The organism is Stutzerimonas stutzeri, from assembly GCF_000952685.1.
GTDB lineage: Bacteria > Pseudomonadota > Gammaproteobacteria > Pseudomonadales > Pseudomonadaceae > Stutzerimonas > Stutzerimonas stutzeri_E.
In genome coordinates this window covers 285114-395628 of record NZ_JYHV01000014.1, presented here as the reverse complement: position 1 = coordinate 395628, position 110515 = coordinate 285114, and the positions used below count along the sequence as shown (strand labels likewise).

Genomic DNA, 110515 nt, shown 5'->3' with positions numbered 1-110515 from the left:
CGATTCTGTTGAAAAAGTAGCTGCTTCCCCATGCCTTCGGCAAAATTGCTCTGTCAGTGAGCGTGGGGGCGAACAGCATGATGGGACAGTTACCGGGAGGGCAGCAGCGCCTGTTTTACTCGTTCAATCTGGAAGATCACGTCCCGCCCCAACACCTCCTGCGCAGCATCGACCAATGCCTGGATCTCAGTGATCTGCGCGCCTACCTGGCGGATTTCTATAGCCCCATCGGGCGTCCCTCGATTGACCCGGAATTGATGGTGCGTATGCTCGTCGTCGGCTACTGCTATGGCATTCGTTCCGAGCGTCGATTGTGCGAAGAGGTGCACCTGAACCTTGGCTATCGCTGGTTCTGCCGGCTGGGTCTGGAAGACGAAGTACCCAATCACTCGACCTTCTCGAAGAACCGACACGGCCGTTTTCGTGACAGTGGCCTGTTCCGCTGGTTGTTCAATGAGGTGCTGCGCCGCTGCATGGCGGCTGGCCTGGTCAAAGGCGAAGGCTTCGCTGTGGACGCCAGCATCATCAAGGCCGATGCTAGCCGCCAACGTGGCATGGCGGGTAATGAAGTCGATTGGAACGATCCAAAGCTCAGCAGTCGCGCCGTGCGCGAGTACCTCGAAGCCCTTGATGAAGAGGCGCTGGCTGAGGCTCTTCCTAAGAAAATTTCGCTCACCGATCCTCAGTCCCGTTGGACAGCAGCACCAGGCGGCCCGGCCTTCTTTGCCTACTCCACGAATTACCTGATCGACACTGAGCACGGTGTGATCATGGACGTGGAAGCTACCTCGGCGCACCGTACCGCCGAAGTCGATTCGACCAGGACGATGGTCGAGCGTGTCGAAGCGCAGTTCGATCTCACACCGGAACGCCTTATCGGCGATACCGCTTATGGCATCGCCCCGATGCTGGCCTGGATGGTAGAAGAAAAGGACATCGAGCCGCATGTTCCGGTGTGGGACAAGACCGAGCGCAAGGACGACAGCCTCTCCAGTAACGACTTCCACTGGAACCAGGAAGCCAATGAATATCGCTGCCCAGCCGGCAAACCACTACGCAGTGAATGGCGCGCCTTCACCCAGAAAAGATCGCGGGTGACCAAGGCCAACACCATCATTTACCGCTCCAGCCAAACCGACTGCGCCACCTGCTCGTTGAAAGCGAAGTGCTGCCCCAACACGCCGACTCGGAAGATCGTCCGCAGCATCCATGAGGCTGCCCGCGACGTGGCTCGACGTATCGCCAAGACACCGGAATACCTAGTCTCTCGCTGCGAACGAAAGAAGGTGGAAATGCTATTCGCCCACCTCAAGCGGATAATGAAACTTGATCGCTTACGGCTGCGCGGTCTGACGGGTGCGACTGATGAATTCACCCTGGCGGCGACGGTGCAGAACCTGCGCCGCATGGCCAAGCTTTTGCCTCAAGGGCCACCATTAATGGGATAGGTACGCCTGCTGCGAGCAGAAACCCTCAAATTAACCCTCAGAGCTGAGCAATGACGCTCAGCGAAACGCCGAAAGGCAACTTGAAGTGGCTTGCAGCCACTTCGACAGCCGGTACATCCGACCGCCTGGCTGCCGCTAAACCTGCTTTTTCAACAGAATCGGCCGAAAGCAGCCAGTTGCGAAGATCAATCTTTGGCCGAATTCAGTCCGCCCCGCGACATCACTGGCTCTAGCAAGCCGTCAAAAAAATCAGGCGATGCAAGCGAGACAATACGAGGAAAAATGACGCAAAGGCGGCCCAGCGGCCGAAGCCGCTAACACCCATCGGCAACCTGGTTAGGTCTCAACCACCGCCTAAAGCGTGCTATCAGTCAGCTCGGCATTGGCTGCAGCGTTTCGTACACGCTGCCAATCATCCGCCAATGTCAACGCCGTTTCAGCACGTTTGAGCGCCAGCTCAGCCTGCCGATGCGCCGCGACCATGGTCGCGGCATCGCCAAGCCGTCCCAGCGACGCCAATGCCTGTTGCAGGCACAGCCCCACTTCGACGATCGCTGCGCCGTCGCGGGCGATCGGTGTGAAGAAATCGTTCAGCATGTCCGCCTCGCTCAATGCCGGGGCAAACACCCGCTCGAACTTCGGGTTCTCGGGCGCTGCACGCCGGCGCAGGTGCGACAGCACGCGAACGCCGCGGCCGATGACGTCAATGGCGGTGCCCTGATCGTTGATCCCTGGCGACAAGGCGCGAGAAGCGATTTCCGCCATTACGGTCATGCCGAAACGCGGGTCGCGCTCGAAGGTCCGTTGCGCGCCGATGACGAAGGCGGTGCGCAGCGCGCCGTCACATTTCTCATCGATACCGATGGACCAGGCGATCGGCTGGGTGGGCTCCACGAACACGCCGGGCAGCACGCAGATATAGACCGAGCTGTGCGCCGACCGGGTCAGTTCGCCAAGCGCAGGCATGTCGATGTGTTGCACGAAGCCGACCTTCTCGGCGTACAAGGGACGCGAACCTGGTAGCCCCCTGGGGTCCACCTCAAGCGGGCGTCCGCCGAGATAGGGCTGTTCCATGCGCTGGCACAGTGCACGTGTCGCAGCGCGTTCGACCCTGGCCGTGGTTTCCGCGACTCGGCCCAGCCCTGAAAGCTGATCGATCCAGCGCAGCAGCGCATAAATAACCAGAACGACCACGATGATCGTCGCCGCGAACAACACCACACGCCCTTGCGCACCATAAAGTCCCGTGCTCAGCGCGATGATGCCGACCAGGCTGAAAATGAACGAACCGATGAACGTCGACAGGGTGTTTTGCGTGGTGGGGTCTTCCACCAACAGCGAGATGGCGCGCGGCGTCACGTTGCTGGTCGCCGAACCGTAGGCCGCGACCATGATGCTCAACGAGAAGGTGGTCACCGCGAGCATGCTCGAAGCCAGTACGTTGAGAATGTTATCGACCGCGTCTGAGCCAATCTTGGCGGGTACGTCGTCGGGAATATAGGGCGCCACCGCCAGGGCCACCAGCGCAGTCGCTACACCCAGGACGGAGAACAGGCTGGCCCTGAACCAGGGTCGTTTGCTGATACGGATGAGAAACCACTTCCAGCGCTCGACCATCTGCCACTCCAATCCGTAGGTTTCAGTACAGACAAGATCAGACCCAGGCCGTTGCGCAAGATTGGAAGTTTGTTGTCCTTAGCCGCAATCGGGCCCTCAATGCTCCAGGAAACGAGCAACCATTGCCGGCAGCTCCCGCATATCGCTGATGACCGCCGACACCCCCAGCTCACGCAACGCCTGGTCGTGGCCGGCCGGAATGTGGCTGGCGCCAGTGAAACCAATCACCTGCATCCCGGCAATGCGCGCCGCCAGCACACCGGTCGGGCTGTCTTCGACCACCAGACAGTGCCCCGGCGCCACCCCCATGCGCTCGGCAGCCAGTAGATAGACGTCCGGAGCCGGTTTGGGCGATGGCACCATATCGGCACAGAAGATGTTCCCCGCGACGCGCTCGGTCAGCCCGGCGCGACGCAGCGACGCCTCGACGTTGTGCAGACGGCTGTTGGATGCCACCGCCAGCGGCAGATCGATGGCAAGCAAGGCTTCGCGGACGCCCGGAATCGCCTGGACCTCCTCGGCCACCACCTTCTCGCTTTGCCGACGCAGGTCGGCGTCGAAGGTGGCGGGCATTTGCAGGTCGAAGCGCTTCTCGATGAGATCGATGATGCTCGGTACCGTCAGGCCGAAGGTCCCTTCCAGGGCCTCGCCCAACCGGTCAGCGGGTACATGCAGGCTCAAGGCCTCGAACAACACGCGGTGGCTGATGATTTCGCTGTCGACGATCACGCCATCGCAATCGCTGATCAGCAGCTCGATAGTGGCCATCGGGTCTCCTGAGTTGGGGCGCGGTCGGCAGGATGCCTCCGAATGCGCAGACAGCCGTTGGACTGCGACAAACCCGTCGAGTTTAGCGGCGCATCCGTGTCACTTGGCGAATCGCTCAGCGAATCCCCAGCAACCGATCCAGCGACCACCAGCCCGCCCCGCGACCGATCACCACCAGCATCAGGCCGATCCACGTGAGATGGGTGGGCCAGGCGTCAGGATAGACGAACACCTGAATCACCAACGTCATGCCCAACAGCGCCAGCGCCGATAGCCGCGCCAGCAAGCCCAACACCAGCAGCAGCGGAAACAGGTGCTCGGCGTAGGTCGCCAGGTGCGCGGCCAAATGGGGCGAAAGCAGCGGCAACGCGTATTCGGTCTCGAACAGGTCGTAGGTGCCCGGTTTGATCGTCAATAGGCCGCTGACTTTGGTCCGGCCGGAATAGAAGAACACGGCGGCAATCGCCAGACGGGCGACCAGTGACAATGCGGAGTCGCTGACAATGGCCTGCAGCCAGGCAGCGACGCGATTCCAGCGTTGAAGCCAATACGATGGGGCGGTGGTTGAGGTGCTGTGTGGCGTGTCCATATCAATCGCCTCGGTTGTTCGTCGTGCCGCTGGGGTCAGCGGCAAATACGCCGGCCTCGAACAGGCGTGCCAGCAGGTCGTTGAAGTCCAGATCGGGTTGGGCTTGCAGTGCCAGGGTCGACGCTTCGTCCAGTCGGCATCGCGCGGCGCACGCATCGAGAAACGCGCAACCGCCAGCCCCCAACGGCTGCCAGACAACGCGCCCATCCCGACGGCACAGCACCGCGCCTTCACCCTGCCAGACCAGTGATCGGGGCACGTCCAGCTGTTCGCGGTTGCAGCGCCAGATGGTGAAGACAGGCAATGCGAACCACTGCCAGCGTGCTGCGGCGCTTGGTCTGAGGTGCAGTTCGGCGAGTTTTTCCGGCGCCTGTGCGGCGAATGCGGACAGTGTCAGCGGTGCCTGTTCCGCCGCGCTGAACGCTTCGATCCAAAGCCGGTCGAGGCGTGCCACGCCGGCCAGATAGGGCAGTTCCCGTGCAGGCTCGAAGGACTGCAGGAAGTCTGCGAAGCCGACGCCGTATTCGATCAGTTGCGCCAGTACTGGGGGCGAGCGCCTGACATAGTGGGCGGCCGCGGCGGCGAACCATTCGGCGCCGACCAGCCGCTCGACCGTTGGGAAGTTGGCCCGCAGCGCATCCACGCAGCCTTTCATGACCGTATTGCGATAGACCGCGAAGCCTGGCTGAGCCGTGAGCGCCGCGATCATGCCATGCGCTTCGTTGGAATCCACCGGTTCGACACCCTGCAGGGCCTCGACGAAGGCGTCCTGGAACTGTCCCAGCGACACGCTCATCCCACCCTCCTCTGCTGATCCAGCAATCGCTGCGCGCAATCGCGCTCGCCCAGCAGGTTGGTGAAAGCCGGTAGTTGATCATCACGTTCGATCAGCGTGGGTCGCGCGCCGATTCGTCCGATCAGTCGTTGATACAACGCCCAGACCGCCCCGGTGATCGGTGCGTCGTGGGAATCGATCAGTAAACCGGAGTCGCTTTGCGGATCCTGGCTATGTCCGGCCAGGTGTACCTCCAGCACGGCTTGAGCCGGGAAGCGATCGACATAGGCAAACGCATCGAAATCGAGATTATGCGCGCTGACATAGACGTTGTTGATGTCCAGCAGCAGGCCACAACCACTGCACCTGGCCAGCTCGGCGAGAAAATCAATCTCATCCCACTCGTGCCCCTCAATGCGCATGTAATGGCTGGGATTCTCAACGGCGATCTGCCGGCCGAGAACATCCTGAGTGCGTTGGACGTTATCGACGATCCGCGCAAGCGCGGCGTTCGTGCGTGGAAACGGCAGCAGATCGGGATGGTACTGACCTCGCCAGACGGACCAGGCGAGGTGCTCCGAAACAAGGGCTGGCCGAATGCGTTCGGCCAAGGTTTTGAGGCGTTGCAGATGCGACTCGTCCGGCGGGCAATCCGCTGCCAGCGATAACGACACGCCGTGCAGCGACAGCGGATGCTGCGCCCCAACTGCTTCCAGCCAGGCCAGACGAGGGCCGCCGCTGAGCATGTAGTTCTCCGGGTGCACCTCGAACCAGAGTCCGGAGGCGGTGCAAGCCTGCGCCGCCTCGTAGTACTCGGGCTTGAGACTGAGACCGGCCCCCAAGTGAGCTGACATGATCATCGGCAGCGTAGGCGATCAGGATTCGATAGGCGTCAGCGAGCCCATGCCCTTGGGGGTCTCGATCGAGGTGCAGGTGCCGGCCGGAACGTTCTTCCACGCGTTGCCCTGGTAATCCATTTTCGACGTGCCAGCGCAGCTTGTTCCGGCGCCCGCTTTGCAATCGTTCTGACCCGCAAGCGCGACGCCATAGCACTTCTCCATGGCGCCTTCGGTTTTTTCGGCCGCCGTGGCGCCGGCGGCAAGGGATGCGAGAGCAACGGCAGCAGCGGTAAGAGCGAGAGTATTCATGTGGTTCTCCATTCGGTTCGCAGATGCGACCAGCGGGTTTGCTGGCCACTCAATCGATAGTTCGTAAGGTGCGGGGTAACGGTTACAGGGCAGAAAAATATTTTTGAGATTTTTTTCGGCCGGCCCTACCGTATCGACGCCTCAAGCTGATGGCTCATTGAACCCAGCGAATCGCAGCAGCGAAAGATCTCTCCCCTTGTAACCAGAGCACCCGATGGAACGAACTACCCACCATGAGGCATTGAAGGCGCGCGAGATCCGCCTGCAAGCGCTGCTGTTGCGGGGATTGGAGGGTGACGAGGCGTGTTATCGGCAGTTCCTGACCTTGCTCGGTGCGCATTTGCGCAGCTTTCTCAGGCGCAGATTGCACTCGGCGGACGTCGAAGATCTGCTGCAGGAGGCCTTGCTGGCGGTGCACAACGCGCGCCATACCTACCGCGCCGACCAACCGCTGACCGCTTGGGTGCAGGCCATTGCGCGTTACAAGCTGATGGATTATTTCCGCGCCCATGCACGACGCGAGGCGCTCAACGACCCGCTGGACGACGACGCGATGCTGCTTGCCGAAGAGGATCACCACGCCGAGCAGGCACAGCGCGATCTGACCCGGCTGCTCGAACAGTTGCCGGATAAACAGCGCTTGCCGATTCTTCACGTGAAGCTGCAGGGACTGTCAGTGGACGAGACTGCCACACTGACGGGTTTGTCCGTATCGGCCGTCAAGGTCGGCGTGCACCGTGGTTTGAAGGCGCTGGCCGCCCTGATTAGAGATTCCCGATGAAAACCGACGACCTGATTTCAATGCTTGCCAGCAATGTGCCGCCCGTCGAACCTCGGATCGTCGCCAAGCGCTTCAGTCTCGCCGTTGTGATCGGCCTGTTCCTCGCTCTGCTGGTATTGCTGACGCTCTTCGGCGTGCGCCCGGACCTCGCCGACGTGGCCGCCAAGCCGCTGTTCTGGGGCAAACTGGCGCTGCCCGCTTCGCTGCTCGGTGGCGCCTTGATGATGACCAGCCGCCTGGCTCGGCCCGGCGTACGCGCTGGCGGCAGTTGGGCGGTGATCGGCCTGCCGGTGGGTGCCGTGTGGTTGGCGGCAGCGGGTCTGCTGCTCAGCGTATCGGCCGAGAGTCGCTGGACACTGGTGCTCGGCAGTACCTGGCGAAGCTGTCCGGTCAATATCGCCGTGCTTTCAATACCGGCGCTCTTCACGGTGTTCTGGGCCATGCGAGGCCTGGCCCCGACCCGGCTGCGCCTGGCCGGAGCGGCAAGCGGCCTGCTGGCCGGCTCGATGGCGACGCTGGCCTACAGCCTGCATTGCCCGGAGATGAGCGTGGCCTTCTGGGCGGTCTGGTACGTACTGGGCATGCTGGTACCCACCGTCATCGGCACCCTGTTGGGGCCGCGACTGCTGCGCTGGTAAACCGTTACGACGCGCATTTCGTTCAATACCGACGCAACGCCCCCTCCTATCTTCGCGCTGTAATCCCTGCGTGAAACTAGGAGTTTCGATGAGCCTGTTCCTCTCTATGGCCGCCTTTGCGCTGGCCTCTTCCATCTCACCCGGCCCGGTCAATATCGTCGCGCTGAGCAGTGGCGCCCAGTTCGGCCTGCGTGCCGCCATGCGCCATGTCAGCGGCGCCACCATTGGCTTTACCCTGCTGCTGTTGCTGATCGGTCTCGGGCTGAGCGAAGTCCTGGGGCGATGGCCTTGGTTGACGGAATCCATCCGGCTGGCCGGCGTCGCATTCCTGATTTACATGGCCTACCGGCTGGCGCGCGACGACGGTCGTCTGAACACCCAAAAGCCGGCGCTGCGGCCGACGATGCTCTACGGCGCCATGATGCAGTGGTTGAATCCAAAGGCCTGGCTGGCCTCGGTGGCCGGAATGGGGTTGTTCGCGGCCGCCGGTGATCTGCCTTCGGTATGGCGCTTCGCGGCGATCTACTTCGTGATCTGCTACGTCTCGTTGGCTTGCTGGGCCTATGCCGGCACCTTTCTGCGGCATTACCTGAACAATGCCGCGCGGCTGCGATTGTTCAACCGGGTGATGGCGGCCCTGCTGATTGGTTGCGCGGTCTACCTATTGGCGTTCTAACGTGTTGGTGTTCTAGCCGGTCGAAGGTCAAGCGATAGCGGGCACCAGGCCGGTCGTCCAATACATCCGCCTAGGCACGACGCTGGCCACGGTAGTGCCCTGGCGTTGCCGCCAGTAGCAGTTTGAAGGCGCGCTGCAGATGCGCCTGGTCGGCAAAGCCCGCGGCCAACGCCACTTCGGCGATCGGCACGCCACGGCGCAATTCCGCTCGCGCGAACTGAACCCGACGGTTGGTCAGATAGGCGTGCGGCGTCATTCCGTAATGCTTCCTGAACGACCGGATCAGGCTCGATATCGACACACCGGCCGTCGAGCAGATTTCTTCCAGCTTGAGGGAACGCTGGTAGTTGTCGGCAATGAATTCGGCTGCACGCCTAAGCTTCGGATCGCTCGCCGGCGCCGTGGTCTGCATCCCCAGGCGCTGATGCATGGCGCTGAAGAACTCCACCGCGGTGCTGTGCTTGTGCAAATGGTCGGCATGGTCATCGGTCAATGCCGCATGCAACTTTCTGAAACCGGCTTGCAGCTCCGAATCACGCGTTAGAATCGGCGCGAAGCAGCGAAACCCCGCACCGCCCATGCCCAGTTCATCCTGCAGATCACTCAGCCAGTCGGCATCGACATACAGCATGCGGTACGCCCAGGGCTGATTGCGAATCGGGTTGCAGGCATGCACGTCACCTGGATTCATCAGCACCAGCGTGCCCGCATCGATGCGGCACTGTTGATCGCCATTGATGTAGGTACTGGTGCCGCTGTCGATCAAGCCGACGGAAAAAGTCTCATGGCTGTGCCGCGCATAGCAGACGCGACGTCCGTCCGCCACGCTGCGCGACTCGATGAAAGGCAACGAATGGTCCCGCCAGAAGCTGGAGCCAGCAAGCGGGCGCTGATCTGTGGTGTTTGGCTGATGCATGACGGGGCTGATACAGGCTGCTACGAGAAGGTTCAGGTTAGCCGAAAATGGCGCTCTTGACCGCAGCGCAGGGCGCCATCGTCGAGCAAATGCCTGGTTCTATTCGCCAGACGCCTCTCGTCGCGGTTCCTGAACGATCACATTGACCACCAGTCACCTCTAGTAGCCATCCACTGCTAGGAAACCGGAGCAGGCTCAAGCATCAGCTGCGCTACCCGAGCCTCTGTTCCTAAGCCTCGGCATAAAATAACCCGGAGGCCTGATGACCGAATGCACGATTCACTATGACGGCGCCCCTCTTGTCGGCGAAGCCGACACCCCGCTGATCGATTTCCTCGCCAGGCACGACATTGACCTGCCCCACGTCTGTTATCACCGTGCGCTGGGCTCGCCACAGACCTGCGATGTCTGCTGGGTACAAGTCGACGGAGAACTGGTGCGCGGCTGCACGTTGAAGGCCCGCGACGGGCTGGAAATCACCAGCCAGATCGCCGAGGCCAAGGCGGCCCGCGAGGAAGGAATGGACCGGCTGGTGGCCAAGCATGAGCTGTATTGCACGGTCTGTGAGCACAACACCGGCGACTGCACGTTGCATAACACCTATGCGCAGATCGATCCACCGATCCAGCGCTACGAGTTCAAACGCAAGCCCTACGAGAAAGACCACTCCAATCCCTTCTACACCTACGATCCGGACCAGTGCATTCTCTGCGGCCGCTGCGTCGAGGCCTGCCAGAACGTCGAGGTCAACGAGACGCTGTCGATCGACTTCACCATGGAGCACCCACGCGTGCTCTGGGACGGCGGTAAGCCGATCGACGAGTCGAGCTGCGTCAGCTGCGGCCACTGCGTCACCGTTTGCCCCTGCAATGCGCTGCTGGAGAAGACCATGCAGCCGGATGCCGGCCCGTTCACGTCGCTGCCGCAGGACATCAAGCGGCCGATGATCGACATGGTCAAGAAGCTCGAGGAAACCATTGGTGCCCGCCCGATCACCGCCATCTCGAAAATGGACATGCACTGGCGCCAGCCGGAGATCAAGCGCACCAAGACCGTGTGCACTTACTGCGGCGTGGGCTGCTCCTTCGAGATGTGGACCCGCGACCGGCACATCCTCAAGGTGCAGCCGGTGGTCGATGCGCCGGCCAACGGCATCTCCACCTGCATCAAGGGCAAGTTCGCCTGGGACTTCGTCAACGACCCGAAACGCCTGACCACCCCGCTGATCCGCGAGAACGGCCAGTTCCGCGAAGCCAGCTGGGACGAGGCGCTGGATCTGGTCGCGCATCGGCTCATGCAGATCCGCGACAGCCACGGGCCGGACGCCATCGGCTTCATCGGCTCGAGCAAGGCCAGCAACGAGGAGGCCTATCTCACGCAGAAAATCGCCCGCGCGATCATCGGCACCAACAGCGTCGACAATTCCTCGCGCTACTGCCAGAACCCGGCCACCAAAGGCCTGTTCCGCACCGTCGGCTACGGCGGCGATGCCGGCACCATTGAGGACATGGAGAAAGCCGACTTGATCGTGATGGTCGGCAGCAACCTGTCCGAGAACCATCCGGTGATCGCCTCCAAGCTCAAGGCGCAGAAGAAACACCGCGGGCAGCAGTGGGTGGTGTTCGATCCGCGCAAGCACGAGATGGCCGAACGCGCCGATATTCATTTGCGACCCAATTCCAGCACCGACCTGGTCTGGGCCTCGGCCCTGTCGCGCTACATGTTCGAACACGGCTATGCCGATCAGGAATTCCTCAGCGCCCGGGTCAACCAGGTCGAGGAATACCGGAAATCGCTCGACCCCTTCACCATGGATTTCGCCGCCGAAGTCACCGGCATCGCCAAGGAAAAGCTGATCGAGGCTGCGGAGCTGATCGGGCAGGCCAAGTCGGTGTGCCTGCTCTGGGCCATGGGCATCACCCAGCACAGCCACGGTTCGGACACCAGCACGGCGCTGTCGAACCTGCTGCTGGTTACCGGCAACTACGGCCGGCCCGGCACCGGCGGCTACCCGATGCGCGGCCACAACAACGTGCAGGGCGCCAGCGATTTCGGCTGCCTGAAGAACATGTACCCCGGTTACGAGAAGGTCACCGAGGAAAAGAACCGCAACAAGTGGGCCAAGGCCTGGGGGGTTTCGCCTGAGTCGCTGTCGCTGGAGAAGGGCAACGACAACTTCACCATGGTTCAGGGTGCCGACGAGGGCTCGGTCAAGGCGATGTACATCATCGGAGAGGAAACCGCCTTCTCTGACGCCGACAGCAAGAACGTGCACAGCGGCTTCGAAAGCCTCGATTTCATGGTGGTGCAGGACATCTTCCTCAGCCGCACCGCCGAGTTCGCCGACGTGGTGCTGCCGGCCTGCCCCTCGGTGGAAAAGGACGGCACCTTCACCAACACCGAACGGCGCATCCAGCGCTTCTACCAGGTAATGCCGCCGCTCGGCAACAGCCGCCCGGACTGGCAGATCCTCACCGATCTGGCCAAACGCATGGGCCACGACTGGGGCTACAGCCACCCGAGCCAGATCATGGACGAGGCGGCCAGCATCGCCACCCTGTTCCAGGGCATCAGCTACGAAAGGCTGGAGGGCTGGCAGTCGCTGTTCTGGCCGATGCAAAGCGACGGCAGCACCACCCCGCTGCTCTACACCGAGCGCTTCCACACCGATGACGGCAAGGCCGTGCTGTTCCCGCTGGAATGGAAGGAGCCGGCCGAAGCGGCGGATGACGAGTACGACATCATGCTCGACAACGGGCGCATGCTCGAACAGTTCCAAAGCACCAACCAGACCGGCCGAGGGCCGCGTATCTGGTCGCAGGCGCCGAACTGGTTCGTCGAGGTCAGCCCGGAGCTGGCTGCCGAGCGCGGCATCGAGGACGGCACCTGGGTGCGCGTGACGTCGCGACGCGGCTCGGTGGAGGTTCGTGCCACCGTGACCGACCGGGTCGCCGGCAAGACGCTGTTCATGCCTATCCATCAGGGCAAGCCCGGGCTCAACCTGCTTACCGGCGAACACCATGACCCCGACGTGAACACGCCGGCCTACAAGGAAACCGCGGTCAGACTGGAGGTCCTGCCCGAGAAGGGCGAACCGCCGCTACCGCCGAACAGCTTCCGCCATGCCAAACGCACGCCGAACGAGGGTGTGCCCGTCGAGGTGAAGTGGTACCGCGATGATTACGTCGCCCCGCCCGCCCAAGCCCAGCATCCGGAGAGATTCTGATGGCCCAACGACTGAACTACGACGTCCCGCCGACGCCGATCGGCCCAAGCGCGCGTGAAGAACTCGATACGCTCCTCGAAACCCTGCACCAGCGTGGCGTGCTGCGCTTCGCCAATGATCTGGCAGGCTCGCACGACCGCTTGCTCAAGGTGCTGGTCGACGGCCTGAGCAAAGAAGGTTCGCTCAACGCCGTGCAGAACCTGTCGATCCTGGGCATGGCACTGTCGCGCATCGAGCCGGCGCAGTTCTGCAAGGTAGTGTTCGCCTTCCAGGAGGCCTTCCACGCCGTCGGGCACTACAAGCCCGACGGCAAGCACGACGAAGCCCCAGGCGTCACCGGCGCTTACAAGATGCTGCACGACGATGAGTTGTGGGCGGCACTGATGCCTATCATCGAGGGGTTGAAGAGCTTCGCGGGCGGGCTGGACAAGGAGCCGGAGAAACCGATCACTGCCTTCAGCGGCAAGCGGACCGAGCAGTGAGGCGTCGACAGCGCTTTCGCTATTGCGGTCGCACGAGGGGCACAACGCTCGCGTCGCAGGGACGTAGAGCGTCGCGCCCTACGGACCGAATCAGAGAATCTCCAGCCCCTCGCACTTGTAATCGCCAATGAAGATATCGTTTTGCAGAACTTCACCGTCGAGGTTGAAGCAGAACAGGTAGCTCTCCGTACGGTCGCCGATTTCCACGCTCTTGAGCCCGATGCACTCCTCCGGGTGACCCGGCAGGATCTTGAACGAAGAAATGCCGCGCTCGGGGATGCGCTCGCCCACTTTCAGCGTACGAATCTCGCTGAAGTCTTCGTTGGCGATGATCAGCGTGTTGGCGCCGCGCTCTCGCTCGTCCACCGCCTCGTCGAAGGGTTCGTTCGAGATCTTGCGCGGGAAGAAGAGCCACTCACGGCGATACGGATGCCATTCCGCCGCTTCATGGATGACGTAGCCATCGGGGCCGACGCCGAGCGCGTCACGGATGCGCTGGTAGCGATCCGCCCAGTTAACGCTGCGCACGCCGTAGTTGCGATCAAGCATCTTGACCCACTCTTCAGCCGGCCTCTTGCCGTGGCTGCCAATCACGAGTTGATCGTTCCAGAGTGTCGCCCATTCGCTCTTGAAACCTTTGAAGGCTTCGTCACCGCTGCCGGTCATGAGAATGTTGCGCGGCACCAATTGATTTTGATCGCGGACTTCGCAGACCAGCCCGGTGCGATCGTCGAAAGTGACCAGGCGTTTGCCGAACATCACCAGTTCGGAAAACTCCGCGCCACGCCCGCCTTCGGCAATCAGACTGACCAACTGGAATTCGCCCCCCTCTGCCTCCGGTATATCCTCGAACCGGTACCGAGCCAGGCCGGCTTGCGGGTCCATATGCCGATGCAGACGGTCATGGCGCAGGGTCGATTGCCAGGCGATCCGGCCGTCTTGCTGCTCCACCTGTGAAGCGTGATCCTCATCGGTAATGATCGCGAGCAGGTACTCGGTTGTGGTGCTGTCGTAGCGTTCAAGTCGCCGAATGTCGAAATGTTGTTCACTCATGGATAAATGCTCGATTGAGACGCGGCGCCGGTAGCACAGCGCATGGGGGGATCGTCTGGGTTCGGACAACACGAGCGATGCAAGTTTCAATGACGGCTCCCGTGCCTTTGATTGCCACCAGGCTTTCACGCAAACTGCGCAGCAGCTTCGTCCGTTTCGTTGTCGAAGCCTCACAGTACACGACGATCGGAACGGCATGATTTTTCAACTTTTTCAGCGACACTCACCGGTCGGCGACGCCTCATCGGCAGCACCGCTTACCCGCCGCGCCGCAGCCATTATCGGCGGCGCTCTGCTGCTTAGCCTGGCCGGCTGTGGCATTCAGCGGCCAGAAACGCCCGCGCCCCGGCCCGATGAGGTACGGGCGAAAATCGTCCGGCTGATCCCCAGCAACATCCCGGATCGCCAAGGCTGGGCAATGGATATCTACACCGCATTCGATGCGCTGGATATCCCGCCGAGCAACGAAAACATCTGCTCGGTGTTGGCCGTCACCGTGCAGGAATCGACCTTTCAGGCGACGCCTGCCGTGCCAGGCTTGGCAAAGATCGCGCGCGAAGAAATCTACCGCCGTGCCGCCCGGTTGCATGTCCCGCGTTTTGTGGTCAATGCGGCGCTGGACGTCCGCTCGCCTAACGGCAAGACCTATAGCGAGCGCCTGAATGCGGTGCGCACCGAACAACAGTTGAGTGCGATTTTCGACGACTTTCTCAGCATCATGCCGCTGGGCAAGCAGTTGTTCGGCACGCTCAACCCGGTCAAGACCGGTGGCCCGATGCAGGTCAGCATCGCCTTTGCCGAAGATCACCGGTGGGACTATCCCTATGAGCGCAAGGGTTCGATCCGCGACGAAGTGTTCACCCGACGTGGGGGCATGTACTTCGGCATCGCTCACCTGCTCGATTACCCGGCCAGTTACACCCAGCCGCTGTACCGCTTCGCCGACTTCAATGCCGGTTGGTATGCCAGCCGTAACGCTGCTTTTCAGGCCGCGGTAAGCCGCGCCAGCGGCATCAAGCTGGCCCTCGATGGCGATCTGATCATTCACGGCAGCAGCAAAGCCGGACAGACCGAACGCGCGGTTCGCTCGCTGGCGAGCAAGCTGGACATGAGCGAAACGGCAATTCGCAACGCGCTGGAGCGCGGCGATACCCACGGCTTCGAGAAAACCAGCCTGTATGAACGCGTGTTCGCGCTGGCCGAAAAGCGTGCAGGCAAATCGCTGCCGCGCGCGGTGCTGCCTGGAATTCGGCTGGAAAGCCCGAAAATCACTCGCAATCTGACGACGGCCTGGTTCGCCAACCGCGTCAACGATCGGCACCTGGCGTGCATGAAGCGCGTAGGCAATTAGCCAAGACACAGGCGACCCAGGCGTGTCGATGCCCAGCCGGGCCGCCCGTTTCGATTCGCCTGGCCAGCATGGCTGCGGAGCCTGGCATGGGGGCTTCACGCTTGTCGAACGAGGGATGGCGAAACTGGGACTCGGCATCGTTCGTGGCGTACTGCCCATCCAATCTCAAGACGATTCAGAGTGCCCGGTCGAAAAACGTGTCCAGCCCGCACCGCTGCGCTTGGGTCACGGTGTAGGCACGCACCTCTTCGGGCCAGTCGACTGCCTTCACCACGCTCAGGCTGCGAAGCATGGGAAATAGCGTGATGTCGTCCCAGCATGGGTGCTGATGAGTCGGCGTCAGATCGACAATGTCTGGCAGTCGCCTTAGCTGTGCATCCGCGTCACGCGCCTTGGCCTCGGTGTTGGCCAGCGCCTCATCGAAGTCGCCGACGGTTTCGGTTTTCTTGCTGCGGAAATGCTCATAGGCCGAGGGGCTGGCGAACTCCTCAAGGCCGATCTGCGTCCAGCGGGGATAGCCGAGGTATTGCAGGTTCGGCACGAACGGCTCCAGCCACTCGCTTAGCGCAGGGGTGTCCGGGTCACCAATCATCGGCTGGCCATCTAAAGCGTCGAGGTATTTGACGATGTCCATGCTGTCAGCCATGGGCGTGCCATCGTCACGCACCAGCACCGGTATCTGATGCTTACCGATCAGTTGAGTGATGGTCTGTTCGTCATCGGCTGGCAACACCACACGCTCGGCTTCGATCCCTTTCAGGCTCAATACCATGCGCACTCGGGCGCTGAAGGGACAGTGGTCATAGTAGTAGAGCTTCACCGGTCACATCCTCAATCGGGGTTTCGAGCAGGTGACCGGCAATCCGGGCATCCGTTTGATCCTGCGTCGGCAAACCGACGAGAGGAGAACGGTCTTGGTTGCGCGTGTTCCGTCCTGCCCGATGGTCAGGAACCTGCCCGGATCGGGTCGTTCTACTGGCTAGTACCTGACGTTGCGTGAGCGCACAAAGCCGGCAGGCCGCGGTGCCGAGCCGCCTGTGCTCACCGTCGCGCAGAGAAACGTCGACAGATCAATCAATCGATTCAGCCGAGGAGAAGCCAGCCATGCCAGCCTTATCCGCAACCCCCAATTGCTGCTGGACCGCCAGCGCACCGCACGGCGATTTCCCACGCCTGACCGGCAACAGCGAGTGCGACGTGGTGGTGGTTGGCGCCGGCATTGTCGGGCTGAGCGCGGCGATGACCCTGTGCGAAGCCGGCAAATCCGTCGTGGTGCTCGAAGCGCGCGAGGTCGGCCTTCAGGTCACCGGGCGCTCCACCGCAAAGGTCACCACTCAGCATGCACTCATCTACCGACACCTGATCGATACCTTCGGCCAAGAACTGGCGCAGTGTTATGCCGACGCCAATCGCGAAGCCGTAAATCGCATTCGTCATTGGGTCGAGACCCTCCAGATCGACTGCGACTACCAGCACCAGTCCGCCTTTGCCTACGCCTGCTCCTCGGATTGGCGGGCGGCCATCGAGCAGGAAGCCGAAGCAGCACGCTGCCTGGGTTTTGCCGCCAGGCTTCTGGAGCGTGCTCCCCTGCCCTTCGATACCGCCTGTGCCCTGGAATTTCCGGATCAGGCGCAGTTCAACCCGACCCGTTATCTCCTGGGGCTGGCCAATGCGGTGCAGGCGCGCGGTGGACGCATCCACCAGCAAACCCGTGCGCGGAGCTTCGAGCACAAAGGGCGTTGGCAGGTCGGTTTCGAGGGTGGAAGTATCGATGCCGAACAGGTGATCCTCGCCACGCATATGCCGGTCGAGACGCCAATCGATCTCGTCAGCCCTACCCAACCGCGCTGCCATGTAGCGATGGCCTTCCGTCCACAAGGGGACGCACATTTGGAGGGGATGTTCATCGGGGTCGACGAGCCGACGCATTCGATCCGCATGGGTCACGACCCCGAAGGCCCCCTGCTGATCGTCCTGGGTCCGCGCTTCAAGACTGGCCAGGACGGCGACGTCGCCCGGCGCTTCGTCGACCTGGAAAGCTGGGCACGAGGCAACCTGCCGGTCAGCGAACCCGCCTGGCGTTGGTGCAACGAAGACTACGACACGGCCGACCGCATGGCGTACGTCGGCGAGCCGGATAGCGAGAAAGCGCCCGGTTTGTTCGTTGCCACCGGCTTCAATGGCTGGGGCATAAGCAACGGCACCGCCGCCGGGCTGGGCATCGCTCGCCAGATCATCACTGGACGCCGGCCATGGAAGCATCTTTACGATCCAACGCGGCCCTCTCCGGATGATTTCAACCAGAGCACCGACAGTCAGTCGCAGGTCGAAGAGCTGGAAGCAATAGGTCATGGAGAAGGCGGTGTGATCACCCGTGGCGATGAGAAGATCGCCGTATGGCGAGACGATTCCGGTACGCTGCATAGCGTTTCCGCAGCGTGCACGCACATGGGCTGCACCGTGACCTGGAACAACGCCGACCGCACCTGGGACTGCCCTTGCCACGGCTCGATTTTCGAGGCCAACGGCGGCGTCATCCATGGCCCGGCCGTACAGCCATTGGCAGCCAAGACGCTCTGATTGACGGCAAGCCCTAGATTGCCGGGCGCGGCTCAGTACAGCAGATCCACCGGTCAATTCGCTGGATTACTCGATGGCCAAGGCCGGCAGTCATCCATCACCCGCCGCGTGCGCTTAGCCGCTAATTCCCATGCCCGCCAGTACGAATGCACCGACCGCTACCACCGATCCCGCCACGATCGCCGCTCCATCCCGCGTGGTGATACCCAGGCCGAACAGGCAGATCGCCGAAAACGGTGCGGTGCTGGCGAACGGCAATAGCTCCAGCGGTGGCACCGAAGCTGTCAGCAGTAGGCAGATAATCGCGATGACTTTCAGAAACGCTTTGCGCGTCGCCCACGTCAATCGATTGCGGCTGATCTTATCCAGCCAGCGCACCACCGGTCTTATCTTGTTCAGACCTTTTTCAAGTTTGTCGCCGCTCACTGAGCGACGGGCAATGAAACCCGGAATCCAGAAATGATCACGCCCGAACAGTAGCTGCACGGCGAACATCGCGATGATCAGCGCCAACAGGGTCGGCAACCCGGGAATGCCGCCTACCGGGCTAATCTCAAGAATCGCCGGAACGAATAAAAACAGCCCGAAACTTCGCTGACCGATCGTTTGCTGTATATCGCCAACCGACACCTTTGCCTGACCATCGCCGAGGTCGATGACCTCGTTGATGACATCTTCCAAGCAATCGGGCTGCTGCTCGTTGGCATCGGCCATTTCGGTCCTCCTCGTCTCAGGTGGCTTGAAGCGCCAAGCGTCAACCTGACCGGATCGTTTCGCGGAGTGACGTGCGGTACTCAGCAGCCCGCACCGTATCAGCTCTGGCTCGGCCTGGCCGGTTTGAACCATGCGGCACAAGCCCTATCGCCATAAAGCTCATTGTTTTTGGGACCGTGCCTGTTGGGGATGATTCTCGAGCTACGGACCATGCATATGTCGTTTCGTCGTGCTCAACATGGGTAGACGACCTGACCGCGTCCGTAGACCTTGTGCACCGGCCAGATGCTAGAGGGCCCGGCTCGGTTCGCTTGCCAGATCTGCGTCGCTAAAAACCAGCCTTGCGGGTCAACAGGTCGATAAGCGTCAGGGTGAACATCAGCAGCAGCCAGAACCCGGCACCCAGCGCGAAGAAGCGCACCAGCGCCGAGTGCTGACCCAGCTGCATGAAACCGAACAGCAGCAGTGCCGCCTGCCCCGCCGCCCCGAGCAATGCCCAGTCGGACCAGGCTGGCAGCCATAGGGCCAGAAGCACATTGGCGGCAAGCAGCGAAATCAGGCCGAGGTAGGTCAGCAACAGGTTGCGAAGACTCATGCGGGCCTCCCGAGCAGGTACAAAGCGGGGTACAGCAGAATCCAGATGACGTCGATCAGATGCCAGTAGAGGCCGACCATCTCCAGGGTGATGGCGCGCTCGGGCAGCTTCATGTGGCCGAAATGAATGCGAGCCGCCATGCCCAGCGCCAGCACCACGGCGATCGACACGTGCAGCGCATGCAACGCCGTGGAGTACAGGTAGATGACCATGTAAAGCCGCGAGCCCGGGTTTTTCAGCGGCGACTCGTTGGGCGAGCCCGGCAGCAGCCCTTCACGGTACTCCCAGGCGTACTCGAAGCCCTTCAGGCCGAGAAATCCCAGCCCCAGCAAGGCCGCCAGTATCAACCAGAGCTGCACGTGCCGGTGATAGTCCTGGCGCGAGGCCTTGACCACCAGGCTCATGCACAGGCTGGCGGTCAGCAGCAGCGCGCTGTTGAAACCGGCCAGCACAAAGTGCAGATGATGCACCGCCTCGGCGACGGCCCGCGGGTCATGCAGGCGGTAGTAGCTGATCACCAGAAACAACGCGCCGAACATCATGATTTCCGTGGCCAGGAACAGCCACATGCCCAGATAGGTCGCCTCGCGCTGCTGCGAGGCGGTACTGAACTGTTCGGCGAGGTATCGCTTACGAACGGCCATGAGTCGCCTCGGGCGGATACTCGTAGGCTTCGAAATCAACGATCGGTGTTTCGACGAAATTGTGCGTCGGTGGTGGCGACGACGTTCGCCACTCCAGCCCGGCCGCTTCCCAGGGGTCGTCATCGGCGATTGGCCCGTAGCGCAGCGACCAGAGCAGGTAGAAGAACGGCAGGATATAAGCCACCGCGAGAATCGCCGCGCCCGCCGAGGACAGCACGTGGAGGAATTGAAAATCCTCACCGTAGCTGTGGTATCGCCGTGGCATACCCAGGTAGCCGAGCAGGAATTGCGGGAAGAACGTCAGGTTGAAACCGAGGAAGATCATTACCGCGGCGATTTTGCCCCACAGCTGGGAGTACATCCGCCCGGTCATCTTCGGCCACCAGAAATGCAGCGCGCCGAAGAACCCTGCCACCGCCGCGCCGACCATGATGTAGTGGAAATGCGCGACCACGAAGTAGGTGTCGTGAACGTGCACATCGGCCGCCAGCAACGCGAGGAACAGACCGGTCACCCCGCCCACCACGAACAGACCGATGAAGGTCACCGCGTACAGGAACGGCGCATTGATGGTCAGGTTGCTTTTGTAGAGCGTCGCGGTCCAGTTGTAGACCTTGATCGCCGAGGGGATCGCGACCAGGAAGCTGAGCAGCGAAAACACCATGCTGGCGTACATCGACTGGCCCGCGACGAACATGTGGTGCCCCCAGACCATGAAGCCGATCACCGCGATCGCCAGGCTCGAATAGGCCACGAAGCTGTAGCCGAAGATGCGCTTGTGTGCCGCCGCCGTGACCAGTTCGCTCATCACACCCATGGCCGGCAGGATCATGATGTACACGGCCGGGTGGCTGTAGAACCAGAACAGGTGCTGGAACAGCAGCGGATCGCCGCCCAGCGCCGGGTCGAACACGCCGATATGAAACAGGTGCTCGGCGGCGACCAGTATCAGCGTGATCGCGAGCACCGGCGTAGCCAGCACCAGGATCACCGAGGTGGCGTACAGCGACCAGCAGAACAGCGGCATGCGGAACCAGGTCATCCCGGGCGCGCGCAGCGTGTGGATGGTAACGATGATGTTCAGCCCGGTAAGGATCGAGGAGAACCCGGTGATGAACACGCCGAGGATCACCGCCACCACATGGCCGTTGCTGAACATGGTCGAGAGCGGCGTGTAGAAGGTCCAGCCGGTGTCCACGCCGCCGGCCAATAACGCGAAGAGGGTGAACGCGCCGCCGCCCACCAGCAGGTACCAGCTGAACAGGTTCAGCTTGGGAAAGGCCATGTCCTTGGCGCCAATCATGATTGGGATGAGGAAGTTGCCAAACACCGCCGGGATCGACGGAATCAGAAAAAACCACACCATCACCACGCCATGCAACGTGAAGGCGCGGTTGTAGCCATCGGCGGTCAGCAGGTCGCCTTCCGGCGTGATCAGCTCGATGCGGATCGCACTGGCCGCCAGCCCGCCGAGGAAAAAGAACGCGGTGACGGCGATCAGGTACATGATCCCGATGCGCTTGTGGTCGGTGGTCATGAACCAGGTGCGCAGGCCGTGCTCGTCGGCCAGGTAGCTGGGGCGCTGGTTCGCGGCGGGGTTCTTCTGGCTCAACGGGTGGAACTCCTGTGCCGAGGTAGGCTGGTTTCAGGGTTGGTCAGCAGCATCCTGCCCTCCTTCACCAACGTGTCCTAAAGACTTGATATAAGCGGTCAGACGCAGCACCGCTTCCTCATCCAGCACGTTGTCGAAGCTGGGCATGATGGGCTCGAAGCCGGCCACGACCTGCTTGTTCGGCAGCAGGATGCTGTCGCGAATGTAGCCATCGTCGGCCAGCACCGATTCACCGTTCTGCAGCGCCACCCGACGGCCGTAGAGGCCAACCAGATTCGGCGCGTGAGCGACATTGGCCGCACCATGGCAACCGCTGCAGCCAAACTGACGGAACAGCGCGCCGCCCTGATCGGCCAGGCTTTCCGACGTCCCGGCCTGTTCCAGCCACGCCGCGTATTCCTGCGCAGGCAAGATCACCAGATCCGCCAGCATCCGAGAATGGTCGGTGCCGCAATACTCGGCGCAGTAGGCCTGGAAGCGTCCGGTCTTGGTAGCTTTGAACCAGAGCTGGGTGTAGCGGCCGGGCAGCAGGTCCTGCTTCACCCGCAGGGCCGGAAAATACAGGCTGTGGATGACGTCCTGGGAGATCATGTTGAGCTTGATCGGCTGGTCGACCGGCACGTGCAGCGTATTGATCTCGCGCTGGCCGCCGGGGTGCTGGAACTTCCACATCCACTGCTTGCCGACCACCTGGATTTCCATGGCGTCCGGCGGTGGCGTGCGCACCTCGTAGTAGAGCTTGGCCGACACCAGGTAGATGACCATGGCGCCGACGAAGGGCAAGGCGATCCAGGTCATCTCGACCTTCATGCTGCCGCGGGGGCGATGATCCCGCGGCACCTGTGTGCCCTTGCGATAGCGGAACGAGAACAGCACCAGCAGGACGAACACCGGCACCACGAAGAACATCATCATTCCGGTGAAGGCGAAGACCAGCCAGTCGACATTCCCGGCGTAGTTTGAGGCCGTTTGCGGCCAGAAGCGGACGAAGGCTTCGTTCATGCGTCAGCCTTCGACTTGCGACGCTCGCACCAGAGGGTGACGCCGATGAAGCCGCCCAGCAGCAGAGTGGTGCCGATGCCACCGACCTGCAGCGCGCCGATGACCAGGTTGTCGTAGCCACCAGTGCGTGGGTTGTAGTGATAACAGAGCAGCAGCAGCTGGTCGCCCAGCGAGCCTATCTTTCCTTCCCCGGCGTCAGTCAGCGCCAGGCGCATGTCATCCGGTTGATAGCCGAGGCCGTACAGCCAGCGCACCAGTTTCCCTTCAGCGCTTAGCGTGGCGATCGCCGAAGCATGGGCGAACTCGCCGATCTCCGGATCCCAGCTGTAGGTGAAGCCGAGCGACTCGGCCAGCGCGGCACCAGCAGCCGGATGTGAAGGGTTCGGCTCTGGACGAGTCGCCGGGGCGACCTCGCTGAGAAAGTGCACGTGCGGCGAATCCACCAGCTGCGGCCAACGTTTGCGCAACTTGGCGCGCTCGGCCTCCGCATCCTGCGGGGTTTCGCGCGGGTCGATACTGAAGGCGATCACCTCGTAGTCTTTGCCAAGCTCGAAGGACAACGCCGACAACAGGTTGAACAGGCTCGAAAGCTGCGCGCCGCAGACGTTCGGGCAACGGTAGTAGACCGGCGCGAGTATCACCGGGCGCGCCCCGAATAGCTCGTCGAGGGTGACGTGGTCGCCGTTCACATTGGTAAAGCGCAGCTTCAACGGCACCTGCGCGCCGGGCTTTTGTTCGATGCCAGCCGCGGCGAAGGGATCGAACGGTGCGTCGGCCATCACTGGCCCACCGTACTGCAGGACGAGGACAGTCAGAAACAGGGTGGCAAGGTAGCGTGGAAAGCGAGTCGTGGCCTGGGGGTGTTGAGTCGGCCGCCATGGTTCGGGGGCTTTGCGCCAAGGCAGGCGCATACACACAGAAGATCCGTAAGATGGGTGCCACCCGTTCGTCGTCGCCCCGTCCGGGTACAGAGATCGATGCATCACTGCTGCGCCCTCCCCCTGGCTTGTTGCTCACGAGGCGGCATTTTTTCACCCGGTTCGGGCTCTGCACGTGAAGGCCAGCCACGTTGGGCCAACAGCACAATGCCGCGATCCACCGGGATACGCGCCAGCCCGGCCTCACGATCGACCCAGCCGTAGTGCTCGATCAATTCGCGCCCCGCCACCACGACCTCGTTACCGCCTGCCCGCGGGTCGTTCTCCAACCGCGGCTTGGGCGGTTTCTCCGTGCGTCTCTCAAGCGCGGTGACCGGCTTGTCCGGCTGCAGGTCGTACCACCAGAGCAAGCCAGCCACCCCGATGCCCGCCACCAGCAAGGCGGCGAAAATGCCGAAACCGATGATCAGTAGCACTTTGACGTTGGCGTCGTGATGCTCGAAGCCGTCTTCTTTCGAAACCGGATCCACCGGCACACTCATGGCGTTCTCCTCGGCATCATTCCTCCCGGCAGTAAGGCCAGAGCCAGCAGCCCGACGCCAGCCATCCAGGCGCAGACCAGCGCCAACCCCAGAACCACGGGTTGCATTGCCTTCAATCCCGGCAAGCTCAACCAGACACCTTCGACCAACCCCAGCACCAGGGTCGTTGCGGCCAGCGCCGTCAATGCCGGGCGGCGCTGTGAGAACGGCCAGAGCAACGTGATGAAAACCAGCGACTGACCGGCGCCCAACAGCCAGGTCAGCCACAACCAGACACCCTCGGTGCGGTGCTGATACCAGCGAATTTCCTCAGGTAGGTTGCCGTACCAGATCACCAGGTACTGCATGAAATGCAGGTAGAGCCACGCCAATGCCGCGGCGGCCAGCATGCCGCGCAGCACGCCCGGCCGATCGCGGCGCGACCGATCGCGGCCACGACTGAGCACCAGCAAGCAGCAGAAGGCGATGCCAGTGAGCATCAGCCGACCGAACCAGACCATGCCAAACAGGCTGGATGTGAAATGCGGGTCGAGCGACATCGCCCAGTCCACCGCGGCCAGCGATGTGGTCAATACCAGAGCGATCAAGCCCAGACCGGCCGCTGCGGGCCGATTGAGGCTTAGCGGTAGCACCCATTTCGCCAAGGCCCACCACGCCGCCAGATACAGCACTGCGCGCACCGCAAAGCTCGTCCAGGCAAGCCAGAAACCACGGAAGCCGCCTTCGTCGGTGCCCACCCATTCGTAGAGCGCACCGGCTCCCGCCAGCACCGGGAGCGCGATCAACGCCAGCATTGGCAAGGCACGCGCACTGAACAGCGTCCATGGCCATAACTGGTCCCGCGCATTGCCACTGACCAGCGCCACGCTCAAACCCAGACACAACCCACCCAACGGAATGCCGGCCAGGCCCAGCAGACTGGCCAGGCTCGCCGCCACCGCCTCGCGACTGGTCAGTAGCAGGCACGCCAACAACCCGAGCACGCCGAGTCCGACGCCGACAAATGCCACTCTACGAGCGCTCATGGCAGGCGCTCCAGCGTGTCGCGGTCGATTTCAGGCAGGCCGCCAACCTCGGCGCGACGGCTGAATTGCAAGGCGCGGATATAGCCGACGATGGCCCAGCGATCGGCGGGCAGCACGCGTGCGGCATAGCTGTACATCTGGCCGTAGCCATGGGCGATGACGTCCATGAAATGCCGGTCGGGCGCCGCGATGAGCCTGGGCTCGGCAACATCCGGCGGCCGGGGAAATCCGCGATTGACCACGGTGCCATTGCCGTCGCCCGCTACCCCGTGGCAAGGCGAGCAGTAAATCTCGAAGCGCTCCCGACCACGCTGCATGAGTTCCACCGTCAGCGCTGGCCGCTCGGCCAATACGGCTTCCCAAGTGAGATCCCCACGGGCAACGGTGCCGGCAGGCGGCACCTGGTTGACCTTACCGTCCGGAAAGAACCTGCTGGGCTCCTGCGCATCGGCACGCGGCTGCTGAGCCATGTCATCACAACCGACAAGGCCCAACAGCAGCGCACAGAGCAACAGCCAGCGAATCATGCCGGCACCTCTGTCACTGACATTGCGCGTTCGGCCAGCCAGACTGCTGTGCCGGTCTGGTCGTACAGCGGATCATCAGCGCGGATACAGAGCAGAAAGCGATCATCGGTAGCCCGCCCGAACGCGCTCGCCTCATGCAGCGGGTGCCAGAGCAAGGGCAACCGGCACAACCAGAGCAGGCCGAACACGGCGAATATCGTCGCGAAGCTGACCATCAGCAGAAAGGTCACGATGCTGAAGCTTTGCAACGCGATCAGTGGCCTTCCGCCGATCTCCATCGGATAGCTTAGGTTGGCGTAGATCTGCATGCCCAGGCCGATGACGATACCCACCAGCGCCCCGACCACGCCAAACCCGTAAGGGCGATTGCTGCGGTGCTCGAGCAATTCTTCTATCCCTTCCACCGGAAACGGGCTGTAGGCCTCTATTCGCCGATAGCCCGCCGCCCGGGCAGCGCGCGCGGTATCGAGCATCGCATCGGGATGAGCGAAATCAGCCAGCAGGCCGTAATGGCGCTTACTCATTGGCGCCTCCCCGGTAGCGATGCAGCACCTCCTTGAGCTCGAAGGTCGAGATCATCGGCAGGAAGCGCATGAACAGCGAGAACGGCACCATGAACAGGCCGAAGGTGCCGATGAACAGCGCCCAATCCCAGAACGACGGGCTGTAGGCCTGCCAGCTAGAGACCAGGTAATCACGCGTCGGCGGCTGGATGATCAGCATGTAGCGCTCGCACCACATGCCCACCAGCACGCCCAGGGCGATGATCAACATGGCCCGACCGTTGCGCCGCACCGCCGGCCACCAGAGCGCCTGTGTCACCACCAGATTGAAGAAGATTGCCGTCCAGAAACTCCAGGCCGTGGGCCCGGCGATGCGGTTCATGGTCACCAGGATTTCGTGCTCCTTGCCCGAATAAAACGCGATGAAGGGTTCGGCGAAATAGCCGTAGCTGGTCATCCAGCTGGTCGCCAGCAACAGCAGCCCGAGCTTTTCCAGGTGGCTGTCAGTGATCAGCTCGTGCCAACCGAAGAACCGCCGCAATCCGAGCGCGATGACGATAACCATGGCGAAACCGGAGAACACCGCACCGGCGACGAAATACGGCGGAAAGACGGTCGAGTGCCAGCCCGTTTCAGGCGCCAAATCGAGCAGGAACGAGTAGCCACTGGACACCGAAAACACCAGCGGTACCGCCAGCAATGCGATGAATCGGTAGGTGCGGCGCCAGTGGCTCCAGTGCGAAGCCGCGCCCCGCCAGCCGAGCGCGAGCAGCCCGTAGAAATACTGATAGTGCCGCTTGGTGGCGCGATCACGCGCCGAGGCGAAATCAGGGATGGAGCCGACATACAAGAACAGCAGCGACACGCCGAGGTAACCCAGCACCGCGAAAAAGTCCCAGGCCGTCGGGCTCTTGAACTGTGGCCAGAGCTCCATGGTGTTGGGGTATGGCGCGGTCCAGTAGAACAGCCAGGGCCGTCCCAGGTGCAGGATCGGATAGACCCCGGCGCAGACCACGGCCATCAGCGTCATCAACTCGGCGAGGCGGTTGAGCGAGTTGCGCCACGGGCGGTTGAGCAACAGCAGCAAAGCCGAGATGAACGTGCCGGCGTGGCCGATGCCGAGCCACCACATGTAATTGAGAATGGCGAAGCCCCAGTTCACCGGGATGTTGTTGCCCCAGACACCAACGCCTCTCCACAACGCCACCGCCGCGGCGACAACGAACACACCCAGCAGCAGGCAGCTGAAAGTGAACAGCATCCACCAGGCCCGCCGGTAGCGGTTGAAGTCGGTCGGCAGGTCGAGCACGCGCTCCGACACCGCGCCAAGCGGCATCCCTTGCGGCAGGAAATGCGGCGCCTCAGGCATCACGTTCCCCCTTGGCCGAGCGCAACTCCAGGGGCTCGGCATCGCCCGGCAGGGCTGCCGGCTCCTCGACAAGGCCCAGATAGGTGGTCTTGGGCCGGGTATTGAGTTCTTCGAGCAACGCGTAGTGTCGTCTGGTGTGGCGTTCGCGGTTGACCTCTGCGTTCGGGTCCTGAAGGTTGCCGAAGACGATCGCCTGGGTCGGACAGGTCTGCTGACAAGCTGTTTTCACCTCACCATCGGCTATCTCGCGGTTTTCGATACGGGCGGTAATCCGCGCTTCGCTGATACGCTGCACGCAATAGGTGCATTTCTCCATGACCCCGCGCGAACGCACCGTGACATTGGGGTTGCGCTGATGCTGGATCGAGGGCGGATCGTCCTGGGTGAGGTCGAACCAATTGAAACGACGCACCTTGTACGGGCAGTACGAGGAGCAGGTGCGCGTGCCGATGCAGCGGTTGTAGATCTGCTCGTTCAGCCCATCCGGGCCGTGCACCGTCGCGTTCACCGGGCAACCCACTTCGCAGGGCGCCTGGTCGCAATGCATGCAGGGCACCGGCTGGAACGCCGAGGTCGGTTCGCGGGGGTCGCCGCCGTAATAATGATCGACGCGCAACCAGTGCATGCCGCGTCCCATCTCGACCTGTTCCTTGCCCACCACCGGTATGTTGTTTTCGGCCTGACAGGCCACCACGCAGGCGTTGCAGCCGATGCACTGGTCCAGATCGATGACCATGCCCCAGGCGGTATCGCCCTGCTTCGGTGGTGGATAAAGCGTGACCTGCTCCGGCTTGGGTGCGGCTTCGTCGAACGCCACCTCGCGCGGGTGACTGCGAATCAGCTCCTTGCCGTGCAGAACGTGATGCGGCTGGGTCGACGCCAGCTTGGTATGGCGCGCCAGCCGGGTCAGCTGCGCACCCTCACGCTTCCAGGGTTGGTCCGCCGTGCGCAGCGGCGAAACATCGTAACCAAGCCCATCGCCGACTCGTCCCGCACGAGCACGCCCGTAGCCGCCGAAAAGACTCAGCGTATCATCGGCCTGGCCCGGCATGATCCAGGCAGGTCCCTCGGCCACGTCGCGCCCGAGCGTGACACGCAAGCGGTCGCCGCTGGCGATGCCTTCCCGTTCGGCCAGCGCCGGCGAAACGCCGATGACGTTATCCCAGGTGAGCTTGCTGATCGGCTTGGGCAGTTCCTGGAGCCAGCCGAGATTGGCGAAGCGCCCGTCCCAGACGCTCGGGTCGGGCCGGAACAGCACACTCAGGCCGACCGCCTCGGAAGTAGCTGAAGCGTCCCACCGCGGCGCGCTCGCGCTGGCCTCGACCGATGCGAAGGCACTGTCGCGGATGAACCCGAGTTCCAGCGCCCGACGCCAGGCATCGTCATTCAGCATCTGCCAGGTTTGCCGCATCAGCGTCAGGGCGTCTGGCGACAGGTCGCCCATCATCAGCGCCAGCACCTCGGCCTGGGTGCGGCTGCTATAGAACGGGCGCACCAGCGGTTGTGTCAGGCAGACGCCGCCATCAGCGGCGCGGCTGTCGCACCAGCCATCCAGTGCGTGGGTCAAGGGCAGATGCCAATGACTGAGAGCCGCCGTTTCGTCGTAATAGAGCCCGGCATGAATACGCTGCGGAACGCGCTCCAAGGCATCGGTGAAGGTCAACCCCCCCGGCGCCGTGTGCGCTGGATTGCAATCAAGCATCAGCAGGGTTTCGACCTCACCAGCCAGCATCGCCGCCACCAACTCCGCCAGATCGGAGACGCGCTGCCCTCCGGCTTCGAGCCAGGTCACCGGTTCGGTATAGAGAACGGTCTTGCCGAAGTTGCCGAGCCGTTGATTGAGCCAATGCACCGCGGCCTGGACGTCCAATGGCGCAAATTCGCCAGCGGTGATCAGGCAACGACCGCGACGCGCCTGCAGTTGCCTGGCCAGCTCATCGATCCAATGTTGCGCATCGGCTGGCAGGCTCGTCGCAGCGCCACCGCCAAACGCCGCCACCAATGCCTGCACGTAAGCGCGTAGTTGGGACGGTTCGACCCGCCGCCGATTGACCGCCTTGGCGCCGGTTACGGTGGACAAGGATTCCACCACGATCAAGCGTGCCTCGCCCTCACCGCGTGCCGCCCGCCGCTTGCGCTCGCTCCAGGCAATCGCCTGTGGTAGTTCACGTGGGCCGGGGCCGAGCCAGTCATGCTCGAAGCTCACCACCCACTCGGCATCTTCGAATCGATAGTGGGTTTCCAACGGACGTCCCAGCGCTCGTTCGCTGGCGGCGTAGGCTTCGCCTTCCCAAGGTTCGAAGCGGTACAGCCTCGCCTGCGGCCAACGTTCGATCATCGCGGCGAACTGACGCTGCAGAGTCGGCGAGCTATTGGCGCCCATCAGCACATGCAAGCCACCGCCTTGCGCTGCGTCGGCACGGGCTGCCTGCTCCACCGCCGCACCCTGAAACGCATTCCAGGTACTGATGTGCCCTTCGTAGCGAGGTGCCTGGGAGCGGTCTGGATCGTACAGTTGCAGAATAGCCGCCTGGGTGAAGGCGGTTGCGGCGCCCCGGCTGAGCGGATGGTCGGGGTTTCCCTCGAGCTTGGTCGGCCGACCAACGTGGGTCCGTCCAAGCACCGGTTGCGCGTAACCGGCAAACGGAACGGCGCTCGCGTACCAGCGCGCCTCTCCGGGCGTTACTTTCTCCGGTTGCATGACGTAGGGCACGCCCTGCTCTGGCTCCTGCCCACATCCCGCTAGCCCGGCCAACGCCATGGAAGCACCCATCAGTTGGAGGAAGCGGCGACGGTCCATCTCCGGCGCGACGCTGGGAAATTCGGCATCGACGAATGCGGCGAACGCCGGTTCGTCAGCCAGCTGTTCAAGGCTGCGCCAATAACGCGGCCCGTGCTGGCCTTCAAGGCGTTGGCGGATGGCGGCGTAGTCGAGCGGCGTGCGATCCATGGGTTACCTGTGACAGATATAGCAGTGGGTCAGGTTTTCGGTATCGATGTGGTGCTCCTTGATCATTTCCTCGCCCACAGCACGACGGTCGTGCTCGGTTTTCCACCCCATGGTGGTCACCGCATCGCGTGGCCGCAGGCGCGGCGCGGGATCTTGATGACAGTCCAGGCACCAGCTCATGGTGAAACTCTCTGCTCGATACATAAGCGGCATGGTGTCGACTTGGCCGTGACAAGTCTCACAACCGACCCCGGCGTTGACGTGGACGTTGTGCTGGAAATAGACGTAATCGGGCAGCTCGGCTACGCGGTTCCAGCGCAAGGGCCGGTGCTCGACCAGGCTTTGACGCACCGACGCAAGCATCTCGGCGCCCGTCCAAATCTGTGAATGACAACTCATGCAGGTATCGGTTGGCGGCAGCCCCGCCACGGCGCTGGTCTCGACGCTGTCATGGCAATACCGGCAGTCGATCTTCAGCGCGCCAGCGTGATGCTCATGGCTGAAAGGCACCGGTTGGCGTACCAACCAACCCTTGCCGCTGTTGTAATCCGAACGGTCGAGCACCACGAGTGCCACGAATAGCCCAGCCAGGCCGCCGAACAGGATGAGCAAGGCCAGACGCAGCCACATGTCAGCCGAACGGGGAAAAATCTGGGCCATGTCCTACTTCTGTTTTTGTATCCATCTGTTTCGGCCCCAACGGCTCTGATGAGTTCAGCACTCAACATAACGGCTCGGGAAATTCGCCGATACCAAGCCACATGCCGGCTTGCCATGATCGGTTCGCAGGCCAATCGTGGAGCACCGTTCGAATACGAAAAAGAACTAGCACTTGATAAGCAATGAACAGCCGAGGCGCCTGCTTAAAATATTTACAAAGGGCTATAAAATATTACATATCGATTAAGGCAATATATGCTTATAAAAATTCTGATGGCGCTATTAAAGAGCCTCAGTTAATTAATACGCACAAAAAAGCGGAACCTGCAATACAGGCTCCGCTTGTACTCGTAACCGCTACTGCTGTAGCGATAACGGCTTACGAATTGCGGCCACCGCCGTGGCTGTTCTGGCCGCCTTTCTTGCCAGCTTCGGAGGCTTTCTCACGATCATTGGCAAAGTTCCCTCCACTGTTCTGGCCACCTTTCTGGCCAGCTTCGGAAGCCTTCTCGCGGTCATTGGCGAAGTTTCCGCCGCTGTTCTGACCGCCTTTCTGGCCAGCCTCAGAGGCGCGCTGCGGATCGTTGGCAAAATTGCCGCCGCTGTTGTGGCCGCCCTTTTGCCCAGCTTCGGACGCCTTCTCGCGATCATTTGCAAAGTTACCCGGATTTCCGCTCTTATCATTCGACATGAGATTTCTCCAGTTACATGGATGGTACTAATGAACATGGCGACTGCAGTACAACCGCCTCACTATGTCCGAAAACAAGATGCGGACATTAGTTCGCCAAATATCCCAGCTTGACGATGAACGGTTAAATCGAAAAATCGAGCGAAGCAGGCACGCCTTATATATTCCATCAATCAAAATGATCGCACTTCAATAGCAACGAGACGGCGACTCCAGAAGCGGCGATGCTTACATCGATATAACGCATTTCCCCGGCTCTGATTGATCAAGCGCAGGCGACAACCTCGGCTGCGGCTTACCGTTCGTCTCCCGGGTGAGTTCTGAGCAATCTGTCAACAAGCTGTAACTCGCACCAGGCAATCTCAGATCCATGGAAAGCCGCGACGGCTGGCGCAAGGACGCGACTTTTTTCAAGACCACCAACCACTCGATCGAGCTATTGGAGGCCACATGAGCAGCAAGACCCTGGAAAACCTGGTGAAGCAATCGGATCTCAGTGCCAAGCAGCCGCTGGAGTTCTGGAAGCAGCTCCAGCGAGGCAAGGGCAGCTATCGGCCGAGTGCTGCAGCCCTGGCTCGACGCGCCTCCCTGGACCTCGGCATGTGTGCGGCAGGACGGTAACCAGCGGGATAGCCGCTGCGCTACCGAATCGCTCTAGACGTTACGCGGTAGCGGGCGCCGGTTCAACGGTGCTTTCGGCCCGCCCAGGTGTCATTACGTAACGCCTGCGTCCCGTTCTGATTCGTGATGGTGGGCTCGCTTGCGACAGACGTTGCGCCTAGGTGCTGCTCCTCCGGCTCGGGAAGTGGGTATCTCAGCGGGCAGGCTCTGCTCCTCTGTAGCCGGTATTGCGGCGATCATCCTTCGGCCTTGCGTTCCTGCTTGAGCAATCCCCAGACGATTGCAAGGCCAGCCACGGCCATTGCCGCTGCGCCTAGGAAAATATTCTGCATGCCGATATAGACCGCCAGGGCACCCATGATCGCGCCGGACAGGCCCAACGCCAGATCGAAGAACATGGCAAAAACGCTGAGTCCCGAGCTGCGGTTGACGGCCCCGACGCGGGAGACCACACCCACACCCAGCGCCGGGTAGAGCAAGGACAGACCGCATCCGGTCAGCGCCGAGCCGGCCAAGGCCATGCTCGGCGCCTCGGCGAGCCAGAGCATCGCCAGCCCGAAGATCTCCACCACCAGACAGACCACCGCAACCGAATAGCCGCCGACACGGTTGATCAGGTTAGGAAACAGCAAGCGGGTCCCGATAAACGCAAAAGCGAACGCCGTCAGGCACCAGGCGGCGCCTTCCCAGCCGCGCGAGCCGTAGTACAGGGCAATAAAAGCGGTCAGCGTGCCGTAGCCGATGGTGGCCAGTGAGAGGCTGAGGCCAGGCGGAGCGACTTTCCACAACACCTTGCCGAACGGTAACCGCTCGCCTGGGTTGAGCGGTGCATCTCCTCGGCGCCAGGCCAGCGCCAATCCGGTCGCCGCCAGCAACATGGTCACCACGCCCAGGCTCCACAACCCCAGCGATTGTTCCAGAAACACACCCAGCGGCGCACCGATGCCCACGCCGCCATAAGCGGCGACACCGTTCCAGGAAATCATCCGCGCGGTGCTTTCCGGCCCCAACCGGCTGATGCCCCAAGTGATTGCCGAAATACCGATAAGGCTCTGCGCAAAGCCTAGAATCAACCGACTCATGAGCATTACGCTGATGCCCGCTATCGGCCAGGATTCCAGCAGCGCCGAGATCAGCAGCAACACACCGCTGGCCAGACCGGACGCCATGCCGATCAGTACGGTCTTCTTCGCGCCGCGCTCATCGGCCAACCGCCCGGCGAGCGGTCGACAAAGCAAGGTAGTCAGATATTGCGCACCAATAACGATGCCCGCGACGGCGGTGCTGAAGCCGAGGTTTTCGTGGACGTACCCCGGCAGCGATGCCAGGGGAATACCGATGGAAATGAACGAAATGAAGTTGAACACCACCAGCGACAGGATGAACAGAGTGTCGTTTGTAGCAGGTGTTTTCGCAGCGGGCATCGGTTCGCCTGTCGATGTGATGAAACGCGAATTGAACGATGGCGGGCCGCTCGACGGCACTGTTTAGAACACGAAGAGCAAGCACTGCGCCATGCAATGGAATGTGAGCTCTAACCGATGGGTTTTGATTTCGGCAAGGCGGAACTCATCATACAACCCTAGCGGATCGGAGCGGGATCCGCGACTCAGACCGGTTTGATATCGGCCGGAATGGCTGATTTACGCCACTGCGGCAAGCCGATCAGTACCACAGCAGATACGATGACCGTCATTGCCAACCACTCTTCGATACCGATCCGTTCCCCAGCGAACGTCACTCCCAGTAGCACGGCAACCACCGGATTGACATACGCGTAGCTGGTGGCTGCGGCGGGTCGTACATGCTTGAGCAAGTAGAGATAGGCGCTGAACGCGACGATGGAACCGAGTAGGGTCAGATAGGCAAGCGCGAGCCAGCCGGCGAGATCGGGCATCTCCTGCAGACGCTCGCCGCTGGCGACGCTGCCAACCAGCAATACCGCGCCGCCAACCAGCATCTGTGCCGCGCTGGCCATCGCGCCGGCCGGTAGGCTGAGATGTCGGCTCCACATCGAACCGAACGCCCAACTGGCTGCCGCGAGCAATACCAGCACCGCACCTAGCGGACTCGCCTGCAGGTTGTGGCCGAGATTGAGCAGGCCGATACCGATCAGCCCCAGCAGGATGCCGCACCATTCCAGCGTCGTGGTTCGCTGCCCCCAGATCAGCCCGAACAGCAAAGCGAACAGCGGTACGGTGGCAATCGCCAGTGCCGCTACCGCCGAGGCCACGCCGAGATGTTCTGCGATCGTGACGCCGCCGTTGCCGCAACTCAGCAGCAGCACGCCAACAATTGCGCATGATCGCCATTCCTTCACGGTCGGTATCGGCACACCGCGCCAACGCAGCCAGGCGAACATTAGGCTACCGGCGATGACGAACCGCAACCCGGCCAGCAGCATCGGTGGCCAGGCCTGTACGCCCAGCTTGATCACGAAGTAGGTCGAGCCCCAGATCAAGTAGAGCGCCATAAAAGCGCCCACGAGCAGCAAAGGATAGCGGCGCATGGTAAAAGCCCGAGCGGCAGTGGGACCGATCATTCTAAGTAGGCTGCCCCACCCGAGGACAAGCACAGTCAGTTATTTGTTTACCGGTGCAGTTCGTCGCATCACCCTGCTCTTCAGCGGCCCAGAGCGAACGGGTCATCGATGCTGTGACTCGGCTCGGTAAACCAGCGCGGTCCACTCTCGGTCATGTAGAAGTGATCCTCCAGACGGATGCCGAACTCGCCTGGTACACAGATCATCGGTTCATTGCTGAAGCACATCCCCACGTCGATAGGTGTCTGGTCGCCATGCACCAGGTATGGGCTCTCGTGGATTTCCAGCCCGATACCGTGCCCGGTGCGATGCGGCAAGCCGGGCAATTGATAGCCGGGGCCCAGGCCGCACGCTTCGAGTGAACTGCGTGCGGCCTCATCCACCTGTTCGCAACGAGCGCCCAGTCGCGCGGCCGCGAATGCCGCCAGTTGCGCGTCCTTCTCGAAGCCCCACAGCGCCCGCTGATGCTCGTTCGGCTCGCCGAAGACGTAGCTCCGGGTGATATCGGAAAGGTAGCTGTGCACGCGACAGCCGGTATCGATCAGCACCATATCGCCAGGTTTTAGCCGTTGTTCGTATTTCACGCCGTGGGGAAATGCGCTCGCCTCGCCGAACAGAACAATGCAGAAGACCGAGCCTGACGCACCCACGGCACGATGCGCCTGGTGAATGAATTCAACCACCTCCGCGGTGCTGATCCCCTCGCGAAGAATACTCGCGGTGGCCTTGTGCACCGCCAGCGTCATGTCCTTTGCGCGCTGCATAAGAGCGATTTCCGCAGTGGATTTGCACTGGCGGCAATGAGCGGTTACCGCGCCTGCATCGACGAATGCATAACCGGGATCAAGCATCCGAAGACCGTCGAACATGAAGAACGGCAGTGATGAACAGAGCCCGATACGCGGCCTGACTCTTGGGTTTGGCTCGATGCCCAGGCGCAGCAGGCAGCCGAACAGCAAACGATAGGGGTTTTCGTGCTCCTGCCAGCCATTGACCAGACCATCGACCACCATGAAGTCACGAACCGTGCCTTCCTCGAACGCCGGCGCCAGATATTCGAGCGCACCATTCGCGGGCAGAATCGCACCCACCATGCGCTCGCTCGGACTCCATCGCACCCCGGTGAAGTATTCGAGATTGGGGCCGGCGCTGAGAAAGATCGCCTCGAATCCGAGCTGCCTCATTCGCCGCTGCGCCTTTTCGATGCGTGCCCGGTACTCCGCCAGCCCGATCGGCTCGACGCCATCCAGCATGTTGCCCAAGCGCCCGAGCGCCTCTTCTTGCGTGCTGCCGCCGACGCCGATGGTCATCCTGCTCTCCAAAACGAACCCAAGAAAGTTCGCCGAATTTAAGTACAGCTTAAATTTTCAAGCAAAGCTTTTTTCAACCAAACAGCGAAATAGCCAGAACTAAGGCTGGCGCACGCTCGTTGGGCTGGCCGTATACTGGCCACTTTGACAAGGCGAACCCCCATGACAGTCGATCGCATCGGTGAGCGTTTGCGCCGGCACAGGCGTGCCGCGAACAAGACCTTGAATCAGGTAGCCAGGGAGTCCGGCCTGACGGCGAGCTTCCTTTCCCAAGCCGAGCGCAACCTCACGGGCATCTCGATTTCATCGCTGGCGAACATCGCCAAATCGCTCGGTGTACCGCTCAATTCACTGTTCGATCAACCCAGCCAGGCGCAGCCCGACTCGCACCAGGGCGAGCGCGTGCGCTACACCATCGAGGGGCAGCCGCTGGCCTACGAACGCCTCTCTACGAATTTCCCCGGTAATTTGCTGAACGCCGTCAAGGTCAGCATGCCGGTGGGCTATCAATCAGAACTCATCGCCCACGAGGGCGCTGAATTCGCCTATGTCCTGTCGGGAAGAATCGTCTACACGGTAGACGGTCGCGACTATCCGCTGGGCAGCGGAGACTCGATTCACTTCGACGCGGGTAAGCCGCATCATCTGGCGAATGTGGGCGACCAGGCGGCCGAAGTGCTGACGGTAACGACCATGGGTTTGTTTGACGATCTGACCACCCGCTAACTGGCATCGCTATTGCTAGGCCTCGTAACCGAAAGCCAGGTCAAAGAAATTTAGCAGTGCTTAATTTCGGTTGACCCTGTTTTCAGCATGACTTAATTTCGAGGCAGGCTAGGCTGTGTCTCCAGGACTCAGCTACCAACAGTGTTCTGCGCCGAGCGGGCAACCCCCAACGGCGACACCGGCGTGCAGTGAGCCACTGTTCGGTCCACGAGACCAACCCTCGATGAACATAAAAAAGAATGAGGTTTGCATGCGAAACACTATCTCGATCCGCACGTTGCTCGCCGCAGGACTGATCCTCGGCTCGCCGCTCAGCTTCGCCGCCAGCAACCTGGTGTTTTGCTCCGAAGGCAGCCCCGCGGGTTTCGATCCCGGTCAGTACACCACCGGCACCGACTTCGATGCCTCGGCTGAAACCGTCTTCAATCGCCTGGCCCAGTTCGAGCGAGGCGGCACTCTCGCCCAGCCCGGCCTGGCAACGAAGTGGGACGTCAGCGATGACGGTCTCACCTATACCTTTCATCTGCGCCCGGGGGTGAAGTTCCATACCACTGATTACTTCACTCCAAGCCGCGAATTCAACGCCGACGACGTCGTCTTCACCTTCCAGCGCATGCTCGACAAGGACCATCCGTTCCGAAAGGCGTACCCCAGCGAGTTCCCGTATTTCACTGATATGGGCATGGACAAGAACATCACCAACGTCGAAAAACTCGACGACATGACGGTGCGTTTCACCCTCGACAAAGTGGATGCAGCCTTTATTCAGAATATGGCGATGCATTTCGCCTCGATCCACTCAGCCGAATATGCCGATCAACTGCTTAAGGCCGGCAAGGGTGAGCAGATCAACCAGAAGCCGATCGGCACTGGTCCGTTCGTATTCAGCCGCTATCAGAAAGATGCGCAGGTCCGTTTCAAAGGAAACAAGGATTATTGGGTCCCAGAGGACGTGAAGATCGACAACCTGATCTTTGCCATCACCACCGATGCCTCGGTCCGCGCACAGAAACTTCGCGCCGGGGAATGTCAGATCACGCTCAACCCGCGCCCTGCCGACCTCGAGGCATTGCGGAAAGACCCCAACGTGAAAGTGCCCAACCAACCCGGGTTCAACCTGGGCTACATCGCTTACAACGTTGAGCACGAGCCACTCGGCAAGCTCGAGGTACGCAAAGCGCTGGACATGGCGGTGGACAAGAAGTCGATCATCGAAGCGGTCTACCAGGGGGCCGGCCAGCTGGCCGTCAACGGCATGCCGCCGACGCAGTGGTCCTACGATGAGAGTATCAAGGGCACCGAATACAACCCGGACAAAGCACGCGAGCTGCTCAAGCAGGCCGGCGTGAAGGAAGGCACCGAGATCACTCTTTGGGCGATGCCAGTCCAGCGGCCGTACAACCCGAACGCCAAACTGATGGCTCAGATGATCCAGTCCGACTGGGCCAAAATCGGCATCAAGGCCCGCATCGTCAGCTACGAATGGGGCGAGTACATCAAGCGCGGCCATGCAGGCGAGCACGACGCCATGCTGATCGGCTGGACTGGCGACAACGGCGACCCGGACAACTGGCTCAACACCCTCTATGGCTGTGATGCGATAGGCGGCAACAACTGGTCGCGCTGGTGCGATGCCAACTACGACGAGGTGGTCAAGCAGGCCAAGCGTATGACGGATCAGGCTGAACGCACCAAACTGTATGAACAGGCGCAGCAGATCCTCCAGCAAGAAGTGCCGATCACGCCGATCGCGCATTCCACCGTTTACCAGCCGATGCGCAACAGCGTGGAAGGCTTCAAAATCAGTCCCTTCTCACTCAACTCCTTTTACGGCGTGGAAAACAAGCGCTAGTGATGGCGACACCGGGCTAGCCTGTGGGGTTAGTCCGGTTGCGTCCGCGCCATTGTTTTTTCAACCACGACCCGAGTTTCGGTGGTAGCCGCTTCGGTTGCGGTTGATCAGCCACTACGGAATCGCCTCGCCAACGCACTCGCCGCCGGCGGGGCCCGACCAGGAGTTTTGCAACGATGTTCAGCTTCATAGCCCGCCGAGTGGCTTTGCTGATCCCGACCTTTTTCGGGATCACACTGCTCACCTTCGCCCTGATTCGCATGATTCCCGGCGACCCGGTGGAAGTAATGATGGGCGAGCGCCGGGTCGACCCGGAAATGCACGCCCAGGCCATGGAGCGCCTCGGCCTGAACAAACCGCTGTATCTCCAATATGCCGACTACATTGGCCAGCTGGCCGAGGGAAACCTGGGCGAGTCATTGCGCACCCGCACCAGTGTCTGGAAAGAATTCACCACCTTGTTCCCCGCCACACTCGAGCTGGCACTTGCCGCACTGATCATTGCCGGCACTCTCGGTGTGTTGGCTGGCGTGGTAGCCGCCCTGAAACGCGGTTCCTTGTTCGACCACGGGGTGATGGGCGTATCGCTGGTGGGTTACTCGATGCCGATCTTCTGGTGGGGGCTGATTCTGATCATGTTCTTCTCCGTGGGCCTTGGCTGGACGCCTGTGTCGGGGCGCATCGATCTGCTCTATGACGTGCAGCCAATCACCGGTTTCATGCTCATCGATACCCTGCTCAGTGATGAGGAGGGCGCCTTCATGGACGCCCTGCACCATATGATCCTGCCGTCCATCGTGCTGGCGACAATTCCATTGGCGGTGATCGCTCGTATGACCCGTTCGGCGATGCTCGAAGTATTGCGCGAAGACTATGTACGCACCGCCCGGGCAAAAGGGCTGTCGCCTAACCGGGTGGTGTTCATCCATGGATTGCGCAACGCACTGATTCCCGTGTTGACCGTCTTTGGCCTGCAGATCGGCACGTTGCTGGCGGGAGCCGTACTGACCGAGACCATCTTCTCCTGGCCGGGTATCGGCAAATGGCTGATCGAATCCATCGGCGCCCGCGATTACCCGGTAGTGCAGAACGGCATTCTGTTGGTCGCCTGTCTGGTCATCCTGGTCAATTTCATCGTGGACATCCTCTACGGTCTGGCCAACCCCCGCATTCGTCATCAGCGTTAAGAGGCCGGACGATGAACAACTTCGATACCCTGCCGGCCGCCGAGCCAACCGACTACTACCCCTCTCCGCTGCGAGAGTTCTGGAGCGCCTTTCGTCGTAACAAGGGCGCGTTGGGCGGATTGATGTTCATGTCACTGCTGGTGATTTGCGCCCTGTTCGCACCAGCGTTGGCTCCCTACAGCCCCGCCGAGCAGTTCCGCGATTTCCTGCTCACGCCTCCCGCCTGGCAAGAAGCCGGCACCTCACAGTTCCTGCTAGGCACCGACGAACTAGGGAGGGACATGCTGTCGCGTCTGATCCATGGCGCGCGGCTGTCATTGCTGATCGGCCTGGCCTCGGTCATCTTCTCGCTGATCCCCGGCATCCTGCTGGGGCTATTGGCCGGTTTTTCCCCTACCGGAATGGGCCCGTTCATCATGCGGCTGATGGACATCATGCTGGCCCTGCCTTCCCTGCTTCTGGCGGTGGCGATCGTGGCGATTCTCGGCCCGGGCCTGATCAACACCATCTTCGCCATCGCCATCGTGTCGCTGCCCTCCTACGTGCGACTAACTCGCGCAGCGGTGATGACCGAACTCAATCGCGACTACGTCACGGCTTCTCGGCTGGCCGGCGCCGGCACCCTTCGACTGATGTTCATCAGCGTGCTGCCCAATTGCATGGCGCCATTGATCGTCCAGGCCACGCTGAGCTTTTCCTCGGCGATTCTGGACGCCGCGGCGCTGGGTTTTCTAGGCCTTGGCGTTCAGCCGCCGACCCCCGAATGGGGCACCATGCTGGCCTCGGCCCGCGACTACATCGAGCGTGCCTGGTGGGTGGTTTCCTTACCCGGCCTGGCGATCCTGCTCAGCGTGCTGGCGATCAATCTGCTCGGTGACGGCCTGCGCGACGCGCTGGATCCGAAGCTGAAAAACGCCGCATGAGGAACTCATCGATGTCTGATCCAATGCCCACTCAACCGGGAGAAGTCCGTCCATGAGCCTTCTCGAAATTCAAAACCTATCGGTTCGCTTTGGTGATGACGGCGCACCGCCAGTAGTCGATGGGCTAGACCTTCGTGTCGACCGGGGCGAAGTGCTGGCCATCGTCGGTGAATCCGGCTCCGGCAAATCGGTCACCATGATGGCGTTGATGGGGCTGGTCGATGCGCCGGGCAAGGTCTCAGCCGACCGCCTGCGATTTGCCGATCAGGACCTGCCGACCCTCAAAGGCCGCCAGCGCCGCCGCTTGATCGGCAAAGACCTGGCGATGGTCTTTCAGGATCCGATGACTGCACTCAACCCCAGCTACACGGTGGGCTTCCAGATCGAGGAAGTTCTGCGCCAACACCTTGGCCTCAAGGGCAAGGCAGCCCGCCAGCGTGCGCTCGAACTGCTTGAGCGGGTGGAGATTCCCGGCGCAGCCAATCGCCTCGATGCCTACCCGCACCAACTCTCCGGCGGCATGAGCCAGCGCGTGGCGATCGCCATGGCCATCGCCGGCGAACCGCAGCTGCTGATAGCCGACGAGCCCACCACCGCACTCGACGTGACCATCCAGGCACAGATCATGGAACTGCTGCTGAGCTTGCAGCGCGATCAGAACATGGCACTGATCCTGATCACCCATGACCTCGCGGTGGTCGCCGAAACCGCTCAACGCGTATGTGTGATGTACGCCGGCCAAGCGGTGGAGACGGGCCGGGTACCGCAGCTCTTCGACGTCCCGGCTCATCCCTATACCGAGGCGCTGCTGGCCTCCATCCCGGAGCACTCTAATGGCCGGCGGCTGGCGACCTTGCCGGGCATCGTACCGGGCCGTTACGACCGCCCGGCCGGTTGCCTGCTCTCGCCACGCTGCCCCTATGCCCAGCCGCGCTGCTCGGAGCGTCCCGCTCTGCAACCTTATGAGCGCGGCGAAGTGCGCTGCTTTTTCCCTCGCCACATGTCGCCAGGCGAAGCACCCGAAGTGCTACCAGAGGCGCAACGTCCGAGCCAGCCTCCCGGAGATCAGCATGTCTAATGAGACGTCGACAGATAGCGTGCTATCCGCACGTGAGCTGACCCGCCACTACGAGATCTCTCGCGGGCTGTTCAAACCACACGCCACCGTACGTGCGCTGAACGGCGTGTCTTTCGAACTGGCGGCCGGCGAAACGCTTGCCGTTGTGGGCGAATCCGGCTGCGGCAAATCCACGCTTGCCCGCGCCCTGGTCCTTATCGAGGAGCCAACCTCCGGTTCGCTGCAGATTGCCGGTCAGGAAGTGGCCGGTGCCGACAAGGCGCAGCGCAAGCAGCTTCGCCGAGATGTGCAGATGGTGTTTCAGAATCCCTACGCGTCGTTGAACCCAAGGCAGAAAATCGGTGATCAGTTGGCCGAACCGCTTGTGATCAACACGCAGCTATCACGTAGCGAACGCCGTGAGCGGGTGCAGGCGATGATGCAGCAGGTGGGGTTGCGGCCCGAACACTACCAGCGCTACCCGCATATGTTCTCTGGCGGTCAGCGTCAACGTATCGCCTTGGCGCGTGCGATGATGCTCAATCCCAAGGTATTGATCGCCGACGAACCCACCTCGGCTCTGGACGTGTCGATTCAGGCGCAGGTTCTTAACCTGTTCATGGATCTGCAGGAGCAGTTCAACGCTGGCTATGTGTTCATCTCGCACGACCTGGCCGTGGTCCGCCACGTGGCGGACAAGGTGCTGGTGATGTATTTCGGCAGTCCGATGGAAATGGGCCCTGCCGAGCTGATCTACACGCGTCCCCTGCACCCCTACACGCAGGTGCTGCTATCAGCGACACCCAGTATCCGACCCGACGCGGTGAGGACGAAGATCCGCGTCCGTGGTGAACTGCCCAACCCGCTCGACCCACCAAGCGGTTGTGTCTTTCACACGCGCTGTCCGTATGCCACTGAACGGTGTAGCACGGAAATCCCCGCGTTCCGGCCATTGGATGAGCGCTTGGTGGCCTGCCACTACGCCGAGGAGGTTGGCTCGTCCCCACAACCGCTTCGCTAGCCTGACCAGCCCAGCTCGTTGCGTCTTGAATGCCCAAACAAAAAAGGCCCCGGATTTCGGGGGCCTTTTGGCGGCAATATGGAGCAACAGCTGAGATTCGACTCGTCATCAATTCCGCTGGATGAGGCTAAGCCGGCGCGCAGCTAAATCGCGATCTGTCGTTCTCTCGAGCGCTTGAGCAGTGCAGGACTTAGCGCGGCGACGTCGAGCTCTATCAAGCTGATCAACCCCGCCAGCTGCGCTCGCGTAACCGATACGCCACAAGGGAGCCCGGTCAAGACCAGCGATTCCCCTGTCAGCTCGTCGAGCAACATTGCCTGGATGGTTTGAGGTGAGTCCATCGTGGCGGTGAACAACAACGGTCTGAAGTGTTCCCGCACGAGCGCCAAAGCCTCGGGCTGTCTAATCCGGATCATCTGACAATTCCTTTGTCTGAGCGGAGAGTTTAATAGCCAAGCACACAAACCACTCAGCAAAGAAACGCAAACTGCTTCACGTTTCAGCGGTGAGTCAGATCTTTTGCTCTGTTTAGACGGGACAAGACCAAGCCCGCGCCGATCAGCCGACGCCGTCGGCGGGGTGCATCCAGCGCACCATTGTCTCCACGCCCGTGGAATTATCCGGAATTCAGGCGAAACCGCGGCAGCCCTGGCAGCGGCGTTTTTTACTTCTCTCAGACGGACACGGGAAACGCGTACGTACGCATTCGCCCCTGCAGAAACGCTGAAGGCCCCGAATTAGGGGGCCTTCAGTTTTGAGATATGGCGGAGGAGGTGAGATTCGAACTCGTCGCCGACCCCACGGGACGACGCATAAACCGGGCGTTCAGCTGCGCCGGATGACCATTTGGGAACGTTTTGGGAACACTTTGGGAACATTGCGGGCGCTGGGGCCGCTGAAATCGCGGCCTGTAGGGTGTTTTGGCGGGGAATGGAGCGTTACAAGCCGAGGCGCTGCTCGATGATGCCGGTCATGTCGGTGGCGTCCTGGTTGATCCAGTTGCCATAGTGCCGGAGGATCATAGCCGTCGAGGTGTGCCCCATCTGCGCCGCGATCCAATCGATCGGTACCGCGCAGCTGGTCAGCATCTGGCTTGCGAAGGTATGCCGGCAGTGGTTCGGGCCGCGGTGCCGTACCCCTGCCCGCTTCAAGTGCTGCAGCCACCAGCCGTTGCGCAGATTGTCCGAGGTCGAGTACGCCTCGTTGGTGTGCGAGTTGTGGAAGACGAAGCGCAACTGCTGCTTACGGATCGTCCGGTTGTCCCGATCGGTGACCGCGATCTCAACCTTCGGCAGATCCTTTGTCCGCTTCTCCTGGTCACGCAGCGCCTCGAGCGCCGGTTTCAGCAGTTTCAGTTTGCGAGTCGAGCGGCGCGTCTTGGTCACCTTGTAGGCACTGCGCACCCGGGCCCGCTTGAACGTCACATCGCCCGTCTCCAGGTCGACATCCTCCCAGGCCAACGCGATCGCTTCCGAAACGCGCGGCCCGGTCCAGATCATGAACCTCACTAGGTTGAGTTCCTGCTGCCGATCGGGCGACTCGGCCGCCAGGATGGCGTCAATCTCCTCGCGCGTGAACGGGTCCGGGTCCTCCGCATCAGGCTGGCGGATCACAATGCCCTCGGTTGGGTCATAGGCCGCCTGGTTCTTGGTGCGATACAGCTGAAATACCTGCCGCGTCAGTGCGACCACTTCCCGGACGGTCTTGCTGTGCAGTTTGGGCATGAGCGTCTTCTGCACCCATGCCTGCATTTCTAGGTAATCGATGCTCTCTGCCTGGCGCTCGCCCCACTGCGGCCGGATATGGTTTTTAATGCGGCTTTCATGGCTGCGAATCGCGGACGGCGCGAGCTCGTTACGCTTGATATCCAGGAACAGGTCAAGCCAGTGAGAAAACGTGCCGGACTTTACCCGTACCGACTCTGGAAACCAGCGCGCGTAGACGAAGGTACCGGCCTTGATCTCATGCCGGATGATGGCGGCCTGCCGCTCTGCCCTCTCGAGGTTTCCCGGCGTCGGCTCGCCCGGAAAGGGTTCCTTGCACAGGTCGCCCTCGAATCGAAAATAAACCCGAATCGCCTTACCGCGAATCTCTACTCCGTTTGCCATCTGCGTCCCCACGCCATAGGTGAAGGGGCACTGTACGAGCGCCCCGCTGCCTGCAATAGAAAAAGGCCCGCTGCGGGTCCTCGAATTGGTTGGGCTGATTTCTAGGTGAGCCAGGCCCTGTTGAGTTGCCGCTCACCGGGGCCTTTTTTTTTCAGCGTGCGATCAGCAGGAACAGGTCCGGCAGGTGGTTCGCAGCGGTCAGCAGCGCGGCCAGGCCGCCGCCGATCCAGCCGCTCATGGCCAGCCGGGCGCGGAGGCTGAGGCTGGGTTCGTCATCGTCGTAGTGGTTCATGGCCGTCACCCTCAGCCGTAGATGCCGTAGGTGAACTGGTCCGCATCGCAATCGACCAACACGTTGGCGTTGCCAAAGTAGAGCGAGGCCAACATGCGCTCCCATTTCTCGCGGATATTCAGATGCAGCGAGACCTTCTTATCGTCGAGCTGTGCGTGGTAGACCTCGCCAACCTGGACGTCACGCTCCCACCGTTCCTTGGCCGAGCGCACCTCACCGGACATGCGGATATGCAGGCGATGCTTCAGCGAGTAATCGTTGCGGCTGCTGCGGCTTGAGTACGGGTTGTCCGACTTCCAGTCACTCTCTGGCTGAGGGTCGAAGTAGATGGCCAGCGTGGTGCTGCCATAGGCTTCCTTTTCCTCGAAACGGATCTCGGGAGCCTCCCAGCCATTTTCTGCGGCATCCTCCTTATGGGCTTCAATGAACGCCTCGAGCAGGGCCCTCAGCGAAACCTCTCCGGACACGGCGTCATTTTTCAGAACCTCCTCGATTGACGCGGTCGCCTTGGTCATCAGCGTCTCGGACACCGCAGCGGCCTCCCAACGCTGGCGCAGCGCCTCGGCCACCAGGGCGTTGTAGCGGGTCAGCTCGAACATATCGGAGACGTTCGCAGGCAGGGCCTCCTTCACGGCTTCCTTGATGGCCTGGCCGAAGTTGCCGTAGGAGCGGAACGCGTCGTCGATAACATCCTTGAACATCTTGTCGATACCAGCATCGATCAGCTCGCGCGGGCGATCGGAGGCGGCGTATTCGCTGACGCGCTCGGCGAGCAACTGCTCAAGGGTTTGGTTCTGTTTCACTTGCATGGTGCTTCTCCTTGGGTTTGGGTGTTGCTGACGATCAAGCGTTGCCGCGCTTGGCGTCGGGGTTTTGGAACATCCAGCACTTCACCGTGGGGCAGCGGCCGGACATGGGGTTGCGGGCGTTGAATGCCGCCCGGACGGCGCTGTCCACGGCGCGGTTCTTCTCAATGAATTTGCGGCTGCGGCTGTTGGGCAGGAGGTTGCGCAGCGTGCCGATGTCGGCGAGCTTCTGTTTGTGCTCGGCGGCGCGCTCGCAGAATTCGTTGAGGTTGATGGCGATCTGGTCGGGCTTCTTGCTGTGGTCAACCACCGGATCGTCATTGAGGCCCTGCAGATAATCGAACACCTCCCAGAACTCGGCCACTTCGGTCGGATCGGAGTTGACGGCGTTCTGCCTGGCCACGGCCATAGCAGTCAGCTCGCGCTGGGCGGCGGCGTGCTGGCGATCGGTGAGGTTGACCACCAGGCGCAGCGCGTCGACCAGGGCCAGCAACTGGGCGTGGTTCTTGATGATTCGCTCGATGCGGATCTCTTTCAGCTCGCGCAGCGCCTGCTCATGCACCTTTACCTGCTCGCGGAAGGACTCCATCACCTTCTGCTCGCCCTTCGCCGCCATCAGCAGGAAGTGGCTCACATCCATCGCGCTCAGGTGGTTGAGGTTGTCCGCCGCGGCGCGGCTGGCACTGGTGACGTCCGGCCGCACGAAGTGCAGCTTGACGATACGGGTCAGGATCGCCTCGCTGGCCGCCACGGTGGCGTTCTGGCTGATGACGATCGCGCCGCGGAACGGGGGCTCATAGGTCTCGTTGCCGGCTGTCTTCACGCCGGTTACGCCCAAGGTGCCGCCGTTGAACAGGGGCTTGAGCTCGTCCCAGTCGTAGGCTTTCGCGGCGGTGCGGTCGGTGTCGCTGCGGTCGGCCTCGAGCAGAACCAGCGGCATGCCGGATACCTGCCCCATCCAGCGGCGCAAGCCTGCCTTGGACATTTTCGAGGGGTCTTTCCCCTCCTCGTCTGGCCGGCCCAGCAGCTTCCAGAGGAACATCAGCAAGGTCGACTTACCGGCGCCGGCCTCGCCGGTTACTTCCAGGAACGGAAACGACTGGTACTCCGCGCGGATCTGCTCTGCGAACAGCGAGCCGAACCAATAGGCCAGCGCGACGATGCCCTGGGCCCCGAAGCAGGTCCACAGCCAGTCGAGCCACTCGGTGCGATAACCCTCATCGGTACGGGCGATTTCCAGGCGGATCGACTTCTGCAGCGTCTTCAGGCGCAGCTGCTTGAACTCGAAATAGTCCTCGCTGTTCGCCCTCTCCACCACGCCGCCACGCACGGCCAGGTCGCCGAACACGTAGCAGCCGTGCTCCTTGCTGTAGCCGATGTAATCGATCGTCTTGACGGTTTTGAGCCCGTAGAGCTGAGCCTTCATGATCTTATCGAGCTGGCTGCCGCTGCCGGTGAACACCGCGCCCGCGGCCATACCGAGCAAGCGCTTCTTGAACTCGGCCGCGGCCGCCACCTGGCCACCGGTGAAGGTGTTGCGCACCGTGGGCTCGTCATGCGGGAAATCGACGCGGAAGTAGTACCAGGCCTCGTCCGTCACCTCGTTGCGCTGGAAGTACAGCGCCTTGGGGTAGCAGTTGGCGATCTCGACGACGCAGCCGGCCATGCGCAGCGCTTTGTCGCGGATCTGCTGGCGGGTGAGCAGCTGCTCACCTTGCGAGTCACCGTCCTCTAGGCCTTGCACCGCCTTGTTGAATTTCTCCAGATCGAGCTTGAACCAGTACATCCGGTTGCCGAACCCGAAATGGAATTCGCTGCTTTCGTCCCACTCGTAGATCAGCATCGCCTTTTCGGAGGCGTTATCAGCGATCAGTAGCGCGCCCTGGTGACGGGCTGCTTTGAGGTCCCGTTCGATCTGATCGACGCGCTTGTCCTCGTCCAGGAACATCCAGCGCTGATGCAGATCGTTCCAATCCACCTTGCGATCGCCCTGCGGGATCTGCGCGGCCTCGCAAGTGAAGCCCAGCTCGCGGGCCATCTTTACCCAGCGGCGGGTGTAGCGATGCGCGCCCGGCTCGTTGTCCAGCGCCCAGACCAGCTTCGGCAGCTTCTGCCCCGCGTCCGCACAGGCCTTCGCCAACGCCTTTAGCGACTCGGCCGGAAAGGCGTTGCTGCTCATGGCCGAGACGGCATCGATGCCGTGGTGCAGCAGGGCAATGGCGTCGAAGATGCCTTCGACGATCCACAGCTCGCGCACCTGGAGCAGATCAAGGCTCGGCGGGCACCACCAGTAGCCCTTCACGGATTGGCCCGGGGCGAAGCGCGCTTTCTGCTTGCCGAAGCGGTGCGGCCGGTCAATCAGCCGTTCCCAATAGCCGCCCTTCTCCAGCGGGAAGCGCACCGTGGCCGAGCCGATGGTCTGGTGGCGATCAAAGTAATGCTCTTGGGTGTACCAGCCTGTGATCAGCTCCAGGTGAAAGCCGCGTGCGCCCTGCAGGTAGCTGTCGGCCGTTGCGGTCGGATCCTGCTCGGTGGCCGGCGCGCGCTTGCTCCAGTCATCGAACAGGTCGTCGAACAGCTCCTTCACGTGCCACTGCTGGCCGCATTTGCTCTCGCGGCCGCACTTGATGAACCAGGGCTCGTCATAGCGGCTGAACAGCTCTTTCTTGTTGCAGCTGGGGCACTCGCCCTTGCGCATGTAGTTGGTGCCGGCAATGCGCTTGAGGCCGAACTGCTGCTCGAGGCGGGCGATCACTTCGGTGCGGATGGCGTGGTCCATGGCCTTCATGCATCTGCTCCCCAGAGAATCGTGCGCGACTCTTCCTGCGCGTCACGCCACTGTTCCCAGGTGATCACTTTCGCTTCGGCTAAACCGTCCAGGTGGCCCTGCAAGCCGTACAGCGCGAGATGCTGGTCCTGGTAGGTGGACGCGCGCGTGAGCTGCTCCACTTTCGCTTTGAACAGGAAGTGGATGGGGTCTGCTGCGATAGCGTCGCAGATGGGCATCGGCTTGCTCATGCCGGCACCTCAGCAGCTTTCAATTGCTTCACCAGCTCGCGCGCCGTGCGGTTCAGTCCGGCGATGTGTGGGTGGTCCTGGAGAATTTTCGGACCACGCAAACCCTGGGGCGTGTAGCGGTATTTGTCGTCGTACCAGCACGCCGACATGAGTTGTTCGTACTGGCAAGTAATCCAGCGCAGGTAGGCCTCGGCCTGGCCGGGCTTGAGCCTGATTTGCAGAGTGATGTCACACATAAAGCCACCATTCGGGCGCAACTTTCCCCTACCCGCGCAACGGCGGGCATGGAGACGGGATTCAATTCAGGGGGTGATCAGTTAGCGGCTGCTGCAGCCGGCTGAGCCGTCGGCGGCTGGAGGCGCAACGGCAAGTGGCGGCAAGGGATTAATACCTTCTCGCCGGTGGAGAAACGCAGCAGGGCGACCGTAGCTGAATCGCCCGTGCCGTAATCAATGCCGATCGGCGCTGGCTTATGCTTGCCGTACAGGTCGCTCATCGCCAGATACACCAGCCGATCAGCCATGAACGTGGGCACGTCCAGAGCGTTAACCAGGTAGCTCACTGCGCGGTCAAACAGATGGCCATCGTCAGCCAGGTGCTCGCCCTGGTGGCGTTGCAGGAAGTGCAGCGCGGCCTCCTGCATGGTGGTGCGGTATTCCTGGGCGTTGCCTGCGGTGGTGGTGAGGGTATTCATGCGTTTACGGCCTCCGGTTCCATGTGATCCAGCATGTCGAGTTGATCGGTTTTCTCGCGGCTGTCGCGCAGCGCCTGCATGCGTTGCACCGAGGGCGCAACCGGCAGCCGCACCCTAGGGGCGTCCAGACCGGACGGGCTCAGTTCGTGATCCCATGTCAACGAGCCGCTGTAGGTAGCGCTGCACGCTATCGAGGTGCACTGCGCGTACATCGTCTTGAATGTTGGCGTCTGCGCCTCGCTGTTGCGGATCCGCATGCGGCTCCCGCAGGCTGGGCACAGGCACTTATAACCACCGTTATGGGCAACGCTCACTCATCCTCCCCACCGCCAATCGCGGCTCCGGCCTGGGCCGGTAATCTCTGACGCTCTCGCGCCGACTGCTTTCCTTAGTTCTGCCCCGGCAACCGCGACCGGTGCAGAAGAATCACTGCGTGTACCTCTGAATGCCGTGCTGCCATGTGCTGGCGGTGGGCCTCGAGGATGGCCTTGGCCTCCCCTTCGTCGATCTCCCCGTTGCTCAGCGCTTGGGAAATGATCTTGTCCACTGCACCGCGCTTTACGGCAGTTTTCATGCAGCGTTCATACAGCTCGATGTTGTCCAGCTCGTCCGGGTTGGCGACCGGTACGAACATGCCGCCATACAGCGCAGCGACGTAGTCAGGAAAATGCGTGGTGCCGGTCTCTTGCTCGAGCTGATGAATTTGATCATCGCTCAATGGGCGGCTACCGGCGTTTTCATAGACGTGGTTGTCCAGCTTCTTGATCGGCAGGCCCAGCCGTGCCGCAGCGCACTCGCGCCCGCCTGGGTAGTCGCAGACCACTGCGCTCATCACTTGCCGGCGGCTCTCTAGAACGGTGCGCTTCATCTTCTGGTTTCTCGCTGGGGCCAATGCCATTACTTTGGAATCACGGCGCCGATGTCGGTCGCGCGGCGGCCGTATTCTTCAGATACACCGGCGACCACACCTTCCTTCATGCCAAGCAACACAGCGGCGCGGTGAGCTTCGCCGCGCAAACACTTCTTCTGCCCGTTGAGTACGGCGTAAACGGTCGAGGGAGTCAGATCGTTCTGCTCGGCCCATTCCTTCGCGGACAGGCCGAGTTGGCTGAGGCGGTTGCGCGCGTCGGTGCACGCTTGCTCGCTTGGGTATCCGTTCGGCATAGTTCAACTTCGTGTGGTTTCGTGTGATGACGAGTGCAGATTATTCAACGTGCGTTGAACTGTCAACGCCTATTGGAGTCGTTTTGTTGAAAATCGGCGAAAGGCTGAAGGAAGAGCGTGCGCGGCTGGGCCTCAATCAAGGCGATTTCGCTGCTGTAGCGAAGGTGTCCAAGACAACCCAGTTCAACTATGAGAAGGGCGAGCGTAGCCCTGACGCCGCCTACCTGGAGGCCGTAGCCGCCGCCGGTGTGGACGTGCTCTACGTCCTTACAGGGCGGCGGGGAGCGCTCAGCGAAACCGCGCTTGCCGAAGACGAATCCGCACTACTCAACCATTACCGCGCGATGCCAGAGAGCGATCGCGCCGCCGTGCGGCGCATGACTGCCGCGCTGGCCGAGTCGACCGGACGGTACGTAATCGATTCAGACCAATGAACTCACTCAACGCTGAGTGAACAGGCAAGGAGACGCCCATGACCGCAGCAGCCATCGACCTAGACGACCAGCCCCGCCACTTCGGTGACCGCCTGCTCGAAGAGCGCAAGCGCCTCAATCTGCAGGTGCACGAGCTGGCCCACCTGGCCGGCATGACCGACTACATGCAGAAGCGCTTCGAGAACGGTACTTCAATCATCCCCATCGACTACCTGCAGGCGTTGGCCGCCCGCACTGATGCGGATGTGCTGTACATCATCACCGGCGCCCGTAGCCGCTGACCTGCCCTCATCAAACAAGGAACGTTTCTATGCGCAAAGTCCTACTCGGCCTGCTGCTGGCCAGCCCCCTCGCCCTCGCCGCCCCGCCCAAGCTGATCAGCGCCGAAGACTTCGGCGATGCCTGGCCCTTCATCCCCGAAGAGATGCACCTGCAGTGCCTGCCCGGCAACGCCGTGGTCGTCACCGATCCGGAAACCGGGCGGATGTATGGCGTGAACGGTGCTGCCAGCGGGAAGGCTCGCCAGCTTGGGCTGGATCCGTTGGAGCAGGTGTGGGCTGCTAACGAGAGCAATCCTAGTGCAAGAGTTAGTGTTGAAACCGTGATCGAAGCAGGAATCAAGCTTTGCGGTTGAGTTTGTTCATTGTTTTTAGCCGGGGCAGTCGCCCACTAACCTTTTCGCGAGATAGAAATGACAAACAAAATTGCTTGGCGGGACGACTTAATGTCTCGCGAAAAGAATGCCCAGTTCCTTACCTCATACATTGACGAGTCCGAGCACATCAGCGTCGTTAATATCAATTCGCCTTGGGGCACCGGTAAAACCTTTTTCATTACAAATTGGCGTCTCGATCTTATGCCATCCCGCGCGACGGTCTATTTCAACGCATGGGAGAATGATTACACCGGTGATCCACTGATTTCGCTAGTTGCGAACATAAGAGATCAGTTAGAAAAATGCCTTCCTAGTTCGGTTCCAAATAAACGAAAGTTATCAGAGCTAGCGTCATCTGCAGGCGCCGCAATAGCCGCGACCGCACCAATCGCAATCAAACACATTACGAAAAAATTCACCGGCCTTGACGCCGACGAAATAGCTGAAGCAGGTGCAAATGCCACGTCCGCTGATGGCTTTACCACTGAGAGCCTTTCTAAGTTTGCTGAAGAGCTAATTAAGAACAACAAAAAAAGCAATGAAGCTGTAGCGGATTTTAAAAAGAAGCTCTCGGCACTGGTTCATGAAGCGAAAAAACATAACGCTGACAAACCTGTATATATCTTTATCGACGAGCTAGACAGATGTAGACCTACCTATTCTATCGAGCTGTTAGAGAGGGTGAAGCATTTCTTTGACATACCTAACTGCAAATTTATTATTGCAACAGACACATCCCAACTTGCCCACTCAGTGAACGCCGTATACGGGATGGGGTTTTCGTCCTCTTTATACTTGAAAAGATTTTTTGAACTTACTTACACGTTCCCGAAACAAGGCCTAGATGGCTGGATTAAAGCCCACGTAAAAGATGATGAATACATTAATATCTGCAGCTTAGGTTATCTTTCGCAAAGCCCGTCCAATCGCGGGTATTCTTTTGCTTCACACATATCCCCAGGTCCAGATTGTATTTTCGACTCACAACTAACTGAGCCCCAGTTAACAGTAAAGCTTCTTGCAGAAACTTTCGGAACTGACTTAAGGCAGCTACTGAGAGTTTTACAAGCGCTGTCAGGCACCAGCAAACAGATGGAAGGGAAACCTTACCATTTTTTCTTTGCCGCCTACCTAACATTCATCATGCACCATGAGGAAGAAATTTTTTCGAAGTTAGTAAGCGAAGACTTGGACAAGCTACAGGCGCACTTCAACCAAAAATATCCGAGTCCAGGCTCACTCTATTTTGGAACTGAAATCCTCGAAGTACATGCTTTAGCTAACAAACTGCTCAAGGTTTGGCGAATGCCGCAAGCGGAAGCCCGAAATCTATTTCACTCTAACTCTATTAGTCAAATATCGTACATTGCAAATATGGTGTTAGAAAAGGCCAACCACAAAGAACCGCTTAAGGGCTATTACGAGTTAGTATCGTTAGCGGCCGGAATAGAGTAGTTCCCGCTTTCAGGAGCTTTGCGGAAGTACGAGGGGCGAGAGCCACAGACAAACGCGCGCTGTTAAGATCGAAGTCCATAGCCGTTATGTTGCGCCTAAGATTCTCGCGACTATCGGCCACCGATCATGTATCCAGGAATACTCCTCCGGCGGCGTGCTGGTGACCACATACACGCGCCGCTGATCACCCGCCCCCAGTACCAGGCAGTCCAGCGCGAAGCCTTCCTGCATGTCGAACCAGTGGGACGTCCGATCGGCGTCCTTCTCCATGTAGCGTTGCACCAGGCCGAACGCGCGTAGGGGCTGGTACTTCTCCCAGCCGCCCCGCTCTACCGTCTCCAGCCGTGCCCAGCCGCCTTGCGGGCCTTGGCCGGGCTCTTCGCGGCGTCGGCCCCACCTGACCCAGCCCAGCGCCTCGCCGCCCTCGAGCATCACCGGGAAGGCCGCTTTAGGGCTGGGGAAATAGACCTTGTAGGCCTTCTCGGCGTCTCGCGCTTCTACGCCACCGCACATGGTTGCCTCCGGTCATCGGGCTGCTGTTTCCAATTGACCGCGAGGGGTCTCTTTCGTTTTACTGTATACACATACAGTATTTTACGGAAGTTGCTCTATGACGCTCACTATTCTGGGTCGCGAGGATCGGCTGCGGCACCTGCTGCCGGAAGCCGCGGACCTGCGCATTACGGGCTTTCAGTCGCCCGCCGAGGACGAGAAGGAAGGTTGCCTCTCGCTGGACAGCCTGGTGGGCCTCGGGGCGCCGCAAATCTGGGTAGTGAGGGTCGATGATGACAGCCTGCTGGGCTTTGGCATGTACCCGGGCGATCGCCTGGTGGTGGACCGCTCGGCCCGCTGCGCGCCGGACTGTTACGTGGTGGTCGGGATGGATGGAGAAAGCCAATACCGGGTGCGGCTGCTGACCGAGGATGCCGAGGGGCGCCTGGTACTGAAAGCCGCCCACCGCTTCGCCCAGCCGCTCAACTTGGAGCTCGAGGAGCTGGTCGAGATTTTCGGCATGGTGCGCTGGGTCATCAGCTACGTGGGGCGGTAATGCCGATCTTCGCCCTGATCGACTGCAACGCGTTCTACTGCAGCTGCGAGCGGATTTGCCAGCCGGAGCTCAAGCGCAAACCGGTGGTGGTGCTCTCGAACAACGACGGCTGCGTGATCGCGCGGACCAGCGAGGTAAAGCAGCTCGGCATCCCCATGGGCGCGCCCTTCTTCCAAGTGCGTGACCAGCTCGCCGCCGCCGGGGTGGTGGTGCGCTCGAGCAACTACACGCTGTATGCCGATATCAGTAACCGGGTGATGACGGTGCTGGCCAGCATGCTGCCGGCGATCGAGGTGTATTCGATCGATGAGGCTTGGGGCGACATGAGCGGCGTGCAGGAGGATCTGACCCAGTACGGCAAGCGGATCCGCGCGCGGCTGCTGCAGTGGGTGGGCATGCCGGTAGGCGTTGGCATCAGCACGACGAAGACGCTCGCCAAGTTAGCCAACTGGGCCGCGAAGAAGTGGCCGGCCACTGGCGGCGTGGTGGACCTAACCGATCCGGCCCGGCAGGAGCGGCTACTGCGCATCGCGGCGGTGAGTGAAGTCTGGGGCGTTGGGCGGCGCCTGGCTGCGCGGTTGCGACCGTTGGGTATCGATACGGCATGGGATCTCGCCCAATACGACATCGGCACCCTGCGCAAGACCTTCGGCGTCACCCTGGAGCGAACCGCGCGCGAACTGCGCGGCATCAGCTGCATCGGAATGAACGAAGGCCCTCCACCCAAGCAGGCGATCTGCTCGAGCAAGATGTTTGGCAAAAAGCTGCGAGACCTGGACCCCATCCAGGAAGCGATGGCCACCTACGTCACTCGCGCCGCCGAGAAGCTCCGCCAGCAGCAATCGCTCTGTGGAGCGCTGCAGGTGAGCCTGCAGACGCAGTATCACAACCCAGAGCTGCCCCGGTACGCCAACGGCATCACCTGCCCGCTCGCCACACCCACGGACGACACGCGCGACCTACTAGCCGTCGCCCTGCGCGGCCTGCGACATATCTACCGGCCCGGCTACGCTTACTCGAAATGCGCGGTGCTGCTGATCGACTTGAGCCAGCGCGGCGAGGTGACGCCGGACCTGTTCGCCCCGGCACCGCGGCGCGGAGCGGAACGCTTGATGAGCATCGTAGATCAGATCAACAAGCGCGAGGGTCGCGGCACGGTGCGCCTGGGCCGGGTACCTGCCGAACCGGAATGGGGCATGCGCCGCGACATGAAAAGCCACTGCTACACCACCAACTGGAACGAGCTCATCACCGTTGGAGCGTGATTTTGATCACAGCGGGTGGTGGCACGCGCGGATGTGCTGAGAATTGGTTGTTCTCCGAGCGGTTGGGAGGCGCCATGAAGGCGCCGGGCGCTCGGTAGACGTGTATGGAGTAAACATGTCGAAGAACGAAACGCCAAACGAGAACGACACCATCTACGAACTATTAATGGTGGGAGGGAGTGAGCTGGGATCGGTGCCGGAACTCACCCCAGAGAAACTGCTGAGCTTGATCCTCGATCTCAACAAGACGGATCGGCACTATGCAACCCGGTTGATAATGGCCTTGCACAGCACTTCGCGCTGAGCGGAATCGGCTGGATTTGAAACCGGGAGGCGCCGTTGGCTTTTAGCCTTGCGAAAACTAAACGCTGAACCGGCGCCTTTTTAATTTTCCAGCTCACGAATACTCCTTCGCAAGCCTGTTTACTCTTGCCTGCAGCTTTTGGTCGGAGCCGGCCCCGGCTACTTCGTATTGCTTTCTCCGCCTTGCCAACTCACTGTACCCACCGGTGTGCACGCTTCCTTAGTGGTCCCTAGGGCACTTAGCTCACATATGAGGTTTTGACATGTTGCGCTTTTCGAACCTTTGTCGAACGAGCCTATCGCTGAGTCAGCAATGTCAATCAACTTGCCGGCAGTCGTTTCGGGACTTTTGTAGTTGCTACCGATCTCAGCGAGGTTCCAGCCGTCGGTAAACATGAACTTCAGATCGGCATCGCCCAGGCGGTTCACCACCTTCAACGTGTAGGGTTTCGAGTAGTCGGGAACATATTTGATTTCCGTCTCGTGAGATACAGCGCCGCTGTCACTGATCTTGCAAGTCAGAAATGCCATTGGCTTTGGTGCGTAAAAGACGTACCCCTCGCCTGGCTTCTCTGTGCCACCCTTATAGCCAGACTGACTGATCTCAAATCCTGAACAGCCAGCAAGCGAACAACCGAGCAATATCGCAATTGATATAGTTTTCATTGGGCTTTCCTTGACAATGAAGATTGCCTCAGGACGATAGGTCCCTTCATCAATTCTCGCCAGTCAGCCGCATTTATCCCCCTCTTGATCGCCCGCTCCGCACTGGCCTTGCTCGCGTACCGGTGCAACAGCCGTTTAGGGTTGGCCTGGTCGCCCTCGGTGAGTTTGTGCTGCTTGCCCGTCTTCTCGTCGAGGTACCAGGCAACGATGCCGGTATAGCTGCCCTCCTCGACCAGATCGGGATGTCATCGGCGTCCGGCAGCTTTGATTCGAGCTCGAGGCTACTGGTCGCGGTACCAGGCCAGCTCTCCGATGTAGTATGCGCCCCCCATTTTTGATTGGCGCTCCAGCTCGCATGAACCGCTTTATTTCCGCATTGCTTGCCACATTCTTCCTTGTCTCACACGCCCACGGTGATGCGCCGTCCACCTTCACTGCAGCCAAGGTGATGGCCAAACAGAAGATTTTCTTTGACCAGGCGGTCAGCGATCAGGGCGAGCTCTACTGTGGATGTAAATGGAAATGGACCGGCAAGTCGGGCGGCAGGATCGATCCGGAGTCCTGCGGCTACGAAACTCGAGCACAGCAGACTCGGGCGGATCGGATCGAGTGGGAACATATGGTGCCGGCCTGGATCTTTGGTCATCAGCGCCAGTGCTGGCAGAACGGCGGGCGGAAGAACTGCGTCTCGGGTGACCCAGTATTCCGGGCGATGGAAGCGGACCTCTTCAACCTGTATCCGTCCGTTGGTGAGGTGAACGGTGACCGCAGCAACTATCAATACGGAATGGTGAGCGGCGTCGCTCAACAATACGGAGCCTGCCCTACTCGCGTGGATTTCAAGGAGCGAGCCGCCGAGCCACGCGATGACGTCAAGGGGCTGGTGGCGCGCTCCACCTTCTACATGTACGACCGATACGGGCTGTCCATGTCCAGGCAGCAACAGCAGCTGCTCATGGCCTGGGATAAGCAATACCCAGTGTCAGCTTGGGAGAAAGAATGGAACAGGCGCACCGCCAAGGTGATGGGCCACCCGAATCCGTTCATAACTGGGGATCGGTCATGGAGCCTGGGGCACAAGCCATCCCGCGAGGGAATAGTGAGCGCTGTTCCGGCCCGGGCTGCTGCTGCCCCATCGTCCAAAGCCTCCAGCGGCGGAGCGATCATTGGCAATCGGAACAGCAAGGTCTATCACCTCGCTGCGGGCTGCCCCAGCTACGATAAGGTTTCGCCAAAGAATCAGGTGCCGTTCCGTTCCGAGACCGAAGCCGCAGCCGCTGGCTATCGAAAGGCCGGCAATTGCCGATAATCAGAATCGACATCCGCTGCGGAAGTGCTCTCTCCCACATTGCTACATGCACATCGGGGCATCTTTCCCGCCCCACTCCTCGTCGATCAGCTCCCAGGCCGAGCGCTGCGGTTCCTCTTGCTGGGTCGCTGGCTCGGTCAGGCGTTCTGTAGGCGTTTCCATTCCCGCTCCACGGCGCGCTGGGCGCTGCTCTTTTCGGCATACAGGTGCAGCAGCCGCTTGGGGTTGGCCTGGTCGCCCTCGGTGAGTTTGTGCTGCTTACCGGTCTTCTCATCGCGATACCAGGCAACGATCCCCGTGTAAGTCCCCTCCTCGGCCAGCTCGGCGACGTCGTCGGCGTCCGGCAGTTTTGATTCGAGCTCGAGGCTGGTGGTGTAGGCGTCAGGCGTGAAGCTGTGGCGCACGTTGGCGCCCAGCCAGACGATGGCGGCGATCTCGGCCTTGATGCCGCTGAGGCTGTAGGTCAGCTCGGGAATCAGGTCCGGCCGGCCCTTGGCGAGCACGTAGCTGAGCGTGGCGGTACCGCGCTGCAGCCGGCTCCACTCGGCGCGAGCGGCGCGCAGCGCGGATTGCTGGTCGGTGTAGGAGTGGCGCAGCTCCTTGAGGTTGTCGCCGCCGCCGGCGATGGCCGATTTCTTCTCGGCGCTGTTGACCTCGTAGTAGTACGCCCGCACGCCGCTGTAGCTGTCGCGATCAGCCTGCAGGAAGCGGTGCTGGTCGCCGTCTGCGCGGGTCAGGTTGATATGGGGCAGCGTCGCGCCGCTGGCCGCAACGGATTTGCCGACCGCCATGAACAGCAGCCGATCGGCCTTGATTGCCGCGAAGGCATCGAATTGCTCACCGAGACGTGTGAGCAGGTTGGCGTCCGACTCGTTGGCCTGGTCGATGTGAGCCAGCTCGATGGCGCTCAGCGCTGCGCTGACCACCGCGCCAAGCCCATGGGCGCCGGCGATGGCCTGGACGATCGCGCCCAGCGTCTGGCCGTGCCAGCTGCGCTCCTTCTTCACCTTGAGACCGCCGCGCAGGTCGGCGCTGCGGGCGCGGATACTGAGCAGATCAGGCGCGCCGCTGTGTTCGGTTTCGTCGACCGTGTAGGTGCCCTTGTCGACCAGGCCGGTGTCGCTCCAGCCGAGCCAGAGCCGCAGCGTGGCGCTGTGCGGCGGAATGGCGATAAGCCCGTCATGGTCGGACAGGTTGACGGTGAGCTGGTCCGCTTCGATGCCGCGGTTATCGGTGAGCTCGATGCCGACCAGGCGTTTCTCGATCGCAGCGGTGATGTCCTGCCCGTTGACCACCAGCCGGCAGATCGGCTGTGGGTAGGCGGTGGCGTCGCGGTAGGCCGCGCCGGCTTTGCTCAGGTAGCCCGCGGCCTGGCTCAGTACCTGGTCGATCACAGCAGCCCCCGCAGAATGTCGCCCGCCGTGCTGACAGCGCTGCCGAGCAGATCGACACGGCCATCATCGATGCGGGCGAGCTTGAGGGTGAACTCGATGCGCCGCGCGGCGCCGTCGCGGAAGAACAGTGTGCGCGTCTCGGTCAGCGACTCGATCACCCACACGCCGTAGATGCGCCCGGTGCCCTCCACCAATGGCCAAGCTTTGCCGGTGTCGGCCATGTACCGCAGCGTGTCGAGGCTAAGCGTGGTGCCGGCCAGCGCGGGCAAAAGCACGCCCGGTAGCGTGATGATGTCGTCGCCCTTGCCGGTGAACTGCCGCGCCGGGTTGGTGCCGATGCGCGAGGTGCTGCCGTGGCGCCAGTCGGTCTGGCGCTGGAATTCCTGGTAGGCCAGCGTCTCCAGCGAGAAGACGAACATGCCGAGGGCCATCATCATGAGCGGTGTTCCTTCTTAATCGAAAATGGCGGCACGGGCGCGGGCCAGCTTGTTGCGCTCGCGCTCGTCGAGGGCGCGGTTGATCTGCTGGGCGATGTCCGGCCCCGCCCCGCCCTGCACGATGATGGTGATGGTGTCGCCCTGGATGGTGATCGCACCCGCCGACGATGCGCCGGCAGCCAACGGTGGGTGCCGATCGAAGCTGATGGCCGCGCCGTCTGTGGTGAGCTTTTTGGCAGTGCCCGCCAGCTGCTTGAGCGCACCGCCCTCACCCGCTTGCAAACCCTGCTCGAGGCCGGCCATGGTGTGGCCACCCAGCTCGGCGAACACTCGCGACGGCGAGTGGATGCCGAGCAGACCCTTGAAGGTGGTGATCACGCTGTCTGCCGCGCCGGAAATCGTGGCGGTCAGCCGGGGGAACATGCTGGTGAAGCCGTTGATCAGCCCCTTGATCATATTGCCGCCGAACTCACTGAACTTGCCCGGCAGGTCTACGCCCAGGTAGCTCATCACACCCGAGAAAGCGCGGTAGAGCAGACCGAGCGGGCTGAAGTTGAGCAGCAGCTCGCCAATGCCGGCGAGCCCACCGCTGAACCCTTCTTTGACCTCCGCCCACAAGCCAAGGAAGTACGGCCCAACGCGGTCCCAGTTGGCGTAGATCAGCCCAGCGGCCAGGGCGAGCCCCGTCACCAGTGCCAGAACGGGGTTGGCGATCGCTGCAGCCGCGACCAGGCGCAAGCCGGTGGCCACCAGCGGCAGCGCCCTCTTGCCCAGATTGGTGAGGGTGGTCGCCACGCCCAGGCCGTTGATGCCGAACAGCATCATGCCGTAGCGGACCATGGCGAACGGACCGAGGATACTGGCCATTGCCAGAGTGAGCCCGCCCATGCCGGCCATCAGCAGGCCGACACCTGCCGCCGTCTTGACCAGGTTGCTGGCCAGCCTGGGGTTCTCCGCGACCCAGCTCTTCACGCCGCCGACGATGCCGGTGATCGTCTGCGCGATGTCACGCATGGGGCCGTTCTGTTGCTCCTGGAGCTGAATGCCGAGGTCATCCCAGGCGCTACCCAGCGCATCGAGGTCGCCGCGCATGTTGTCGGCCATAGTCTTGGCCGTTGCGCTGGCTTCGCCTTCAGTGTGGCGCAGGGTACTGACAAACTGCTGCAGCGCCCCGCTGCCCGCCTGGGCCACCAGCACCTGCATGCCTGCTACCGCCTCCTCCCCGGCGATCGCTTTGAGCAAGCCCGCGCGATCAGCGTCGCCAAGGGTCTTGGTTTTCTCGTAGATCTCCTGCAGCACGGTGGGCATGTCGCGCAGGTTGCCGTCTGCATCCTTAGCGCTGATGCCAAGCGTGTCCAGCGCCTTGGCCGCTGCCTTGGGTGGCGCGGACAGCCGGTTGAGAATGGCGCGCAGCGCGGTACCGCCCATGCTGCCCTGTATGCCCGCGTCGCCCAGCTTGCCGGCCATTGCGGCGACGGTTTCGATGTCTTGCCCTACCGATGCTGCCACCGGCGCGGCGTATTTCATCGTCTCGCCGAGCATCTGCAGGTTGGTGTTGGACCGGGTGAACGCGCCGACCAGGACGTCACCCAGGCGCCCGGTTTCGGAGGCCTGCAGGTTAAAGCCGGTGAGGATGTTGGAAGCGATGTCCGCCGTCTCGGCCAAGCCGCTGTCGCCCGCCTTGGCAAGGTCGAGCATGCCGGGCATGGCCGCCTGGATGGCCTTGGGGTCGAAGCCGGCCATTCCGAGAAAGCCCTGCGCATCAGAGGCGTCGATCGCAGTGAACTGGGTGCTCGCGCCAAGCTGGCGTGCCTGTTCGCGCAGGGCCTTCAGCTCGGACGAATCTTTACTGAGCCGGGTCAGCGACTGAACCTTGCTCTGGCTCGCGTCAAAGTCCATTCCCGGCGCCAACAGCCGCGCGCCGGCGTAGAGGATGCCGCCACCGGTGGCCAACCCACCGGCCCCCGCGCCCGCCATACTGCCGGCGAGCTGCTGCGAGCGCTCGTATTCAGCCTTGGCTTTGCCGAGCTGCTTTTGCTGGGCGGTGAGCCGCTTGAGCCGCGTTTCCTGCTGGGCCAGGGTCTGGTTGGTCTGGGTGACTTTGTTGCGCAGGTCGCGCTCGTGCTGGCCGAGGTTACGGGTGCTGATGCCCGCCTCGTTGAGTTTGCCGCGCAAGCCCTGGAGCTCGCGCTGCTGCTCGCTGTGCTTCTGCTTGAGGGCTTGGCCTTGGCGCGCAGCGCGCTGGAATTCATTGGTCAGTGCCTTGGTGGGGCTGGCGGTGTTGGCCAGCTCGCGAGACAACTGCCTGAGCTTGTCGCGGTTGGCCTGGAGCGCCGCGCCGGTGCTCTCGCTCTCGCCCTTCAAGGCGCGGAAGCTGGAAACATCCTTCTGCTGGGCCTGTAGCCCTTTCAGCTCGGTGCGGGTCTCCTTGAGGGCACGGCCCAGGCCGACGGCACCGGTCATCACGGTGCGCATCGGCCGGGTGGCGTTGTCCAGGGCCTTGAGGTTGACCTTAAGGTTTAGATCCCGCTGCGCCATGCGTCCGCTCCCATCGTTCTCGGGCGCGGTCGCGCCAGTCCATCAATTCATACAGGGGCATGGCGTTCATCTGCTCTGGACCCCAGTGGAACACCAGGGCGATGTCCGCCATTACGTCATCTACGCAGCGGGGGATTCCGCTGCCCCCTTCTTCTGCAAAAAAACCGCTACGGCATCCGCGCAGAGCACCAGGTCGGCCACGTCCAAGGCGGCAGTCTCCTGCTCGGTCAACGTAGGCTGGCTAATGCGCGGCACCAGCCGAATGGTGGAATTGACGTCACCGTTGAGTAGGTCGACGAGCTTGAGGCCGCGCAGCTCGCCGGCGGCGGGTTTACGCAGGGTGATTTCGGTGATGGTCGTCTCGCCGCGTTTGATCGGCTGCTCGAGCACGATCGGGTCGCTGTAGGTGGGCTTGCTCATGGGGTGGCTCCTTGGATTGCGAAAAAAACACCGGCGCGGAGGCCGGCGCCGGAATTACAGGCCGATGGCCTTGCGGTGTTCGGCGAGGCGATCCTCACCGTTGACGATGAACACGAAGTTGAGCAGGTCGATCTCGATCTCCACGTTGCCGCCCACGCTGAGCTTGTAATAGCTGCAGGTGGTGGTGATGGAGTGCTCGGTGTCTTCACCGGACTCGGCATCGCCGAAGTCGATCTCTTCATGCCGGCCGCGGGCAACCACCTCGACGGCGGTGACCGCGCCGGTGTCGTCCTGCTGCACGGAACCGGCCCAGCGCAGCATCACACCGTCAGCCTGCACGGCGCCGAACTGGCGCAGCATGGTTAGGTCCCAGCCGCCGAGCGTCCATTCGATCTGGATGCCGTCGTCGCTGTGGCCGAGGTCAACCTTGACCGGGCCGTCCATGCCAGCACCGCGGAAGCTCTCCAGCTTGCGGCCGAGGGTTGGCAAGGTGACGGACTTGCACTGCCCAACGTAGCTGCCGCCATCGTTGTACAGATTCATTTGCTTGAGTTTCTTGGGCAGGGCCATGGCTGGGCTCTCCTACGGCGCGGCCGGAGCCGCGCGGATCAATGGGGTTAGGCGGAGGTCACGCTGGCCGCGAAGTCGACCAAGTAGCGGTCGGTGATGCGCTGGCGGAGCATGAGGTTCTCGAGCGGCGGGACGGGCGTGTAGTCGTAGTCCAGATACAGCTTGCCGGCCTTGAGGGTGTCCTTGTCGTTGGCGGCCGGGTCGAACCAGCACTCGCCGTCGATGATGTAGCCGTTGCGCTTGAGCTCGCGGAACTTGGCGTTGATGCCTTCGACAATGTCGCGCACCAGGCTGCCGTGCATGGGCTTGTCCACCGCCCAGAAGTGCGCCTCGGCCATGGTGTCTGCCAGCACCTGGGCGGTGCGGGTGTAGTTCTCGAAGGCGAAGAGCGGATCCTCTGTGCAAGTGCGCGAGCCCCAGAAGCGGAAGCCGTCACGGCGGATCAGCGTGGTGACCTCGTCGGCGTTCAGCAGGCCGGCGTCGGTGGCAGGGTTCTGCAGGTCCCAGTAGATATCTTTCGACAGGCCCGTCACGCCGTTGACCGTTACGTTGGAGAGCGTCTTATGCCAGCCAACCTGCTCGTCCAGCTTGGCGCGAAGGCCCAGGGCGCGAGCCACGGCGCTGGCCGGTACGTTGGCGCTGGTCGCAGTGTCCCAGTTGATGAAGTCCGGCCAGATCAGCATGAGCTCACGGGCGCCGAAGCCTGCACGGTAGGCGATGGCCTCGGAGACAGTGGCGCAGTCCCAGGCGCTGGCGTAGGCAAAGGCGCGCAGCTGCTGAGCGATCGCCACCAGCTCAGTGGTGACTGGCAGCGAGTCGAGCCCCGGAACGCCGAGGATGCGCGGACGCACGCCCAGCTGAGCCTCAGCGGCGAGCAGTGCTTTCATGCCGGTGTACTGGCCGTCAGCGGTCACGCCGCCGATGAGCTTGGTGGTGAGGTCGGCTTGCTGTGCGGTTTCGTCTGCGCCTTCGCCATCAGCCACGCGCACCACAACGGTGACGGGTGAGGCCTGGTCGGCGATGGCATCGAGACTGCGGGCCAAGGTGCCCAGCGTGCCGGCTTTGCCGGAAGCAGTGAGCACATCGGTGAGCAGCACGGGTTTGTTCAGGGGGAAGGCAGTGGCGTCGGCATCGCTGGCGGTGCAGACCATGCCCACCACGGCGGTGGCGATTGTGCGGATGGGACGTGTGCCCTCGTTGATCTCGAGGACGCGGACGCCGTGATGGTAATCGGTGGCCATTGGGCAGCTCCTGGTGGGCGTGGTGCCAGTTCAGTGAGCCTTGATCGTGACGCGCGCGCGCAAGAGCCGCGAGCAGCGGGCCGTGTAGCGGCGAGTGTTACAGCGCGCAGGTACAATTGCGCATCTAAAGGAGAAACCAAGATGCTGAAGAAATGCCTCATGACGCTCGGTACAGCATTGGTAATTGCTGCGGCTTTCATTGCACTAGGAAGCGCTAATGAAAACCCGATGCTTGGCTTCGGTCTGTCGCTAACCCTTACAGCAGGCCTAGTGACGATCGGACTTACGACCATGAGCAAGTTAGCTGCAATGCGCGTCCAGTTTGAGCCCACCGCAGCGCCTGAAAACAAGCAGTCGAGCCACTTCACGCACATCCATCGGATGCAGGGTGTCGATATCCAAAAGTCGGAGACGTTTAGATTGCTCCAAGACGTGTCCGCTTCGGTCGACGAGATTAAAGAGAAAGTCTCCAGCTTGGAATTCAGCAACCAAGTGATGAAGACTCACCTACGCATTTGTTTTGACAATATCCGCTATCACGAAGCAGTAACCCTTCCCCAGGCTCTTGCTTCGTCGTGGGGCGGCACGGTTATAAGCACCGTTGTCGGCTTGGTAGGAGCCGTGATCGCCGCTTTTCCTCAAGCTGCTTTTCAGTACGCTCGATCCGCTAACGCTCTGCTGCAAACGCTGATCTAACCCACCCGGTCCAGGTAACTGGACCGGTTAATAAGCGCCAATCTAAAGCTGGGCGTTACCCACGCCGGCCACTGCTGCCTGGATGGCGGCGATGGTTTCGGCGGCAGTATCCTGAGCCTGTTGCGTATCGCCCGCTTCCATCGCCTGGCGAACGAGCTCCTTGGCCAGCAGGCGCGTTTCGCGGATCTGGTACAGCGCCTCGGTGTAGGCCGCGGCCTCGGCGAGGATGTCGTCTGCCGCCTGCTGCGCGGTGCGGCCGTTGATGGCCCAGGCGGTGACGGTGCGGGGCACGTTGTCCGCTGGGTAGCCGGCGGACTTGAACTGGGCCGCTTCGGCTGCTGCACGCTCGTATTCGATTGTTCTGGTTGGGTCACCGACCACAGCTGCGCGGGCGGCGTCGGCTGCCTTGTCTATGCGCTGGCAGAGCTGATCCGTTGATGGTGGGAGGACTGGCGGATCAACGGCCACCGGGTGACCGGTGGCATCTGCCTGGATTAATTTTCCAGCTGCCTGCAGATTCCTCAGTGCTAGATGATCGGTTTCGCTGATTTCGACGCATTCAAGCCCCGAGGGCTCCATTCCAGGCAGGTAAAAGCCGCCGGTTGATGGGCAGTAGATTATTGGATTCATGATTACTTCCCCATTCCTAGCACGAAAATCTCGCGCGAACTAGCAACCGTTGTCCCAATGTCCTGCCGGTTGATGACCACGCTGGTCTGCGTTAAAGCTCGAAACTGAGCAGCTACTCCATCCTGCTCCCGACTGGCCGCAGTCAGAACGCCGCCGGCCAAGGCGTAGCACGCCTCTGGCCAAGCCAATGGCCAAGTGAAGCTTGTTTCAGTATCAGCGCTCAGAGTTGCCCTTCCATATTGAAACAGCGCACCGCCAAGCCACGTTGGAAACAACAAGTAGCCGCTTGCAGCGGTGAAGCTCATGGCGAAGCCAAGGCGTAGCTTCTTGGGTGTGACGATCGTCGCGTCATCAGTGCCGGCATTGACCTGTGTTTGGGTCGCGACTTTCGCTACACCAAGTACCGTTTCCGTCGCCTGAACGACCTTCTTGGCAATGGCCTGAAAGACTCTAAGCGGACTCATCCAGAGCGAGGTTGAGGTGCCGGTTTCTGCAGCAACCTGATCGGCGTGATCGTCAGAGATGACAACCTTGGCCCAGGGCGTCCAGGTCGTGCCATTCATGCCGCGCCAGTACATTTGCCCCGCGGAGGTCGGTGTGCCGTATGGCTCAGCGAATTGCTGCAAGGCACCGCCCGAAGCTGTCGGCGTGATGCGCACGTATGTGCGGCAGTAGAAGTGCAGCGCCGGGCCGGGGCCATCAGGGTTATTGCCCATGATCAGCCTACGGTGAAGCCCCTCTCCCACAAGCGTGTTCCAGCTTACTTCGGCCGCCTCAGTCTCTAGGCCAATCTTGCAGCCCAGCGCGTCGGTGATGCCGTAGCCCGCGAGCGTTGTCGGGTTCGTCCCACCAGTCACTCGCCCTCGCTTGTCTACCGTCACGCTTCGGTAGGTCCCGGCTGCTACACCGCTCGGGCCTGTTGCGATTTCGAAGATCAGCGATGTCGTGCCCAGGCCGATTGGGAAGTCAGTAACCAGTTGCCAGACACTGTCGCCGTTGACAGCACCTCGCTCCACGGGCACCAACATGCCGGGTGTCACCTCGAGCGAGGCGTCTGCATCGGCAGCGCGCGACCAGGCGCCCGAGGCGGCCACGTAGATGCCGTTTTGTGAGCCAGTCGCCTGGTTCTTAACCAGAACCCGGTCGCCCGCGGCCAACGCGACACCGTCGATGGTTTGCAATCCGCTGAGCGTGATGGGCGCCGTGGTTGCGACGCGGACCGATTGCTTGCTGTCCAGCTTCGCCAACTCGGTGGCAACCGTTGTCACGACGAAATCGCGGGTTGCTAGGACGACGGATGGGTCAATTTTCAATTGCACGGCAGCCGTGCTGCTGACGATCAGCACCATGCGCAGCACTTGGGTTCGACCAGAACCTTCGGACATCTGCGGCTTGTAGCTTGGCGGGCAGTTACTGACGGCGATCAAGTCGCCAGCGGCGTCATAAAGACCCATCTCGCGGATCCACCATCCGCCGGTGGTTTCCGGGATCACCAGCTCGGCAATCACCTGGCTGGCGTTGGCAGGATCTGTCTGCAGCGTATTCAGATCGGCTCGGTACTGCTCAGCGACCAACGTAGTCTGGTCGCGATTGGGGGTCGGCAGGACGCCGTTGCCATCACCAACTGCCATGCGGCTGATCTGTAATGGAGTGCCGAGAGCCGTAGCATTGGCCAGCTTGGCCTCGCCCACGGCGGTCAGGATTGCGTAGTAGGTCTGGCTCATGGGTAGACGCTCAGTGTGTCGATGGAGTGATCAGCACCGCCGAACAGCAGCGACTGGCTACTGACCTCGATCGGGCCGGGGGCGTAGGGGTAAACGGTGAGGGTTTCGCCATCCATTGCCGCGGCGGCGATATAGATAGTCCCGCGCGTCTCCAGACCGATGGCCAGGCCCACCAGATGGCGGCTGACGGGCTTGGCGTCGTCGATGAGCCAGGTCAGTTCCTGGTACATGACCTCGGTGATGCCGGTATCGAGCACGCCGACCAATAGGCGGAAGGTGCCGGGTACACCTAGCGGGGCTTCCTCCCACCACTCGCGGATTTCGATCAGGTAGCCGAGGGGCTCTACCACACGGCGAAGTGCGCCGATGGTCCCCTTGTGGGCGTGGATGAAGTACGCGGCGCGGATGGCATCGCGCTTGGCTCGCTCGGGCCAGGCGCTGGACCAGCGATCAACGGAATAGGCCCAGGCGAGGTATGGCAACAGCTCGGCTGGGCATGTGTCCGGATTCCAGAGGTCACGCAGCGGCACGGGTACGCGCTGCAGCTGGGCGAGCGCCTCGGCGGCCAGGCGTTCCAGCTCGGTGGCGTTGGGTGGTAGCAGGCTGAGGCTCGCCATCAGGACTCCGCCACCGTGACGGTGAAGCCAGTGCAGTACGGCGCCTGGGTTTCGGTGGCGACCACGTCAACCCAGCCGGGCAGCTCGACTCGCTTGACGCCCTCGATGTGCAGGGCGGCGTCCAGGGCTGAGCGGTTGACCTCCTGCGCCAGGCGGCGGCGCTGGCTGACCAGGGCGAGCCCGCGGGCCTCGGCGGCGGCGCGGATCGGCTCAGCCTCGGGGCCGACGGTGTTGAGGCAGAGCACGGCGTTGACGCTGTAGGGCAGCACCTCCGCGCCCTGAACGGTGAGGCGGTCGGCGACAGGGCGGCGGTCCTCGTCGCTGAGGTAGGCATCCACCGCGGCGAGCAGGTCGGCATCGGCGCTGCCGTCGCCCAGGGCGCTCTGCACCGTGACGACGACCTCGGCCGGGCTGGGGCTGATGCAAGAGGCGTCCGCCACGCGGCCATCGGCGCTGCGGGCGTGGTAGATGTAGGCGTTGCGCGGGCCGGCGGTGCTCAGCCCCTCCATGGCCATCTGGATGCGTTCGCGCAGGGGCTCGTCCTGTTCCATCACAGCCGCTACTGGCGGCACGGCGCTGGGGTTGGCCGGGGTGACGATCAGGCGGGCCACGTTGAAGCGTGCGCCGATCTGTTCCAGGTCAGCACGCTTGGCGAACGGCAGCAGCACGGCGAGCGCGGCCTCGTTGACCCGCTGGAGCCAGAGGGTTTCGCGGTAGGCGCTCTCCTGCAGCAGCTTGGTCAGCGGTTCGGATTCCAACTCCAGGGTGGCGGCGATCTGAGCCTGCTTTTCCGCCGGCCACAGGCTGACGGCGTAGGCTTTCCGTTCGGCGAAGATCTGCTCGAAATCGATCTGCTCGATCACGTCCGGCGTGGGCAGCTGGGCGAGGTCGATGGGTGTGAAGGTGGTCATGCTGCGGCTCCCAAGGCGAGCGGCACGCGCAAGCTAAGCGGCTCGTTGCTGTCGGTGCGGGTGCCTTCCAGATCGAGCACGGCTTGGCCGGGCGCATCGCCGAGGCTGAGCTGCACGCGGCTCAAGCGGATGCGCGGCTCCCAGCGCATCAGGGCCATGGCCGTGGCGGCATAGGCCTGCAGGCGGGTGGCGTCGTTAAACGGGGCGTCGATCAGGTCCGGCAGCTGGCTGCCGTATTCGCGGCGCATCACGCGTGAGCCGATCGGCGTGGTGAGGATGTCGGCGATCGACTGCTGCAGGTGCGCGGCATCGCTGAGTGTGCGGCCGGTAGTGGCTGACATACCGATCATTGCGGGGCTCCAGTGATGCCGCCGCTGTCGCCGGGGTGCTTGTGGGTGACCAGACTGATGCCTGCTGCGATCACGTCATCGCTGACCGTTACCAGCCCGGTGATGGTGACATCGCCCAGAATGGTGACGCCGCCGGTCGCGGTGATCTTCGCCTTGCCACCATCAGGTAGCGTGGCGGTGAGCGTGTGGCTGTCGTGGTCGTAATCGATAACAGCCCCGTCCGGGTATGTCCGGCGGCGCACGTTGGCGCTGTTCGCCGGGGCCGGACGTTGCTGTGAGTAGAGCCCGACCAGGGCAATGCCCTGAGACGGTTCGCCGCTAGGGCTGAAAAGGATGCATTGCTCGCCGACGGTTGGCGGATCCCAGTCGAGGCTGCTGCCGGCGCGCAGGGCGAGCCATGGCACATTGGGGATGGTGAGGCCACCGGTAGCGACCGTGCAGCGCGCAGCCTGGTGGTCCACCGCGGCGATGATGCCGAGGCGGATCAGGTTGTCGAGGCGGCGAGTCAGGTCAGAAATGTTCATGGGCCCATGCTGGCGGTCGCGCGCGCGCGGCGCATTCGCTGGGCTGTGTAGCGGTGGGCGTTACAGGGTCAGGGGACCAGGTGCTCGAGCAGGCGGTCGCGGATCAACTCCACATCCGAAGAACTGAATCCTAAAAGTTCGCGGCGGGCGTATTGGGTATCCTGCGTTTCTCGACCGGGTTTGTCGCGCAGGCCGTACTGGTGAATGCGGGCGATGCGTGACACGCGGCCGGCGAAGCCGATGGCAATTCTCGAGGCATCGCTCTGCAGCCGCAGGTAACGGACGGTGCGCAGTTTGGCGAACATTTTGCGCTGCTTGATGCGGCCCGCTTTGGCGCGCAGCGGCTGGCGGGGCTTGCGCGGGGCGAAGGGCGTGCCGTCCGGGTTTTTCTGTGCGGCGATGCGCTGCTGCTGGCTGCGGCGCAGGTCGCGGGCAACGGCTTGGGTGACTTTGCGGCGCTCTGCCGGCTGCAGGCGATTGAGCAGCGCGCCGGCCCAGTCTTCGAGCGCCTGCAGGTCATCAGCCATTGGCGCCCCACTCGGCGAGCAGCTCGCCGTCGCTGGTCTCTACGCGCATTGCCGGTACAAGGAACAGTTCGTCATCGACCACGGGCTCAGCCGGGTGGCTGACCTGCAGCGTGCCATCGGCCTGGCGCTTGACGATTACGCGCTCGGTGAGCGGCAGCGTGATGGACAGGTCCACCTTGCTGTTGTCGAGGATGTCCGCCTCGAACTTAATGGCGTCCCTGCCCTTCTCCAGGTTCTCCATCAGCTCACGCTGGTTGACCAGCACCCAGGCGAACAGAGGAATGGCCACTGCATCCGGATGGCCGGCGAAATCGGTGAGGATGATGTTGAGCGTGTAGCTGTACTCAAACGACAGGCCCGGTGCGGCGGTGCTGCGCATGCTGCCGTTGTCGACGAAGGTCAAAAGGCGATCCGGGTTGCGCTTGAGCTCGGGCACTGCGGCCACCAGGTGGGCGCGGAGGGATTCGGGCTTGTTCATGGCTGGGCGCCCCGCTGGTTGTGGTCAACCACCAGATCGACCTTGGCCGCACACTCGGCCCAGGCGCTCATGAGGTAATCGCTGTCATCGCTGAGCTCGCCGTTACTGGCCGGCGCTGCCGGGTTGAGCGTGCAGCGCGTCACGACTGGACAGCCACTGACGGTAACCTGCGGCTCCGGTGATGGTGGGACGTTGGTGCAGGCGGCGAGCAGCATCAGGCAGAGGCTGATCAGCCCAGCTTTGCAGAGGTGGGTCATGGCGTTGGCGTTCCTTCTTCTTGAGCTGATCGGTGGCGTGGGCTTGATGCAGGTCGCTGGTGGTCTGCTGCAGTGAGAGCTGGTCGGCGCGCTGCGTGGCGACCTCGCCACCGAGGCGGACGATGGTTGCGGCCTGCCGCTCGTTGCGCTGCTCGAGCGTTTGCTGGCGTTCGGTGGCCAGATCCGCCCTGGCGGATTCAGCGTCGATACGTTGGGCCTGAAAGTTGAGGGCAACGGCCATGGCGATGAATACGGCTGCGATGGCGAGCCAGACTTTCCAGCTGTTCATTGGCGGTACCAGCCGGCGAGGTTCATGGCGGCTTCATCCATCTGGCGAACCTCGCCGATCAGCACCAGGCAGCGCACGCCCGGTACCGCGACGTGCAATGCCTCGGCGAACTGCTCTGCCAGCTGCGGCGACGTGTCGGCCGGCAGCTCGAACACATCGCCATCCTGGGGGCTGTGCTTGCGGATCTGCTCGTGGTCGATCATGCGGCCTGCTCCTGGCCGTGTTCGCCAGCGAACCGCGCATAGGCTCGGGCGAGCTTCACGTCGTAGAGGTTCTTGGCGTAGGCCGGGCCGTTGTAGCGCTTGGCGAACTCGGCCCACTTCTTACCCTTCAGCGCCTTGTGCAGTGCCGGGTCGGTTTCGATAAAGCAGACGAAGGCGTCGAGCTGGGCGGCCTCGCTGAGCGCCATGGTGTCGGCGAAGTGCTGCGCGTCCAGGTAGCCGAGGCGCTCCCAGTGGTAGCCCATGATCTGGAACAGCCCCCAGCTGGCCGATTCCAGCGCCGATGCGGTGTGGATCTGCTTGGCCTGTGCAAGGCGCTGATGCTCGACGGTGCCACCGGCGTAGCCACCGGTGCGGCGGTTGACCAGGGCGGGATACTGCGCGGCGCGCTGGTCGGCCTCGGCTTCGGTCAAACCGTTGGCCTGCAGGCGCTCGAACATGACGTGCCGTTCGAAGAGGATCACCGGGCGACCGTTGCTGGCGAACCCTTCGCCGCGGCTTTCCACCTGGTTGACGGCCATGACACTGGCCAGCGGGACGCCGAGACGGTTGGCGGCCTGTTGCAGGTCTTTGCGCTTGAGCAGCCGGGAGATATCGGCGCCGGCCAGAGCGGCGAGGGTCTTGGACCCAGCCACGCCATCGTCAACCAGGCCGACCTTGAGTTGGTAGGCGCGCACGGCGGCTTCGGTGATTTCGCCGTAGTCGCCATCGACCTCCAGCGCTGCGCCGAGGTGGTTGAGTTGTGTTTGGAGTTGGCGAACGGCCAGGCCGCGCGAACCGTTACGGAGTGCGGTCATAGCTGGTCTGCCTTCTTGATGATCACTCTCTTCGCCGCGGCGCGGCTGGCTTCGACGCCGAATAGGCCGACCATGCAGGCGAGGAATACCCCAGCCTCCTGGGGCGCGCCGATCAACGCGGGGCCGTAGGACACGCCGATGCCGAGCAGCCCGCAAAGCGGCGCCTCGAGCGCGAGCTGACGCAACTTGCCGCCGCTGTAAATGATCCGCCACACGGCGATGAGCATGGCGAGCGCGCCGGCGTAGAGGGCCGGAAAGTTGGCTTCCAACCAGGCGGCGAGCCACGCCCAGGTTTCCGGTCTGTCAGGCATGTGCTTCATTCCGCTGTCCAAGGTTGAGTGTGTGGATGTGCCGGACTACTTCGCCAAGCAGAGCCGGGCTGTACCGCTGCGGGAGCGGATAGCCCAGCCCGGCGGCGCAGAATTCACTGCAGAACATCCGGCGTTTGTTGTCGATGGTGATGGGGAGGATCTGGCTGCCGAGCAGGCCCAGCCAGTCATAGCCGCGGCCCTGGTTGGCACTGAACAGCTGCTCGATGCGCGTGGCGTCGGCCCAGGGCACCGGTATCAGGTCCCAGTGGGCAAGGTCGAGCTCGATGCGTTTGGCGCGCACGCCGCCGTCCATGGCCGAGGCGGACAACCAGCGGCCGTCCGGCATGACCAGCTCGCAGTGGCTGTAGATCGAGCGCGTCCACAGGCGAATCAAGCGGTTGAACAGCGTGCCTTTGCCCTTGTAGAGCGCGAGGTAGATCAATCCCATAGGTTCACCATTTGGCGTTGTTCGGCTCGCACGGCCTGTTCCGGCAGCTCGATCAGCGTGCCGTGAGGGATGACCGGGCCGAGGTCGGCCAGGCCGGGGTTGGCATCGAGAACTTGCTCGACTACGCCGGCGGTGCGGCCGTAGTGCCGCCAGCAGATGGCGTCCACGGTGTCGCCTTGCTGGGCGCGGAGGCTGGCCATCAGATCAGCTCCACGGTGGTGTGCACGCGGCCGAGGATGCTGCGCATCGCCCAGCGGGCGTCGCGACGGTATTCGTCGGCGGTGGGTGTGAGTGCTTCGGCGCGCTCGGCACCGTCGCCGGTGGCACTGTAATCGCGGTAGCGCTCGGCCAGCTCGGCGCCGGCGCTGCAGTAGATGGCGCGGCGGTAAAGGTGCAGCAGCTGGCTTTCGCCCTGGATCTGCTTGGCCGGTACGCTGGCCAGGTCGGCATGCCCTTCGGCTTGGCGCTGGGCTTGGTAGTCGGCGAGCTCGCGGTTGACTTCGATCACCGCGTTGACGGCTGCGACTTCCAGGCGGGCATCGGTGATGCTGCCGTCGAGGCGCAGGGATTCGCGCATGTGCTGGCCGTCCAGGTCAGGAAACCAGCCATCGTTGGTGATGGGGTGCGGCGCTTGGCTGCCCCCTGATGCGATGAATGCGCTCATGAATTCTTCCCTAGTTCGGCGGTGGTCGGGGCGTCACAGCAAGGCAAGGAGAAAACTGCTGATCAGCCCCGAGCCGCCGAGTGCGTGGGGGACGCTCAGTTAGCGGGTGGCTCGCCGGTACCGGGTTCGGTTGGCTTGCTTTCCGCATGCTTCTTGAGGAGGCGATCGACGCGCTCCAGATCCTTTTTGCCGCCGCAACTGCCGTGCAGGTCGATGGCCTTGGCCAGTTGCGCCTTGGCTTGCTCGAGCAACTCGCCGTCCAGCTGCTGCTCGTCGACCATGCCCAGCATCGCCTTGCCTGTTGCCAGGTGCAGCTTGGCGCGGGCTTCATCGGGCATGTCATGCGCGGCGGTGATGGTTTGGGCCTGCTCGAGCACGTACAGCGGGAAGTAGCCGCCGGCCTTCTGCACTTTGAGCGCACCGTTGGCCACTTCCTCGGCCAGCAGGCAACCGGTGGTGCGGGCGAAGCGATCAGGCATCTTCAGGTTGTGCTTGAGCACATAAGCACCGATATCGAGCGCATTGGCGAAGTAACCCGCATCGATGTACCAGACCATGAGGGTGGTAAGCACGTCGTCCTGGGCGCCGTTGCCGGCGGCCAACACACCTTCGATGTAGGGCGCGTAGGCAGGGATCAACGTGCGCTTGAGCTCGGCCTTGCCCTGCTCCGACTGCACCTGCTTGAGGCGCAGTCTGTCCTGGTTGAGTTGCAGCAGCTGCTGTTCGTAGGCGGTAGCCCCGGCCATCGAAATGGCCGGGGCTACCACAGCAGCCTGCAAGGCTGCGCGTTTGCGCAGCTGGTTGCGCTGGGCTGGACTGAGCATGACTTACACCGCCTCGATGTTTTCAACCAGGGCGACCAGACCGAAGTCTTCGATCACGTAGGCATCATTGCTCGACTGATAGTCGGCGATGCGGTCGTATTCCGGCTCGTCCTTCACATGACGGCGCCGAGCGCCTTCCTGGAAGTAGATCGAGAGGTTCGACAGGGTCGTGACCAGCACGGTACCGGCCGGGAAGAACGGCGCATCAACGATCGGCAGACCACCGAGGCGAGCCTTTGTGACGATCTGGTCCGCTGCGTTTTCTTCCTGGTTGGAAGCGGCGCCCTTCTCTACTGCGGCGAGCAGCTTGTCGTGCAGTAGATCGCGGGAAACCATGACCACCAGGTTGGGGTGGTTGCGGTGCCACGGGTCGAGCATCTGCACGGCGTCGAATACCACGCCGTCCAGGGTTTTGTAGTCGCCGGCGGCGCCAATTGTGACCTTGCCAGACGCTTCGACGACTTCGTCGAGGACGCGGTCAGCTGCACCGGCGCGGATCTTTTGCAGCCAACCGACGTTGACATCCTGCAGGAGCTGGTTGGCAGCGATATCGGTGGCGGCTGCGGCACTGGTGCCGTTGAAGCCGATCATGATGCGGTCCAGCGCCTGACGCTCGGTGATGGAGCCAGACAGGCGTACCTGGAAGTCCGGAAACTTAGCCCAGGCATCGATCAGGGCGTAAGGGAACGCGCTGTCGAAGTTGGTCTGCTTGCAGCTGTAGCTGTCCTTTGTCAGGGCGCTACGGTCGGCCGGGTTACGGCGTCCGCCGTTTTTGGTGTTAGTACGGCTGGCGATCGGGCCGTTGACGCCCAATAGCAGCGCTTCGCCTTCTTGCTGCTCAACACCGATGACATTAACGCGCTTCAGCAGGCCGCTGGCCTCCTGGATTGCGCTTTCCAGCTTCTGCTGGACCGTCGGGGTGACGTTGAATTTCTCGGTGGCGTTGTCGACGCCGTTGAGCTTGGCCACCTGCTGCAGGTAGCCGTTGAACAATTTGCGGGTTTCGTTACGCATGAGGAGCTCCGGCGTCGGTCAGTAAGTGGTGAGGATTTGCTGGCCGCTGCCTGAAACCGGCGGGCGCTGCTGTTGGCTGTGGTCCTGGGTGGTGCCGAGCTTGGTTTCGAGCTCGGTGACCTTGGCCTCTAGCGCGGTGAACTTCTCGTCCAGGGCGGTGGCTTCGGTGCTGTACGCGTCCAGACTGGCCTGTTGCTTCTCGGCAAACTCGACCAGAGCGGTGACTGCATCGCCCACCTCACCGAACTGGGTTTCGGTTTCCTTGCTCTTGGCGAACAGCGACTTGACGCGAGCGGCGAGATCCTTGAAGGCACTGGGCTGCTCGGTGACCTCATCGAACTGGAGCTCGACTTCTTCGGCAGCGGTGAACAGGTTGTCCGGATGCTGTTTGCGGTTGGTCAGGGTGCCGTGCTTGGCGCTGAATTCCAGGGCTTCGGTACCCAGGCTGGCGGGGCTGTCGGTGATGGCCAGGCCGATGAGGTAAGCCTTGCCGGTGTCGGCGAACTTGGGCTGAACCTCCATCGAGGTGTAGACCTTCTGGCGCTTCTTGTTCAGGGCCAGCAGCGCGTCGTTAGGCTCGATCTGGGCGTAGAGCGCGAGCTTCTGCTCGCCGTTGATCTCGACTTCTTCAGCCTTGACTGCCAGCACGTCGCCATAGGCGCCGAATGGGGTATCGGGTGCGATGCCTTTGATGTGTTCGCAGTTGATCCGAGCGCCGTAGGTGGCCGGGTTGTATTGGGCGGCCATGTCTTCGATCCAGCTGCGCTCAATGTTGCGGCCGTCGGTGGTCGCGCCTTCAACGGCAACGCGGAACCACTTGGAGCGGAATTTCTTGGTGTCGGTCTTGCCGGCCATGCGGTCTGTCCTCAGTCGGTAGCTGCTGGGTGCAGTTGCTGTGAAGGCATGGTCGGCAACGCGAGCGGTGCGGGCAATCTGCCTGCTGTGTAGGGGAAACAGGTACATGGCGCGGCGCTAACACGCCTCACGCGTGCGCGACACCATCTGCGCCATGAACGCACCGACCGAACTCCCCGCCCAACGTGATAACCGCCGCCAGGCCAAGTTTTTGTACTGGACGGGCTGGCGTATCACCGATATCGCCGATTACCTGGATGAGAAGGAAAAAACCGTCCACAGCTGGAAGGCGCGGGACGAGTGGGACCGGGCGGACAACGTCGAGCGGATCGGCGGCGCGCTGGAGGCGCGGCTGGTTCAGCTGATCCTGAAGGACGGCAAGAGCGGCGGCGACTTCAAGGAGATCGACCTGCTGCACCGCCAGCTGGAGCGGCAGGCACGGATCCAGCGCTTCCAGGGTGGTGGCACGGAAACGGAGCTGAACCCGAACCTGGCCAAGCGCAACGAAGGGCCGAAGGCAAAGCCCAAGCGCAACGAGTTTGCAGAGGAACATATCGAGCAGCTCGAGGAGGCGTTCCGCGATGGCTGTTTCGGCTATCAGCTGGACTGGTACCGGGCGGGCAATCAGCGGACCCGCGCAATTCTCAAGTCACGCCAGATCGGGGCGACTTACTACTTCGCCCGCGAGGCGCTGCTCGATGCGCTGGTGACGGGGCGCAATCAGATCTTTCTGTCCGCTTCGAAGAACCAGGCGCACATTTTCAAGGCGTATATCCAGGCGTTCGCTCGCGAGGTGTGCCAGGTCGAGCTGACCGGCGACCCAATCATCCTGGCCAACGGCGCCGAGCTGCACTTCCTCGGGACCAACGCGCGCACGGCGCAGGGGTACCACGGCAACTTCTACTTCGATGAATTCTTCTGGACCTTCAAGTTCAACGAGCTGAACAAGGTCGCCAGCGGCATGGCGATGCAGAAGCAGTATCGCCGGACGTACTTTTCAACGCCGAGCTCGATGGCGCACGAAGCCTATTCGTTCTGGACGGGGGAGCGGTTCAACAAGGGCAAGCCGGCGGCGCAGCGGATCCAGCTGGATGTGACGCACGATGCGCTGCAGCAGGGCCGGCTGTGCGAGGACCGGATCTGGCGCCAGATCGTGACCATCCTGGATGCCGAACAACGCGGCTGCGAGCTATTCGACATCGAGGAGCTGCGCCAGGAGTACAGCGCCGAGGCCTACGCGAACCTGCTGATGTGTCAGTTCGTCGATGACGGCGCGTCGATTTTCCCGCTCAACATCCTGCAGCCCTGCATGGTGGACAGCTGGATCGAGTGGAACGAGGACTACAAGCCCTTCGCCGATCGGCCTTTCGGTGATCGCCAGGTGTGGGTGGGCTATGACCCGGCCGAGACCGGCGACAGCGCCGGCCTGATCGTGGTGGCGCCGCCGCTGGTACCGGGCGGCAAGTTCCGCGTGCTTGAGCGCCATCAGTTCCGCGGGATGGACTTCGCCGCCCAGGCCGAGGCGATCCGCCGGGTGACGCTGCGCTATTGGGTGACCTACATCGGCATCGATATGACCGGCATGGGGTCGGGCGTGGCGCAGCTGGTGAAACAGTTCTTCCCCAACCTGACCACCTTCAGTTACTCGCCCGAGGTGAAAACCCGCCTGGTGCTGAAGGCCTACGACGTGATCCACAAGGGCCGGCTGGAATTCGACGCCGGCTGGACTGACCTCGCTTCCTCGCTGATGGCCATCCGCAAAACCACCACGGCCAGCGGCCGGCAGATGACGTACACGGCCGGGCGCACCGATGACACCGGGCACGCTGATCTGGCCTGGGCGCTGTTCCATGCCCTGCACAACGAGCCGCTCGAGGGCATGACCGCCCAGAACACCGGATTTATGGAGAGTTACTGATGACTACTGAGATTGCCGCACCTGCACAGGGTATTGAGGCCTTCACCTTCGGCGATCCGATGCCGGTACTCGATGGCCGCGAGCTGCTCGATTATTTGGAGTGCTGGCTGAACGGCCGCTGGTACGAGCCGCCGCTGTCGCTGGATGGGCTGGCGAAGTCGACCAGGGCGAGCGTATTCCTGCAGAGCGGGCTGAACTTCAAGCGCAACATGCTCGAGCGGACCTTCATTCCGCACAAGCTGCTGAGCCGGCAGGCGTTCGGCCAGTTCGCCCTGGACTGGTTGTGGTGTGGCAATGCGTATCTGGAGCGGCGCCAGAACATGCTTGGCCAAGCGCTGAGCCTGCAGCCGACTCTGGCGAAATACATGCGCCGGGGTGCCGATCTGGAGACCTATTATCAGGTGCGCGGTTGGCGCGATGAACATGAATTTGCTGCCGGCACGATCTGCCATCTGCGCGAGGCGGATATCAACCAGGAGGTGTACGGGCTGCCGGAATGGTTGTCGGCATTGCAGTCGGCGCTGCTCAACGAGTCGGCCACCCTCTTCCGCCGACGCTACTACCAGAACGGCTCACACGCCGGATTCATCATGTACATGACCGACGCGGCGCAGAAGGAAGAGGACATCGACGATCTGCGTAAAGCGCTGAAGTCTGCCAAGGGGCCGGGCAACTTCCGCAACCTGTTTGTGTATGCGCCAGGCGGAAAGAAGGAAGGCATCCAGCTAATACCGGTCAGCGAGGTGGCGGCGAAGGATGAGTTCGGTTCGATCAAGAACATCAGCCGTGACGACCTGCTCGCCGCGCTCCGGATTCCGCCCCAGCTGATGGGCATCGTGCCGCAGAACGCCGGTGGCTTCGGCTCGCTGCGAGAGGCCGCCGAGGTGTGGGCGGTCAACGAGCTCGAGCCGATCCAGGCGAGGTTGGCTCAGGTGAATGAGTGGGTTGGGGAAGAGGTGGTGCGGTTCAGGGAGTTTGAGTTGCCTACCAGAGCGTGATAGTACCGGCAGTACGATGGGTACCGCAGCCAGATGTCTGCCAGCTCATTCCACGAAAACACCCGGCGCAATTTGAACGCCATTTTCATGGATCATCAACTGCTCGCGAAGCCTCTGCTGAACCTGAGGGTTGGTGGTATTGCTTGCGATCCATTCACGAACGCCACAGCAAACCTCTCTGCAAAACGCTGTTACGTTCAGATGAAGAACCTCGTCAACTTTGACTCTGTGTGACCCAGTCCCTTTGAACGAAAATCTGGACACGGCCTTACGAGCCTGCTGTCTAGTTACGTCCTCGTTCCCCTCGTGCAAATAGGCGCAGCGCAGCGCGTAGCAATCGCTTCCTGATAGGAAAGTGAAACCACGGCCAAAAAAGTCGTTCTGGTAATGCTTCAGCATGTACTGATCGAACCAAGCCTCATATCGCTTTCGACTTCTCATGCCTGGGTCCTCTAGCCATCCACAAATGTCCGGCAACGTAAGAGCCATAGCAAGCGCGGAATACCAGTTCTGGTTGGACAGACTCAACTCGATCGCTTCGACATACTTTTCCATCGTTTCCTTCCTTTGGATGCGGGGCGGCTCGAGTATGCCTCCGGCGCGCGCCGTTGTCCCCCCACCTCACCTGCGGGCTAAAGGGGTCTCTTTTTCTGCACCCCTGCACCACCCCTTACCCGCCCCGCTGCTGCCGCTGGCGAGGCGATCGGAACCGAAGGAATGCCTGCGGAACCCTGCGAAGGTCGGCCCCTCAGACGAGCCCGTGCGCGCCCCGATTTCTAAATCAATTTTGCAAATGGGTAATTTTGGTAAGGGGGGAGTTTCGAACGGCTGAAAGCCCCGAATTCACTGGGCTTGAGCAATTACCTTGAAAGGTAATTTTAGGTAAGGCAAAAGGTAATTTTTTCGCAAACCACTGATTTTAAAGGGATTCCAAAATTGGACACCTAACCACTGCTAGAGGTAATTCGTTTACCTATTAATTACCCTATTATTACCTTTAACTGATAAGCCTAAATCACTGAAAGCACTGGGCTTTTTGCCGTTTCAAAATCGACCTTACCAAAATTACCTGTTTTTTTTGGGTCAGGCGAAATCGCAGCTTTGCACGTATGAGCCAGGTTTTCGTCCTGCCGCACTCGCTCCCTTGGGAACAATATGGGAACGCTCATACCCGCATTTCCATACTCCAGAAACGCTAAAGGCCCCGGAGTACGGGGCCTTCAGCTTGCGATATGGCGGAGGAGGTGAGATTCGAACTCACGGAAGAGTTTCCCCTTCGACGGTTTTCAAGACCGTTGCATTCAACCGCTCTGCCACTCCTCCGCAGAGAGCGGGCGCAATAGTACCGGAACGAAACACACTGTCAAACTCTGTTGTTAGGCTGAAACAAAAGCTCTGCTATGATCCGAGGCAATTCACCTCGGGCTGAATACATTTACAGGAGTGTCGCCATGCTCAAGCAACAGTACGCATCTACGCACACGCAGGTTGAACAACAGGAAGTCAGCCGTGTTCTGCGCAACACCTACGGCCTGCTGGCCATCACCCTGGGCTTCAGTGCTCTGGTCGCCTACATGGCCATGCAGGCCAACGCGGCTTACCCGAACATCTTCGTGGTGCTGATCGGCTTCTACGGCTTGTTCTTCCTGACCGTCAAGCTGCGCAATTCCGCGTGGGGTCTGCTATCCACCTTCGCGTTGACCGGGTTCATGGGCTATACGCTTGGCCCGATCCTCAATATGTACCTAGGCACCGCCAACGGTGGTGAGCTGATCGCCTCCGCGCTCTCCATGACGGCTCTGGTGTTCTTTGGTCTGTCGGCCTTCGTGCTGATCACGCGCAAGGACATGAGCTTCCTCAGCGGCTTCATCACCGCCGGATTCTTCGTCCTGCTGGGCGCGATGGTCGCAAGCTTCTTCTTCCAGATCAGCGGTCTGCAACTGGCAATCAGCGCCGGCTTCGTGCTGTTCTCGTCGGTCTGCATTCTTTTCCAGACCAGCGCGATCATCCACGGTGGCGAACGCAACTACATCATGGCCACCATTGGCCTGTATGTATCGATCTACAACCTGTTCATCAGCCTGCTACAGCTGATGGGCATCATGGGTGGAGACGACTGATAGCCGCTCGTTGAATAAGCCCGCCTTGGCGGGCTTTTTCGTTTCTGAAGCTGGCGTATCATGTCACCCAGCAACTCAACGGTGCCCCATGAAATTCGTCATCGCCCTGTTCTCCCCTTCCCATTCCCCCGCTTCGCGGCGCGCCTTACGCTTCGCTGAGGCCGTGCTGGCGGGTGGGCACGAAATCGTCCGACTGTTTCTTTACCAAGACGGTGTACATAGCGCGTCGGCCAATACCGTGAGCGCACAGGACGAACTGGATATCGCTGCGCAATGGAGCCAGTTCGTCGATCGCCATCAGTTGGATGGGGTGGTGTGCATTGCCGCCGGTCTACGCCGTGGCGTGCTGGATGAGCAGGAAGCCAAGCGGCATCAGCGTCCTGCAGCGAATCTTGGGTCTGGCTGGGAGCTGTCCGGTTTGGGGCAACTCCATGAAGCCAGTCAGCATGCCGACCGCCTCGTCTGCTTCGGAGGGCATTGATGGCCCGCTCGATGCTGATCATTACCCGTCAATCTCCATGGTCCGGCCCAACGGCTCGCGAGGCATTGGACATCGTGCTGGCCGGTGGCGCCTTCGAGCTTCCGCTTGGGTTGCTTTTTCTCGATGACGGCGTGTTCCAGTTAGCCCCCGCGCAGCAACCGGCGCATCTGCAGCAAAAGGACCTGACGGCCAATCTGCAGGCCCTCCCGATGTTTGGTGTCGATTCGCTGTTTGTAGCCAAACGCAGCCTGGACGAGCGAGGGCTTGACGAAACCGCCGTGCCGCTGCCGATCGAGGTGCTCGACGATGCCGGCCTCAATATTCTTATCAACCGCTACGACCACGTGATCACCCTTTGATGAGCACTTTGCATCTGCTTTCCCACTCCCCCTTCGCCGATGGCCGTCTGGTCAGCTGTCTGCACCTTCTGGGGGCCGGCGACGCCTTGCTGCTGAGCGGCGATGCGGTCTATGCACTGCAAACGTCGACTGCACAACGCCAGGCGCTGGAATTGATGCCGGACGGCATTGGTCTGTTCGCGCTGGACGAAGATGTAGCCGCACGCGGCCTCGAAGATCTGCCCGAACGCTTGCAGCAAGTCGACTATACGGGCTTCGTCGAGCTGTGCTGTCGATACGCACGGACGAACGCCTGGCTATGAGTGGGTTGAATGTCAACGGCGTGGGCATTGCCGTGGACCAGGATGGCTTCCTGGTCAATCTCGAGGATTGGAGCGAACCGGTCGCCACGGCGCTGGCCGAGGCTGAAGGCCTCAGTCTTGAAACCGAACACTGGGAAATTCTGCACCTGCTCCGCGAGTTCTACCGTGAGTTTCAGCTAGCCCCGGCAACGCGCCCATTGATCAAGTACACCGCGCTGAAGCTCGGCCCTGAAAAGGGCAACAGCATGCACCTGAACCGTCTATTCAAAGGCACCCCCGCCAAACTCGCCGCAAAACTGGCGGGATTGCCGAAACCGAGCAATTGCATATGAGCCTCGTCACCCCGCCTGAACACCCCTTCGCCGTCTTCGTCCGGATCCTGGGCAAAGGCAAGCGCGGCGCCCGCGATCTCACCCGAGAAGAAGCGCGCGAAGCCATGGGCATGCTGCTCGATGGGAAGGTCGAGGACACGCAGCTCGGTGCTTTCTTGATGCTGCTGCGGCACAAGGAAGAAAGCGCCGAAGAGCTTGCCGGCTTCACCGAGGCCGTGCGCGACCGGCTGCACGCGCCTGCCATCGCCGTCGATCTCGACTGGCCGACCTATGCCGGCAAGAAACGTCATTTGCCCTGGTACCTGCTCGCAGCCAAGTGCCTGGCGCACAACGGCATTCGCATCCTCATGCACGGTGGTGGCGCTCATACGGCTGGCCGACTGTATAGCGAGCAGCAACTCGATCTGCTCGGAATCACCCGCTGCGAAGACTGGAACAGCGTCGCCGTCGCTCTGGGCCGTGCCAACCTCGCGTTCGCGCCGCTCGGGGCCTGGATGCCGGGCCTGCAGCGGATGATCGATCAACGCAATATCCTAGGCCTGCGCTCGCCCATCCACTCGCTGGCGCGCATCCTCAATCCGCTCGGTGCCCGTTGCGGCCTGCAGAGTATTTTCCACCCCGGTTACCAGGGAAATCACCGCGAAGCCAGCCGTTTACTGGGTGACACGGCTATCGTTATCAAGGGTGAAGGCGGCGAGATCGAGATCAACCCGGACGGCGTGGCGCACCTGTACGGCACTCAGGCAGGAGAGTCCTGGGACGAGGATTGGCCGGCGCTTTCGCCACAACGTCACGTCAAACCGGCGCAACTCGATCCGCAGCATTTGCTCGCCGTCTGGCGGGGCGCCGCCGAAGATGCCTATGGCGAACTGGCGGTGGTGGCGACGATGGCCCTGGCGTTGCGCGGGCTCGGCCAATCGCGCGAGAGCGCATTTATCCAGGCGCGACAGTACTGGGAGCAACGCAACCTATCGGTTTGAACGATGCGTATGGCCGGGGATTGTGACCCATCCATCGAACTATCCTCCATAGACTGACCCCTAATCTGAAAGTCTGAGGAGGCAGAACATGGGGCTCTTGGTCGATGGGCAGTGGCAGGACCGTTGGTACGAAAACAGCCGTGATGGCGAATTCCAGCGAGAACAGGCGCAACGACGCGACTGGGTGACTGCGGACGGCTCGCCCGGCCCAACGGGTCAGCCTGCAGTAAAGGCTGAAGCCGGGCGCTATCACCTCTATGTTTCTCTCGCCTGCCCCTGGGCACATCGCACCCTGATCTATCGCAAACTCAAGCAGCTCGATCAGTTGATCGATGTTTCTGTCGTCAGCTGGCTGATGGCCGAGCATGGCTGGACCTTCGACAGACACACCGGCTCGACCGGTGACACGTTGGATGGCTTTCAGTACCTGCATCAGCGCTACACGCGCGATGACGATAACTACACCGGCCGCGTCACCGTACCGGTGCTCTGGGACCGCCAGCAGCAACGCATCGTCAACAACGAGTCCGCCGAGCTGATCCGCATCTTCAATAGTGCCTTCGACGAGTTGACCGGATCGACGCTCGACCTTTGCCCCGAACCGCTACGCGCCGAGATCGACATGCTCAACGAGCGGATCTATCCGCGAGTCAACAATGGCGTTTATCGCGCCGGATTCGCCTCCACGCAGAAGGCCTACGAAACCGCATTCGATGAGCTGTTCAACGAGCTCGACTGGCTCGAGCAACGCCTCGGCGAACAGCGCTACCTGACCGGCGAATACCTGACCGAGGCGGACTGGCGCCTATTCACCACAATGGTCCGCTTCGACGCTGTCTACCATGGCCATTTCAAATGCAATCTGCGGCGGATCGAGGACTACCCAAACCTGTCGAACTGGCTGCGAGAGCTGTACCAATGGCCTGGGATCGCCGAAACCGTCGACTTCACCCATATCAAGAGCCATTACTACGCGAGCCACCGTCATATCAATGCTAACGGCATCATCCCCAAGGGACCGCAGCTGGCATTGGGCCGTGCGCATGATCGCGACCGGTTGCCGGGTAAAGGCATCTGGTCGCGCTGAGCACAGCGCGCGGCCGCAGCATCTGCTCTGGATTCGTAGCGCACGAGCGCCGCGTCTATTCGGATGCGGTGCCGGCCCCTTCGAACCAGGCGAGCTTTTCCCGGAGCTGCACCACCTCGCCGACAATAATCAGCGTCGGGGCTTGAACCTGCTCGCTTGCGACGCGCGCGGGCAGATTGGCGAGCGTGCCGGTTAATACGCGCTGGTGGCTGGTGGTGCCTTGCTGGATCAACGCGACGGGGGTAGCGGCGGCGCGCCCATGAGCGATCAGTTGCTGGCAGATCACCGGCAGTCCGACCAAGCCCATGTAGAACACCAAGGTCTGGCTGGGCGCCACCAGTTCCGGCCAGGGCAGATCGCAGCTGCCGTCCTTCAGATGACCGGTGACGAAACGCACTGACTGCGCATGGTCACGGTGGGTCAGTGGGATACCGGCGTAGGCAGCACAGCCACTGGCGGCCGTGATACCGGGAACGACCTGAAACGGGATATCGTGAGCCGCCAGCTCTTCGATCTCCTCGCCACCCCGACCGAAAATGAACGGATCGCCACCCTTCAGGCGCAACACTCGCTTGCCCTGCCGGGCCAGCGTCACCAGCAATTGGTTGATCTGCTCTTGAGGGACGGCATGCTCGGCACGCTGTTTACCGACGTAGATCCGATCAGCATCGCGACGACACAGATCGAGGATGGCAGGCGCTACCAGCCGGTCATAGAGCACAACGTCGGCTTGCTGCATCAACCGCAGCGCACGAAATGTCAGTAGATCCGGGTCGCCAGGACCCGCGCCGACCAGATACACCTCGCCGAGGCTTTTGGGCGCTGCGCCGGAGAGCTTTTCCTCCAGCAATCGCTCGGCCTCGTGCGGCTGTCCCGCCATTGCCCGCTCGGCAATGGTGCCTTGGAAGACCTCTTCCCAGAACACCCGCCGTTGCTGCACATTCGGCAATGCAGCCTTGACCTGACTGCGAAACTTCTTCGCCAGACCAGCCAATTGACCGTACACCGCAGGCACCCAGGTTTCGATTCGCGCCCGCATCAGACGCGCCAGAACCGGGGCATCACCGCCGCTGGATACGGCAATCATCAGCGGCGAGCGGTCGACGATCGCGGGAAAGATGACCGTGCACAGCTCAGGAGAATCCACCACATTCACCGGTATACCGAGCGCTTTGGCGTCGTGCGACACCTGTGCATTCAGCGGCTCGTCATCGGTGGCAGCGATCGCCAGCACGCATCCAGCAAGGTCGTCGCGGTCATAACCGCGCAGACACGACTGCCCACCGCTCCGATCGACCAAGTCAGTCAACTGCGGCTCAATCTCTGGCGCCACGACACGCAGCACCGCACCGGCTTCGGATAACAGGCGGGCCTTGCGCAGGGCGATTTCACCGCCACCGATGACCAGCACCGCGCGACCTTTGAGATTGTGGAACAGCGGCAGAAAATCCATCAGCGAGTCCTGGTGAGAAAAGTTGGTCCATCTCAACCATTGCGCGGGAGACGGCCCTTGTCGACTATCAAGAAGTCAGGATAGTGCCAAGTACCAGCCCGTGGAGCGGCAACTCACCGCGCCGGCTCCACCATCACCAAGTACCCATCGGACGCTATCAGCCGATGATCTCGATACCGTTCATGTAGGGCTTCAGCACATCGGGTACCTGAATGCTACCGTCCGCCTGTTGGTAGTTTTCCAGCACCGCGACCAGTGTGCGTCCTACCGCCAGGCCGGAGCCATTGAGCGTATGCACCAGCTCCGGCTTACCGGTTTCTGGATTACGGAAGCGCGCTTGCATACGACGGGCCTGGAAATCGCCACAATTGGAGCAGGAGGAGATCTCGCGGTACTTGTCCTGGCTCGGAACCCAGACCTCCAGATCGTAGGTCTTGGTCGCACCGAAGCCCATATCGCCTGTGCACAACGCAAGCACTCGATACGGCAAGCCCAATAGTTGCAAGACTTTTTCGGCATTGGCCGTGAGGCTCTCGAGCGCCTCGAATGACTCGCTCGGTTCGACGATCTGCACCATCTCGACTTTGTCGAACTGATGTTGACGGATCATGCCACGGGTATCGCGACCGGATGCACCAGCTTCGCTACGGAAGCATGGCGTATGCGCGACGAACTTCAACGGCAACTGCTTGGCATCGAGAATCTCACCGGCGACGATGTTAGTCAGCGACACCTCGGCAGTCGGGATCAAATAAAGGTCAGCCTCGTTCTCACGGCTGATCTTGAACAGATCCTCCTCGAATTTTGGCAACTGGCCAGTACCTTGCAACGCGGGCGCCTGAACCAGATAGGGTGTATAGGCCTCTTCATAGCCATGCTCACGGGTGTGCAAGTCGAGCATGAACTGCGCCAACGCCCGATGCAGACGGGCAATTGGGCCGCGCATCAGGGCGAAACGGGCACCTGACAGCTTGGCGGCGGTTTCGAAATCCAGCCAGCCATGCTGCTCGCCCAGGGCCACGTGATCCTTGACCTCGAACTCGAATGCCTTCGGCGTGCCCCAGCGGCGCACTTCGACGTTGTCGTCTTCGTCCTTGCCCACCGGGACCGATTCGTGGGGCAAGTTCGGCAGGCTCAGCATCAGCTGATCCAGGTCGGACTGAATGCCATCCAGCTCGACCTTGCCGGCTTCCAGTTCAGATCCCATGCGATCCACATCGGCGAGCAGCGGCGCGATGTCTTCACCGCGCTGTTTGGCCTGGCCAATCGACTTGGAACGGGCGTTGCGCTCGGCTTGCAGTTGCTCGGTGCGGGTCTGTACGGTCTTGCGCTGTGCTTCCAGCGCCTCGATACGCGCCACATCCAGCTGGTAGCCGCGGGTAGCCAAGCGATCGGCGACGTCCTGCAGCTGTGTGCGTACCAGTTTCGAATCAAGCATGGTGAGTCTCGTCTGTGAAAGCTTTGAGGAAAGGCGGAGAGGAAACGGAGTTTACTGTCATCGCGGCAAGGTTCATAACCTGGCGAGCGCCAGGCCAGCCCAGGCGGCCAGCAGCCCCCCGAGCACGCTGGCGCCGATATAGCCGAAAGCCGTCGCAAGCTGGCCGCTCTCGAGCAGGCGCAACCCGTCGAGGGAAAAGCTGGAAAACGTCGTCAGGGCACCGAGAAAACCGATGATGAGGCCGCCCCGCAGCTCCGGGGAAATGTCCGGGCGCGCCAGAAAGAACGCATACAGGTAACCAATCAGCAGACAGCCGAGCAGGTTGACTGCAAGCGTTGCCAAATAGAAATGCCGGGGCCAATGGGCCGATACCCAAGTCGCGAAGCCGAAACGGATCAGCGTACCGACCACGCCACCGGTTACCACTGCCAGCACCATCCGAATCATGTTTTTCTCCGTTGTCGCGGGCTTTCCCGATCGAGCCGTGCCAGATGCTCGAGCTTGTCGCGAATCTTGCTCTCCAGCCCGCGTGGCACCGGCTGATAGTACTGACGCGGCACCATCGCGTCCGGAAAATAGTCTTCGCCCGCAGCGTAGGCATCGGGCTCGTCATGGGCGTAGCGGTATTCATTGCCGTAACCCAACTCCTTCATCAGCCGGGTCGGCGCATTACGCAAATGCAGAGGAACGTCCTGCGAGCCGTTTTCAGCGACATCGCGCATCGCCGCTTTGTAGGCCATGTAAACAGCGTTGCTCTTCGGCGCGCAGGCCAGATAGACAATCGCCTGCGCAACCGCCAGCTCGCCTTCCGGACTGCCCAGGCGCTCCTGAACATCCCAGGCGGACAAGCACAGCCCCATCGCGCGCGGATCGGCATTGCCGACCTCCTCGCTGGCCATTCGCACCACCCGACGCGCGATATAGAGCGGGTCGCAACCACCATCGATCATTCGCGCGAACCAGTACAGTGCGGCGTCCGGGTTGGAACCGCGAACGGATTTGTGCAGCGCCGAGATCTGGTCGTAGAAGGCCTCGCCGCCCTTGTCGAAGCGCCTGCGGCTATCGCCCAAGAGATCCTGCAGCAACTCGACGCTGATCTCGCCGCCCTCTTCAGCCAGATCCGAGGCGTTTTCCAACAGGTTCAACAGTCGGCGGCCATCGCCGTCAGCCGCGGCCATGAGCACCTGAAAACTGTCCTCGGGCAAGCTGAGGTGCATATCCCCCAGGCCTTTCGGCTCGGTCAAGGCGCGCGTAACCAATCTTCGCAGAGCAGCCTCATCGAGGCTCTTGAGCACGTACACGCGAGCCCTGGATAGCAGGGCGTTGTTCAGTTCGAACGAAGGGTTCTCGGTGGTGGCACCGATGAAAATCAGCGTGCCGTCTTCCACATATGGAAGAAAGGCATCCTGCTGCGATTTGTTGAAGCGGTGCACCTCGTCGACGAAGAGGATGGTGCGCCGGCCGGACTGCGCCGCCTGCTGTTTGGCGATCTCCACCGCCTGGCGGATTTCCTTGACGCCTGCCAGCACCGCCGAGACGGTCTCGAAGTGGGCATCGGAGACCTTGGCCAGCAAACGTGCCAAGGTCGTCTTGCCGACCCCGGGCGGCCCCCAGAACACCATTGAATGCAGCGCACCCTGCTCCAGCGCCTCACGCAACGGCTTGCCACGCGCCAGCAGATGTTCCTGCCCGACATACTCGTCGAGGCTGGCAGCGCGCAGACGTGCAGCTAGCGGTTGGGCGATAGGATCGCGACTGAACAGGTCCATCGCGGGCGGGTACCTCTCATGCAAACGGCCCGCGGGGAGCGCAGGCCGTATCGGTTGGCGGACGTACGGACGCGGGTCACTCGGAGATGACGTCGGTTCCCTTGGGAATGTCGAAGGTGAACAGATCTGCCTTGAGCGGCTGATTCAGCTTGACGCCTTGAAACAGGATATTGGTGCGCTGGCCGACACCATCGACCATTTGCATGTCATTGATCACGTTGCCGCGGAATGACAGGCGCAGGGTATCGAACAGAGTGTCCTTGGCCTTGGGTTTGAGCGTGAAATCCACCACCTCGCCCGCTTCCTGATGCGAAACGTCGAAATTCTCGCTGATGGCCGACACATCGCCAGAAAGCAGCAAGGCCGGCGTGTGAGTCAGACGCTGATCCAGTGTCTGGATGGTCACCTGCTCGAGGTCCGGATCGTACAACCAGACCTTCTTGCCATTGGAGATGAGCAACTGCTCCATCGGCTCGTCGGTGTGCCAGCGGAACTGACCAGGCCGCTTCAGGGCCATCTCGCCGGACGTTTCCTGAAGCTGGGTACCGGTGCCGTCGAGAGACAGTTGGGAAAAGCGCCCGGTCAGGGTTTCAGCCTGCTGCAGCAAGCCGGTCAGGCGCTGCACGGAGGCGGATTGGTCAGCCTGAGCCGGGACCAGGGTAAACAGCAGAGCGGATGCAAACAACACGCGAATCAATTGCATGAGGCCCTCGGTGCGACTAGTCGCGGGTGGGAGGCGGCGCGAGCACTTCGCGCGAGCCATTGGTATTCATAGAGGTGACGACGCCCGCCATTTCCATGGCTTCGATCATACGAGCGGCGCGGTTGTAGCCGATCTTGAGCTTGCGCTGCACGGCCGAAATCGATGCGCGACGGCTTTCGGTAACGAAGCGCACGGCCTCGTCGTAGAGCGGATCTTCCTCGCTACCCTCGCCGCTTCCACCGTCACCGCCTGAGCTATCGAAACCGCTGCCCGACTCCTCGACGCCCACCAGAATTTCTTCGATGTAGTCGGGCGCGCCACGCGCTTTCCAGGCCTCGACGACGCGATGCACCTCGTCGTCGGAAACAAAGGCGCCGTGCACCCGAATCGGCAGACCGGTACCCGGCGGCAGATAAAGCATGTCGCCATGGCCCAGCAGTTGTTCGGCGCCGCCCTGGTCAAGGATGGTGCGTGAGTCGATCTTGCTCGACACCTGGAATGCCATGCGCGTCGGGATGTTGGCCTTGATCAGACCGGTGATCACATCCACCGAGGGGCGCTGGGTCGCGAGGATCAAATGAATACCCGCGGCCCGGGCCTTCTGTGCGATACGCGCGATCAGTTCTTCGACCTTCTTGCCGACGATCATCATCATGTCGGCGAATTCATCCACCACCACGACGATGGTCGGCAGCTTCTTCAACAACGGCGCTTCATCTTCCATGCTCTCGCGGCGATACAGCGGATCGGTGAGCGGCGTACCGGCCTCCTCCGCTTCTTTCACCTTGCGATTGAAGCCCGCCAGGTTACGTACGCCCATGGCTGCCATCAGTTTGTAGCGACGTTCCATCTCGGCGACGCTCCAACGCAGCGCGTTAGCCGCCTCCTTCATGTCGGTCACCACCGGGCACAGCAGATGCGGGATGCCTTCGTAGATCGACAATTCGAGCATCTTCGGGTCGATCATGATCAACCGCGCATCTTCAGGCGTGGATTTGAACAGAATCGACAGGATCATCGCATTCACCCCGACCGATTTACCCGAACCGGTGGTACCAGCAACCAGCAGGTGAGGCATTTTCGCTAGATCGGCGATCACCGGCTTGCCTCCGATGTCGTGGCCGAGCGCAATGGTGACCGGCGACTTGGCGTCGTCGTATGGCGCGGACGACAGCACTTCTGAGAACCGCACGATTTGACGATCTTCGTTGGGGATCTCGATGCCCACGGTGGTCTTGCCGGGAATCACTTCGACCACGCGCACGCTGATCACAGCCAGAGAGCGCGCCAGATCCTTGGCCAGGTTGGAGATCCGGCTGACCTTGACGCCAGCCGCCGGCTGGATTTCGAAGCGAGTGATGACCGGACCCGGGTGGACCGACTCGACAATGACCTCGACACCGAACTCCTTCAGCTTGATTTCCAGCAACCGCGACATGGCCTCCAGCGACTCAGGCGAGTACTGCTTCTGCTGCTTTTCAGCGACATCCAGCAGCGATAGCGGCGGGACACTGCCCTCGATAAGCGGGTCGACAAAGAGGTTGGCCTGTTTTTCCTTCAAGACGCGCTTACTTTGCTCAACAGGCTTCGGCGGTGCGACGGGCGGGATAACCGGCGCTGGGCGTTTTTCCCGCTCGCTCATGTGCTTGCTCAGCGACTCCTCACGCTCGAGCAAGCGCTCCTTCACCCTGGCGCGCTCACGCTGATCGGAGAGCGAACCGGCCACTTCGTTGACTACATCATCAGCCTCACGCAGTTGCGCGACGAGCTGCTTGCGCTCGTTTCGAGCGGACCACCAACGGCTGAAGAGGCTCTGGATCAGTTCGATCAGGTCGAGCGTGATCTTGCCAGTCAGGTCCATTACTTTGAACCAGGACAGGTCGGTGAAAACCGTCAGGCCGAACAGGAAGAAAGCCAGCAGCAACAAGGTGCTGCCCTGAACATTGAGCGCCGCCTCGGCGAGCTGACCGAGACTTTCGCCCAATGCTCCTCCTGCCGAAGCAGGCAGATTATTGGCGAACTGGAAATGGATATAGGCCAGCGCAGAGCCCGAAAGGATCAGGAACACGAGCCCGATCAGCCGCCAGGAAAACAGCCAGCCGTTCCAGGCCCAGGGTTGATGACGCGCACGAAACACCTGCCAGGTCTTGATCCCCAGCAGCAACGGAAACAGGAACGCAAAATAGCCGAGCGCCATGAACAGGACATCGGCGAACCAGGCCCCGGCGCGACCAGCGGCGTTCTGGACTTGCTGGACGTTGCTGGTGTGAGTCCAGCCGGGATCGGCCGGATCGTAGGTGAGCAATGCCATCCAGAGGTACGCGCACAGAGCGCCAAGCGCAATCAAAGCGCCCTCTTTGAGACGGTAATGCAACTGTTGCCGCCAGACGGAAGCCGGCGCGGTAGAGGAGGTATTCTTCAAAACGCTTTATTTCCTGCGCCTGCGGCGCGCTCTATGAACCGTATTCAGCCAGATAATTGGACATTGTACGGGTTTGTCGATTCGATGGCATGCCGGTTCCGCGCCGGCTTGGGCTTTTCTCGATGCTTCGGTGTAGCATAAACGCCAGTTTTTTCAGCGCGGCTCGACTGGAGCACGCTTCTCTATTCGCAACAAAGGCTTATGAGGGCTTTTTATGAATGAAGTCAAGCATTCACGTCTGATCATCCTCGGCTCGGGCCCGGCCGGTTATACCGCCGCGGTATATGCCGCCCGTGCCAATCTGAAGCCTGTCATGATCACCGGCATCCAGCCCGGCGGCCAGCTCACGACCACCACCGAAGTGGACAACTGGCCCGGTGATGTCGAAGGACTCACTGGCCCGGCGCTCATGGAACGGATGCAAAAACACGCAGAGCGCTTCGACACCGAAGTAGTGTTCGACCACATCCATACCGCCGAACTGCAACAGCGTCCTTTCGTTCTCAAAGGCGATAGCGCTACATACAGCTGCGATGCGCTGATTATCGCGACAGGGGCTTCGGCTCAGTATCTTGGACTGCCATCGGAAGAAGCATTCGCGGGGCGCGGCGTGTCAGCCTGCGCTACCTGTGATGGATTCTTCTACCGCAACCAGGTGGTTGCAGTGATCGGTGGCGGCAACACGGCCGTCGAGGAAGCGCTTTATCTATCCAACATCGCCAAAGAAGTACATCTGATCCATCGTCGCGACAAGCTGCGCTCTGAAAAGATTCTGCAGGACAAGATCATGGAGAAAGCCGCTAATGGCAACATTCACCTCCATTGGAACCACACACTGGAAGAAGTACTGGGCGATGCCAGCGGCGTCACCGGCGTGCGACTGAAGAGTACCCTGTCGGGAGAAGAACAGAAACTTGACCTGTCGGGCGTATTCATTGCTATCGGTCACAAGCCCAACACCGATCTGTTCGAAGGCCAGCTTGAAATGAAAGACGGCTACCTCAAGATCAAAGGGGGCAGCGAAGGCGATGCTACCTGCACAACTATTCCAGGCGTATTCGCAGCGGGCGACGTGGCCGATCATGTGTATCGTCAGGCGATTACCTCCGCCGGCGCCGGCTGCATGGCCGCACTCGATGCCGAAAAGTACCTGGATCAATAACCAGCCCTCAGGGCGGATGTCCACATCCGCCCCTCGTGACGTATCGATATGCTGACCTGGTTGCAGCGCGACGACCTGTCGTTCCCCCCGCTAGAAAAGGCCATGCGTGACCCCAACGGGCTACTCGCCGCGGGAGGCGACTTATCGCCAGAGCGTTTACTGGCAGCCTACCGGCATGGATGCTTCCCCTGGTATCAGGACGGACAACCGTTGCTCTGGTGGTCGCCCGACCCTCGCACGGTGCTGTTTCCAGAGGAGCTGCACGTCTCACGCAGCTTGCGCAAGAAACTACGCCAAGGGGCGTTCGACATCACTTTCGATCGCGCCTTCCGAGACGTGATCGAGGGCTGCGCCGGCCCGCGCAGTTACGCTGACGGAACCTGGATCACGACACCGATGCAGGAAGCCTACGAAAAACTGCATCAGCTCGGCATCGCGCACTCGGTCGAAGTCTGGCAAGACGAACGGCTGGTCGGAGGCCTCTATGGCCTGGCCATGGGTCGACTATTCTTCGGCGAATCAATGTTCAGCCACACGACTGATGCATCCAAGGTGGGGTTCGTGACATTAGTGGAACGTCTCCGAGACTGGGGCTTCAAATTGATTGACTGCCAGATGCCGACACAGCACTTGGCCAGTTTCGGTGCGCGAACCATCGCCCGCCAAACCTTCGCCGAGATGCTCGCCAGATACCTGGACGACCCCAGTTCCGCCCGATGGGAGACCTAGTCCACGAAGCCAAGCTGACCTACACTGACTTTAAGATTTTCGAGAGCTGACCATGACTTCACTGGCTCGTCTCAAGTTCTATGCTACCCAGCCCCACGCGTGCAGTTATCTGCCCGACGAGCAGGCTACTACGCTCTTCCTCGACCCCAGTCAGCCGATGGACGTACAGGTGTATGCAGAACTCTCGGAAATGGGGTTCCGCCGCAGCGGCGATCATCTTTACCGCCCCCATTGCCAGCGCTGCACCGCCTGCATTCCTGCTCGCATATCTGCCGAAGGACTACAGCTCAATCGCCAGCAGAGGCGTATTCTCAAGCGCAACGCGGACCTGATCGTTACCAATGTTCGGCCTTCATTCACCGAAGAGTACTACTCGCTCTACGCCAGCTACATCGAGCGACGTCACGCTGACGGCGACATGTATCCGCCGAGCCGAGATCAGTTCCATACCTTTCTGGTTCGTGATCTACCCTTCTCTCGCTTTTACGAGTTCCGCCTGGACGGTCGCCTGCTCGCCCTCGCAGTGACCGATGTGCTGCCCAACGGCCTGTCTGCGGTTTACACCTTCTACGACCCAAGCGAGGAGCGCCGCAGCCTTGGTCGCTTCGCAATTCTCTGGCAGGTCGGCGAGGCGGCACGGCTCGGCCTGAAGGCAGTCTATCTAGGCTATTGGATCAAGAACTGCCGCAAGATGAGCTACAAGACCGAATATCGCCCTATCGAACTGCTGGTTAACCAGCGCTGGATAACTCTGAGTTGAGCCCTTGGCTCTCGGAGCCCTTTCAGGCACAATACTTGCCGCTTTTACCCGGGCATTCTTCGCACCGGGTCAATCATTGAACACCGAGGGCTCTACTGAATGTCGAAAGAAGACAGCTTCGAAATGGAAGGTACTGTCGTCGACACCCTGCCCAACACCATGTTTCGTGTGGAGTTGGAAAATGGGCACGTCGTTACTGCGCACATCTCTGGAAAGATGCGCAAGAACTACATCCGGATTCTTACCGGCGACAAGGTTCGCGTAGAACTGACGCCGTATGACTTGAGCAAAGGTCGCATCACTTACCGCGCCCGCTAACAGGTCGCGAGAATGAATGCCCGGTAATGACCGGGCTTTTTGTTTCTGCGGATTTAGTATTCAGGCCTAGTCAGACGCTTGTCATATTCACCGACGGGCTAAAGACTTTGCCATCGCTCAAACCAGATGATCACAAGAAAACGCCCGGCATCGCCGGGCGTTTCTGTTACAGCGCAGTGACAGGTTCTAAGCCAACTCGGCCGAGGTTTCGAAGTCGAAGAACGGTTCGCCATCACGAATATCGATGTGCACCACGCCTCCATGTTCGGCCAATTCACCAAAGAGTATTTCCTCAGCCAATGGACGCTTGATTTTATCCTGAATCAAACGAGCCATCGGCCGTGCCCCCATCTGGGGATCATAACCACGCTCAGCCAGCCAGCCACGCGCCGCATCCGACACCTCGAGCGTGACATGTTTATCCTCGAGCTGTGCCTGTAGCTCAATGAGAAACTTATCGACGATGCTCTTGATGACCTCGTGACTCAGACGACCGAACTGGATGATGGTATCCAGGCGGTTACGAAACTCGGGCGTGAAGCTCTTCTTGATCACTTCCATCGCGTCCGATGCATGGTCCTGATGGGTGAAACCAATCGAAGCGCGCGCCGCGGTCTCGGCACCCGCATTGGTGGTCATGATCAAAATGACGTTACGGAAATCCGCCTTGCGGCCGTTATTGTCCGTCAGCGTCCCGTGATCCATCACCTGCAACAACAGATTGAACACCTCTGGATGCGCCTTTTCGATTTCGTCGAGCAAGAGCACGCAATGCGGTTGTTTGGTGATCGCCTCGGTTAACAATCCACCCTGATCGAAGCCAACATAGCCTGGCGGCGCACCGATCAAACGCGACACGGTATGACGCTCCATGTACTCGGACATGTCGAAGCGCACCAGCTCGACGCCGAGCGCCCGAGCCAACTGACGAGCCGCCTCCGTCTTGCCGACACCGGTAGGGCCTGCAAAAAGGAACGAGCCCACAGGCTTGTCAGGCGCTTTGAGCCCTGCCCGGGACAGTTTGATAGCAGTAGCCAGCGAATCAATCGCATCGTCCTGACCGAACACAGTCAATTTCAAGTCGCGCTGCAGATTGCGCAGCAACTCCTTGTCCGACGTGCTGACATGCTTAGGCGGAATCCGCGCGATTTTGGCAACGATGTCTTCAACCTGTTCGACATCGATCCGAGCGGCGCGCTTGTCCTCCGGCTGCAGACGCTGGAACGCCCCCGCCTCGTCAATGACATCTATCGCCTTGTCCGGCATATGCCGATCATTGATATAGCGCGAGGCCAGCTCAGCAGCTGCACGAAGCGACTCATCACTGTACTCGATGCCATGATGCTGCTCGAAGCGCCCCTTTAGGCCACGCAGAATACCAATGGTGTCCTCAACGGACGGCTCGGAGACGTCAACCTTCTGGAAGCGTCGAGCCAGCGCCCGATCCTTTTCGAAGATCCCGCGAAACTCCTGGAACGTGGTCGATCCAATGCAGCGAATCTCTCCTGAGGACAGGAGCGGCTTAAGCAGATTGGACGCATCCATCACGCCGCCAGACGCAGCGCCAGCGCCGATAATCGTGTGGATCTCGTCAATGAACAGGACCGCCTGGGGCCGCTTGCGCAGCTCGTTCAATAGCGCCTTGAAGCGCTTTTCGAAATCGCCACGATATTTTGTGCCGGCCAGCAAAGCGCCAAGATCGAGGGAATAGACGACACTGCTGGCGAGCAGGTCAGGGACTTGATTATCGACGATGCGCTTTGCCAGCCCCTCGGCAATAGCGGTCTTGCCGACCCCAGCCTCACCCACCAATAACGGATTATTCTTGCGCCGACGAGCCAGAATCTGAGCGACTCGCTCGACCTCGTGTTCACGCCCGACCAGCGGATCGATACGCCCCTGACGAGCCAAGTCGTTGAGATTGCTTGCATAGGCATCGAGCGGATTACCCGAGGCAGCAGAGTCCCCCCCCTCCTCGTCTTGCATCTCCGAATCGCTTTCTGGATTACCGCTATTCCCAGGAACCTTTGAGATTCCATGAGCGATGTAATTGACGACATCGATGCGGGCGATGTTCTGCTGTTTGAGCAGAAATACCGCCTGGCTTTCCTGCTCGCTGAAGATCGCAACCAAGACATTCGCGCCAGTCACTTCACGCTTGCCGGAGCTTTGCACATGAAACACAGCACGCTGAAGCACGCGCTGGAAGCCCAAGGTTGGCTGGGTCTCACGCTCTTCGTCATGCTGGGGAATCAGCGGCGTAGTGGAGTCGATGAATTCCTGCAGGTCGTGCCGCAATTTATCGAGGCCGGCGCCGCAGGCCCGTAAGACCGTTGCGGCGGCTTCATTGTCCAGCAGGGCTAACAGGAGATGCTCAACCGTCATGAATTCATGACGCTTGGTACGAGCCTCCTTGAACGCCAAATTCAGAGTGACTTCGAGCTCACGGTTCAACATAGCTTTCACCTCTTACCCAGCAGTCGGGTTTAACCGTCCTTCTCGATCTCACAAAGCAACGGGTGCTGGCATTCCCTTGCATATTGATTGACCTGCATCGCTTTGGTTTCCGCAACGTCCCGTGTATAGACGCCACAGACGGCCCGCCCTTCGGTATGAACCGCCAGCATAATCTTGGTGGCGAGCTCCCGATTGTGATTGAAAATTCCCTCAAGCACCTCCACGACGAAATCCATCGGCGTGTAGTCATCATTAAACATGACAACTTTGAACATCGGTGGTGCCTTCAGTTGCGGCTTGGCTTCTTCGACTGCCAAGCCGGAAGAGTCGTCGTCCAAGGGCTTGGGGCGATCCTGATTGAATATTAGTCGAATCTTTGGAGATGCACGCATGCGTATAACAGTTCTAGATCGGGGCGCCGAGGCCGGGTAATTGGAAGGGCTTCACAGCCACCTGACGAGTCGCCTTGACTATCGGCAAAACGATGATACAAACAGTATGTGCCACAACGGCAACGGGCTGCGCGTGTGGGCCATGAGCTGCATCAGCGCGGAATGAAATGGATGTTACTCCAGTGATGGACTCCTTTGCAGAGGGATAACAGCATGCTAAGCGGTAAGGTCAAGTGGTTCAACAACGCCAAGGGCTATGGATTTATCGTAGCAGACGGCGGCGATGAGGACCTGTTCGCCCACTACTCTGCCATTCAGATGGAAGGGTACAGAACTCTGAAAGCTGGGCAAGCGGTCATGTTTGATATTCTGCAAGGTCCCAAGGGCCTGCACGCAACCAATATTCAATCGCTGCAAAGCGCTGTGGAAACAGTGGCGCCTGTCTCACAGAGCGCTACCGTAGACGCCTGATTCCAGGCAGCAAAAAGGCCGATCGATGATCGGCCTTTTTGTGTTGCTCCCACGAATTACATGTGGGAAATCATTGCGTCGCCAAATTCCGAGCAGGACATCAGCTTCGCGCCGTCCATCAGACGCTCGAAATCATAGGTCACTGTCTTGGCAGCGATTGCGCTTTCGGTCGATTTGATGATCAGATCCGCTGCTTCCAACCAACCCATGTGGCGCAGCATCATCTCGGCGGAGAGGATGAGAGAGCCCGGATTGACCTTGTCCTGCCCGGCGTATTTCGGGGCAGTGCCGTGGGTGGCTTCGAACATGGCCACGGTGTCGGATAGATTGGCGCCCGGAGCAATACCGATACCACCGACTTCTGCCGCGAGCGCATCGGACAGGTAATCACCATTCAGATTCAGCGTAGCGATGACGTCATACTCAGCCGGACGCAGCAGGATCTGCTGCAACATGGCATCAGCAATGGCGTCCTTGACGACGATATTCTTACCGGTGTTCGGGTTCTTGAACTGCATCCAAGGGCCGCCGTCCAGCAACTCGGCGCCGAACTCATCGCGAGCCACCTCGTAGCCCCACTCCTTGAAGGCACCCTCGGTGAACTTCATGATGTTGCCTTTGTGCACCAACGTCACGGAGCTGCGATCGTTATCCACTGCATATTGCAGGGCCTTGCGAACCAGACGCTTGGTGCCCTCGAGCGAAACCGGCTTGATGCCAATGCCGCAGTTCTCAGTGAAACGGATCTTCTTGACACCCATTTCCTCGGTAAGGAATTTGATGACTTTTTCGGCTTCCGGTGAACCGGCCTTCCACTCGACACCCGCGTAAATGTCTTCCGAGTTCTCCCGGAATATGACCATGTCCACATCGGCAGGCTTTTTCACTGGACTAGGCACACCGGTGAACCAGCGAACTGGGCGCTGGCAGACGTAGAGATCCAGCTCCTGACGCAGAGCAACGTTCAACGAGCGGATCCCACCACCGACCGGTGTAGTCAGCGGCCCCTTGATTGACACCACGTAATCACGAACGACGTCCAGGGTTTCTTTCGGCAGCCATGTGTCCTGATCGTAGACCTGGGTCGCCTTCTCGCCCGCATAGATTTCCATCCAGGCGATCTTGCGCTCGCCTCCGTAGGCCTTTTCAACGGCCGCGTCGACAACCTTGATCATCACCGGACTGATATCGACCCCGATCCCGTCACCCTCGATATAAGGAATGATGGGGTTGTTGGGAACGTTCAGGGTGTTATCGGCATTGACGGTGATTTTGTCACCGCTGGCAGGCACCTGGATCTTTTGGTATCCCATGCTGGACTCCGTTTTGTGGTTAAACATTAAACAGTGGTCATCTCCGAAGAGTAACCCAGCTGAATCGGCCGAAACTAGATGTTCATTCGTCTTATGGCTTGGGCATTCTTTGACAACGGGTCGCGGTGATATACTGCTTAGGTGACTAACGAGTCATGAGGGGCCAACCGATCTCCAACGAGATCCTTGCTCCTGAAACCGCCAGCTGCCAACCGCAGCCGGACGGATCAAACGCTCAACACTCTAGTGGTGCTGCATCCAACATCATCGCGGCGAATCTCGAAACTGGCTCGACAAACTGTAGCCAGAGCGCTTACCTGCGCATTTCTGGATTCTGTGCACGCTCAGCAAGAGAGAGTCAACTCTACATGTCCACCCGCTCGAAGATTATCTATACCTTCACCGACGAAGCCCCGGCGCTAGCCACCTACTCGCTTCTGCCTATTGTAGAAGCCTTCGCCGCCTCCGCCGGCATCTCCGTCGAAACACGTGACATCTCTCTTGCAGGGCGCATTCTTGCAAGCTTTGCCGACCAGTTGGACGCAGACAAGGCGGTCGCTGACGACCTGGCCGAGCTCGCAGAGCTGACCAACCAGCCCGACGCCAATATCGTCAAGCTTCCGAACATCAGCGCTTCCGTTCCTCAGCTCAAGGCAGCCATTACCGAACTTCAGGCGCTCGGCTACAACATCCCCAACTTCCCGGAAGATCCACAGACCGAAGCGGAGAAAGACGCTCGTTCACGTTACAGCAAGGTTCTCGGTAGCGCGGTGAACCCGGTACTGCGCGAAGGCAACTCCGACCGCCGCGCGCCCGCAGCAGTAAAGGCGTTCGCCCGCAAGCATCCACACTCGATGGGCAAGTGGAGCAAGGCTTCGCAGTCGCATGCCGACTACATGCGTGGCGGCGATTTCTTCTCCAGCGAGCAATCCATCACCATGGCTAGCGCTGGTGATGTGCGCATCGAATTTGTTGGCAAAGACGGCGGAGTGGAGCTCAAGAAGCAACTCACTCTGCAGCAAGGCGAAGTTCTCGATGGCATGTTCATGAGCTGCCAGAAACTGCGTGCATTCTTCGAAGACACCTTGCAGGACTGCAAGGAAACCGGCGTGATGTGGTCGCTGCATGTCAAGGCCACGATGATGAAGATCTCCCACCCAATCGTGTTCGGCCATGCCGTGAGCGTCTATTACAAGGACGTGTTCGACAAGTACGGCGAGCTGTTCAAGGAACTGGGGGTCAATCCGAACAATGGTTTGAGCAGCGTCTACGACAAGATCAAGTCTCTCCCGGATTCCCAGCAGGAAGAGATCCTGCATGACATCCACGCGTGCTATGCAGGACGCCCGGAAATGGCGATGGTCGACTCCGTCAAAGGCATCACCAACCTGCACATCCCGAGCGACGTAATCGTCGATGCGTCCATGCCGGCGATGATTCGCAGCTCCGGACAAATGTGGGGCAAGGACGGCAAGCTCAAGGACACCAAAGCCGTGATGCCGGAAAGCACCTACGCCCGCATCTACCAGGAGATGATCAATTTCTGCAAAACCAACGGCGCGTTCGACCCGACCACGATGGGTAGCGTCCCGAACGTCGGCCTGATGGCGCAGAAAGCTGAAGAGTACGGCTCGCACGACAAGACATTCGAGATGACGGCCGACGGCACCATGCGCGTCGTGCTGGCGGACGGTACAGTCCTGATGCAACACGAGGTGGAAAAAGGTGATATCTGGCGCGCTTGCCAGACCAAGGACGCGCCTATTCGTGACTGGGTCAAACTGGCCGTGACCCGCGCCCGCCAGTCGAACACCCCAGCAATATTTTGGTTGGATCCGGAACGCGCCCATGACCGCGAGCTCCAGAAGAAGGTCGAAGTCTATCTCCAGGAGCACGATCTGACGGGTCTTGATATCCGCATGATGGGCTACAACGAAGCCATTCGCGTGAGCATGGAGCGCCTGATCCGCGGCCAGGACACCATCTCGGTGACCGGCAACGTATTACGCGACTACCTCACTGACCTGTTCCCGATCATGGAGCTGGGCACCTCGGCGAAGATGCTCTCGATCGTCCCGCTGATGGCCGGCGGCGGCATGTACGAAACGGGCGCCGGCGGCTCGGCACCTAAGCACGTGCAGCAGCTGATCGAAGAAAACCACCTGCGCTGGGATTCACTCGGTGAGTTCCTGGCGCTGGCGGTATCGCTGGAAGAAACCGGAATCAAGACCGACAATGTCAAAGCCAAGCTACTCGGCAAGACACTGGACGCCGCCACCGGCAAGCTGCTCGATAACAACAAGTCCCCATCGCGCCGCACTGGCGAGCTGGACAATCGCGGCAGCCATTTCTATCTGGCGCTGTATTGGGCTCAGGAGCTGGCCGCACAGACCGAAGACCTGGAACTGCAAGCGCACTTCGCACCGCTGGCCAAGCAGCTGAGCGAAAACGAAGAAGCGATTATCGCCGAGTTGGCCGCCGTCCAGGGCAAGCCGGTGGACATCGGTGGCTACTACCGATCCAACCCGGAGCTGACCAGCCAAGTCATGCGTCCTAGCGCGACCTTCAACGCCGCGCTCGCCGCGCTGGCCTGAGTCGCCTGGCGCTAGATGGCGCCGCTGTATCGGAACCCCGGCCTGGTGCCGGGGTTTTCCGTTTTTATGCTGCGCACGGGTCGCTACCATCAGCTTTTTTACGCGAAGGACTCACCGGACATGACCTGGCATCCCCATATCACCGTGGCAACGATAGTGGAAACAGACGGCCGCTTCCTCATGGTCGAAGAATCCAAAGGCGGCCGGTTGGTACTGAATCAACCGGCGGGTCATCTCGAACCCAACGAGACACTGCGCCAGGCCGCTGTGCGCGAAACGCTCGAGGAAACGGGATGGGACGTCGAGCTGAGCGGTGTCGTTGGCATCTATCTCTATACCGCGCCAAGCAATGGCGTGACCTATCAGCGCGTCTGCTTCTCGGCCAACCCGGTTCGACATCATCCACAGCGCCCGCTCGACAGCGGTATCGTCGGCGCGCCCTGGATGACACGTGACGAATTGGCAGCGCAACCGGAGCGTTGGCGCAGCGAGTTGATGCTGCGCTGCATCGACGACTATCTAGCGGGACTGGTTTACGACCTTGCCTTAATCCGCGACTGATCCGCCTTAACCGCTGGCTGGGCCAGCCTGTTAGAATTGCTCCTTTGCAGTCAGCCCTGAGTCTCTATGTCTGATTCAACGTCCGTTGCTCCTGAACACCTACGCGTCATAGTCGGTATGTCCGGTGGCGTCGACTCCTCGGTTTCCGCCCTGCTTCTCCTCGAGCAGGGATATCAGGTCGAAGGCCTGTTCATGAAGAACTGGGAAGAGGATGACGGCACCGAATACTGCACCGCACGGGAAGATCTGGCTGACGCTCAGGCCGTCTGCGACCGGATCGGCATCAAGCTACATACCGCGAATTTTGCAGCTGAATACTGGGACAACGTGTTCGAGCACTTCCTGGCCGAATATAAAGCGGGACGAACTCCGAACCCGGACATCCTTTGCAATCGCGAAATCAAGTTCAAGGCGTTCCTCGACTATGCCCTGGCGCTCGGTGCCGACATGATTGCGACCGGGCATTACGTGCGTCGCCGTGACATTGCTGGGCGCAGCGAGCTGCTCAAGGGGCTCGATCCGAACAAGGACCAAAGCTACTTCCTGCATGCCGTCGGCGGCGACCAACTGAGTAAGACGCTGTTTCCAGTGGGTGAACTGGAAAAGCCAGCCGTCCGGGCCCTTGCCGAAAAGCACGGCCTGGCGACCGCAAAAAAGAAAGACTCAACCGGTATTTGCTTCATTGGTGAACGGCGTTTCAGCGATTTCCTCAAGCAATATCTACCGGCTCAGCCAGGCGACATCGAGACGATCGACGGCGAAGTGATCGGCCGTCACTACGGCCTCATGTACCACACTATCGGCCAGCGTCAGGGCCTGGGCATTGGTGGCCTCAAGGATGCGGGCGACGAGCCCTGGTACGTATTGAGCAAGGATCTCGAGCGCAACGTGCTGGTGGTCGGACAGGGCAACGACCATCCCTGGCTGTTCTCGCGCGCCCTGCTTTGCTCGGAGATTTACTGGGTCAATCCGATCGAACTGTCGGCTCCCTTGCGGCTCACCGCCAAGGTTCGTTATCGGCAAGCTGATCAAGCCTGCACACTGGAGCAGACCGCCAACGGCTATCGGGCCGTGTTCGACGAACCCCAACGCGCCGTCACCCCTGGGCAGTCCGTAGTGTTCTACGACGGCGACGTCTGTCTCGGCGGCGGAGTGATCGAAAAGGCCGAGCCCTGGTTCGCAGGAGTTCGTCCATGACGCCGTTGCAAGAACAGCTGATAGCGCTCAGCGCAGTCTTCGAAGCAGCCGCGCTGGTCGACCGGATTGCCCGCACAGGGCAAATACCAAACGCCGCGCTGGGCAGCATGCTGGGGAGCCTTCTGGTTCGCGAGGATAAACCTGCGCTGGAGATCTACGGCGGCGACGACCTTAATCTGCGCGACGGCTATCGAGCCCTTGTCGGAGCCCTGGAGCGCGACACCAGCAGCCTGCAACGCGAGCCATTGCGCTACGCCTTGGCGATGATCGGCCTGGAGCGTCAACTGGACAAGCGCAAGGACCTGTTACAAGTGATCGGCAACCGCCTGGATCAGATACAGCAGCAAGTCGACCATTTCGGGCTGACCCACGAAAACGTGATCGCCTCCTTTGGTGGTCTGTATCAGGACACGCTCAGTACCTTCCGCCAACGCATCCAGGTGCAAGGTGATATGCGCCACCTTCAACAAAGCGATAATGCCGCCAAGATCCGCGCCCTGCTGTTAGCCGGGATTCGCTCCGCGCGTCTCTGGCGGCAGCTCGGCGGGCACCGTTGGCAAATGGTTTTCAGCCGGCGCAAGTTGCTCGACACGCTGTATCCGATGCTCCGACCGGAATAAGCGGCGGCCGCCCGACGCGACAACCGTTCTAGCCACGGCGGCAGTCATTCCTCCGCATTCATGTATAATCTGCGCCCTCTTTTCGTTGCTCGACTGTCCGAGAATGCCTTCTATGCAGCTTTCCTCGCTCACCGCGGTTTCCCCTGTCGATGGCCGCTACGCCGGCAAAACCAGCGCCCTGCGCCCCATTTTCAGCGAGTTCGGTCTTATTCGCTGCCGCGTTCAGGTTGAAGTCCGCTGGTTGCAGCGTCTGGCCTCACATGCCGGGATACCGGAGGTCGCGCCCTTTTCCGACGAGGCCAACGCCCTCCTCGACCAGTTGGCCGAGAACTTTCAGCTCGAGCATGCCGAGCGGGTCAAAGAATTCGAGCGCACCACCAATCACGACGTGAAAGCAGTGGAGTATCTCCTCAAGGAGCAGGCCAAACAGCTGCCGGAGTTGGCCAAGGTCAACGAATTCATCCACTTCGCCTGCACTAGTGAAGACATCAACAACCTTTCCCACGCGCTGATGCTGCGTGAAGGCCGCGATGATGTTCTGCTGCCGCTGATGCGCCAACTCGCGGACGCCATCCGCACCCTGGCAGTCACCCATGCCGATGTCCCCATGCTGTCGCGTACGCACGGCCAACCCGCCTCGCCAACAACCCTCGGCAAAGAGCTGGCCAACGTGGTTTACCGCCTGGAGCGACAGATCGCGCAGGTCGCCGCCGTCCCGCTGCTTGGCAAGATCAACGGCGCCGTCGGCAACTACAACGCGCATCTATCGGCCTATCCCGATATCGACTGGGAGGCTAACGCCCGCGAATTCATCGAAGGCGATTTGGGCCTGACATTTAATCCCTATACCACCCAGATCGAGCCTCACGATTACATCGCTGAGCTGTTTGATGCGATTGCGCGCTTCAACACCATTCTCATCGATTTCGACCGCGACATCTGGGGCTACATTTCGCTGGGCTATTTCAAGCAGCGTACCATTGCTGGCGAAATCGGCTCTTCGACCATGCCGCACAAGGTCAACCCGATCGATTTCGAAAACTCCGAAGGCAATCTGGGCATCGCCAACGCGCTGCTGCAGCACTTGGCGAGCAAGCTGCCGATCTCCCGCTGGCAACGTGACCTGACTGACTCCACCGTGCTCCGCAACTTGGGCGTCGGTTTCGCGCACAGCGTCATCGCCTACGAGGCAAGCCTCAAGGGCATCGGCAAGCTGGAGCTCAACGAAGCGCGCATCGCCGAAGATCTCGATGCCTGCTGGGAAGTACTGGCCGAACCGATCCAGACCGTCATGCGCCGCTACGCCATCGAGAACCCCTACGAGAAGCTCAAGGAACTGACCCGAGGCAAAGGCATCAGTCCCGAGGCGCTGCAAGCTTTCATCGATGGCCTGGATATGCCGGCCGACGCCAAGGAAGAATTGCGCAAGTTGACCCCTGCGAGCTACATCGGCAACGCCGCAGCTCAAGCCAAGCGGATCTGAGCGAATCCCCTATTTGCACGCCCGGCTGTGCCGGGCGTTTTTATTTGCAGCTCTGTAGCAGAGCAAGGTACCTGGCATGACATCCGATATCCCTTTGCAAATTCTCGGTGGCATCAGCGCCCGCGAGTTCCTGCGTGATTACTGGCAAAAAAAACCGCTCCTGATCCGTCAGGCGATTCCTTCGTTCGAAAGCCCGGTTTCCCCGGACGAACTGGCCGGCCTTTCGCTGGAAGAAGAAGTCGAGTCGCGCCTCGTCATCGAGCACGGCGCGAATCCATGGGAGCTGCGTCGCGGTCCGTTCAACGAAGAGACCTACCAGAGCCTCCCAGAGCGCGATTGGACGCTTCTGGTCCAGGCGGTGGATCAGCTGGTACCCGAAGTAGCCGAACTCATCGAGCATTTTCGCTTCTTGCCCAACTGGCGGATCGACGATGTGATGGTCAGCTTTGCGGCGCCGGGTGGCGGCGTCGGGCCGCATTTCGATAACTATGACGTGTTCTTGCTGCAGGCTCATGGCCAACGCCGCTGGCGGCTGGGGCAGATGTGCGATGGTGACAGCCCTCTGCTGCAACACGCGGATCTTCGCATCCTCGCCGACTTCCAGGGCACGGACGAGTGGGTCCTCGAGCCCGGCGACATACTCTATCTGCCACCGAGGCTGGCGCATTTCGGCATAGCCGAAAATGCCTGCATGACCTACTCGCTGGGCTTCCGAGCGCCTAGCGCGGCGGAAGTTCTGACCCATTTCACCGACTTTCTTGTGCAGTTCCTACCTGATGAAGAGCGTTACAGTGACGCCGATCTGGCCCCGATAGAAGATCCGCACCAGATCCAGAGCGATGCGCTGGACCGTCTGCGGGCCATGCTTGCCGAGCATATGGGTGATGAGCGGCTGCTGCTCACCTGGTTCGGTCAGTTCATGACCGAGCCCCGCTATCCGGAACGCGTGCAGGGTCCTGAGATCGAAGAGCAGGCGCTATTTTCGGCGCTGGAGGACGGCGCCCTGCTGGTGCGAAACCTAAGCGCGCGCCTGGCCTGGAGCGAAGTCGACATCGGCTTGCTATTATTCGCCAGCGGCCAAAGCCGCCTGCTGCCCGGTCATCTGAAGGACCTGCTGAAGCTGATCTGCTCAGCGGATGCTCTGCATACGGAAAACCTCTCTGAATGGCTGAACGACGAGGACGGGCGTAATCTGGTATGGCAATTGGTCAAACAGGGAAGTCTGGAGTTTGCTGATGAGTGATATAGAAGTTCGCATCGCCGACTGGCAGCAGGACAATGCCGATCTGCGGCGGATTCGTGAAACTGTATTCATTGCTGAGCAGTCGGTACCGCCCGAGCTGGAATGGGACGCGGACGATTCCGAGGCGGTGCACTTTCTCGCGCTGGAAAGCGGCTACCCCATCGGTACCGCACGATTGCTCAACGACGGGCACATCGGGCGCGTCTCAGTCCTTCGCGACTGGCGCGGAATGAACGTCGGAGGCGCGCTGATGAAAGCGGTCATCGAAGAAGCCGAGCGCCGCGGACTCAGTGAACAGCGACTCACCGCCCAGGTGCATGCCACAGCGTTCTACGAACGACTCGGATTCAAGGTCATCAGTGACGAGTTCCTTGAAGCGGGACTACCCCACGTCGACATGCTTCGAAAGAGCAGCTGAGCTTGCCATGAGCGCGGATGACCCGGATCACTCGGACGCTGCACCTGAATTGCCAGCTATCGAGTTCCTATCTCCGGGTCGCTTCTTGGTTGACAATCCACCAACCACGCAGAACCCGCCCGACCAATGGCAGCCCGCGCCTTTCGTTCTAAGAGAGACGATGGCGATTCAGCGCTTCGAATGTCTCGACGATGCCCGCCGGCACGCGCTCGCACTGCTCGGGCAGGCACACCGCAGCCTGAGTCTTTACAGCCCCGATCTAGAGCCGCCGCTGTACAACCACAGCAGTATTCAACAGGCTTGCGTACGTTTTCTCCTGGCGCATCCGCGCAATCGTCTGCGTGTGCTGCTCGAGGACACCTCGCGCGCCGTCAAACAGGGGCACCGCCTGCTCGGTTTGTCACGTCGATTGAGCAGTAACATGCAGATCCGCAAGCGCCACCCCGAGTATCCTGCGCACACATGCGCCTTCCTCGTCGCGGATGATTGCGGAGTAATGGTTCGCCCTGAGCCGGATCAGATGATCGGCTATGCGCTTTATAACGATCCCGGCCGCACTCGCCAGCTACAGCGAGAGTTCGACACCGCCTGGGACCATAGTCTGTCCGATCCCGACCTACGGAGCTTTCTGCTATGACTCGCCGCCTTCTCGTCGCGCTCTTGCTACTGGCCAGCATGACACTCCAGGCTGCGACCGAAGTGATCCCGCTGAGCTATCGCATGGCCGAGGATGTATTGCCGATCGCTCAGTCCGTTGTCGGCGATCAGGGCAAGGTGAACGCCTATGGCAATCAACTGATCGTCAACGCGCCCGCCTCGGTGATCAGCGAACTGCGTGATGTGCTGTCTAAGCTGGACAGCGAGCCACGAAGATTGCTCATCAGCATCGATACGCAAAACTCGGCGACGGGGGATGACAGCGGTTACCGCGTCGACGGGTCGGCGCGCGCTGGTGACATCGAAATCCAGACCGGGCGCGGCGAGCAGAACGGACGCGATCAGGTTCGCATTATCCGCCGCAGCACCAGCAGCCAAGGCAGCGGTGTCCAGCAAGTCCAGGCAACCGAGGGGTACCCGGCCCTGATCCAGGTCGGCCAAAGCGTGCCACTGACGACCAGCGGCACCGATGGTTACGGCCAGATCTATCAACAAACCCAATACCGCAACGTCACGCGCGGTTTCTATGCCACCGCCACGGTTCACGGGGACCGCGTACAGGTAACCATTAGCAGCCACCAAGATCGCATGAGCTCTTCCGTTCCTGGCGCTATCGACATTCAGGAAACAGATACCCGAGTCAGCGGCCGGCTCGGGGAATGGATTTCGCTCGGCGGTATCGACGAAAGCGCCAGTTCCAATCAGAGCGGGACCCTTCGCCGCTACTCCACCCAAGGTCGCCAAGATCACTCGTTACGAATCAAAGTAGACAGCCTGGATTAAGCAAAGCCCAAAGCATTTGTCGCGCAGCACCAAATATGTAGT

The 110515-nt window shown here is 61.2% G+C and carries 120 protein-coding genes, 1 tRNA gene and 2 pseudogenes; 47 read left to right on the top strand and 76 right to left on the bottom strand.

The window, feature by feature from the left end:
* The first annotated feature begins 77 nt into the window (after positions 1-77).
* Positions 78-1448, top strand: a complete 1371-nt coding sequence (locus UF78_RS08710; RefSeq protein ID WP_045161088.1) for an IS1182 family transposase — start codon at positions 78-80, stop codon at positions 1446-1448.
* 354 nt (positions 1449-1802) lie between these two features.
* On the opposite strand, the gene UF78_RS08705 is transcribed toward UF78_RS08710, so the two are convergent.
* From UF78_RS08705 to UF78_RS08680, 6 genes are all read right to left on the bottom strand, one after another.
* Positions 1803-3065: a DUF2254 domain-containing protein gene (locus tag UF78_RS08705; RefSeq protein ID WP_045161726.1), complete on the bottom strand. Its 1263-nt coding sequence runs from the start codon at positions 3063-3065 to the stop codon at positions 1803-1805.
* A gap of 96 nt (positions 3066-3161) precedes the next feature.
* Entirely contained in the window at positions 3162-3833 is a 672-nt protein-coding gene (locus UF78_RS08700) for an HAD family hydrolase (protein ID WP_045161725.1), read from the bottom strand.
* A 115-nt stretch (positions 3834-3948) separates the two neighbouring features.
* The gene (locus UF78_RS08695) at positions 3949-4422 is read right to left on the bottom strand and encodes a DoxX family protein (protein WP_045161724.1); all 474 of its coding nucleotides are present in this window, start codon (positions 4420-4422) and stop codon (positions 3949-3951) included.
* A 1-nt stretch (position 4423) separates the two neighbouring features.
* Positions 4424-5218, bottom strand: coding sequence for a DNA-binding domain-containing protein (locus UF78_RS08690; protein WP_045161723.1), 795 nt, complete (start codon positions 5216-5218; stop codon positions 4424-4426).
* Entirely contained in the window at positions 5215-6057 is an 843-nt protein-coding gene (locus UF78_RS08685; RefSeq protein WP_045161722.1) for a DUF692 domain-containing protein, read from the bottom strand. The genes UF78_RS08690 and UF78_RS08685 overlap by 4 nt, the downstream gene beginning before the upstream one ends.
* Positions 6058-6072: 15 nt before the next feature.
* Positions 6073-6345, bottom strand: a complete 273-nt coding sequence (locus UF78_RS08680) for a DUF2282 domain-containing protein (protein WP_045161720.1) — start codon at positions 6343-6345, stop codon at positions 6073-6075.
* Between the two features lie 214 nt (positions 6346-6559).
* Here UF78_RS08680 and UF78_RS08675 point away from each other — a divergent pair, with 214 nt between their 5' ends.
* From UF78_RS08675 to UF78_RS08665, 3 genes are all read left to right on the top strand, one after another.
* Positions 6560-7126 carry a sigma-70 family RNA polymerase sigma factor gene (locus tag UF78_RS08675; RefSeq protein WP_045161719.1) on the top strand — a complete coding sequence of 189 codons (567 nt, stop codon included), beginning with the start codon at positions 6560-6562 and terminating at the stop codon, positions 7124-7126.
* On the top strand, positions 7123-7764 hold the full coding sequence (locus UF78_RS08670) for a DUF1109 domain-containing protein (RefSeq protein ID WP_045161718.1): 642 nt from the start codon (positions 7123-7125) through the stop codon (positions 7762-7764). Before UF78_RS08675 ends, UF78_RS08670 begins: the two co-directional genes overlap by 4 nt.
* Positions 7765-7852: 88 nt before the next feature.
* Positions 7853-8440 carry a LysE family translocator gene (locus tag UF78_RS08665; protein WP_045161717.1) on the top strand — a complete coding sequence of 196 codons (588 nt, stop codon included), beginning with the start codon at positions 7853-7855 and terminating at the stop codon, positions 8438-8440.
* Positions 8441-8510: 70 nt separating this feature from the next.
* On the opposite strand, the gene UF78_RS08660 is transcribed toward UF78_RS08665, so the two are convergent.
* The gene (locus UF78_RS08660; RefSeq protein ID WP_045161716.1) at positions 8511-9356 is read right to left on the bottom strand and encodes an AraC family transcriptional regulator; all 846 of its coding nucleotides are present in this window, start codon (positions 9354-9356) and stop codon (positions 8511-8513) included.
* Positions 9357-9618: 262 nt separating this feature from the next.
* Here UF78_RS08660 and fdhF point away from each other — a divergent pair, with 262 nt between their 5' ends.
* Together fdhF and UF78_RS08650 are read left to right on the top strand one after the other, a co-directional pair.
* A complete protein-coding gene (gene fdhF, locus UF78_RS08655) occupies positions 9619-12582 on the top strand; it encodes a formate dehydrogenase subunit alpha (RefSeq protein ID WP_045161715.1) in 2964 nt (987 codons plus the stop codon).
* Positions 12582-13064, top strand: a complete 483-nt coding sequence (locus tag UF78_RS08650) for a DUF1641 domain-containing protein (RefSeq protein WP_045161714.1) — start codon at positions 12582-12584, stop codon at positions 13062-13064. Before fdhF ends, UF78_RS08650 begins: the two co-directional genes overlap by 1 nt.
* 90 nt (positions 13065-13154) lie before the next feature.
* On the opposite strand, the gene UF78_RS08645 is transcribed toward UF78_RS08650, so the two are convergent.
* Positions 13155-14117, bottom strand: a complete 963-nt coding sequence (locus UF78_RS08645) for a hypothetical protein (protein ID WP_045161713.1) — start codon at positions 14115-14117, stop codon at positions 13155-13157.
* A 196-nt stretch (positions 14118-14313) separates the two neighbouring features.
* Between UF78_RS08645 and UF78_RS08640 the strand changes: the two genes are divergently transcribed.
* Positions 14314-15468, top strand: coding sequence for a DUF1615 domain-containing protein (locus UF78_RS08640; protein ID WP_045161711.1), 1155 nt, complete (start codon positions 14314-14316; stop codon positions 15466-15468).
* Between the two features lie 175 nt (positions 15469-15643).
* On the opposite strand, the gene grxB is transcribed toward UF78_RS08640, so the two are convergent.
* Positions 15644-16288 carry a glutaredoxin 2 gene (gene grxB / locus UF78_RS08635; RefSeq protein ID WP_045161710.1) on the bottom strand — a complete coding sequence of 215 codons (645 nt, stop codon included), beginning with the start codon at positions 16286-16288 and terminating at the stop codon, positions 15644-15646.
* A 284-nt stretch (positions 16289-16572) separates the two neighbouring features.
* Here grxB and UF78_RS08630 point away from each other — a divergent pair, with 284 nt between their 5' ends.
* The gene (locus UF78_RS08630; RefSeq protein WP_045161708.1) at positions 16573-18048 is read left to right on the top strand and encodes an FAD-dependent oxidoreductase; all 1476 of its coding nucleotides are present in this window, start codon (positions 16573-16575) and stop codon (positions 18046-18048) included.
* Between the two features lie 114 nt (positions 18049-18162).
* Here UF78_RS08630 and UF78_RS08625 read toward each other — a convergent pair whose 3' ends face one another.
* The 14 genes from UF78_RS08625 to UF78_RS08560 form a co-directional block, all read right to left on the bottom strand.
* Positions 18163-18762, bottom strand: a complete 600-nt coding sequence (locus UF78_RS08625) for an exopolysaccharide biosynthesis protein (RefSeq protein ID WP_045161707.1) — start codon at positions 18760-18762, stop codon at positions 18163-18165.
* A 328-nt stretch (positions 18763-19090) separates the two neighbouring features.
* Entirely contained in the window at positions 19091-19357 is a 267-nt protein-coding gene (locus UF78_RS08620; RefSeq protein WP_045161706.1) for a hypothetical protein, read from the bottom strand.
* Positions 19354-20001 carry a cytochrome c oxidase subunit 3 gene (locus UF78_RS08615; protein WP_045161705.1) on the bottom strand — a complete coding sequence of 216 codons (648 nt, stop codon included), beginning with the start codon at positions 19999-20001 and terminating at the stop codon, positions 19354-19356. The genes UF78_RS08620 and UF78_RS08615 overlap by 4 nt, the downstream gene beginning before the upstream one ends.
* Positions 19988-21613 (bottom strand): cytochrome c oxidase subunit I, encoded by a 1626-nt coding sequence (locus tag UF78_RS08610; protein ID WP_045161704.1) that lies wholly within the window; start codon positions 21611-21613, stop codon positions 19988-19990. Before UF78_RS08610 ends, UF78_RS08615 begins: the two co-directional genes overlap by 14 nt.
* 33 nt (positions 21614-21646) lie before the next feature.
* Entirely contained in the window at positions 21647-22615 is a 969-nt protein-coding gene (gene coxB, locus UF78_RS08605) for a cytochrome c oxidase subunit II (protein ID WP_045161703.1), read from the bottom strand.
* Positions 22612-23526 carry an SCO family protein gene (locus tag UF78_RS08600; RefSeq protein WP_230623584.1) on the bottom strand — a complete coding sequence of 305 codons (915 nt, stop codon included), beginning with the start codon at positions 23524-23526 and terminating at the stop codon, positions 22612-22614. The genes coxB and UF78_RS08600 overlap by 4 nt, the downstream gene beginning before the upstream one ends.
* Positions 23527-23597: 71 nt before the next feature.
* Positions 23598-24035 carry a hypothetical protein gene (locus UF78_RS22430; RefSeq protein WP_052679287.1) on the bottom strand — a complete coding sequence of 146 codons (438 nt, stop codon included), beginning with the start codon at positions 24033-24035 and terminating at the stop codon, positions 23598-23600.
* Complete coding sequence (locus UF78_RS08590) at positions 24032-25060, bottom strand: hypothetical protein (RefSeq protein ID WP_045161701.1); 1029 nt, start codon at positions 25058-25060, stop codon at positions 24032-24034. Before UF78_RS08590 ends, UF78_RS22430 begins: the two co-directional genes overlap by 4 nt.
* Positions 25057-25587, bottom strand: coding sequence for a c-type cytochrome (locus UF78_RS08585; RefSeq protein WP_045161700.1), 531 nt, complete (start codon positions 25585-25587; stop codon positions 25057-25059). The genes UF78_RS08590 and UF78_RS08585 overlap by 4 nt, the downstream gene beginning before the upstream one ends.
* On the bottom strand, positions 25584-26111 hold the full coding sequence (locus tag UF78_RS08580; RefSeq protein WP_045161699.1) for a DUF3341 domain-containing protein: 528 nt from the start codon (positions 26109-26111) through the stop codon (positions 25584-25586). Before UF78_RS08580 ends, UF78_RS08585 begins: the two co-directional genes overlap by 4 nt.
* Positions 26104-27459 (bottom strand): NrfD/PsrC family molybdoenzyme membrane anchor subunit, encoded by a 1356-nt coding sequence (gene nrfD / locus UF78_RS08575; RefSeq protein WP_045161698.1) that lies wholly within the window; start codon positions 27457-27459, stop codon positions 26104-26106. Before nrfD ends, UF78_RS08580 begins: the two co-directional genes overlap by 8 nt.
* The gene (locus tag UF78_RS08570) at positions 27452-30409 is read right to left on the bottom strand and encodes a TAT-variant-translocated molybdopterin oxidoreductase (protein WP_045161696.1); all 2958 of its coding nucleotides are present in this window, start codon (positions 30407-30409) and stop codon (positions 27452-27454) included. Before UF78_RS08570 ends, nrfD begins: the two co-directional genes overlap by 8 nt.
* Before the next feature lie 3 nt (positions 30410-30412).
* Complete coding sequence (locus UF78_RS08565) at positions 30413-31069, bottom strand: cytochrome c3 family protein (protein WP_045161694.1); 657 nt, start codon at positions 31067-31069, stop codon at positions 30413-30415.
* A gap of 379 nt (positions 31070-31448) precedes the next feature.
* Positions 31449-31760, bottom strand: coding sequence for a general stress protein (locus UF78_RS08560; RefSeq protein WP_019339525.1), 312 nt, complete (start codon positions 31758-31760; stop codon positions 31449-31451).
* A gap of 450 nt (positions 31761-32210) precedes the next feature.
* Here UF78_RS08560 and UF78_RS22855 point away from each other — a divergent pair, with 450 nt between their 5' ends.
* Positions 32211-32381 (top strand): hypothetical protein, encoded by a 171-nt coding sequence (locus UF78_RS22855; protein WP_155397612.1) that lies wholly within the window; start codon positions 32211-32213, stop codon positions 32379-32381.
* Between the two features lie 236 nt (positions 32382-32617).
* Here UF78_RS22855 and UF78_RS08555 read toward each other — a convergent pair whose 3' ends face one another.
* From UF78_RS08555 to UF78_RS08545, 3 genes are all read right to left on the bottom strand, one after another.
* Positions 32618-33805: an MFS transporter gene (locus UF78_RS08555; RefSeq protein ID WP_045161693.1), complete on the bottom strand. Its 1188-nt coding sequence runs from the start codon at positions 33803-33805 to the stop codon at positions 32618-32620.
* 185 nt (positions 33806-33990) lie between these two features.
* Positions 33991-34890, bottom strand: coding sequence for a drug/metabolite exporter YedA (gene yedA, locus UF78_RS08550; RefSeq protein ID WP_045161692.1), 900 nt, complete (start codon positions 34888-34890; stop codon positions 33991-33993).
* A 113-nt stretch (positions 34891-35003) separates the two neighbouring features.
* Positions 35004-36233 (bottom strand): M24 family metallopeptidase, encoded by a 1230-nt coding sequence (locus tag UF78_RS08545; protein ID WP_045161691.1) that lies wholly within the window; start codon positions 36231-36233, stop codon positions 35004-35006.
* A gap of 162 nt (positions 36234-36395) precedes the next feature.
* On the opposite strand from UF78_RS08545, the gene UF78_RS08540 reads away from it, so the two are divergent.
* From UF78_RS08540 to UF78_RS08515, 6 genes are all read left to right on the top strand, one after another.
* The gene (locus UF78_RS08540; RefSeq protein ID WP_045161690.1) at positions 36396-36959 is read left to right on the top strand and encodes a cupin domain-containing protein; all 564 of its coding nucleotides are present in this window, start codon (positions 36396-36398) and stop codon (positions 36957-36959) included.
* 250 nt (positions 36960-37209) lie between these two features.
* Positions 37210-38811 carry an ABC transporter substrate-binding protein gene (locus UF78_RS08535; protein WP_045161689.1) on the top strand — a complete coding sequence of 534 codons (1602 nt, stop codon included), beginning with the start codon at positions 37210-37212 and terminating at the stop codon, positions 38809-38811.
* A gap of 176 nt (positions 38812-38987) precedes the next feature.
* A complete protein-coding gene (locus UF78_RS08530; protein ID WP_045161688.1) occupies positions 38988-39998 on the top strand; it encodes an ABC transporter permease subunit in 1011 nt (336 codons plus the stop codon).
* A gap of 11 nt (positions 39999-40009) precedes the next feature.
* Positions 40010-40921: an ABC transporter permease subunit gene (locus tag UF78_RS08525; RefSeq protein ID WP_045161687.1), complete on the top strand. Its 912-nt coding sequence runs from the start codon at positions 40010-40012 to the stop codon at positions 40919-40921.
* A 52-nt stretch (positions 40922-40973) separates the two neighbouring features.
* On the top strand, positions 40974-41999 hold the full coding sequence (locus UF78_RS08520) for an ABC transporter ATP-binding protein (RefSeq protein ID WP_045161686.1): 1026 nt from the start codon (positions 40974-40976) through the stop codon (positions 41997-41999).
* Positions 41992-42999, top strand: a complete 1008-nt coding sequence (locus tag UF78_RS08515) for a peptide ABC transporter ATP-binding protein (RefSeq protein ID WP_045161685.1) — start codon at positions 41992-41994, stop codon at positions 42997-42999. Before UF78_RS08520 ends, UF78_RS08515 begins: the two co-directional genes overlap by 8 nt.
* 143 nt (positions 43000-43142) lie before the next feature.
* Here UF78_RS08515 and UF78_RS08510 read toward each other — a convergent pair whose 3' ends face one another.
* The 11 genes from UF78_RS08510 to UF78_RS08465 all read right to left on the bottom strand — a co-directional run bounded on the left by UF78_RS08510 (position 43143) and on the right by UF78_RS08465 (position 51081).
* Positions 43143-43415 carry a DUF1652 domain-containing protein gene (locus tag UF78_RS08510; protein WP_045161684.1) on the bottom strand — a complete coding sequence of 91 codons (273 nt, stop codon included), beginning with the start codon at positions 43413-43415 and terminating at the stop codon, positions 43143-43145.
* A 522-nt stretch (positions 43416-43937) separates the two neighbouring features.
* A complete protein-coding gene (locus UF78_RS08505; protein ID WP_045161681.1) occupies positions 43938-45107 on the bottom strand; it encodes a tyrosine-type recombinase/integrase in 1170 nt (389 codons plus the stop codon).
* Between the two features lie 151 nt (positions 45108-45258).
* Positions 45259-45399: a hypothetical protein gene (locus UF78_RS22850; protein ID WP_155397611.1), complete on the bottom strand. Its 141-nt coding sequence runs from the start codon at positions 45397-45399 to the stop codon at positions 45259-45261.
* 11 nt (positions 45400-45410) lie between these two features.
* On the bottom strand, positions 45411-46208 hold the full coding sequence (locus UF78_RS08500) for a hypothetical protein (protein ID WP_045161679.1): 798 nt from the start codon (positions 46206-46208) through the stop codon (positions 45411-45413).
* Between the two features lie 34 nt (positions 46209-46242).
* The gene (locus UF78_RS08495) at positions 46243-48993 is read right to left on the bottom strand and encodes a toprim domain-containing protein (protein ID WP_045161677.1); all 2751 of its coding nucleotides are present in this window, start codon (positions 48991-48993) and stop codon (positions 46243-46245) included.
* Positions 48990-49223 (bottom strand): hypothetical protein, encoded by a 234-nt coding sequence (locus UF78_RS08490; protein ID WP_155397610.1) that lies wholly within the window; start codon positions 49221-49223, stop codon positions 48990-48992. The genes UF78_RS08495 and UF78_RS08490 overlap by 4 nt, the downstream gene beginning before the upstream one ends.
* Entirely contained in the window at positions 49220-49459 is a 240-nt protein-coding gene (locus UF78_RS08485) for a hypothetical protein (protein ID WP_045161675.1), read from the bottom strand. Before UF78_RS08485 ends, UF78_RS08490 begins: the two co-directional genes overlap by 4 nt.
* Positions 49460-49536: 77 nt before the next feature.
* The gene (locus UF78_RS08480; protein ID WP_045161674.1) at positions 49537-49917 is read right to left on the bottom strand and encodes a hypothetical protein; all 381 of its coding nucleotides are present in this window, start codon (positions 49915-49917) and stop codon (positions 49537-49539) included.
* Positions 49914-50231 carry an ogr/Delta-like zinc finger family protein gene (locus UF78_RS08475; protein WP_045161673.1) on the bottom strand — a complete coding sequence of 106 codons (318 nt, stop codon included), beginning with the start codon at positions 50229-50231 and terminating at the stop codon, positions 49914-49916. Before UF78_RS08475 ends, UF78_RS08480 begins: the two co-directional genes overlap by 4 nt.
* Before the next feature lie 74 nt (positions 50232-50305).
* Entirely contained in the window at positions 50306-50785 is a 480-nt protein-coding gene (locus UF78_RS08470; RefSeq protein WP_196298645.1) for a YmfL family putative regulatory protein, read from the bottom strand.
* 29 nt (positions 50786-50814) lie between these two features.
* Positions 50815-51081 carry a DNA-binding protein gene (locus tag UF78_RS08465; RefSeq protein WP_045161672.1) on the bottom strand — a complete coding sequence of 89 codons (267 nt, stop codon included), beginning with the start codon at positions 51079-51081 and terminating at the stop codon, positions 50815-50817.
* 86 nt (positions 51082-51167) lie between these two features.
* Here UF78_RS08465 and UF78_RS08460 point away from each other — a divergent pair, with 86 nt between their 5' ends.
* The 4 genes from UF78_RS08460 to UF78_RS08445 are packed head-to-tail and all read left to right on the top strand — an operon-like array spanning position 51168 to position 53625.
* Positions 51168-51515 carry a helix-turn-helix domain-containing protein gene (locus tag UF78_RS08460; RefSeq protein WP_045161756.1) on the top strand — a complete coding sequence of 116 codons (348 nt, stop codon included), beginning with the start codon at positions 51168-51170 and terminating at the stop codon, positions 51513-51515.
* 38 nt (positions 51516-51553) lie between these two features.
* Entirely contained in the window at positions 51554-51796 is a 243-nt protein-coding gene (locus tag UF78_RS08455) for a helix-turn-helix domain-containing protein (RefSeq protein WP_045161671.1), read from the top strand.
* Positions 51797-51825: 29 nt separating this feature from the next.
* The gene (locus UF78_RS08450) at positions 51826-52149 is read left to right on the top strand and encodes a DUF2511 domain-containing protein (protein WP_052679286.1); all 324 of its coding nucleotides are present in this window, start codon (positions 51826-51828) and stop codon (positions 52147-52149) included.
* Between the two features lie 57 nt (positions 52150-52206).
* Positions 52207-53625, top strand: coding sequence for a KAP family P-loop NTPase fold protein (locus UF78_RS08445; protein WP_052679285.1), 1419 nt, complete (start codon positions 52207-52209; stop codon positions 53623-53625).
* Between the two features lie 84 nt (positions 53626-53709).
* On the opposite strand, the gene UF78_RS08440 is transcribed toward UF78_RS08445, so the two are convergent.
* A complete protein-coding gene (locus UF78_RS08440; protein WP_045161670.1) occupies positions 53710-54138 on the bottom strand; it encodes a hypothetical protein in 429 nt (142 codons plus the stop codon).
* Positions 54139-54235: 97 nt separating this feature from the next.
* Here UF78_RS08440 and UF78_RS08435 point away from each other — a divergent pair, with 97 nt between their 5' ends.
* The 3 genes from UF78_RS08435 (at position 54236) to UF78_RS08425 (ending at position 56242) form a co-directional block, all read left to right on the top strand.
* Complete coding sequence (locus tag UF78_RS08435) at positions 54236-54673, top strand: LexA family protein (protein ID WP_045161668.1); 438 nt, start codon at positions 54236-54238, stop codon at positions 54671-54673.
* Positions 54673-55938, top strand: a complete 1266-nt coding sequence (locus UF78_RS08430) for a Y-family DNA polymerase (protein ID WP_045161667.1) — start codon at positions 54673-54675, stop codon at positions 55936-55938. The genes UF78_RS08435 and UF78_RS08430 overlap by 1 nt, the downstream gene beginning before the upstream one ends.
* A gap of 115 nt (positions 55939-56053) precedes the next feature.
* On the top strand, positions 56054-56242 hold the full coding sequence (locus tag UF78_RS08425) for a hypothetical protein (protein WP_045161666.1): 189 nt from the start codon (positions 56054-56056) through the stop codon (positions 56240-56242).
* Positions 56243-56400: 158 nt separating this feature from the next.
* On the opposite strand, the gene UF78_RS08420 is transcribed toward UF78_RS08425, so the two are convergent.
* Positions 56401-56907 (bottom strand): hypothetical protein, encoded by a 507-nt coding sequence (locus tag UF78_RS08420; RefSeq protein ID WP_045161665.1) that lies wholly within the window; start codon positions 56905-56907, stop codon positions 56401-56403.
* Between the two features lie 355 nt (positions 56908-57262).
* Here UF78_RS08420 and UF78_RS08415 point away from each other — a divergent pair, with 355 nt between their 5' ends.
* Positions 57263-58216: an endonuclease gene (locus UF78_RS08415; RefSeq protein ID WP_045161664.1), complete on the top strand. Its 954-nt coding sequence runs from the start codon at positions 57263-57265 to the stop codon at positions 58214-58216.
* Positions 58217-58353: 137 nt separating this feature from the next.
* On the opposite strand, the gene UF78_RS08410 is transcribed toward UF78_RS08415, so the two are convergent.
* Genes UF78_RS08410 through UF78_RS08385 form a run of 7 tightly spaced genes read right to left on the bottom strand, consistent with a single transcriptional unit; the run spans position 58354 to position 64816 of the window.
* Positions 58354-59610, bottom strand: coding sequence for a phage late control D family protein (locus tag UF78_RS08410; RefSeq protein ID WP_080890572.1), 1257 nt, complete (start codon positions 59608-59610; stop codon positions 58354-58356).
* Positions 59607-60047, bottom strand: a complete 441-nt coding sequence (locus UF78_RS08405) for a phage tail protein (protein ID WP_045161663.1) — start codon at positions 60045-60047, stop codon at positions 59607-59609. Before UF78_RS08405 ends, UF78_RS08410 begins: the two co-directional genes overlap by 4 nt.
* 15 nt (positions 60048-60062) lie before the next feature.
* Positions 60063-62585, bottom strand: coding sequence for a phage tail tape measure protein (locus UF78_RS08400; protein ID WP_045161662.1), 2523 nt, complete (start codon positions 62583-62585; stop codon positions 60063-60065).
* On the bottom strand, positions 62560-62697 hold the full coding sequence (locus UF78_RS22565) for a GpE family phage tail protein (protein WP_080890571.1): 138 nt from the start codon (positions 62695-62697) through the stop codon (positions 62560-62562). Before UF78_RS22565 ends, UF78_RS08400 begins: the two co-directional genes overlap by 26 nt.
* Before the next feature lie 8 nt (positions 62698-62705).
* Complete coding sequence (locus UF78_RS08395) at positions 62706-63005, bottom strand: phage tail assembly protein (RefSeq protein ID WP_052679284.1); 300 nt, start codon at positions 63003-63005, stop codon at positions 62706-62708.
* A gap of 54 nt (positions 63006-63059) precedes the next feature.
* Positions 63060-63575, bottom strand: a complete 516-nt coding sequence (locus tag UF78_RS08390; RefSeq protein ID WP_045161661.1) for a phage major tail tube protein — start codon at positions 63573-63575, stop codon at positions 63060-63062.
* A 47-nt stretch (positions 63576-63622) separates the two neighbouring features.
* Positions 63623-64816 (bottom strand): phage tail sheath protein, encoded by a 1194-nt coding sequence (locus UF78_RS08385; RefSeq protein ID WP_045161660.1) that lies wholly within the window; start codon positions 64814-64816, stop codon positions 63623-63625.
* 141 nt (positions 64817-64957) lie between these two features.
* On the opposite strand from UF78_RS08385, the gene UF78_RS08380 reads away from it, so the two are divergent.
* Positions 64958-65512 (top strand): hypothetical protein, encoded by a 555-nt coding sequence (locus tag UF78_RS08380; protein ID WP_045161659.1) that lies wholly within the window; start codon positions 64958-64960, stop codon positions 65510-65512.
* Between the two features lie 42 nt (positions 65513-65554).
* Here UF78_RS08380 and UF78_RS08375 read toward each other — a convergent pair whose 3' ends face one another.
* The 19 genes and pseudogenes from UF78_RS08375 to UF78_RS08290 all read right to left on the bottom strand — a co-directional run bounded on the left by UF78_RS08375 (position 65555) and on the right by UF78_RS08290 (position 76953).
* Positions 65555-66142 carry a hypothetical protein gene (locus tag UF78_RS08375; protein WP_052679283.1) on the bottom strand — a complete coding sequence of 196 codons (588 nt, stop codon included), beginning with the start codon at positions 66140-66142 and terminating at the stop codon, positions 65555-65557.
* Between the two features lie 2 nt (positions 66143-66144).
* Positions 66145-67866 carry a phage tail protein gene (locus UF78_RS22425; RefSeq protein ID WP_052679282.1) on the bottom strand — a complete coding sequence of 574 codons (1722 nt, stop codon included), beginning with the start codon at positions 67864-67866 and terminating at the stop codon, positions 66145-66147.
* Positions 67863-68483, bottom strand: coding sequence for a phage tail protein I (locus UF78_RS08365; RefSeq protein ID WP_045161658.1), 621 nt, complete (start codon positions 68481-68483; stop codon positions 67863-67865). The genes UF78_RS22425 and UF78_RS08365 overlap by 4 nt, the downstream gene beginning before the upstream one ends.
* Positions 68483-69394 carry a baseplate J/gp47 family protein gene (locus UF78_RS08360; protein WP_045161657.1) on the bottom strand — a complete coding sequence of 304 codons (912 nt, stop codon included), beginning with the start codon at positions 69392-69394 and terminating at the stop codon, positions 68483-68485. Before UF78_RS08360 ends, UF78_RS08365 begins: the two co-directional genes overlap by 1 nt.
* A complete protein-coding gene (locus UF78_RS08355) occupies positions 69391-69744 on the bottom strand; it encodes a GPW/gp25 family protein (protein WP_045161656.1) in 354 nt (117 codons plus the stop codon). Before UF78_RS08355 ends, UF78_RS08360 begins: the two co-directional genes overlap by 4 nt.
* The gene (locus tag UF78_RS08350; RefSeq protein WP_045161654.1) at positions 69741-70268 is read right to left on the bottom strand and encodes a phage baseplate assembly protein V; all 528 of its coding nucleotides are present in this window, start codon (positions 70266-70268) and stop codon (positions 69741-69743) included. Before UF78_RS08350 ends, UF78_RS08355 begins: the two co-directional genes overlap by 4 nt.
* 68 nt (positions 70269-70336) lie before the next feature.
* Positions 70337-70795 (bottom strand): phage virion morphogenesis protein, encoded by a 459-nt coding sequence (locus UF78_RS08345; RefSeq protein WP_045161653.1) that lies wholly within the window; start codon positions 70793-70795, stop codon positions 70337-70339.
* Positions 70788-71273, bottom strand: coding sequence for a phage tail protein (locus UF78_RS08340; protein ID WP_045161652.1), 486 nt, complete (start codon positions 71271-71273; stop codon positions 70788-70790). The genes UF78_RS08345 and UF78_RS08340 overlap by 8 nt, the downstream gene beginning before the upstream one ends.
* Before the next feature lie 14 nt (positions 71274-71287).
* Positions 71288-71530, bottom strand: a pseudogene (lysC, locus tag UF78_RS23100) (Rz1-like lysis system protein LysC); the annotation flags it as partial.
* Positions 71460-71771, bottom strand: a pseudogene (locus UF78_RS22845) (DUF2570 domain-containing protein); the annotation flags it as partial. The pseudogenes lysC and UF78_RS22845, both read right to left, overlap by 71 nt.
* A 44-nt stretch (positions 71772-71815) precedes the next feature.
* Positions 71816-72022 carry a hypothetical protein gene (locus UF78_RS08330; protein WP_045161650.1) on the bottom strand — a complete coding sequence of 69 codons (207 nt, stop codon included), beginning with the start codon at positions 72020-72022 and terminating at the stop codon, positions 71816-71818.
* A complete protein-coding gene (locus UF78_RS08325; RefSeq protein WP_045161649.1) occupies positions 72019-72837 on the bottom strand; it encodes an N-acetylmuramidase domain-containing protein in 819 nt (272 codons plus the stop codon). The genes UF78_RS08330 and UF78_RS08325 overlap by 4 nt, the downstream gene beginning before the upstream one ends.
* The gene (locus tag UF78_RS08320; protein WP_423831465.1) at positions 72834-73157 is read right to left on the bottom strand and encodes a phage holin, lambda family; all 324 of its coding nucleotides are present in this window, start codon (positions 73155-73157) and stop codon (positions 72834-72836) included. The genes UF78_RS08325 and UF78_RS08320 overlap by 4 nt, the downstream gene beginning before the upstream one ends.
* A complete protein-coding gene (locus UF78_RS08315; protein ID WP_045161647.1) occupies positions 73141-73596 on the bottom strand; it encodes a hypothetical protein in 456 nt (151 codons plus the stop codon). The genes UF78_RS08320 and UF78_RS08315 overlap by 17 nt, the downstream gene beginning before the upstream one ends.
* The gene (locus UF78_RS08310) at positions 73587-73796 is read right to left on the bottom strand and encodes a tail protein X (protein WP_045161646.1); all 210 of its coding nucleotides are present in this window, start codon (positions 73794-73796) and stop codon (positions 73587-73589) included. Before UF78_RS08310 ends, UF78_RS08315 begins: the two co-directional genes overlap by 10 nt.
* Positions 73796-74260, bottom strand: coding sequence for a head completion/stabilization protein (locus tag UF78_RS08305; RefSeq protein ID WP_045161644.1), 465 nt, complete (start codon positions 74258-74260; stop codon positions 73796-73798). The genes UF78_RS08310 and UF78_RS08305 overlap by 1 nt, the downstream gene beginning before the upstream one ends.
* A gap of 95 nt (positions 74261-74355) precedes the next feature.
* Positions 74356-75084 carry a phage terminase small subunit gene (gpM, locus tag UF78_RS08300; RefSeq protein WP_045161642.1) on the bottom strand — a complete coding sequence of 243 codons (729 nt, stop codon included), beginning with the start codon at positions 75082-75084 and terminating at the stop codon, positions 74356-74358.
* 3 nt (positions 75085-75087) lie between these two features.
* Complete coding sequence (locus UF78_RS08295; protein ID WP_045161640.1) at positions 75088-76098, bottom strand: phage major capsid protein, P2 family; 1011 nt, start codon at positions 76096-76098, stop codon at positions 75088-75090.
* An 18-nt stretch (positions 76099-76116) separates the two neighbouring features.
* Positions 76117-76953 (bottom strand): GPO family capsid scaffolding protein, encoded by an 837-nt coding sequence (locus UF78_RS08290; RefSeq protein ID WP_045161639.1) that lies wholly within the window; start codon positions 76951-76953, stop codon positions 76117-76119.
* Between the two features lie 154 nt (positions 76954-77107).
* Here UF78_RS08290 and UF78_RS08285 point away from each other — a divergent pair, with 154 nt between their 5' ends.
* Positions 77108-78871: a terminase ATPase subunit family protein gene (locus UF78_RS08285; protein ID WP_045161748.1), complete on the top strand. Its 1764-nt coding sequence runs from the start codon at positions 77108-77110 to the stop codon at positions 78869-78871.
* Positions 78871-79869 (top strand): phage portal protein, encoded by a 999-nt coding sequence (locus tag UF78_RS08280; RefSeq protein WP_045161637.1) that lies wholly within the window; start codon positions 78871-78873, stop codon positions 79867-79869. Before UF78_RS08285 ends, UF78_RS08280 begins: the two co-directional genes overlap by 1 nt.
* Before the next feature lie 45 nt (positions 79870-79914).
* Here UF78_RS08280 and UF78_RS08275 read toward each other — a convergent pair whose 3' ends face one another.
* Positions 79915-80424, bottom strand: coding sequence for a hypothetical protein (locus UF78_RS08275; protein ID WP_052679280.1), 510 nt, complete (start codon positions 80422-80424; stop codon positions 79915-79917).
* Between the two features lie 678 nt (positions 80425-81102).
* Positions 81103-81192 (bottom strand) — tRNA-Ser (locus UF78_RS08270).
* A 128-nt stretch (positions 81193-81320) separates the two neighbouring features.
* Between UF78_RS08270 and UF78_RS08265 the strand changes: the two genes are divergently transcribed.
* The 7 genes from UF78_RS08265 (at position 81321) to UF78_RS08235 (ending at position 85530) form a co-directional block, all read left to right on the top strand.
* Positions 81321-81989, top strand: a complete 669-nt coding sequence (locus tag UF78_RS08265; RefSeq protein WP_045161636.1) for a Bax inhibitor-1/YccA family protein — start codon at positions 81321-81323, stop codon at positions 81987-81989.
* Between the two features lie 88 nt (positions 81990-82077).
* Positions 82078-82470 (top strand): sulfurtransferase complex subunit TusD, encoded by a 393-nt coding sequence (gene tusD / locus UF78_RS08260; protein ID WP_045161634.1) that lies wholly within the window; start codon positions 82078-82080, stop codon positions 82468-82470.
* The gene (tusC, locus tag UF78_RS08255; protein ID WP_045161633.1) at positions 82470-82829 is read left to right on the top strand and encodes a sulfurtransferase complex subunit TusC; all 360 of its coding nucleotides are present in this window, start codon (positions 82470-82472) and stop codon (positions 82827-82829) included. Before tusD ends, tusC begins: the two co-directional genes overlap by 1 nt.
* Entirely contained in the window at positions 82829-83131 is a 303-nt protein-coding gene (tusB, locus tag UF78_RS08250) for a sulfurtransferase complex subunit TusB (protein WP_045161632.1), read from the top strand. Before tusC ends, tusB begins: the two co-directional genes overlap by 1 nt.
* On the top strand, positions 83128-83463 hold the full coding sequence (locus UF78_RS08245) for a TusE/DsrC/DsvC family sulfur relay protein (protein ID WP_045161631.1): 336 nt from the start codon (positions 83128-83130) through the stop codon (positions 83461-83463). The genes tusB and UF78_RS08245 overlap by 4 nt, the downstream gene beginning before the upstream one ends.
* Positions 83460-84443, top strand: coding sequence for a glycosyl transferase family protein (locus tag UF78_RS08240; protein ID WP_045161630.1), 984 nt, complete (start codon positions 83460-83462; stop codon positions 84441-84443). Before UF78_RS08245 ends, UF78_RS08240 begins: the two co-directional genes overlap by 4 nt.
* Before the next feature lie 88 nt (positions 84444-84531).
* Positions 84532-85530, top strand: a complete 999-nt coding sequence (locus UF78_RS08235) for a glutathione S-transferase family protein (protein WP_045161629.1) — start codon at positions 84532-84534, stop codon at positions 85528-85530.
* Between the two features lie 55 nt (positions 85531-85585).
* Here UF78_RS08235 and cysG read toward each other — a convergent pair whose 3' ends face one another.
* The 6 genes from cysG to ftsK form a co-directional block, all read right to left on the bottom strand.
* Entirely contained in the window at positions 85586-86983 is a 1398-nt protein-coding gene (cysG, locus tag UF78_RS08230; RefSeq protein ID WP_045161628.1) for a siroheme synthase CysG, read from the bottom strand.
* 157 nt (positions 86984-87140) lie between these two features.
* Positions 87141-88421, bottom strand: a complete 1281-nt coding sequence (gene serS / locus UF78_RS08225; protein ID WP_045161627.1) for a serine--tRNA ligase — start codon at positions 88419-88421, stop codon at positions 87141-87143.
* Between the two features lie 72 nt (positions 88422-88493).
* Positions 88494-88868: a fluoride efflux transporter CrcB gene (gene crcB / locus UF78_RS08220; RefSeq protein WP_045161625.1), complete on the bottom strand. Its 375-nt coding sequence runs from the start codon at positions 88866-88868 to the stop codon at positions 88494-88496.
* Entirely contained in the window at positions 88865-90190 is a 1326-nt protein-coding gene (locus UF78_RS08215; protein ID WP_045161623.1) for a replication-associated recombination protein A, read from the bottom strand. Before UF78_RS08215 ends, crcB begins: the two co-directional genes overlap by 4 nt.
* Positions 90191-90266: 76 nt before the next feature.
* On the bottom strand, positions 90267-90893 hold the full coding sequence (gene lolA / locus UF78_RS08210) for an outer membrane lipoprotein chaperone LolA (protein WP_045161622.1): 627 nt from the start codon (positions 90891-90893) through the stop codon (positions 90267-90269).
* 16 nt (positions 90894-90909) lie between these two features.
* Complete coding sequence (ftsK, locus tag UF78_RS08205) at positions 90910-93315, bottom strand: DNA translocase FtsK (RefSeq protein ID WP_196298644.1); 2406 nt, start codon at positions 93313-93315, stop codon at positions 90910-90912.
* 214 nt (positions 93316-93529) lie between these two features.
* Here ftsK and trxB point away from each other — a divergent pair, with 214 nt between their 5' ends.
* The 4 genes from trxB (at position 93530) to infA (ending at position 96284) form a co-directional block, all read left to right on the top strand.
* Positions 93530-94477 carry a thioredoxin-disulfide reductase gene (trxB, locus tag UF78_RS08200; RefSeq protein ID WP_045161620.1) on the top strand — a complete coding sequence of 316 codons (948 nt, stop codon included), beginning with the start codon at positions 93530-93532 and terminating at the stop codon, positions 94475-94477.
* Positions 94478-94525: 48 nt separating this feature from the next.
* Complete coding sequence (gene aat, locus UF78_RS08195) at positions 94526-95206, top strand: leucyl/phenylalanyl-tRNA--protein transferase (RefSeq protein ID WP_045161619.1); 681 nt, start codon at positions 94526-94528, stop codon at positions 95204-95206.
* 52 nt (positions 95207-95258) lie between these two features.
* Positions 95259-95966 carry an arginyltransferase gene (locus UF78_RS08190; protein WP_045161618.1) on the top strand — a complete coding sequence of 236 codons (708 nt, stop codon included), beginning with the start codon at positions 95259-95261 and terminating at the stop codon, positions 95964-95966.
* Positions 95967-96065: 99 nt separating this feature from the next.
* Positions 96066-96284 carry a translation initiation factor IF-1 gene (infA, locus tag UF78_RS08185; RefSeq protein ID WP_002553999.1) on the top strand — a complete coding sequence of 73 codons (219 nt, stop codon included), beginning with the start codon at positions 96066-96068 and terminating at the stop codon, positions 96282-96284.
* Between the two features lie 186 nt (positions 96285-96470).
* Here the strand turns inward: infA and clpA are convergent, their stop codons facing one another.
* Both clpA and clpS read right to left on the bottom strand, forming a co-directional pair.
* The gene (gene clpA, locus UF78_RS08180) at positions 96471-98741 is read right to left on the bottom strand and encodes an ATP-dependent Clp protease ATP-binding subunit ClpA (RefSeq protein WP_045161617.1); all 2271 of its coding nucleotides are present in this window, start codon (positions 98739-98741) and stop codon (positions 96471-96473) included.
* 29 nt (positions 98742-98770) lie between these two features.
* Positions 98771-99133 carry an ATP-dependent Clp protease adapter ClpS gene (clpS, locus tag UF78_RS08175; RefSeq protein ID WP_045161614.1) on the bottom strand — a complete coding sequence of 121 codons (363 nt, stop codon included), beginning with the start codon at positions 99131-99133 and terminating at the stop codon, positions 98771-98773.
* A 213-nt stretch (positions 99134-99346) separates the two neighbouring features.
* On the opposite strand from clpS, the gene cspD reads away from it, so the two are divergent.
* Positions 99347-99604, top strand: coding sequence for a cold shock domain-containing protein CspD (gene cspD, locus UF78_RS08170; RefSeq protein WP_045161613.1), 258 nt, complete (start codon positions 99347-99349; stop codon positions 99602-99604).
* A 56-nt stretch (positions 99605-99660) separates the two neighbouring features.
* Here cspD and icd read toward each other — a convergent pair whose 3' ends face one another.
* Entirely contained in the window at positions 99661-100917 is a 1257-nt protein-coding gene (icd, locus tag UF78_RS08165; RefSeq protein WP_045161611.1) for an NADP-dependent isocitrate dehydrogenase, read from the bottom strand.
* Between the two features lie 368 nt (positions 100918-101285).
* On the opposite strand from icd, the gene UF78_RS08160 reads away from it, so the two are divergent.
* From UF78_RS08160 to UF78_RS08120, 9 genes are all read left to right on the top strand, one after another.
* Positions 101286-103511, top strand: a complete 2226-nt coding sequence (locus tag UF78_RS08160; RefSeq protein ID WP_045161610.1) for an NADP-dependent isocitrate dehydrogenase — start codon at positions 101286-101288, stop codon at positions 103509-103511.
* A gap of 120 nt (positions 103512-103631) precedes the next feature.
* A complete protein-coding gene (locus UF78_RS08155; RefSeq protein WP_045161745.1) occupies positions 103632-104072 on the top strand; it encodes an NUDIX hydrolase in 441 nt (146 codons plus the stop codon).
* A gap of 66 nt (positions 104073-104138) precedes the next feature.
* Positions 104139-105269 (top strand): tRNA 2-thiouridine(34) synthase MnmA, encoded by a 1131-nt coding sequence (gene mnmA / locus UF78_RS08150; protein ID WP_196298643.1) that lies wholly within the window; start codon positions 104139-104141, stop codon positions 105267-105269.
* Complete coding sequence (gene hflD, locus UF78_RS08145; RefSeq protein ID WP_045161608.1) at positions 105266-105889, top strand: high frequency lysogenization protein HflD; 624 nt, start codon at positions 105266-105268, stop codon at positions 105887-105889. The genes mnmA and hflD overlap by 4 nt, the downstream gene beginning before the upstream one ends.
* A 112-nt stretch (positions 105890-106001) precedes the next feature.
* Positions 106002-107372: an adenylosuccinate lyase gene (gene purB, locus UF78_RS08140; protein WP_045161607.1), complete on the top strand. Its 1371-nt coding sequence runs from the start codon at positions 106002-106004 to the stop codon at positions 107370-107372.
* A gap of 76 nt (positions 107373-107448) precedes the next feature.
* Positions 107449-108615 (top strand): cupin domain-containing protein, encoded by a 1167-nt coding sequence (locus UF78_RS08135; protein WP_045161606.1) that lies wholly within the window; start codon positions 107449-107451, stop codon positions 108613-108615.
* Positions 108608-109033: a GNAT family N-acetyltransferase gene (locus UF78_RS08130; protein ID WP_045161604.1), complete on the top strand. Its 426-nt coding sequence runs from the start codon at positions 108608-108610 to the stop codon at positions 109031-109033. The genes UF78_RS08135 and UF78_RS08130 overlap by 8 nt, the downstream gene beginning before the upstream one ends.
* 7 nt (positions 109034-109040) lie before the next feature.
* Positions 109041-109670 carry a hypothetical protein gene (locus UF78_RS08125; RefSeq protein ID WP_045161603.1) on the top strand — a complete coding sequence of 210 codons (630 nt, stop codon included), beginning with the start codon at positions 109041-109043 and terminating at the stop codon, positions 109668-109670.
* The gene (locus UF78_RS08120; protein ID WP_045161602.1) at positions 109667-110473 is read left to right on the top strand and encodes a secretin N-terminal domain-containing protein; all 807 of its coding nucleotides are present in this window, start codon (positions 109667-109669) and stop codon (positions 110471-110473) included. The genes UF78_RS08125 and UF78_RS08120 overlap by 4 nt, the downstream gene beginning before the upstream one ends.
* Positions 110474-110515: the final 42 nt, after the last annotated feature.

Excerpts from the sequence above, each read along its gene's own strand:
- UF78_RS08265 (WP_045161636.1), top strand. The coding sequence starts at position 81,321 with ATGCTCAAGCAACAGTACGCATCTACGCACACGCAGGTTGAACAACAG.
- UF78_RS08275 (WP_052679280.1), bottom strand. The coding sequence starts at position 80,424 with ATGGAAAAGTATGTCGAAGCGATCGAGTTGAGTCTGTCCAACCAGAAC.
- UF78_RS08675 (WP_045161719.1), top strand. The coding sequence starts at position 6,560 with ATGGAACGAACTACCCACCATGAGGCATTGAAGGCGCGCGAGATCCGC.
- UF78_RS08710 (WP_045161088.1), top strand. The coding sequence starts at position 78 with ATGATGGGACAGTTACCGGGAGGGCAGCAGCGCCTGTTTTACTCGTTC.
- UF78_RS08160 (WP_045161610.1), top strand. The coding sequence starts at position 101,286 with ATGTCCACCCGCTCGAAGATTATCTATACCTTCACCGACGAAGCCCCG.
- UF78_RS08705 (WP_045161726.1), bottom strand. The coding sequence starts at position 3,065 with ATGGTCGAGCGCTGGAAGTGGTTTCTCATCCGTATCAGCAAACGACCC.
- UF78_RS08285 (WP_045161748.1), top strand. The coding sequence starts at position 77,108 with ATGAACGCACCGACCGAACTCCCCGCCCAACGTGATAACCGCCGCCAG.
- UF78_RS08125 (WP_045161603.1), top strand. The coding sequence starts at position 109,041 with ATGAGCGCGGATGACCCGGATCACTCGGACGCTGCACCTGAATTGCCA.
- cysG (WP_045161628.1), bottom strand. The coding sequence starts at position 86,983 with ATGGATTTTCTGCCGCTGTTCCACAATCTCAAAGGTCGCGCGGTGCTG.
- UF78_RS22430 (WP_052679287.1), bottom strand. The coding sequence starts at position 24,035 with ATGAGTGTGCCGGTGGATCCGGTTTCGAAAGAAGACGGCTTCGAGCAT.
- UF78_RS08450 (WP_052679286.1), top strand. The coding sequence starts at position 51,826 with ATGCGCAAAGTCCTACTCGGCCTGCTGCTGGCCAGCCCCCTCGCCCTC.
- UF78_RS08545 (WP_045161691.1), bottom strand. The coding sequence starts at position 36,233 with ATGACCATCGGCGTCGGCGGCAGCACGCAAGAAGAGGCGCTCGGGCGC.
- UF78_RS08445 (WP_052679285.1), top strand. The coding sequence starts at position 52,207 with ATGACAAACAAAATTGCTTGGCGGGACGACTTAATGTCTCGCGAAAAG.
- UF78_RS08235 (WP_045161629.1), top strand. The coding sequence starts at position 84,532 with ATGGGGCTCTTGGTCGATGGGCAGTGGCAGGACCGTTGGTACGAAAAC.
- UF78_RS08670 (WP_045161718.1), top strand. The coding sequence starts at position 7,123 with ATGAAAACCGACGACCTGATTTCAATGCTTGCCAGCAATGTGCCGCCC.
- UF78_RS08425 (WP_045161666.1), top strand. The coding sequence starts at position 56,054 with ATGTCGAAGAACGAAACGCCAAACGAGAACGACACCATCTACGAACTA.
- hflD (WP_045161608.1), top strand. The coding sequence starts at position 105,266 with ATGACGCCGTTGCAAGAACAGCTGATAGCGCTCAGCGCAGTCTTCGAA.
- UF78_RS08535 (WP_045161689.1), top strand. The coding sequence starts at position 37,210 with ATGCGAAACACTATCTCGATCCGCACGTTGCTCGCCGCAGGACTGATC.
- nrfD (WP_045161698.1), bottom strand. The coding sequence starts at position 27,459 with ATGCCTGAGGCGCCGCATTTCCTGCCGCAAGGGATGCCGCTTGGCGCG.
- UF78_RS08345 (WP_045161653.1), bottom strand. The coding sequence starts at position 70,795 with ATGGCTGATGACCTGCAGGCGCTCGAAGACTGGGCCGGCGCGCTGCTC.
- tusD (WP_045161634.1), top strand. The coding sequence starts at position 82,078 with ATGAAATTCGTCATCGCCCTGTTCTCCCCTTCCCATTCCCCCGCTTCG.
- purB (WP_045161607.1), top strand. The coding sequence starts at position 106,002 with ATGCAGCTTTCCTCGCTCACCGCGGTTTCCCCTGTCGATGGCCGCTAC.
- lolA (WP_045161622.1), bottom strand. The coding sequence starts at position 90,893 with ATGCAATTGATTCGCGTGTTGTTTGCATCCGCTCTGCTGTTTACCCTG.
- UF78_RS08240 (WP_045161630.1), top strand. The coding sequence starts at position 83,460 with ATGAGCCTCGTCACCCCGCCTGAACACCCCTTCGCCGTCTTCGTCCGG.
- infA (WP_002553999.1), top strand. The coding sequence starts at position 96,066 with ATGTCGAAAGAAGACAGCTTCGAAATGGAAGGTACTGTCGTCGACACC.
- aat (WP_045161619.1), top strand. The coding sequence starts at position 94,526 with ATGCTGACCTGGTTGCAGCGCGACGACCTGTCGTTCCCCCCGCTAGAA.
- UF78_RS22425 (WP_052679282.1), bottom strand. The coding sequence starts at position 67,866 with ATGAGCCAGACCTACTACGCAATCCTGACCGCCGTGGGCGAGGCCAAG.
- UF78_RS08430 (WP_045161667.1), top strand. The coding sequence starts at position 54,673 with ATGCCGATCTTCGCCCTGATCGACTGCAACGCGTTCTACTGCAGCTGC.
- UF78_RS08400 (WP_045161662.1), bottom strand. The coding sequence starts at position 62,585 with ATGGCGCAGCGGGATCTAAACCTTAAGGTCAACCTCAAGGCCCTGGAC.
- cspD (WP_045161613.1), top strand. The coding sequence starts at position 99,347 with ATGCTAAGCGGTAAGGTCAAGTGGTTCAACAACGCCAAGGGCTATGGA.
- UF78_RS08585 (WP_045161700.1), bottom strand. The coding sequence starts at position 25,587 with ATGATTCGCTGGCTGTTGCTCTGTGCGCTGCTGTTGGGCCTTGTCGGT.
- UF78_RS08340 (WP_045161652.1), bottom strand. The coding sequence starts at position 71,273 with ATGAACAAGCCCGAATCCCTCCGCGCCCACCTGGTGGCCGCAGTGCCC.
- UF78_RS08480 (WP_045161674.1), bottom strand. The coding sequence starts at position 49,917 with ATGAATACCCTCACCACCACCGCAGGCAACGCCCAGGAATACCGCACC.
- UF78_RS08390 (WP_045161661.1), bottom strand. The coding sequence starts at position 63,575 with ATGGCCCTGCCCAAGAAACTCAAGCAAATGAATCTGTACAACGATGGC.
- UF78_RS08570 (WP_045161696.1), bottom strand. The coding sequence starts at position 30,409 with ATGGATCGCACGCCGCTCGACTACGCCGCCATCCGCCAACGCCTTGAA.
- UF78_RS08540 (WP_045161690.1), top strand. The coding sequence starts at position 36,396 with ATGACAGTCGATCGCATCGGTGAGCGTTTGCGCCGGCACAGGCGTGCC.
- UF78_RS08495 (WP_045161677.1), bottom strand. The coding sequence starts at position 48,993 with ATGAAGGCCATGGACCACGCCATCCGCACCGAAGTGATCGCCCGCCTC.
- UF78_RS08465 (WP_045161672.1), bottom strand. The coding sequence starts at position 51,081 with ATGCCGAACGGATACCCAAGCGAGCAAGCGTGCACCGACGCGCGCAAC.
- UF78_RS08305 (WP_045161644.1), bottom strand. The coding sequence starts at position 74,260 with ATGAGCGCATTCATCGCATCAGGGGGCAGCCAAGCGCCGCACCCCATC.
- UF78_RS08490 (WP_155397610.1), bottom strand. The coding sequence starts at position 49,223 with ATGAGCAAGCCGATGCCCATCTGCGACGCTATCGCAGCAGACCCCATC.
- UF78_RS08380 (WP_045161659.1), top strand. The coding sequence starts at position 64,958 with ATGCTGAAGAAATGCCTCATGACGCTCGGTACAGCATTGGTAATTGCT.
- UF78_RS22855 (WP_155397612.1), top strand. The coding sequence starts at position 32,211 with ATGAGCAGCAAGACCCTGGAAAACCTGGTGAAGCAATCGGATCTCAGT.
- UF78_RS08590 (WP_045161701.1), bottom strand. The coding sequence starts at position 25,060 with ATGAGCGCTCGTAGAGTGGCATTTGTCGGCGTCGGACTCGGCGTGCTC.
- crcB (WP_045161625.1), bottom strand. The coding sequence starts at position 88,868 with ATGATTCGGATGGTGCTGGCAGTGGTAACCGGTGGCGTGGTCGGTACG.
- UF78_RS08440 (WP_045161670.1), bottom strand. The coding sequence starts at position 54,138 with ATGTGCGGTGGCGTAGAAGCGCGAGACGCCGAGAAGGCCTACAAGGTC.
- yedA (WP_045161692.1), bottom strand. The coding sequence starts at position 34,890 with ATGCGCCGCTATCCTTTGCTGCTCGTGGGCGCTTTTATGGCGCTCTAC.
- coxB (WP_045161703.1), bottom strand. The coding sequence starts at position 22,615 with ATGAACGAAGCCTTCGTCCGCTTCTGGCCGCAAACGGCCTCAAACTAC.
- UF78_RS08620 (WP_045161706.1), bottom strand. The coding sequence starts at position 19,357 with ATGAGTCTTCGCAACCTGTTGCTGACCTACCTCGGCCTGATTTCGCTG.
- UF78_RS22850 (WP_155397611.1), bottom strand. The coding sequence starts at position 45,399 with ATGAACCACTACGACGATGACGAACCCAGCCTCAGCCTCCGCGCCCGG.
- clpA (WP_045161617.1), bottom strand. The coding sequence starts at position 98,741 with ATGTTGAACCGTGAGCTCGAAGTCACTCTGAATTTGGCGTTCAAGGAG.
- tusC (WP_045161633.1), top strand. The coding sequence starts at position 82,470 with ATGGCCCGCTCGATGCTGATCATTACCCGTCAATCTCCATGGTCCGGC.
- UF78_RS08135 (WP_045161606.1), top strand. The coding sequence starts at position 107,449 with ATGACATCCGATATCCCTTTGCAAATTCTCGGTGGCATCAGCGCCCGC.
- icd (WP_045161611.1), bottom strand. The coding sequence starts at position 100,917 with ATGGGATACCAAAAGATCCAGGTGCCTGCCAGCGGTGACAAAATCACC.
- mnmA (WP_196298643.1), top strand. The coding sequence starts at position 104,139 with ATGTCTGATTCAACGTCCGTTGCTCCTGAACACCTACGCGTCATAGTC.
- UF78_RS08470 (WP_196298645.1), bottom strand. The coding sequence starts at position 50,785 with ATGAAGCGCACCGTTCTAGAGAGCCGCCGGCAAGTGATGAGCGCAGTG.
- UF78_RS08685 (WP_045161722.1), bottom strand. The coding sequence starts at position 6,057 with ATGATCATGTCAGCTCACTTGGGGGCCGGTCTCAGTCTCAAGCCCGAG.
- UF78_RS08130 (WP_045161604.1), top strand. The coding sequence starts at position 108,608 with ATGAGTGATATAGAAGTTCGCATCGCCGACTGGCAGCAGGACAATGCC.
- UF78_RS08665 (WP_045161717.1), top strand. The coding sequence starts at position 7,853 with ATGAGCCTGTTCCTCTCTATGGCCGCCTTTGCGCTGGCCTCTTCCATC.
- UF78_RS08310 (WP_045161646.1), bottom strand. The coding sequence starts at position 73,796 with ATGGCCAGCCTCCGCGCCCAGCAAGGCGACACCGTGGACGCCATCTGC.
- UF78_RS08660 (WP_045161716.1), bottom strand. The coding sequence starts at position 9,356 with ATGCATCAGCCAAACACCACAGATCAGCGCCCGCTTGCTGGCTCCAGC.
- UF78_RS08355 (WP_045161656.1), bottom strand. The coding sequence starts at position 69,744 with ATGATCGGTATGTCAGCCACTACCGGCCGCACACTCAGCGATGCCGCG.
- UF78_RS08295 (WP_045161640.1), bottom strand. The coding sequence starts at position 76,098 with ATGCGTAACGAAACCCGCAAATTGTTCAACGGCTACCTGCAGCAGGTG.
- UF78_RS08120 (WP_045161602.1), top strand. The coding sequence starts at position 109,667 with ATGACTCGCCGCCTTCTCGTCGCGCTCTTGCTACTGGCCAGCATGACA.
- UF78_RS08360 (WP_045161657.1), bottom strand. The coding sequence starts at position 69,394 with ATGACCACCTTCACACCCATCGACCTCGCCCAGCTGCCCACGCCGGAC.
- UF78_RS08690 (WP_045161723.1), bottom strand. The coding sequence starts at position 5,218 with ATGAGCGTGTCGCTGGGACAGTTCCAGGACGCCTTCGTCGAGGCCCTG.
- UF78_RS08565 (WP_045161694.1), bottom strand. The coding sequence starts at position 31,069 with ATGGCCCAGATTTTTCCCCGTTCGGCTGACATGTGGCTGCGTCTGGCC.
- UF78_RS08505 (WP_045161681.1), bottom strand. The coding sequence starts at position 45,107 with ATGGCAAACGGAGTAGAGATTCGCGGTAAGGCGATTCGGGTTTATTTT.
- UF78_RS08525 (WP_045161687.1), top strand. The coding sequence starts at position 40,010 with ATGAACAACTTCGATACCCTGCCGGCCGCCGAGCCAACCGACTACTAC.
- UF78_RS08215 (WP_045161623.1), bottom strand. The coding sequence starts at position 90,190 with ATGGACCTGTTCAGTCGCGATCCTATCGCCCAACCGCTAGCTGCACGT.
- trxB (WP_045161620.1), top strand. The coding sequence starts at position 93,530 with ATGAATGAAGTCAAGCATTCACGTCTGATCATCCTCGGCTCGGGCCCG.
- UF78_RS08320 (WP_423831465.1), bottom strand. The coding sequence starts at position 73,157 with ATGAAGCACATGCCTGACAGACCGGAAACCTGGGCGTGGCTCGCCGCC.
- UF78_RS08510 (WP_045161684.1), bottom strand. The coding sequence starts at position 43,415 with ATGATCCGGATTAGACAGCCCGAGGCTTTGGCGCTCGTGCGGGAACAC.
- UF78_RS08530 (WP_045161688.1), top strand. The coding sequence starts at position 38,988 with ATGTTCAGCTTCATAGCCCGCCGAGTGGCTTTGCTGATCCCGACCTTT.
- UF78_RS08280 (WP_045161637.1), top strand. The coding sequence starts at position 78,871 with ATGACTACTGAGATTGCCGCACCTGCACAGGGTATTGAGGCCTTCACC.
- UF78_RS08520 (WP_045161686.1), top strand. The coding sequence starts at position 40,974 with ATGAGCCTTCTCGAAATTCAAAACCTATCGGTTCGCTTTGGTGATGAC.
- gpM (WP_045161642.1), bottom strand. The coding sequence starts at position 75,084 with ATGCTCAGTCCAGCCCAGCGCAACCAGCTGCGCAAACGCGCAGCCTTG.
- UF78_RS22565 (WP_080890571.1), bottom strand. The coding sequence starts at position 62,697 with ATGGCGGACATCGCCCTGGTGTTCCACTGGGGTCCAGAGCAGATGAAC.
- UF78_RS08190 (WP_045161618.1), top strand. The coding sequence starts at position 95,259 with ATGACTTCACTGGCTCGTCTCAAGTTCTATGCTACCCAGCCCCACGCG.
- UF78_RS08695 (WP_045161724.1), bottom strand. The coding sequence starts at position 4,422 with ATGGACACGCCACACAGCACCTCAACCACCGCCCCATCGTATTGGCTT.
- UF78_RS08650 (WP_045161714.1), top strand. The coding sequence starts at position 12,582 with ATGGCCCAACGACTGAACTACGACGTCCCGCCGACGCCGATCGGCCCA.
- UF78_RS08375 (WP_052679283.1), bottom strand. The coding sequence starts at position 66,142 with ATGAATCCAATAATCTACTGCCCATCAACCGGCGGCTTTTACCTGCCT.
- fdhF (WP_045161715.1), top strand. The coding sequence starts at position 9,619 with ATGACCGAATGCACGATTCACTATGACGGCGCCCCTCTTGTCGGCGAA.
- UF78_RS08435 (WP_045161668.1), top strand. The coding sequence starts at position 54,236 with ATGACGCTCACTATTCTGGGTCGCGAGGATCGGCTGCGGCACCTGCTG.
- UF78_RS08615 (WP_045161705.1), bottom strand. The coding sequence starts at position 20,001 with ATGGCCGTTCGTAAGCGATACCTCGCCGAACAGTTCAGTACCGCCTCG.
- UF78_RS08630 (WP_045161708.1), top strand. The coding sequence starts at position 16,573 with ATGCCAGCCTTATCCGCAACCCCCAATTGCTGCTGGACCGCCAGCGCA.
- UF78_RS08315 (WP_045161647.1), bottom strand. The coding sequence starts at position 73,596 with ATGGGATTGATCTACCTCGCGCTCTACAAGGGCAAAGGCACGCTGTTC.
- UF78_RS08385 (WP_045161660.1), bottom strand. The coding sequence starts at position 64,816 with ATGGCCACCGATTACCATCACGGCGTCCGCGTCCTCGAGATCAACGAG.
- UF78_RS08560 (WP_019339525.1), bottom strand. The coding sequence starts at position 31,760 with ATGTCGAATGATAAGAGCGGAAATCCGGGTAACTTTGCAAATGATCGC.
- serS (WP_045161627.1), bottom strand. The coding sequence starts at position 88,421 with ATGCTTGATTCGAAACTGGTACGCACACAGCTGCAGGACGTCGCCGAT.
- UF78_RS08415 (WP_045161664.1), top strand. The coding sequence starts at position 57,263 with ATGAACCGCTTTATTTCCGCATTGCTTGCCACATTCTTCCTTGTCTCA.
- UF78_RS08580 (WP_045161699.1), bottom strand. The coding sequence starts at position 26,111 with ATGAGTAAGCGCCATTACGGCCTGCTGGCTGATTTCGCTCATCCCGAT.
- UF78_RS08405 (WP_045161663.1), bottom strand. The coding sequence starts at position 60,047 with ATGATGATGGCCCTCGGCATGTTCGTCTTCTCGCTGGAGACGCTGGCC.
- UF78_RS08155 (WP_045161745.1), top strand. The coding sequence starts at position 103,632 with ATGACCTGGCATCCCCATATCACCGTGGCAACGATAGTGGAAACAGAC.
- UF78_RS08600 (WP_230623584.1), bottom strand. The coding sequence starts at position 23,526 with ATGCGCCTGCCTTGGCGCAAAGCCCCCGAACCATGGCGGCCGACTCAA.
- UF78_RS08420 (WP_045161665.1), bottom strand. The coding sequence starts at position 56,907 with ATGAAAACTATATCAATTGCGATATTGCTCGGTTGTTCGCTTGCTGGC.
- UF78_RS08350 (WP_045161654.1), bottom strand. The coding sequence starts at position 70,268 with ATGAACATTTCTGACCTGACTCGCCGCCTCGACAACCTGATCCGCCTC.
- UF78_RS08680 (WP_045161720.1), bottom strand. The coding sequence starts at position 6,345 with ATGAATACTCTCGCTCTTACCGCTGCTGCCGTTGCTCTCGCATCCCTT.
- UF78_RS08645 (WP_045161713.1), bottom strand. The coding sequence starts at position 14,117 with ATGAGTGAACAACATTTCGACATTCGGCGACTTGAACGCTACGACAGC.
- UF78_RS08485 (WP_045161675.1), bottom strand. The coding sequence starts at position 49,459 with ATGTGTGACATCACTCTGCAAATCAGGCTCAAGCCCGGCCAGGCCGAG.
- UF78_RS08245 (WP_045161631.1), top strand. The coding sequence starts at position 83,128 with ATGAGTGGGTTGAATGTCAACGGCGTGGGCATTGCCGTGGACCAGGAT.
- UF78_RS08325 (WP_045161649.1), bottom strand. The coding sequence starts at position 72,837 with ATGACCGCACTCCGTAACGGTTCGCGCGGCCTGGCCGTTCGCCAACTC.
- UF78_RS08640 (WP_045161711.1), top strand. The coding sequence starts at position 14,314 with ATGATTTTTCAACTTTTTCAGCGACACTCACCGGTCGGCGACGCCTCA.
- UF78_RS08500 (WP_045161679.1), bottom strand. The coding sequence starts at position 46,208 with ATGCAAGTGAAACAGAACCAAACCCTTGAGCAGTTGCTCGCCGAGCGC.
- UF78_RS08700 (WP_045161725.1), bottom strand. The coding sequence starts at position 3,833 with ATGGCCACTATCGAGCTGCTGATCAGCGATTGCGATGGCGTGATCGTC.
- UF78_RS08330 (WP_045161650.1), bottom strand. The coding sequence starts at position 72,022 with ATGATCGACCACGAGCAGATCCGCAAGCACAGCCCCCAGGATGGCGAT.
- UF78_RS08515 (WP_045161685.1), top strand. The coding sequence starts at position 41,992 with ATGTCTAATGAGACGTCGACAGATAGCGTGCTATCCGCACGTGAGCTG.
- UF78_RS08290 (WP_045161639.1), bottom strand. The coding sequence starts at position 76,953 with ATGGCCGGCAAGACCGACACCAAGAAATTCCGCTCCAAGTGGTTCCGC.
- UF78_RS08625 (WP_045161707.1), bottom strand. The coding sequence starts at position 18,762 with ATGGCCGATGCCAACGAGCAGCAGCCCGATTGCTTGGAAGATGTCATC.
- clpS (WP_045161614.1), bottom strand. The coding sequence starts at position 99,133 with ATGCGTGCATCTCCAAAGATTCGACTAATATTCAATCAGGATCGCCCC.
- UF78_RS08365 (WP_045161658.1), bottom strand. The coding sequence starts at position 68,483 with ATGGCGAGCCTCAGCCTGCTACCACCCAACGCCACCGAGCTGGAACGC.
- tusB (WP_045161632.1), top strand. The coding sequence starts at position 82,829 with ATGAGCACTTTGCATCTGCTTTCCCACTCCCCCTTCGCCGATGGCCGT.
- UF78_RS08455 (WP_045161671.1), top strand. The coding sequence starts at position 51,554 with ATGACCGCAGCAGCCATCGACCTAGACGACCAGCCCCGCCACTTCGGT.
- UF78_RS08395 (WP_052679284.1), bottom strand. The coding sequence starts at position 63,005 with ATGAGCAAGCCCACCTACAGCGACCCGATCGTGCTCGAGCAGCCGATC.
- UF78_RS08555 (WP_045161693.1), bottom strand. The coding sequence starts at position 33,805 with ATGCCCGCTGCGAAAACACCTGCTACAAACGACACTCTGTTCATCCTG.